Source organism: Streptomyces sp. DSM 116793 (genome assembly GCF_057320905.1).
In genome coordinates this window covers 6,787,212-6,902,554 of sequence record NZ_CM170494.1, presented here as the reverse complement: position 1 = coordinate 6,902,554, position 115,343 = coordinate 6,787,212, and the positions used below count along the sequence as shown (strand labels likewise).

General features: G+C 72.8%; 77 protein-coding genes, 2 pseudogenes and 1 riboswitch (1 of these 80 only partly in view). Of the genes and pseudogenes, 25 read left to right on the top strand and 54 right to left on the bottom strand.

Going from position 1 to position 115,343, the window contains the following annotated elements; genetic code table 11:
* Positions 1 to 201 precede the first annotated feature (201 nt).
* Both ACSMXW_RS27140 and ACSMXW_RS27135 read left to right on the top strand, forming a co-directional pair.
* The gene (locus tag ACSMXW_RS27140; RefSeq protein WP_485800071.1) at positions 202 to 1,170 is read left to right on the top strand and encodes a pectate lyase family protein; all 969 of its coding nucleotides are present in this window, start codon (positions 202 to 204) and stop codon (positions 1,168 to 1,170) included.
* A gap of 187 nt (positions 1,171 to 1,357) precedes the next feature.
* The gene (locus tag ACSMXW_RS27135; protein WP_485800070.1) at positions 1,358 to 4,807 is read left to right on the top strand and encodes a substrate-binding domain-containing protein; all 3,450 of its coding nucleotides are present in this window, start codon (positions 1,358 to 1,360) and stop codon (positions 4,805 to 4,807) included.
* Between the two features lie 84 nt (positions 4,808 to 4,891).
* On the opposite strand, the gene ACSMXW_RS27130 is transcribed toward ACSMXW_RS27135, so the two are convergent.
* The 5 genes from ACSMXW_RS27130 to ACSMXW_RS27110 all read right to left on the bottom strand — a co-directional run bounded on the left by ACSMXW_RS27130 (position 4,892) and on the right by ACSMXW_RS27110 (position 11,096).
* Complete coding sequence (locus ACSMXW_RS27130) at positions 4,892 to 5,977, bottom strand: branched-chain amino acid aminotransferase (RefSeq protein ID WP_485808341.1); 1,086 nt, start codon at positions 5,975 to 5,977, stop codon at positions 4,892 to 4,894.
* Positions 5,978 to 6,277: 300 nt separating this feature from the next.
* Positions 6,278 to 7,315 (bottom strand): 3-isopropylmalate dehydrogenase, encoded by a 1,038-nt coding sequence (locus tag ACSMXW_RS27125; RefSeq protein WP_485800069.1) that lies wholly within the window; start codon positions 7,313 to 7,315, stop codon positions 6,278 to 6,280.
* Positions 7,316 to 7,530: 215 nt separating this feature from the next.
* Positions 7,531 to 7,665, bottom strand: a complete 135-nt coding sequence (locus tag ACSMXW_RS27120; RefSeq protein WP_485800068.1) for a hypothetical protein — start codon at positions 7,663 to 7,665, stop codon at positions 7,531 to 7,533.
* Between the two features lie 682 nt (positions 7,666 to 8,347).
* Entirely contained in the window at positions 8,348 to 9,997 is a 1,650-nt protein-coding gene (pruA, locus tag ACSMXW_RS27115) for an L-glutamate gamma-semialdehyde dehydrogenase (protein WP_485800067.1), read from the bottom strand.
* Between the two features lie 172 nt (positions 9,998 to 10,169).
* Entirely contained in the window at positions 10,170 to 11,096 is a 927-nt protein-coding gene (locus ACSMXW_RS27110) for a proline dehydrogenase family protein (RefSeq protein WP_485800066.1), read from the bottom strand.
* Between the two features lie 561 nt (positions 11,097 to 11,657).
* Here ACSMXW_RS27110 and ACSMXW_RS27105 point away from each other — a divergent pair.
* Positions 11,658 to 13,112, top strand: a complete 1,455-nt coding sequence (locus tag ACSMXW_RS27105; protein ID WP_485800065.1) for a PucR family transcriptional regulator — start codon at positions 11,658 to 11,660, stop codon at positions 13,110 to 13,112.
* Positions 13,113 to 13,234: 122 nt separating this feature from the next.
* Here ACSMXW_RS27105 and serA read toward each other — a convergent pair whose 3' ends face one another.
* The 6 genes from serA to ACSMXW_RS27075 all read right to left on the bottom strand — a co-directional run bounded on the left by serA (position 13,235) and on the right by ACSMXW_RS27075 (position 23,488).
* Positions 13,235 to 14,836 carry a phosphoglycerate dehydrogenase gene (gene serA / locus ACSMXW_RS27100; protein ID WP_485800064.1) on the bottom strand — a complete coding sequence of 534 codons (1,602 nt, stop codon included), beginning with the start codon at positions 14,834 to 14,836 and terminating at the stop codon, positions 13,235 to 13,237.
* A gap of 446 nt (positions 14,837 to 15,282) precedes the next feature.
* Entirely contained in the window at positions 15,283 to 16,281 is a 999-nt protein-coding gene (ilvC, locus tag ACSMXW_RS27095; protein ID WP_485800063.1) for a ketol-acid reductoisomerase, read from the bottom strand.
* Between the two features lie 139 nt (positions 16,282 to 16,420).
* Complete coding sequence (gene ilvN / locus ACSMXW_RS27090; RefSeq protein ID WP_212909082.1) at positions 16,421 to 16,945, bottom strand: acetolactate synthase small subunit; 525 nt, start codon at positions 16,943 to 16,945, stop codon at positions 16,421 to 16,423.
* Between the two features lie 37 nt (positions 16,946 to 16,982).
* The gene (locus ACSMXW_RS27085; protein WP_485800062.1) at positions 16,983 to 18,866 is read right to left on the bottom strand and encodes an acetolactate synthase large subunit; all 1,884 of its coding nucleotides are present in this window, start codon (positions 18,864 to 18,866) and stop codon (positions 16,983 to 16,985) included.
* A 254-nt stretch (positions 18,867 to 19,120) separates the two neighbouring features.
* On the bottom strand, positions 19,121 to 22,159 hold the full coding sequence (locus ACSMXW_RS27080; RefSeq protein ID WP_485800061.1) for a putative bifunctional diguanylate cyclase/phosphodiesterase: 3,039 nt from the start codon (positions 22,157 to 22,159) through the stop codon (positions 19,121 to 19,123).
* Positions 22,160 to 22,534: 375 nt separating this feature from the next.
* On the bottom strand, positions 22,535 to 23,488 hold the full coding sequence (locus ACSMXW_RS27075; protein WP_485800060.1) for a 2-hydroxyacid dehydrogenase: 954 nt from the start codon (positions 23,486 to 23,488) through the stop codon (positions 22,535 to 22,537).
* Between the two features lie 360 nt (positions 23,489 to 23,848).
* Between ACSMXW_RS27075 and ACSMXW_RS27070 the strand changes: the two genes are divergently transcribed.
* Both ACSMXW_RS27070 and ACSMXW_RS27065 read left to right on the top strand, forming a co-directional pair.
* On the top strand, positions 23,849 to 24,568 hold the full coding sequence (locus ACSMXW_RS27070) for a leucine-rich repeat domain-containing protein (RefSeq protein WP_485800059.1): 720 nt from the start codon (positions 23,849 to 23,851) through the stop codon (positions 24,566 to 24,568).
* A gap of 141 nt (positions 24,569 to 24,709) precedes the next feature.
* Complete coding sequence (locus ACSMXW_RS27065; protein ID WP_485800058.1) at positions 24,710 to 25,873, top strand: PQQ-dependent sugar dehydrogenase; 1,164 nt, start codon at positions 24,710 to 24,712, stop codon at positions 25,871 to 25,873.
* Positions 25,874 to 26,147: 274 nt separating this feature from the next.
* Here ACSMXW_RS27065 and ACSMXW_RS27060 read toward each other — a convergent pair whose 3' ends face one another.
* The 5 genes from ACSMXW_RS27060 to ACSMXW_RS27040 form a co-directional block, all read right to left on the bottom strand.
* Positions 26,148 to 26,321, bottom strand: a complete 174-nt coding sequence (locus tag ACSMXW_RS27060) for a DUF6191 domain-containing protein (protein ID WP_485800057.1) — start codon at positions 26,319 to 26,321, stop codon at positions 26,148 to 26,150.
* A gap of 290 nt (positions 26,322 to 26,611) precedes the next feature.
* Positions 26,612 to 29,758, bottom strand: coding sequence for a helix-turn-helix transcriptional regulator (locus tag ACSMXW_RS27055; RefSeq protein WP_485800056.1), 3,147 nt, complete (start codon positions 29,756 to 29,758; stop codon positions 26,612 to 26,614).
* Positions 29,759 to 30,090: 332 nt separating this feature from the next.
* Complete coding sequence (locus tag ACSMXW_RS27050) at positions 30,091 to 30,276, bottom strand: hypothetical protein (protein WP_485800055.1); 186 nt, start codon at positions 30,274 to 30,276, stop codon at positions 30,091 to 30,093.
* A 249-nt stretch (positions 30,277 to 30,525) separates the two neighbouring features.
* Positions 30,526 to 31,242: a hypothetical protein gene (locus tag ACSMXW_RS27045; protein WP_485808339.1), complete on the bottom strand. Its 717-nt coding sequence runs from the start codon at positions 31,240 to 31,242 to the stop codon at positions 30,526 to 30,528.
* Positions 31,243 to 31,846: 604 nt separating this feature from the next.
* Positions 31,847 to 32,521, bottom strand: a complete 675-nt coding sequence (locus ACSMXW_RS27040) for a TetR/AcrR family transcriptional regulator (RefSeq protein WP_485800054.1) — start codon at positions 32,519 to 32,521, stop codon at positions 31,847 to 31,849.
* 200 nt (positions 32,522 to 32,721) lie between these two features.
* On the opposite strand from ACSMXW_RS27040, the gene ACSMXW_RS27035 reads away from it, so the two are divergent.
* The gene (locus ACSMXW_RS27035; protein ID WP_485800053.1) at positions 32,722 to 33,606 is read left to right on the top strand and encodes an oxidoreductase; all 885 of its coding nucleotides are present in this window, start codon (positions 32,722 to 32,724) and stop codon (positions 33,604 to 33,606) included.
* Between the two features lie 67 nt (positions 33,607 to 33,673).
* Here ACSMXW_RS27035 and ACSMXW_RS27030 read toward each other — a convergent pair whose 3' ends face one another.
* The 10 genes from ACSMXW_RS27030 to ACSMXW_RS26985 form a co-directional block, all read right to left on the bottom strand.
* A complete protein-coding gene (locus tag ACSMXW_RS27030; RefSeq protein ID WP_485800052.1) occupies positions 33,674 to 35,182 on the bottom strand; it encodes a PP2C family protein-serine/threonine phosphatase in 1,509 nt (502 codons plus the stop codon).
* 541 nt (positions 35,183 to 35,723) lie between these two features.
* Entirely contained in the window at positions 35,724 to 37,238 is a 1,515-nt protein-coding gene (gene gatB / locus ACSMXW_RS27025) for an Asp-tRNA(Asn)/Glu-tRNA(Gln) amidotransferase subunit GatB (RefSeq protein ID WP_485800051.1), read from the bottom strand.
* A gap of 16 nt (positions 37,239 to 37,254) precedes the next feature.
* On the bottom strand, positions 37,255 to 37,488 hold the full coding sequence (locus ACSMXW_RS27020) for a hypothetical protein (protein ID WP_485808337.1): 234 nt from the start codon (positions 37,486 to 37,488) through the stop codon (positions 37,255 to 37,257).
* Between the two features lie 5 nt (positions 37,489 to 37,493).
* Entirely contained in the window at positions 37,494 to 38,987 is a 1,494-nt protein-coding gene (gene gatA / locus ACSMXW_RS27015; RefSeq protein WP_485800050.1) for an Asp-tRNA(Asn)/Glu-tRNA(Gln) amidotransferase subunit GatA, read from the bottom strand.
* 5 nt (positions 38,988 to 38,992) lie between these two features.
* Entirely contained in the window at positions 38,993 to 39,289 is a 297-nt protein-coding gene (gatC, locus tag ACSMXW_RS27010; protein ID WP_485800049.1) for an Asp-tRNA(Asn)/Glu-tRNA(Gln) amidotransferase subunit GatC, read from the bottom strand.
* A 266-nt stretch (positions 39,290 to 39,555) separates the two neighbouring features.
* Positions 39,556 to 41,910, bottom strand: a complete 2,355-nt coding sequence (locus ACSMXW_RS27005; protein WP_485800048.1) for a putative bifunctional diguanylate cyclase/phosphodiesterase — start codon at positions 41,908 to 41,910, stop codon at positions 39,556 to 39,558.
* Positions 41,911 to 43,312: 1,402 nt separating this feature from the next.
* Complete coding sequence (gene ligA, locus ACSMXW_RS27000) at positions 43,313 to 45,505, bottom strand: NAD-dependent DNA ligase LigA (protein ID WP_485800047.1); 2,193 nt, start codon at positions 45,503 to 45,505, stop codon at positions 43,313 to 43,315.
* Positions 45,506 to 45,519: 14 nt separating this feature from the next.
* Positions 45,520 to 46,500 (bottom strand): methionine synthase, encoded by a 981-nt coding sequence (locus ACSMXW_RS26995; protein WP_485808336.1) that lies wholly within the window; start codon positions 46,498 to 46,500, stop codon positions 45,520 to 45,522.
* A gap of 351 nt (positions 46,501 to 46,851) precedes the next feature.
* Positions 46,852 to 47,541, bottom strand: a complete 690-nt coding sequence (locus ACSMXW_RS26990) for an SDR family oxidoreductase (RefSeq protein WP_485800046.1) — start codon at positions 47,539 to 47,541, stop codon at positions 46,852 to 46,854.
* A 35-nt stretch (positions 47,542 to 47,576) separates the two neighbouring features.
* Complete coding sequence (locus ACSMXW_RS26985) at positions 47,577 to 48,116, bottom strand: LOG family protein (RefSeq protein ID WP_485800045.1); 540 nt, start codon at positions 48,114 to 48,116, stop codon at positions 47,577 to 47,579.
* Between the two features lie 51 nt (positions 48,117 to 48,167).
* On the opposite strand from ACSMXW_RS26985, the gene ACSMXW_RS26980 reads away from it, so the two are divergent.
* The gene (locus ACSMXW_RS26980; protein ID WP_485800044.1) at positions 48,168 to 48,503 is read left to right on the top strand and encodes a DUF427 domain-containing protein; all 336 of its coding nucleotides are present in this window, start codon (positions 48,168 to 48,170) and stop codon (positions 48,501 to 48,503) included.
* 76 nt (positions 48,504 to 48,579) lie between these two features.
* Here ACSMXW_RS26980 and mnmA read toward each other — a convergent pair whose 3' ends face one another.
* The 4 genes from mnmA to ACSMXW_RS26960 form a co-directional block, all read right to left on the bottom strand.
* Positions 48,580 to 49,701 carry a tRNA 2-thiouridine(34) synthase MnmA gene (gene mnmA / locus ACSMXW_RS26975; protein WP_485800043.1) on the bottom strand — a complete coding sequence of 374 codons (1,122 nt, stop codon included), beginning with the start codon at positions 49,699 to 49,701 and terminating at the stop codon, positions 48,580 to 48,582.
* 278 nt (positions 49,702 to 49,979) lie between these two features.
* Entirely contained in the window at positions 49,980 to 51,143 is a 1,164-nt protein-coding gene (locus ACSMXW_RS26970) for a cysteine desulfurase family protein (RefSeq protein WP_485800042.1), read from the bottom strand.
* A 246-nt stretch (positions 51,144 to 51,389) separates the two neighbouring features.
* Complete coding sequence (locus ACSMXW_RS26965) at positions 51,390 to 51,692, bottom strand: DUF4190 domain-containing protein (RefSeq protein WP_485800041.1); 303 nt, start codon at positions 51,690 to 51,692, stop codon at positions 51,390 to 51,392.
* A 26-nt stretch (positions 51,693 to 51,718) separates the two neighbouring features.
* Positions 51,719 to 51,877, bottom strand: coding sequence for a hypothetical protein (locus ACSMXW_RS26960; protein WP_485800040.1), 159 nt, complete (start codon positions 51,875 to 51,877; stop codon positions 51,719 to 51,721).
* 221 nt (positions 51,878 to 52,098) lie between these two features.
* Between ACSMXW_RS26960 and ACSMXW_RS26955 the strand changes: the two genes are divergently transcribed.
* Positions 52,099 to 52,716, top strand: a complete 618-nt coding sequence (locus tag ACSMXW_RS26955) for a TetR family transcriptional regulator (protein WP_485800039.1) — start codon at positions 52,099 to 52,101, stop codon at positions 52,714 to 52,716.
* A 262-nt stretch (positions 52,717 to 52,978) separates the two neighbouring features.
* Here the strand turns inward: ACSMXW_RS26955 and ACSMXW_RS26950 are convergent, their stop codons facing one another.
* From ACSMXW_RS26950 to ACSMXW_RS26905, 10 genes and pseudogenes are all read right to left on the bottom strand, one after another.
* Positions 52,979 to 53,947 carry a helix-turn-helix transcriptional regulator gene (locus tag ACSMXW_RS26950; RefSeq protein WP_485800038.1) on the bottom strand — a complete coding sequence of 323 codons (969 nt, stop codon included), beginning with the start codon at positions 53,945 to 53,947 and terminating at the stop codon, positions 52,979 to 52,981.
* Between the two features lie 73 nt (positions 53,948 to 54,020).
* Entirely contained in the window at positions 54,021 to 54,866 is an 846-nt protein-coding gene (locus ACSMXW_RS26945; protein WP_485800037.1) for a thioesterase family protein, read from the bottom strand.
* Between the two features lie 203 nt (positions 54,867 to 55,069).
* A pseudogene (locus tag ACSMXW_RS26940) lies at positions 55,070 to 56,197 on the bottom strand (ABC transporter ATP-binding protein); the annotation flags it as partial.
* Positions 56,194 to 57,291, bottom strand: coding sequence for an ABC transporter ATP-binding protein (locus tag ACSMXW_RS26935; RefSeq protein WP_485800036.1), 1,098 nt, complete (start codon positions 57,289 to 57,291; stop codon positions 56,194 to 56,196). The pseudogene ACSMXW_RS26940 and the gene ACSMXW_RS26935, both read right to left, overlap by 4 nt.
* Positions 57,288 to 58,286 carry an ABC transporter permease gene (locus tag ACSMXW_RS26930; protein ID WP_485800035.1) on the bottom strand — a complete coding sequence of 333 codons (999 nt, stop codon included), beginning with the start codon at positions 58,284 to 58,286 and terminating at the stop codon, positions 57,288 to 57,290. Before ACSMXW_RS26930 ends, ACSMXW_RS26935 begins: the two co-directional genes overlap by 4 nt.
* Positions 58,287 to 58,422: 136 nt before the next feature.
* Complete coding sequence (locus tag ACSMXW_RS26925; RefSeq protein ID WP_485800034.1) at positions 58,423 to 60,207, bottom strand: ABC transporter substrate-binding protein; 1,785 nt, start codon at positions 60,205 to 60,207, stop codon at positions 58,423 to 58,425.
* Between the two features lie 65 nt (positions 60,208 to 60,272).
* Positions 60,273 to 61,283 (bottom strand): ABC transporter permease, encoded by a 1,011-nt coding sequence (locus ACSMXW_RS26920; RefSeq protein WP_485800033.1) that lies wholly within the window; start codon positions 61,281 to 61,283, stop codon positions 60,273 to 60,275.
* Between the two features lie 662 nt (positions 61,284 to 61,945).
* Positions 61,946 to 62,857: an enhanced serine sensitivity protein SseB C-terminal domain-containing protein gene (locus ACSMXW_RS26915; protein ID WP_485800032.1), complete on the bottom strand. Its 912-nt coding sequence runs from the start codon at positions 62,855 to 62,857 to the stop codon at positions 61,946 to 61,948.
* 265 nt (positions 62,858 to 63,122) lie between these two features.
* Positions 63,123 to 64,016 carry an enhanced serine sensitivity protein SseB C-terminal domain-containing protein gene (locus ACSMXW_RS26910; RefSeq protein ID WP_485800031.1) on the bottom strand — a complete coding sequence of 298 codons (894 nt, stop codon included), beginning with the start codon at positions 64,014 to 64,016 and terminating at the stop codon, positions 63,123 to 63,125.
* Between the two features lie 709 nt (positions 64,017 to 64,725).
* A complete protein-coding gene (locus tag ACSMXW_RS26905) occupies positions 64,726 to 65,436 on the bottom strand; it encodes an AAA family ATPase (protein ID WP_485808334.1) in 711 nt (236 codons plus the stop codon).
* Between the two features lie 543 nt (positions 65,437 to 65,979).
* A riboswitch (glycine riboswitch) is annotated at positions 65,980 to 66,073 on the top strand.
* A gap of 165 nt (positions 66,074 to 66,238) precedes the next feature.
* Here ACSMXW_RS26905 and gcvT point away from each other — a divergent pair.
* The 5 genes from gcvT (at position 66,239) to ACSMXW_RS26880 (ending at position 72,868) form a co-directional block, all read left to right on the top strand.
* Positions 66,239 to 67,432, top strand: coding sequence for a glycine cleavage system aminomethyltransferase GcvT (gene gcvT, locus ACSMXW_RS26900; protein WP_485800030.1), 1,194 nt, complete (start codon positions 66,239 to 66,241; stop codon positions 67,430 to 67,432).
* 163 nt (positions 67,433 to 67,595) lie between these two features.
* Positions 67,596 to 67,973: a glycine cleavage system protein GcvH gene (gene gcvH, locus ACSMXW_RS26895; protein WP_485800029.1), complete on the top strand. Its 378-nt coding sequence runs from the start codon at positions 67,596 to 67,598 to the stop codon at positions 67,971 to 67,973.
* A gap of 115 nt (positions 67,974 to 68,088) precedes the next feature.
* On the top strand, positions 68,089 to 69,381 hold the full coding sequence (gene glyA, locus ACSMXW_RS26890; protein WP_485800028.1) for a serine hydroxymethyltransferase: 1,293 nt from the start codon (positions 68,089 to 68,091) through the stop codon (positions 69,379 to 69,381).
* Between the two features lie 481 nt (positions 69,382 to 69,862).
* Positions 69,863 to 71,230, top strand: a complete 1,368-nt coding sequence (locus ACSMXW_RS26885) for an L-serine ammonia-lyase (protein ID WP_485800027.1) — start codon at positions 69,863 to 69,865, stop codon at positions 71,228 to 71,230.
* Between the two features lie 324 nt (positions 71,231 to 71,554).
* Entirely contained in the window at positions 71,555 to 72,868 is a 1,314-nt protein-coding gene (locus ACSMXW_RS26880) for a glycosyltransferase (protein ID WP_485800025.1), read from the top strand.
* Between the two features lie 129 nt (positions 72,869 to 72,997).
* Here the strand turns inward: ACSMXW_RS26880 and ACSMXW_RS26875 are convergent, their stop codons facing one another.
* The gene (locus ACSMXW_RS26875; RefSeq protein ID WP_485800023.1) at positions 72,998 to 75,373 is read right to left on the bottom strand and encodes a glycosyl hydrolase family 95 catalytic domain-containing protein; all 2,376 of its coding nucleotides are present in this window, start codon (positions 75,371 to 75,373) and stop codon (positions 72,998 to 73,000) included.
* A gap of 534 nt (positions 75,374 to 75,907) precedes the next feature.
* On the opposite strand from ACSMXW_RS26875, the gene ACSMXW_RS26870 reads away from it, so the two are divergent.
* Both ACSMXW_RS26870 and ACSMXW_RS26865 read left to right on the top strand, forming a co-directional pair.
* Positions 75,908 to 76,465 (top strand): GH25 family lysozyme, encoded by a 558-nt coding sequence (locus ACSMXW_RS26870; RefSeq protein ID WP_485800021.1) that lies wholly within the window; start codon positions 75,908 to 75,910, stop codon positions 76,463 to 76,465.
* Between the two features lie 140 nt (positions 76,466 to 76,605).
* Positions 76,606 to 77,463 carry an ABC transporter ATP-binding protein gene (locus ACSMXW_RS26865; protein WP_485800019.1) on the top strand — a complete coding sequence of 286 codons (858 nt, stop codon included), beginning with the start codon at positions 76,606 to 76,608 and terminating at the stop codon, positions 77,461 to 77,463.
* 250 nt (positions 77,464 to 77,713) lie between these two features.
* On the opposite strand, the gene ACSMXW_RS26860 is transcribed toward ACSMXW_RS26865, so the two are convergent.
* The 11 genes from ACSMXW_RS26860 to ACSMXW_RS26810 all read right to left on the bottom strand — a co-directional run bounded on the left by ACSMXW_RS26860 (position 77,714) and on the right by ACSMXW_RS26810 (position 89,919).
* Complete coding sequence (locus tag ACSMXW_RS26860; RefSeq protein ID WP_485800017.1) at positions 77,714 to 77,929, bottom strand: EF-hand domain-containing protein; 216 nt, start codon at positions 77,927 to 77,929, stop codon at positions 77,714 to 77,716.
* 47 nt (positions 77,930 to 77,976) lie between these two features.
* Positions 77,977 to 78,894 carry a helix-turn-helix domain-containing protein gene (locus tag ACSMXW_RS26855; RefSeq protein WP_485800016.1) on the bottom strand — a complete coding sequence of 306 codons (918 nt, stop codon included), beginning with the start codon at positions 78,892 to 78,894 and terminating at the stop codon, positions 77,977 to 77,979.
* A 56-nt stretch (positions 78,895 to 78,950) separates the two neighbouring features.
* The gene (locus ACSMXW_RS26850) at positions 78,951 to 80,156 is read right to left on the bottom strand and encodes a YncE family protein (protein ID WP_485808333.1); all 1,206 of its coding nucleotides are present in this window, start codon (positions 80,154 to 80,156) and stop codon (positions 78,951 to 78,953) included.
* 416 nt (positions 80,157 to 80,572) lie between these two features.
* Positions 80,573 to 81,082, bottom strand: a complete 510-nt coding sequence (locus ACSMXW_RS26845) for an ATP-binding protein (RefSeq protein ID WP_485800014.1) — start codon at positions 81,080 to 81,082, stop codon at positions 80,573 to 80,575.
* A gap of 227 nt (positions 81,083 to 81,309) precedes the next feature.
* Complete coding sequence (locus ACSMXW_RS26840; protein WP_485800013.1) at positions 81,310 to 82,077, bottom strand: enoyl-CoA hydratase/isomerase family protein; 768 nt, start codon at positions 82,075 to 82,077, stop codon at positions 81,310 to 81,312.
* A gap of 283 nt (positions 82,078 to 82,360) precedes the next feature.
* Positions 82,361 to 83,611 carry a L,D-transpeptidase gene (locus ACSMXW_RS26835; RefSeq protein WP_485800012.1) on the bottom strand — a complete coding sequence of 417 codons (1,251 nt, stop codon included), beginning with the start codon at positions 83,609 to 83,611 and terminating at the stop codon, positions 82,361 to 82,363.
* Positions 83,612 to 83,993: 382 nt separating this feature from the next.
* Positions 83,994 to 85,157 (bottom strand): L,D-transpeptidase, encoded by a 1,164-nt coding sequence (locus ACSMXW_RS26830; protein WP_485808331.1) that lies wholly within the window; start codon positions 85,155 to 85,157, stop codon positions 83,994 to 83,996.
* A gap of 189 nt (positions 85,158 to 85,346) precedes the next feature.
* The gene (locus tag ACSMXW_RS26825) at positions 85,347 to 85,988 is read right to left on the bottom strand and encodes a response regulator (RefSeq protein ID WP_485808329.1); all 642 of its coding nucleotides are present in this window, start codon (positions 85,986 to 85,988) and stop codon (positions 85,347 to 85,349) included.
* A gap of 511 nt (positions 85,989 to 86,499) precedes the next feature.
* Positions 86,500 to 87,762 carry a sensor histidine kinase gene (locus tag ACSMXW_RS26820; RefSeq protein ID WP_485808328.1) on the bottom strand — a complete coding sequence of 421 codons (1,263 nt, stop codon included), beginning with the start codon at positions 87,760 to 87,762 and terminating at the stop codon, positions 86,500 to 86,502.
* 417 nt (positions 87,763 to 88,179) lie between these two features.
* The gene (locus ACSMXW_RS26815; RefSeq protein ID WP_485800011.1) at positions 88,180 to 88,962 is read right to left on the bottom strand and encodes an ABC transporter permease; all 783 of its coding nucleotides are present in this window, start codon (positions 88,960 to 88,962) and stop codon (positions 88,180 to 88,182) included.
* 3 nt (positions 88,963 to 88,965) lie between these two features.
* On the bottom strand, positions 88,966 to 89,919 hold the full coding sequence (locus tag ACSMXW_RS26810; protein ID WP_485800009.1) for an ABC transporter ATP-binding protein: 954 nt from the start codon (positions 89,917 to 89,919) through the stop codon (positions 88,966 to 88,968).
* A gap of 274 nt (positions 89,920 to 90,193) precedes the next feature.
* Between ACSMXW_RS26810 and ACSMXW_RS26805 the strand changes: the two genes are divergently transcribed.
* From ACSMXW_RS26805 to ACSMXW_RS26785, 5 genes are all read left to right on the top strand, one after another.
* Positions 90,194 to 92,500, top strand: coding sequence for an ABC transporter ATP-binding protein (locus ACSMXW_RS26805; protein WP_485800008.1), 2,307 nt, complete (start codon positions 90,194 to 90,196; stop codon positions 92,498 to 92,500).
* Positions 92,497 to 94,485, top strand: a complete 1,989-nt coding sequence (locus ACSMXW_RS26800; RefSeq protein ID WP_485800006.1) for an ABC transporter ATP-binding protein — start codon at positions 92,497 to 92,499, stop codon at positions 94,483 to 94,485. Before ACSMXW_RS26805 ends, ACSMXW_RS26800 begins: the two co-directional genes overlap by 4 nt.
* A 312-nt stretch (positions 94,486 to 94,797) precedes the next feature.
* On the top strand, positions 94,798 to 95,331 hold the full coding sequence (cpt, locus tag ACSMXW_RS26795) for a chloramphenicol phosphotransferase CPT (protein WP_485800004.1): 534 nt from the start codon (positions 94,798 to 94,800) through the stop codon (positions 95,329 to 95,331).
* Between the two features lie 740 nt (positions 95,332 to 96,071).
* Positions 96,072 to 98,180: a M4 family metallopeptidase gene (locus tag ACSMXW_RS26790; protein ID WP_485800002.1), complete on the top strand. Its 2,109-nt coding sequence runs from the start codon at positions 96,072 to 96,074 to the stop codon at positions 98,178 to 98,180.
* A gap of 300 nt (positions 98,181 to 98,480) precedes the next feature.
* Positions 98,481 to 100,058: a M4 family metallopeptidase gene (locus ACSMXW_RS26785; RefSeq protein ID WP_485800000.1), complete on the top strand. Its 1,578-nt coding sequence runs from the start codon at positions 98,481 to 98,483 to the stop codon at positions 100,056 to 100,058.
* A gap of 133 nt (positions 100,059 to 100,191) precedes the next feature.
* On the opposite strand, the gene glgP is transcribed toward ACSMXW_RS26785, so the two are convergent.
* Positions 100,192 to 102,894 carry an alpha-glucan family phosphorylase gene (glgP, locus tag ACSMXW_RS26780; protein WP_485799998.1) on the bottom strand — a complete coding sequence of 901 codons (2,703 nt, stop codon included), beginning with the start codon at positions 102,892 to 102,894 and terminating at the stop codon, positions 100,192 to 100,194.
* A 588-nt stretch (positions 102,895 to 103,482) separates the two neighbouring features.
* On the opposite strand from glgP, the gene ACSMXW_RS26775 reads away from it, so the two are divergent.
* The 5 genes and pseudogenes from ACSMXW_RS26775 (at position 103,483) to ACSMXW_RS26755 (ending at position 114,264) form a co-directional block, all read left to right on the top strand.
* Positions 103,483 to 105,669: an alpha-1,4-glucan--maltose-1-phosphate maltosyltransferase gene (locus tag ACSMXW_RS26775; RefSeq protein WP_485799996.1), complete on the top strand. Its 2,187-nt coding sequence runs from the start codon at positions 103,483 to 103,485 to the stop codon at positions 105,667 to 105,669.
* Positions 105,666 to 107,357 (top strand): annotated as a pseudogene (gene treS / locus ACSMXW_RS26770) (maltose alpha-D-glucosyltransferase); the annotation flags it as partial. The gene ACSMXW_RS26775 and the pseudogene treS, both read left to right, overlap by 4 nt.
* Positions 107,358 to 107,833: 476 nt before the next feature.
* On the top strand, positions 107,834 to 109,441 hold the full coding sequence (locus ACSMXW_RS26765; RefSeq protein ID WP_485799995.1) for a maltokinase N-terminal cap-like domain-containing protein: 1,608 nt from the start codon (positions 107,834 to 107,836) through the stop codon (positions 109,439 to 109,441).
* A gap of 1,345 nt (positions 109,442 to 110,786) precedes the next feature.
* Entirely contained in the window at positions 110,787 to 113,228 is a 2,442-nt protein-coding gene (glgB, locus tag ACSMXW_RS26760) for a 1,4-alpha-glucan branching enzyme (RefSeq protein WP_485799994.1), read from the top strand.
* Between the two features lie 208 nt (positions 113,229 to 113,436).
* Positions 113,437 to 114,264 (top strand): alpha/beta fold hydrolase, encoded by an 828-nt coding sequence (locus ACSMXW_RS26755; RefSeq protein WP_485799993.1) that lies wholly within the window; start codon positions 113,437 to 113,439, stop codon positions 114,262 to 114,264.
* A 517-nt stretch (positions 114,265 to 114,781) separates the two neighbouring features.
* Here ACSMXW_RS26755 and ACSMXW_RS26750 read toward each other — a convergent pair.
* Positions 114,782 to 115,343 carry the 3' portion of a HelD family protein gene (locus ACSMXW_RS26750; RefSeq protein ID WP_485808326.1) on the bottom strand. 1,670 nt of this gene lie beyond the right edge of the window, so only the last 562 of its 2,232 coding nucleotides appear in the window; the start codon falls outside the window, past its right edge; the stop codon is at positions 114,782 to 114,784.

The window sequence follows — 115,343 nt, the reverse complement described above, 5'->3', positions numbered from 1 at the left end:
AGCTCGCCGCGCCCACGCGGCGGAGCCACACGATGTCACGGCCCCCCGCCCCGCGCGGGCCGGGACGCCCGCACAGGGCGCGCCATAGTCCACATGCGGACCGTCATCGTCCACGACGAACTCCCTAGCATCGACGACACGCCGGGGACCGCGCGGCTCGGCAGGCTTCTTCCAGACCCCTGACATCGGATGGAGATCCCCATGCGCAGGACGAGCGCACGGTCCCGGATCAGCAGGACCCTCGCCGTTGCGACCGCGGTGGCCGCAGTCGCCGGGCTCACCGCGTGGCAGGGCGTGGCCGCCGAGCCGGCGCCGCGCACCCTCGCGGTCGGCAGCCCGGAGGGCTACGGCGCCGGCACCACCGGCGGTGCGGGCGGCCCCACGGTCACCGTGTCGACCGCCGACGCCTTCATCGACGCCGCCGCCAGCAGCGGACCGCTGCAAATCCAGGTGACCGGCACCATCCAGCTCGACGACATGGAGAAGGTGACCTCCGACAAGACCATCATCGGCTCGGGCACCAAGGGCAGGATCACCGGCGGCGGGCTCAACATCAGCAACGCCAGCAACGTGATCGTCCAGAACCTGACGTTCTCCGGGTCGGACGACGACGCGATCAACGTCCAGTACTCGACGCGCGTCTGGATCGACCACAACGACATCTCCGACGCCTACGACGGCGCCTGCGACGTGAAGCGGGCCTCCGACAACGTGACGGTCTCCTGGAACCACTTCCACGACCAGGACAAGAACGCGCTGCTCGGCCACAGCGACGACAACGGCTCGGAGGACCGCGGCAAGCTGCACGTCAGCTACCACCACAACTGGTTCGACGCCACCACCCAGCGCAACCCCCGGGTCCGCTTCGGCAACCCCGTGCACGTGTACAACAACTACTACAACAACAACAGCGGTTACGGTGTGGCGTCCACCGAGGAGGCCGGCGTCCTCGTCGAGGGCAACTACTTCGAGAACGTCGAGGACCCCTACCACCTGGGCGAGGCCGACTCCGGCCCCGGCTCGCTGGTCGCGCGCAACAACCAGCTCGTGAACTCCGGCCCCGGCCAGACCGGCGGCTCGGTCAGCACCCCGTCGTACGCCTACCGGCTCGACCCCGCGGCGAACGTGAAGAGCATCGTGATGGCCGGCTCGGGCGTGGGCCACGTCTGAGCCACGACCCCCGCTCGCTCCCCGGGACAAGGGCCCTCGCGCCCTTGTCCCGACCCGCGTCCCGCGACCGCGCCCTCGTCCCGGCCCGCACGGCTGTCTCGACCGCGCCCTTGTCCCGCTCCTCCCCCGCCGCTATCGTCCTCGCACCGAACGCCAGGCGCTTGTCACGGACGACGAGGATGCTGCGATGGCGGAAGAGGAACCGGGGCTCTCCCCCTGGGGCGTCCGGCCACTGCGGCCGGACGGTGTCCCGCGGGCGCGCCGGCGGCGCCCCACCATCGGTCTCGTCACGGCCAACATCCACCTGGGGGTGGCGGTCAGCCTCTGGACGGGCGTGCTGGAGGGGGCCGAGCGCGGCGACGCGCACGTGATCTGCTTCCCCGGCGACGCCCTCAGCCCCGGCCGCGCCCCCCGCAACGCCGCCTACGACCTGGTGGACGCAGCGGCGCTGGACGGTGCGATCTGCTGGACGTCGACGCTGGGCCTGCCCGCCGCGCCCGCCGCCCGGCACCCCGGCGGCCACGAGACGTCCCGGCGCACCGCGGACCGCCTCGTCGAACGGCTCGGGGACCTGCCGGTGATCAGCCTCAACCGCGCCCTCGGCGACCACGAGACCCTGCTGCTCGACTCCTACGCGGGCATGCGGGGCGCGGTCGGCCACCTGGTCCAGGAGCACGGCCGCAGCCGGCTCGCCTGTATTCGCGGCCCGCTCGCCCACCCGGTCTCCGTCACCCGGTTCCGGGCGTACACCGATGCGCTGACGCGCCACCGCATACCGTACGACCGGTCCCTGGTGGCCGCGTCCGTGGACTTCGCGGGCGGGGCCGGCGCCGCGGCGATGCGGGTGCTGCTCGACGTACGGGGCCTCAAGCCGGGGCGGGACTTCGACGCCGTCGTGGCGTGCAGTGACGTCCTGGCCGCGGACGCGCTGCGCACCCTCGCCGAGCGGGGCGTGCGGGTGCCCGAGGACGTGGCGCTGATCAGCTTCAACGACTCCACCGAGGCCCGGCTCAGCGACCCCCCGCTCACCTCGGTGGCGCTGCCGTTCGGCGAGCTGGGCGCACTGGCCGTGGACACCCTGCTGGCCCGGCTGCGCGGGGCGGCGCCGCCGGAGCGCCGGGTGGTGCCGGGCCAGCTCGTCGTCCGCCGCTCCTGCGGCTGCCGCTCCCCGCTGGTCGCCCAGGGCGCGCCCGACACGCCGGCTGCCCCGCACGGCGGCCCGGACACCGACGCGAGCACCGCACACCCGCCGCTGCCGGCCACCGCCGGCCTTGCCGCCGCGCTGCGTGCCGACGCCCGCGGCGACACCCCCGACGGCCTGGCCTTCCTCACCCTGCTTCAGCGGCGGGTCAGCGGCGGGCTGCGGTCCTTACCGGCCCCCGCGGCCTTTGACCGCGCCCTGCTGGGGCTGCGCGGCGAGACGTTGCCGGCGCTGCCCGACGACGCGGCACGCGCGCGTGCCGAGCGGCTGATCGGCCAGGCCAGGCTGCTGGTCGCGGACAAGGCGCAGCGGCTGCTGGAGTACGAGCGGTGGGGCATGGAGCAGGAGTCCCGGCGGCTGCGCGCGCTCGGCACCGCGCTCACCACGGCCGCGGACACCGCGGAGATCTCCGCCGCGCTCGACCGCCATCTGCCGGGCCTCGGCGTGCCCGGCTGCACCCTGCTGCCCGTGACGGCCACCGCGGCGGCGCTCCGCCCGCCGGCGGACCGGCGGGGCACCCTCGTCCTCGAACCGCTGTCGGCCGGCGGCGAGCGCCTGGGCTTCGCCCTCTTCGACGCCGGTCCGCCCGCGGCGGCGGCCCGGCAGGGTGCGCTTTTCCGGGCGCTCGGCGACCAGATCAGCGCGGCCCTGAAGGGCGTTCGCCTCCTCGACGAGGTGCGGCGGGCCCGGGACGCCGCCGAGCAGGCCAACCAGTTCAAGACCAGCCTGCTGGGCAACGCCGCGGACGAGCTGCGCACCCCGGTGGAGGCGATCTGGCGGCTCACCCGCGGCCGGGACCCGGCCACGGCCGGATACGCCGACCGGCTGCTGCGTCTGGTCGACGACCTGCTGGTGCTCTCCCGGTCCGGTATCGAGACGCTGGACCTCACCCGCCGGCTGCTCGATCCGCGCCCGGTGCTCGCCGACGCCTTCGCCGCGGTGGCGGGCGCCGCGCCCGGCCGGGCCCGCTGGCGGCTGACGCTGCCGCGGCGGCTGCCCGCGCTGGGGGCCGACGCCGTCCGGCTGCGGCAGATCGTCGTCAATCTGCTCACCGTGGCCGCCGGCCCCGACACGGCCCTGACCGCGGAGGCCGGGCCCGCCACCCTGCGGGTGCGGGTCACCGGCGCCGACCGGGAGCTGCTGGCGGCGTCCGGGCTCGCCGAGGACGACGAGCGGCTCTTCCAGCCGTTCGCCGCGCAGGTGCCCGGCAGCCGGCTGGGCCTGGCCATGGCGCGGCGGCTCGCGGCGCTGCACGGCGGCTCGGTGACCCTGCACCGGTCCCTCGGAGGGCCGGAGTTCCGCCTTGAGCTGCCGCTGCCGACCCCGTCCGGGCGTACCGGGCCGCCCGGCCGGGTGCTGCTGGTCGCGGCGCCGTCGGGACCGCCCGCCGAGGTCACGGCGCTGGCCCGGCGGCACGGCCTGCCGGTGCGGCTGCTGCACCCGGACGACGAGGTGGCGGCCCTGGTCGGGCAGCCACCGGCCGCGGTCGCCTGGGACGCCTGCCTGGTCAGGCCCGAGGAGTGGGCCATGGTGCACCGGCTGGCCGGCCATCCGGCGCTCAGGCACGTGCCGTTCCTGCTCTACGGGCCGGTCACCGGTGAGGGCCTGGACGAGGCGCTGCGGGCGCTGCGGCCGGCCGGCCCCGCGGAGCCCGCGCTGATCGCGGACGGCGCCGAGCCGTCCCGGGAGTGGCTGCGGCGGCTGGTCGGCGGGGTGCTGCCGGGGCGCACGGTGCGGGCGGCCGCGGACGGCACCTCCGCCTGTGCGCTGTTCGCGGAGGAGGCGCCGGCGCTGCTCGTGGTCGACAAGTCGCTGCCCGACATGGACGGCTTCGAGCTGGTGGAGCGGCTTCGGGAGGCCACCGGGCAGGCGGCGGGGCAGCCGGGGGTGCCGGTGCTGATGCTCAGCTCGACCGGGTTCAGCCGCGCCGAGGCCCGGCGTGCGGTGCGGCATCCGGAGGTGGTGCTGCTGGGCCGGGGGGTGCTGACCGACGACGAGACGGCGCGGCTGATCGCGCAGCTCCTGGAGCGCACGGACGCGGCCACCCAGCGCACCTTCGCACCCGTCCGGTATGCGGTGGCGTACCTGGAGCAGCACTACCGGCACCGGTTCGCGCGCCGTCAGGTCGCCGAGGCGGCCGGCCTCAGCGAGGATCATCTCGGCCGGCTCTTCCACCGGGAGCTGGGGATCACCCTGTGGGAGTACCTGACCCGACTGCGCATCGAGCGGGCCAAGCGGAGGCTTGCGCTCAGCGACGACAGCGTGAGCACGGTGGCCCGCTCTGTGGGGTTCCGCGACCGGGCCTACTTCAGCCGCGTGTTCCACCGGGTGGCGGGGGTCGCCCCGCACGCGTACCGCGACGCGAGCAGGGCGCCCCTCGACGGGGTGCCGTCCGCGTCGGGCGACCCCGTCCTCCCGGGTCCCGGTACCCCTTGACGGACACCGGTGGCGCAATCACGGACGCCGGTGGCGCGCCGGGCGGGGTGCGCCCTGGCACAGGGCGCAAGGCGCGCCCTTGGCTCAGGCGAGGTCGTGCATCCAGCCGTACGGGTCGGGTGCGACGCCGGTCTGGAGGTCGAGGAGGGCCTTGCGGAGGCGGAGGGTGACCTCGCCGGGCTGACCGTCCCCCTGCGTCCACTCCCCCGCGTTGGACTTGACCGACCCGACGGGCGTGATGACCGCGGCCGTGCCGCAGGCGAAGACCTCGGTCAGCGCACCGCTCTCGGTGTCCCGGCGCCAGTCCTCCGTCGAGATCCTGCCCTCCTCGGCCGTGTAGCCGAGGTCGCGGGCGAGGGTGAGGAGGGAGTCGCGGGTCACGCCGGGCAGCAGCGAACCGCTCAGCTCAGGGGTGACGATGCGGTCCCCGTACACGAAGTACAGGTTCATGCCGCCCATCTCCTCGACCCAGTGGTGCTCGATCGCGTCGAGCCACACCACCTCGTCGCAGCCCTTGGCCGCCGCCTCCTTCCGGGCGATGAGCGACGCGGCGTAGTTGCCGCCGGTCTTGGCGGCGCCGATGCCACCTTTGACCGCGCGGACGTACTCCTCGGAGAGCCAGACGGAGACGGGGTGCACGCCACGCGGGAAGTAGGCGCCCGCGGGCGAGGCGATCACCATGAACAGGTACTCGCCGGCGGGCCGCACACCGAGCCCGACCTCCGTGGCGAACATGAAGGGGCGCAGGTAGAGGGACTCCTCGCCGTGCGGCGGCACCCAGGCCAGGTCCTGGGTGACGAGGACGTCACAGGCCTCGATGAAGGTCTCGACGGGCAGCTCGGGCATGGCGAGCCGGCGTGCGGAGGCCTGGAAGCGCTTGGCGTTGCTCTCCGGCCGGAAGGTGGCGACGCTCCCGTCGGGCCTGCGGTAGGCCTTGAGCCCCTCGAAGATCGTCTGCGCGTAGTGCAGGGTCATGTTCGCCGGGTCGATGGAGAGCGGCGCGTAGGGGACGAGCTCGGCGTCGTGCCAGCCGCGGCCCTCCGTCCACCGGATGGTGACCATGTGGTCGGTGAAGTGCCGGCCGAACCCGGGGTTGGCCAGGATCGCCTCCCGCTCGGCGTCGGGCAGCGGGTGCGCGGAGGGCTTGAGCTGGATGGTGGGCGTCGGCATCGTCGACATGGTTTCTGTCCTTCACTGTGATGATGACGGCCGCGCTCTCGTCCGTACGTCCGGCGGTCCGGCACTCGGCGGTTCGCGGGGCGCCAGGAGGCGCCCGGGAAACACGGGGAGGTACCGCGATAGTAGGACGTCCGAGCTTCGCTGCATACCGGGGCCTCACGTTCCGTGTCTCACGTGGTGCCCCGGTTGCACGGGTTTCGGCTGCGGCCTGGGTCGGTGGAGGGCGCCCGGCGGCCGCATGGTGAAGCCGCCGGGGGCCCTTGGCTCCGGCGGCTTCGGTGGGTCCGCCGGTCAGGCGGATACTCGGGCTGCGAGCGCGTCGCCGATCTCGTCGGTGCTGCGGGCTCCGTCGCGCTCCGCCAGGTCGGCGGAGACGGCGTCCTCGATGCGCGCGGCCTCGGCGGGGTGGCCGAGGTGGCGCAGCAGGAGGGCGGCGGAGAGGACCGTCGCCGTGGGGTCGGCCTTGCCCTGGCCCGCGATGTCGGGCGCCGAGCCGTGCACCGGCTCGAACATGGAGGGATGGGCGCGCTCCGGGTTGATGTTGCCGGACGCGGCCAGGCCGATGCCGCCGGTGATGGCCGCGGCGAGGTCGGTGAGGATGTCACCGAAGAGGTTGTCGGTGACGATGACGTCGAAGCGCTCCGGCTGGGTGACGAAGAAGATCGTCGCGGCGTCGACGTGCAGGTAGTCGGTGGTGACCTCGGGGTACTCCTGGGCGACCTTGTCGAAGATGTTCTTCCACAGGTGGCCGGCGTGCACCAGGACGTTGTTCTTGTGCACCAGGGTCAGCTTGCGGCGCGGGCGGGCCTGGGCCCGCGCGAAGGCGTCCCGGACGACGCGCTCGACACCGAAGGCGGTGTTCACGCTCACCTCGGTGGCGACCTCGGCCGGGGTGCCCGTGCGCAGGCTGCCGCCGTTTCCGGTGTAGGGGCCCTCGGTGCCCTCCCGGACGACGACGAAGTCGATCCCCGGGCGGCCGGCCAGCGGCGTCGAGGTGTTCGGGAAGAGCTTCGCGGGCCGGAGGTTGACATAGTGCTCGAAGGCGAAGCGGAGCTTGAGCAGCAGGCCCCGCTCCAGGATCCCGGAGGGCACGGAGGGGTCGCCGACCGCGCCCAGCAGGATGGCGTCGTGCTGCCGCAGGGCTTCGAGCTCGGCGTCCGGCAGGGTCTCGCCGGTACGGTGCCACCGCTGGGCGCCGAGGTCGTACTCGGTGGTCTCCAGCTTGACGTCCTGGGGGAGGGCGGCGCGCAGGACCTTGAGGCCCTGGGTCACGACCTCCGGGCCGATTCCGTCGCCGGGGATCACCGCGAGATTGATGGTGCGAGACATGGGGGGCACCCTACTCCCCGTCCCATTGATTGACATAGACGTCCACTATGTGGACTGCGCACGCTGCGAGTGGTGCGGTGGGCGCGCACCGCGGGATGCGTGCGCACCGCGGGATGCGTGCGCACCGCGGAGTGCAGGGGACGCCTGACGTCTGTGCGTGCCGGGACGGTGAGGCGGGCATCCGCCCGATGGCTCGTGCTCGGGGGTGGGGCGGCTCAGACGCCGTGGCCCCACGCCCCGCCGTTGTCCCTGCGGTCGAGGGCGCGCTGGAGGGCGGCGGCGGCCTTCTTGCGCTCGGCCTCGCTGGTACGGGTGCTGCGGCGGACTCGGCGAGTGATCGTCTCGGCCATGACTGATCGGCTCCTTGGCATCCGGGAGTGCGGACGGAAGAGAACGAGCGAAGCCGGAAGGGCGGGGAGCGCGCGCCGCAGGGATCACCTGCCTCGGGCACCGCTCACAACCGCATGCGCCGGGTCTGGCGACACGTTCGGCTCTTCCAAGCTAAGGGAGGAGCACGACGCTGTCTGCAAAATTACTCGGACGTCCTACTATCTGAGACGGAGTTCACCTGTCGGGGCTACGCCCCGTCCCGGGCGTGGCCCCCTTGAGCCGGCGACGACCCGACGGCCTCACCGTGCCTGGCCGCGCCCACGCGACGAAAGCCGCATACCGACACAGCCCCGCGCCCATGGAACCCGCCCTGCATGGACCGGGGCCGCCCTGACCGTAAGGCTGCGCCCCGATAAGGGGCGCGGGGAACTGCGCGAGCAACCACCCACCGACCGGTGGTCCGGACACGACCGAGACGACCCCTTCGGGCCGGCCACGACATGGCGGCCACGTCGCGGCCGGCCGCGCCCACGTGACGGAGCCTCCCCCCACTGCCTCAAGGGCGTGGGAGGCACCCCACGACACAGCCCCGCGCCCTCGGCCGCGCCGGGCCGTGGCGGGCGTGCGCTCCGGGCGTGCGCTCCGGGCGTGCAGCGCTCAGCCGGCGCCGGATGCGGGCCGGGGCTGTGTCGAGGGCGGGGGTCAGCCCATGTGGGGGTAGCTGTAGTCCGTCGGCGGAACCAGGTTCTCCTTGATCGCACGGGTCAGCGTCCACCGCAGCAGGTTCTGCGGCGCACCCGCCTTGTCGTCCGTGCCCGACGCCCGCCCGCCCCCGAAGGGCTGCTGGCCGACGACGGCGCCGGTCGACTTGTCGTTGATGTAGAAGTTGCCCGCGGCGTACCGCAGCGCCTCCCGCGCGCGGGCCACGGCGGCGCGGTCGTTCGCGATGACCGACCCGGTGAGGGCGTAGTCGGTGACCGACTCCATCTGGGCCAGCACCGCGTCGAAGGCCGCCTCCGGGTCGCCGGTGGTGTCGTCGTAGACGTACACCGCGAGGATCGGCCCGAAGTACTCGGTGGTGAAGACCTCGTTCTCGGGGTCCGTGCAGGTGATGACGGTGGGCCGGACGAAGTACCCGACCGAGTCGTCGTAGCTGCCGCCGGCGATCACGGTGCAGCTCGGGTCGGCCTTGGCGCGGTCGATGGCCGCCTTGTTCTTGGCGAAGGCGCGCTCGTCGATGAGGGCACCGATGAAGTTCGACAGGTCGGTGACGTCACCCATGGTGATGCCGTCGACCTCGGCGGCGAACTCCTCCTTGAAGCCGGTGTTCCAGATCGACGCCGGAAGGTAGGCGCGGGAGGTCGCCGAGCACTTCTGGCCCTGGTACTCGAACGCGCCCCGCGTAAGCGCCGTCTTCAGCACCGCGCGGTCCGCGCTCGGGTGCGCCACCAGGAAGTCCTTGCCGCCGGTCTCGCCGACCAGCCGCGGGTACGTCCGGTACTTCTCGATGTTCTGCCCGACGGTCTTCCACAGGTGCTGGAACGTCCTGGTCGAGCCGGTGAAGTGGATGCCGGCGAGGTCGCGGTGGGCGAGGGCGACCTCGGAGACGGCGGTGCCGTCGCCGGTCAGCAGGTTGATCACGCCCTTGGGCAGCCCCGCCTCCTCCAGCAGCCGCATCAGCAGCACGGCGGCCAGGGTCTGGGTGGGGGACGGCTTCCAGATGACCACGTTGCCCATCAGGGCGGGGGCGGTGGGAAGGTTGCCGGAGATCGCCGTGAAGTTGAAGGGCGTGATCGCGTAGACGAAGCCCTCCAGCGGACGGTGGTCGAGCTGGTTCCACGAGCCAGGGGAGTTGGCGACGGGCTGCTCGGCGAGCAGGTCGCGGGCGTACTTCACGTTGAAGCGCCAGAAGTCGATCAGCTCGCAGGGGGCGTCGATCTCGGCCTGCTGGACGGTCTTCGACTGGCCCAGCATGGTCGCGGCGGCGATCGTCTCGCGCCAGGGCCCGGCCAGCAGGTCGGCGGCGCGCAGGATGATCGCGGCCCGGTCGTCGAACGACGTCGCACGCCAGCCCGGTGCCGCGGCCAGCGCGGCGTCGATGGCGTCCCTGGCGTCCTGTTGCGTGGCCTGGCGGCCGGTGCCGAGCAGGGCCTTGTGGTTGTGCGGCTGGACGACCCTGAAGGGCTCGCCGCCGCCCAGGCGCTTGGCGCCCCCGATGGTCATCGGCAGGTCGGTGGGGTTGTCCGCCAGCTCCTTGAGGGCGGCCTCGAGGCGGGTGCGCTCGGCAGAGCCGGGCGCGTAGCCGTGCGGCGGCTCGTTGACCGGCGCGGGGACCTGGGTCACAGCGTCCATGGGTGCCGAATCTCCTTACGGTGTGTGGGTGATCTGCCGGTGCGGTCGACGGGGCGGTCCGGCCGCGGCGGGCGGTCCGGGCGGGGCGGGCGGTGTGCTCGTGCCGCGTTCGGTGTCTTGTGTTCGGTGCCTTCGGCGCGGGGTGGTCCGGAGGGTGCGAGTGGCGATGCGGTCAGCCGCGGGTGGCCAGCGAGCGCAGGAAGAACGCCAGGTTCGCCGGGCGCTCCGCCAGGCGCCGCATGAAATATCCGTACCAGTCCGTGCCGAAGGCGAGGTAGACGCGCATCCGGTGGCCCCGGGCGGCCAGCCGGGTGTGCTCCGCGGACCGGATGCCGTACAGCATCTGGAACTCGTAGTCGTCCGGCCCACGGCCCGCGCGCTGGGCGAGGTCCTGTGCGATGGCCACGATCCGCGGGTCGTGCGTGCCGACCATCGGATAGCAGTCACCGGCCATCAGGATCTTCAGGCAGCGGATGTACGCCCTGTCGACCTCGGCCTTGTCCTGGTGTGCGACGGAGGGCGGCTCCTTGTAGGCGCCCTTCACCAGTCTCACTCGTGAGCCTGCCCGCGCGAGCTCACGGCAGTCGTCCTCGCTGCGGAACAGGTACGACTGGATGACCGCGCCCGTACGCGGGAAGCGCGCCAGCAGCTCGGAGTGGACGGCGAGGGTGGAATCCGTGGTGGTGTGGTCCTCCATGTCCAACGTGATGGTGGTGCCTATGCCCGCGGCGGCCTCGGCGACGTCGGTGGCGTGCCGCAGCGCGATGTCGTGGCCGCCGGGGAGTGCCTGGCCGAACGCGGAGAGCTTCACGGACATCTCGGCACGCTCACCGAGCGCCAGCGGCGCCAGCGCCTCCACGAGGCCCAGGTACGCGTCCCTGGCACGCAGGGCGTCGGCCGGGTCGGTGACGTCCTCGCCGAGCACGTCCAGGGTGACGTCGAGGCCGCGATCGGCCATGTCCTTGACCACGGGAAGCGTCGCCCCGACCGTCTCCCCCGCGATGAAACGGCCCACGACGGGCCTGGTCACCGGGGTGGCGGTGAGGACACGCCGGGTGCGGTCGCTGCGCGAGGCGGCGAGGATCATGGGACCGAGCACGAGGGCACCTCCAGGGGAGTCGAACCGGCACCGTGTGTGACGGTGGCACCGGAGGGGTGCCGGGCGATACCCGGATGTATCCGGTGCTTCCCGGGCTGTTCCGGAGTGTCCGGACGCAGTACGGAGAACCACCCTGAACTTAAGGATCTCTCCGATCCTCCGCCATCGACAGGTGTCACGCATCCGTGGCCTGGATCTCAGACATATGTCTGAGGCCGCCTCCTGTTCCCCGGGCACGCCCGGACGGGGCCGCGTCCGCGAGGGGCGCGGGCCATGACACCGCGCGGCTCCGCCGCGTGGACACGAGCGGCCACGGACGAGAGCGTCACACCCCCCACCGGCCCGAAGGAGGCAATCACCGCCGTGACCGGACCACCGCCCGGCGGGTGGCCGCGCGCGCAGTTCCCCGCGCCCCTGGGCAGGCCGGGGCAGCATCGCGCAGTTCCCGCGCCCCTGGGCAGACCGAGCACAGCCGGCGTCGAGGACAGGCCCCAGAACAGGCGCGGGGCAGTGACGGGGCGGTTTCGGCCATTCTCCGGGCCATTGGCCGGAGGGGGTGTAATGGGGGACGTGAAAGGCGACTACCAGGATCTCGTCGACGAGATCTCCGTCCTGCTCGGCACCCCCGCAACCCTGGAGGACCGCAGCTTCGGGCTGATCGCCTACGGCGCACAGGGCAGCGGCACCGACTTCGACGCCTCCTCGCTGGACCCCGTGCGCACCCGGTCGATCCTGACGCGGCGCTCCACGGCCGCGGTCCGCGCCTGGTTCGAGGGCTTCGGCATCGCCCGCGCCACCGGCCCGGTGCGGATCCCGGCCGCCCCGGAGGCGGGCGTCAACCTGGGCCGCATCTGCCTCCCGGTGCGGCACCGCGGAATCGTCCTCGGCTATGTGTGGCTGCTCGACCCGGGCGCCGGCACCGGCCCGGGCGAGCAGCAACTCTCCGCCGCCATGGAGGTGACCGCCCGGATCGGCGCCCTGCTCGCCGACGAGGCGCAGGCCGGCGCCGACCTGACGAGAGAGTTCCGGGCCGTGCTGACCGCGGGGCGCAGCCCGGACGCGAACGGGGCGGCGGCCCCCGCCGACCCCGCCACCGTCGCCGCCGCCCTCACCGCGCTCCGTGCCGAGCTGGGCGCCGACGCGGACGGCCTGCACACCGTCGTCTGCGTGGCCCCGTGGCCCTCCGCCGACCCGGAGGACGCCCCTTCGCCGCACTCCGTGCCGGGCGCGGCCGCGGTGTGCACGATGCCGTGGGGCACGGCGGGCCAGAGCCTGGCGGTGCTGATGCGGCTGCGCGCGACGGACGTCCTCACCCCCGCCCTGTCCGCCGCGGACCGGCTGCGCCGCGGACCGGAGACGCGGGGCGCCCGGAGCGAGTCGGAAGCCCCGGGCGTCCCGGGTATCCCGGGCGCCCCGGGCGGACGGGTCCGGAGGCCGCACACCGGCCGCGGCGCCGGCGCCGGACCGCACGCCGGAGCCGCGGCCGGCGCCGGTGCGGAAGCCGGCTCCGGGGCCGAGGCCGGCACCGGAGCGAAGGCCAGGGCAGGGGCCGACCCGAAAGCCGGTGTCGCGGCCGGGGCGCAGGCCGGCGCCGAAGCAGTGACCCGAATCGCCGCCGGGATCGCCGCACCCCGCCGAGGCCTCGCCCAGCTCGCCGACTCCTGGCAGGAGGCCTCGGCAGCGGCCCGCGCCGCGCTCGCCGAGGACCGGCTCGGACCGGTCGCCCAGTGGTCCGCCATCGGCCCGTACCGCCTGCTCACGGCCCTGCCCCCGCGGGCGTCGAGGGACCCCGCGACCCAGGAACTGCTCGCGCCCCCGCACCGCGAACTGGCCCGTACCGCCGAGGCCTTCCTGGACTGCGCCGGCCAGGCGAGCCGCACCGCGGCCCAGCTGGGCATCCACCGCCAGACCCTTTACTACCGCCTCTCCCGGGTCGAGCAGCTCACCGGCCTCGATCTGGACAACGGCGAGGACCGGCTGCTGCTGCACATGACGCTCAAAGGGGCCAGGCTGTAGCTCCCGCCCGGCGCACCGTCCTGAAGGCGTGGGCGGTACGCCCAGGGGAGTCGGGGACGAGCCCGAGGGGCGACCACCGCGGGCGGGGGGACAGGCCCCCCGGAAAACAAGATCCGCGGCGGTCAGTCCGCCAGGTTGACCGACCGGGCCGAGGTGGTCCCCACCTCGGCGGCCACCTCGGCCAGCACCGGCTGCGGCACGGTCCCGTCCACGGTCAGCACCGCGAGCGCCTCCCCGCCGGCCACCGCACGGGACACCTGCATCCCGGCGATGTTGATCCCCGCCTCGCCGAGCACCCGGCCGACCGCGCCGACGACACCGGGGCGGTCCTCGTAGCGGAGCACGATCATGTGGTCGGCGAGCGCGAGGTCGACCGTGTACTCGCCGATGGCGACGATCTTCTGGTGGTTCTTGGGCCCGGCGAGCGTGCCGGAGACCGAGATCTCCTCGCCGTCGCCGAGGGTGCCGCGGACGGTGACGACATTGCGGTGGTCCGGCGACTCGCTGCTGGTGGTCAGCCGCACCTCGACGCCGCGCTCCTGGGCGAACAGCGGGGCGTTGACGTAGGAGACGGTCTCGTCGATGACGTCCTCGAAGACGCCCTTGAGGGCCGAGAGCTCCAGGACCTTGACGTCGTGCTGGGTGATCTCGCCGTAGACCTCGACGTCGAGCCGGACGGCGACCTCGCCCGCGAGGGCGGTGAAGATCCGGCCGAGCTTCTCGGCGAGCGGCAGGCCCGGCTTGACGTCCTCGGCGATGACGCCGCCCTGGACGTTCACCGCGTCGGGCACCAGCTCGCCGGCGAGGGCCAGGCGGACGGACTTGGCGACGGCGATGCCGGCCTTCTCCTGGGCCTCGTCGGTGGAGGCGCCGAGGTGCGGGGTGGCCACGACCTGGTCGAACTGGAAGAGCGGGGAGTCCGTGCACGGCTCCTTGGCGAAGACGTCCAGGCCGGCGCCGGCGACCCGGCCCTCCTTGAGGGCCGAGTACAGCGCCTCCTCGTCGACGATGCCGCCGCGGGCGGCGTTCACGATCCGTACCGAGGGCTTGACCTTGTGCAGCGCCTCGTCGTCGATCAGACCCAGCGTCTCGGGGGTCTTCGGGAGGTGCACGGTGATGAAGTCGGAGACCTCGAGCAGCTCGTCGAGGGAGAGCACCTTGACGCCCATCTGGGCGGCCCGCGCGGGCTGGACGTACGGGTCGTACGCGACGACCTTCATGCCGAAGGCGGTCATGCGCTGCGCCACCAGCGCGCCGATCCGGCCGAGGCCCACCACGCCGAGGGTCTTCTCAGCGAGCTCGACGCCGGTGTACTTGGAGCGCTTCCACTCGCCGTTCTTGAGGGCGGCGTTCGCCTGCGGGATGTTCCGGGCGGTGGAGATGATCAGGCCGCAGGCCAGCTCGGCGGCGGTGACGATGTTGGACGTGGGGGCGTTGACGACCATGACGCCGGCCTTGGTGGCGGCGGCGACGTCGACGTTGTCGAGGCCGACGCCGGCGCGGGCGACGACCTTGAGCCTGCGTGCGGCTGCCACGGCCTCCGCGTCGACCTTGGTCGCGGAGCGGATCAGGATGGCGTCGACGTCGGCGATGGCGGGGAGCAGCTCGGCCCGGTCCGCTCCGTTGCAGTGCCGGATCTCGAAGTCGGGGCCCAGTGCGTCGACCGTGGCGGGTGACAGCTCTTCAGCGATGAGTACGACTGGTTTCTGCGACGCAGTGCTCACGTGAGTCCTCACAAGTCCCTTGCGGGCGGCCGTCCCGGGGCCGCATGCGGTGGAGGGTGCTAGCCGCGTGGAAGACGCACGACGCTGTGGCCCGACGCGTATGTGCTGAGCAAGTGTAGTGGCGGATGCGAGTGGCGTATTCCAGTCGGCGAAAGGATCACTCGTCCGTGGTGGGACGGGTGGGACGGCGCTGTCCTGGCGGTCCTGGCGGGTGTCCCCCGGCCGGAAGGCGCCCCTCGCGAAGGAGGCGGGCCGGCCCGGGGCGGCGGCACCCGGGCGGGCCCCGGGCGGCGGCTCCGCGCCCGGGCGGCTCGGCACCGATCCGGCACCGGACGGGCCCGGGGAGCGGCGCGGCGCCCGGGTGGCCCGGGCGGCGGCTCCGCGCCCGGGCGGAGATGGACCGCGGGGCCGCCCCCGGTCCGGGAGCGGCCCCGCGTCCGCGAGCTCTAGGCCTCTTCGTCGACCCAGCTCATCAGCTTGCGCAGCTTCTTGCCCGTGGTCTCCAGGAGGTGCTCCTGGTCGGCCTTCTTGTACTCGTTGTACCTGGGCAGACCGGACTCGTACTCCTTCATCCAGTTGTTGGCGAAGGAGCCGTCCTGGATCTCGCCGAGGATCTTCTTCATCTCGGCCTTGGTGCCGTCGTTGATCAGCCGCGGCCCCGAGATGTAGTTGCCCCACTCGGCGGTCTCCGAGATCGACCAGAGCATCTTCTCCAGGCCGCCCTCGTACATGAGGTCCACGATCAGCTTGAGCTCGTGGAAGCACTCGAAGTACGCGATCTCCGGCTGGTAGCCCGCCTCGACCAGCGTCTCGAAACCGGCCTTGACCAGCGAGGTGATGGAACCGCACAGCACGGTCTGCTCACCGAACAGGTCTGTCTCGGTCTCCTCGGTGAAGGTGGTCTTGATGACGCCGGCGCGGGTGCCGCCGATGCCCTTGGAGTAGGAGAGCGCGAGTGCGAAGGCGTTGCCGCTCGCGTCCTGCTCGACGGCCGCGATGCACGGCACGCCGCGGCCCTCCTCGTACTGGCGGCGCACCAGGTGGCCGGGGCCCTTGGGGGCGACCATGCAGACGTCGACATTCGCCGGGGGCTTGATCAGGCCGTAGCGGATGTTGAAGCCGTGGCCGAAGAACAGCGCGTCGCCGTCCTTCAGGTTCGCCGCGATGGACTCCTCGTAGACGCGGCCCTGGATCGGGTCCGGCACCAGGATCATGATCACGTCGGCCTCGGCGGCGGCCTCGGCGGGGGTGACCACCCGCAGGCCCTGCTCCTCGGCCTTCGCCTTGGACTTCGAGCCCTCGTGCAGGCCGACGCGGACATCGACGCCCGAGTCGCGCAGCGAGAGGGCGTGCGCGTGGCCCTGGCTTCCGTAGCCGATGACCGCGACCTTGCGGTTCTGGATGATGGACAGGTCGGCGTCGTCGTCGTAGAACAGCTCGGCCACTGGGTCTCCTTGTTTGTGCCGGTGTAGCTGGTCCCACCGTACGGCGGGAGGGGTAGGGGTCGTTCTGCGGTCTCGGATGTCGGGATCCGGAAACCTGGGGCGGGAGCCGGGGGGCGGCTCCCGGTTCCGGGCCGTGTGCCTAGGCGCTGCGGTCCAGCGCGCGCAGGCTCCGGTCGGTGATGGAGCGCGCGCCGCGTCCGATGGCGATGGTGCCGGACTGGACGAGCTCCTTGATGCCGAACGGCTCCAGCATCTTCAGCATGGCCTCCAGCTTGTCGCTGGATCCGGTGGCCTCGACGGTGACGGCCTCCGGGGAGACGTCGACGGTCTTGGCGCGGAAGAGCTGGACGATCTCCACGATCTGGGAGCGCGTCTCGTTGTCGGCGCGCACCTTCACGAGGACGAGCTCGCGCTGTACGGCGCTGCCCGGCTCCAGTTCGACGATCTTGAGGACGTTGACGAGCTTGTTGAGCTGCTTGGTGACCTGTTCGAGCGGCAGGTCCTCCACGGTGACCACGATGGTGATGCGGGAGATGTCGGGGTGCTCGGTAGTGCCGACGGCGAGCGAGTCGATGTTGAAGCCGCGGCGGGAGAACAGGGCGGCGATCCTGGCGAGGATGCCGGGGGTGTTCTCGACCAGGACGGAGAGCGTGTGCTTGGACATGTCGCTACCTTTTCTTTCGCTCCGACGTCTCGGCCGGTCAGTCTTCCTCGAGGTCGCCGAAGTCGGGGCGGACGCCCCGGGCGGCCATGACCTCGTCGTTGGAGGTGCCTGCGGCGACCATCGGCCACACCATGGCGTCCTCGTGGACGACGAAGTCGATCACCACGGGGCGGTCGGTGACGGCGTTGGCCTCTTCGATCACCTTGTCCAGCTCGTCCGGTGACTCGCACCGCATCGCGACGCAGCCCATGGCCTCCGCGAGCTTGACGAAGTCGGGCACGCGGGTGCCGCCGCTGGACTTGCCGTCCACCGCGATGCCGTCCTTGGGGCCGCTGTGCAGGACGGTGTGGGAGTAGCGCTGGTTGTAGAAGAGCGTCTGCCACTGGCGGACCATCCCCAGGGCGCCGTTGTTGATGATGGCGACCTTGATGGGGATGTTGTTCAGGGCGCAGGTGGTCAGCTCCTGGTTGGTCATCTGGAAGCAGCCGTCGCCGTCGATGGCCCAGACGGTGCGGTCCGGGCGGCCGGCCTGGGCGCCCATCGCGGCCGGCACCGCATAGCCCATCGTGCCGGCGCCGCCGGAGTTGAGCCAGGTCGCGGGCTTGTCGTGGTCGATGAAGTGGGCCGCCCACATCTGGTGCTGGCCGACGCCCGCCGCGAAGATCGTGCCCTCCGGGGCGAGCTGCCCGATGCGCTCGATGACCTGCTGGGGGGCGAGGCTGCCGTCCGCGGGCTGGTCGTAACCGAGCGGGTAGGTCTCGCGCCAGCGGTTGAGGTCGCGCCACCAGGCCGCGTACCTGGTGCGGGCCGCCTCGCCGGGGGTGCCCTCGCTGTGCTCGCGCTGGACCGCCTGCACCAGGTCGGCGATCACCTCGCGGGCGTCCCCGACGATCGGCACGTCGGCGGCGCGGTTCTTGCCGATCTCCGCGGGGTCGACGTCCGCGTGGACGATCTTGGCGTGCGGGGCGAAGCTGTCCAGCCTGCCGGTGACGCGGTCGTCGAACCGGGCGCCCAGGGCGACGATCAGGTCGGCCTTCTGCAGCGCCGCGACGGCGGCGACGGTGCCGTGCATCCCGGGCATGCCGACGTGCTGGGGGTGGCTGTCCGGGAAGGCGCCGAGCGCCATCAGGGTGGTGGTGACGGGCGCGCCGGTCAGCTCGGCGAGAACCTTCAGCTCGGCGGTGGCGCGGGCCTTCAGCACGCCGCCGCCGACGTACAGCACGGGCCGCCTGGCCTGGGCGATCAGCTTGGCGGCCTCGCGGATCTGCTTGGCGTGCGGCTTGGTCACCGGGCGGTAACCGGGCAGGTCCATGGCGGGCGGCCAGCTGAAGGTGGTCCGGGCCTGCATGGCGTCCTTGGCGATGTCCACGAGGACGGGGCCCGGGCGGCCCGTGGAGGCGATGTGGAAGGCCTCGGCGATGGTCCTGGGGATGTCGTCGGCGTTCTTGACGAGGAAGTTGTGCTTGGTGATCGGCATGGAGATGCCGACGATGTCGGCCTCCTGGAAGCCGTCCGTGCCGATCAGGTGGGTGGCGACCTGGCCGGTGATCGCGACCAGCGGCACCGAGTCCAGGTGGGCGTCGGCGAGCGGGGTCACCAGGTTGGTGGCGCCGGGGCCCGAGGTGGCCATGCAGACCCCGACCTTGCCGGTGGCCTGGGCGTACCCGGTGGCCGCGTGGCCGGCGCCCTGCTCGTGCCTGACCAGGACGTGCCGGACCCGGGAGGAGTCCATGAGCGGGTCGTACGCGGGAAGGATCGCACCGCCGGGGATTCCGAATACCGTCTCGGCCCCGACCTCCTCAAGCGAACGGATGAGGGCCTGCGCGCCCGTGACGTGCTCGACGGGGGCGGCGGGCTGCGCGGAGGAACGGGGCCGCGGCTGCGGATGATGGGCCCCGGAGGCCTGCTCGGTCATCGGCATTCTCTTCTCGATGCTGAGGTTCGGTGCGTGGGTCGTACGGTGCGGGAGGGGCGGGGGCGGCGGGCCGCTCGGGCGGGCGGACCGCGCCGGTGCAACAAAAAACCCCTCGTGCCGTGAGGCAAGCGAGGGGAGCGCGCCGGGTGTGGTCGCTGGTGTGATCACTACCGACCACGGCCCAGCTCAGCCGACGCGCTGTCCAAGTACGAGGATTCGGGTGCGCATGGCATGACCTTCCCCCCGCCGCGCTCCGACTGTCAAGGTGGTGGGACGGACGTCTCATTATGTGAGCGGCTGGACGCGTGTCCGGTGAGCGCTCCCGCGGAGCCGCCGGTGAGGAGCGCCTCGACGGGGTCGCCGGGCACCGGGAAGCGGCCGACGGTCAGCGCCCTGCGCAGACGGTACTCGTCGAGCGGCCCCGAGAAGACCAGGCCCTGGCCGTGGGTGCAGCCCATGGCGCGCAGCGCGGCGGCCTGCTCGGGGCGGTCGACGCCGTCGGCCACGGAGTCCAGGCCCAGGTCGGACGCGATCCGCAGCAGCCCGCTGGTGATCTTGTGCAGCCGGGCCGAGTCGGCGACGCCCTCGACGAGCGCCCGGTCGAGTTTCAGCCAGTCCACGGGGAGCTTGCGGAGGCTGGTGAAGGCCGCGTACCCGCTGCCGAAGCCGTCCAGCGCGATCCGCACGCCGTGCCTACGCAGGGCCGTGAGGCGGCGCTCCAGATCGTCCAGGGGGACGTGCGGCTCGCTGCCGGCCAGCTCGACGATGAGGGCGCCGGAGGGCAGCCCGTACCGGGTGAGCAGTGCCTCGATGGAGCCGACGGGCAGGGAGCGGTCCAGCAGGCGGCGGGCGGTGGTCCTGACCACGACGGGCAGGACGTGCCCGGCGCGGGCCCGCTCCGCCGCCTGTTCGACGGCCGCCTCGATGGTCCAGCGGCCCAGCTCGGCGGCGTGCTCGGGGTCGTCGCCGCCGCGCAGCAGCTCGGTGGGGGCGTAGAGGGAGCCTTGCGAGGTGCGCCAGCGGGAGTGCGCGGCGACCGAGGCGATCCGTCCGGTGCCGAGGCAGACCACGGGCTGGTGCAGCAGGGCGAAGTCGCCCTCGTGCGGGGTGGGGCGGCGGCGGGCGGTGAACGGGGTGGTGCGCACCACGTCGGCGCGCATCTGGGCGTCGGCCCGCATGTGAGGCGCGTAGAGCTCGACGCGGCCCTTGCCGCCGGCCTTGGCGCGGTACATCGCCAGGTCGGCGTTGCGCAGCAGCTCGCCGGCGGTCAGGCCGGGCTCCGCGAACGCGACGCCGATGGAGGCGCCGACCCTGACGTCGTGCCCCTCGATGGTGTACGGCCGGGACAGGGCGGACCGCAGCCGGTCCGCGAGCTCGTAGATGTGCTGCTCGCGTGCGGTGTGGCCGACGGTGCCGTCGCCGACGACCAGGGCCGCGAACTCGTCGCCGCCGAGACGGGCCGCGGTGTCCGACTGGCGCACGGCCTCCTGGAGCCTGCGGGCGGCCTGCACCAGCAGGTCGTCGCCGGCCTGGTGGCCGATGGTGTCGTTGACGCCCTTGAAGCCGTCGAGGTCGATGAAGAGCACGGCGGTGCCGCGGTCGGTGGTGCGCCGCCCGCTGAGCGCCAGGCCGACACGGCGGGTGAACAGGACGCGGTTGGGCAGGTCGGTGAGCGGGTCGTGCTCGGCGTTGTGCTGCAACTGCGCCTGGAGGCGCACACGTTCGGTGACGTCCCGGCTGTTGAGGATGAGGCCGCCCTCGTGGCGGTTGATCGTGGACTCGACGTTGAGCCACTGGCCGTCGCCGGACCTGAAGCGGCACTCGATCCTGCTGGTGGACTCCTGGGTGGGGCTGGCGGCGAGGAACCGGCGCACCTCGTGCAGCACGGCTCCCAGGTCCTCGGGGTGGATCAGGGCGGAGAGCTTGGAACCCTCCAGCTCGTCGGGGTCGCGGCCGTAGACGCCCGCGGCGGCGGGGCTGACGTAGCGGAGCACGCCGTCCGGTGCGGCGATCATGATGACGTCGCTGGAGCCCTGGACCAGGGAGCGGAAGTGGTTCTCCTTCTGGGCCAGCTCGCGGGCGAGGGCCATGTTGTCCAGCAGCATGATGCCCTGGCGGACGATCAGGACGAGCACGACGGTGCAGGCGGTGAAGAGCACCACGCGGTCGACCCTGCGGCCGTCGAGGACGTTGAACAGGATGCCCAGGGTGCACACCGCCGCCGCCAGGTAGGGCGTGAGAGCGGCGAGGGGGCCGCCCGTGGGGCGGCTGACGGGGTAGCGCTCCTGCTCGATGACCGCGCGGGCGGGTGCTCCGCGCGCGGTGACCGGCTCCGGGCCCCGCTCGGCCGAGGCTTTCCCGCCGCGGTGCTCGCCGCCCTTGCGGGGCGCGGGGACGACGGCGGCGGCCGCGGGCGGTCCGTCCACCGGGCGGGCCTGCTTGGCGGCACCGGCCCAGGGGGCGTAGGCGAGCAGCAGGGAGCCGGCGAACCAGCCGGCGTCCAGGAGCTGGCCCGAGCGGTAGCTGGCGTGCAGCAGGGGCGAGGTGAAGAGCGCGTCGGACAGCACGGTGAGGGCGAGGGCGCCGATGGCCGTGTTCACCGCGGAGCGGTTGACGGAGGTGCGCCTGAAGTGCAGGACGAGCACCATGCTGATCAGGACGATGTCCAGCAGCGGGTAGGCCAGCGAGAGGGCGACGTGCTCGACGCTCTGCCCGCGCACCCGGGCCGTGCGTGCCAGGGCGAGGCTCCAGGAGAGCGTCAGCAGGGAGCCGCCGATCAGCCAGGCGTCCAGCGCGAGGCAGGCCCAGCCGGCCTTGGTCAGGGGCCGCTTGGCCAGCACCAGCAGGCCGACGATGGCGGGCGGCGCGAAGCACAGGAAGAACAGGTCCGCGCAACTGGGGCTGGGCACCGGGCGGCCGAGCACCACCTCGTACCAGCCCCAGACGCCGTTGCCCACCGCCGCCATCAGGGACGAGACGGCGAACAGCAGCCATGCGGGGCGCAGCCCGCCGCGGCGGCTGCGTGCGTAGAGCAGGCAGGACACCGCGGCCGTCACGGCGGCGAGGCTGAGGCCGAAGTCGCCCATGACGAGGGCGACCCACTTCGTGCCCCAGCCGAGGGCGGCGCCGATGGCGTAGCCGCCGCAGACCAGGATCAGGACGCACTGCGGAAAGAGACCGCACCTGCCGATGAGCGGCCGCCGGGCCGAGAGCACGGGGGAGGTCACCGGTCCGCTCCCGCCCGGTCGGTCGTGCGCTCGGCGGGGTGTCCGGGGCGGCGGGCCGGGAGGCCGGTCCATGGCCGCCCGGCCGGTCGCGCTCCTCTGCCGGCGCCCGGTGCGCGCGTGCCCTGGGTCGCGCCGCTCGGTATGCGCGTCACCGGTCGCCGGGGTTCCAGTCGGCGGCTTCGCCGCTGCGGATTGATTGTCCATTGGCCGTGCATCGCCCGTCGCCCCCCTCGCAGGTCATTGGGGCCTGTCCCCCGCGCCGTTCCCGCGCGGCGCAGCCCCCTGTCCGGGACGATACACCAGGATCGTCACTCAGCGACATAGCCCATCTACCGAGCGTAATCGGTGGAGGCCATATGAACACGCCCCGTATTCATGGGAATACTCAGGTTTTACGGCCATGTCCCAAGTGTGTGGTCTGAGTGCTCTGGGTGGACTGTCGGTGCGTCAGTCTCCGGTGGTCAGGATGAGGTTGTCGAGGGGTTCTCCGGCCGCATAGCGGGACAACTGCGACGCTATCAGGCGCTTGGCGCGGGGGCCGAAGGCCGACGTGGGACCACCCACATGGGGACTGATGAGCACGCCCGGCGCGTGCCACAGGGGGTGGCCCGGGGGCAGCGGCTCGGGGTCGGTCACATCGAGGGCGGCGGTGATCCGGCCGGTCTCCAGTTCGGTGAGGAGCGCCTTGGTGTCGACGACGGGGCCGCGGGCGACGTTCACCAGAAGGGCGCCGTCCTTCATCCGGCCGAGGAATTCGGCATCCACCAGACCCCGGGTGGAGTCACTCAAAGGGGTGGTGAGGACCACCACGTCGGCCTCCGGCAGGAGGGCGGGGAGATCAGCGAGCTGATGCACGGGCCCGCGCTCGGTTGCGCGCGCGGAGCGCGCGATGCGCGTCACCCGCGCGACCTCAAAGGGCGCAAGCCGGTCCTCCACCGCCGAGCCGATGGCCCCGTAGCCCACGATCAGCACGGACTTGTCCGCGAGGGCCGGGTGGAAGCCGCCTCCCCAGTGGCCCGTCTGCTGCGCCCTGACGAAGCCGGGGATGCCCCGCAGCGAGGCGAGGATGAGCGCCAGGGCCAGCTCGGCGGTGCTGGCCTCGTGCACCCCGCGCGCGTTGCACAGCCGCACGCCGGGGCGCACGGCGTCCAGGTTCGCCAGGATGTCGTCCACCCCGGCCGTGAGCGTCTGGATCACCTCAAGGCCCGTCATGCGCTCCAGGGGCCGGGTACGGGTGCGGACGGGCTTCATGTACGGCACCACGTACACCGCGCACTCCGCCGGGTCGCCGGGGAACTCCTGCTCGCCGTCGTCACCGCCGTCCCAGAACCGGTAGGTGGGGCCCTCGGGGAGCCCGTCGATCTCCTGCGGGGGAATGGGAAGCCACACGTCTGAAGTCATGCTCTGGAGGCTAGAGCCTCCACCCCACCGGGCAGCGGAGCGGCCCCTGCCCGGGCCCGCCACCCCTGGGGGCGGAATGGCACATGCCAGGCATCCGAGGTTCACCACACGGGTGACGGAACCGTTCCGGCCAAGGGCGTGCCCGCTTCCGTCCGCACGGCGCGCGGGCGGCTCCCGCGGTGCCCGGGGCGGCTTCCCCGGTGCCCGGCCCCCCGGCGAGAATCGAGGCCCCATCCCGGTCATCCCGGCCACCCCGGCCACCCCGGCCACCCCGGCCACCCCGGCCACCCCGGCCACCTCGGCCACCTCGGCCACCTCGGCCACCTCGGCCACCTCGGCCACCTGCGAAAGGGACCAGCCGTGCGGCACGTACTGAACCTGTGGCGTCACCGGCTCGGAGAGGTGCCCGAGTCGGTCTGGCGGCGCACCGAGCTCCAGGTGCTGGTCCTCGCCGGCAACGGCCTCAGATCCCTCCCGCCGGAGATCGGGCGGATGCGCCGGCTGACCACCTTGGACCTCGGCCACAACGAGCTCGCGTCCGTGCCCGACGAACTGGGCGACCTCACCGGCCTCGACGACTGCCTCTACCTGCACGGCAACGCCCTCTCCCGGCTCCCGGACTCGCTGGGCAACCTGACGCGCCTGCGTTACCTCAACGTCGGCGAGAACGCCCTCACCGCGCTGCCCGAGGCCGTCGGCCGCATGACCGCCCTGGTCGAACTGCGGGCCCAGCACAACCGGCTGACCACGCTGCCCGACGGCATCGGCCGCCTGCGCGGCCTGCGCGAGCTGTGGCTCCGCGGCAACCTGATCGGGAACCTGCCGCCGTCCACAGCCGGCCTGCGCGAGCTGCGGCATCTGGACCTGCGGGAGAACGCACTGACGGAGCTCCCCAGGACGCTGGCCGGCCTGCCCCGCCTGCGCCACCTCGACCTGCGGGCCAACCGCATCGCGCGGCTGCCGGACTGGGTGGCCGCGATGCCCTCGCTGGAGAAACTGGACCTGCGCTGGAACCCGTGCGAGCCCGCGCGGGCGCTGCTGGGCGAGCTGGAGCGGCGGGGGTGCTTCGTGCTGACGTGAGCCGGGCGGCGGAGAGCTTCGTGCTCACGTGAGCCGGAGCGGCGGGGTGCTCGCGCTCACGTGAGTTCCCGCCCCGTCCCTGCGCCCTGAGTCCCCGGGCAGTGTAGGAACAGGAGTACCGCTGCGTCGAAGGGACCCATCGTGCATCGCTCAGCCGCGTCGGCCGCCTTGGTCGCCGTCGTCCTCCTCGCCGTCGCCGCCTGCTCCTCAGGCGGCGACTCCCACCCGCGGCAGACGAGAAGCGGCGAGGCGAGCCCCGCGCACCCGGGCTCCTCCGCCTCGGCCCGGGTCCCGGCAGCACCCCCGGACAAGGGCTCCGCAAAGGTGGTGCGCACCCTCACCGCGGATCTGAAGTCCCCCTGGGGCCTCGCGGAGCTGCCGGGCGGCGACCTGCTCGTCTCGTCACGGGACGAGGCCACCATCACCCGGGTCGACGCCAAGAGCGGCAGGAAGACGGAGGTCGGCTCGGTGCCCGGGGTGTCACCGGCCGGCGAGGGTGGCCTGCTCGGCATCACGCTCTCGCCGTCCTTCGCCTCGGACCACATGGTGTACGCCTACTTCACCACCGCGTCCGACAACCGCATCGTCCGCATGCCGTACGACGAGAAGCGGGCGCCCGGCGACCAGCTCGGCGCGCCCAGCACCCTGCTGCGCGGCATCCCGAAGGGCTTCATCCACAACGGGGGCCGGATCGCCTTCGGCCCGGACAAGTTGCTGTACGCGGGCACCGGCGAGTCGGGCGAGCGCGGCCGGGCCCAGGTGAAGACGGACCTCGGCGGCAAGATCCTCCGGATGACCCCGGACGGCCGCCCGGCCCCGGGCAACCCCTTCAGGAACGCGCCCTACGTCTACTCCTACGGGCACCGCAACGTGCAGGGCCTGGCCTGGGACACCCACCGCCGGCTGTGGGCCTCGGAGTTCGGACAGGACACCTGGGACGAGCTGAACCTGATCGAGCCGGGCGACAACTACGGATGGCCGGAAGTGGAGGGCAAGGGAGGCAGGAAGGGCTTCCACGACCCGGTGGCCCAGTGGCGGACATCGGAGGCCTCACCGAGCGGTATCGCCTATGCCGAGGGGAGCATCTGGATGGCGGCGCTGCGCGGCGAGCGGCTGTGGCGCATCCCTCTGGACGGCACGCACGTCTCGGCCGCCCCGCAGTCGTTCTTCAAGGGCACCCACGGCCGCCTGCGCACGGTCGCCCCGGCGGGCGGCGACAAGCTCTGGCTCACCACCAGCGAGACGGACACCCGGGGCACTCCGCAGCAGGGCGACGACCGGATCCTTGAGGTCCAGGTGAAGTAGGTCGGTGCGAAAGCGCCGGGCGGGGAACGGGTGCCGGCGGTCCGGTGCGCCTGCCGCGACGGGCACCGGCACGGGTGACGTGGCCGCGCGGGCGGGACGGCACCGGTGACGCGACCTGGGTGAGGGGACCGGCGTGTGCGCCGTGGCGTCTCCGCGTGGGCGGGCGTGTCGGCGTGGGCGCGGTGGCATCTCCCGGCCCGGCGGGCGAACCGGTGTGTGCGGCATGGCATCTCCGCGCCGACGGGGCCCCGGGTGGGCCGCCCAATCTCCGGGTCTAGGCCTCTTCTTGGGTGGGCTTGCGGACGACGACCTTGCCCGAGTCCAGGTCTATGGGGCCCCGTCCGGGGTCGCCCTCGTAGAGGTCGACCCGGGTGAGCTCCAGACGCTTGCGCTCTTCGTCGGTGTGCTTGCGGCCGGGTGCGAAGAGTTCCTCGATCAGGTTGAACACGCCGCCTCCCAGGGCCGAGTCCTCGCTTCAGCGTAAGCGAGCCCGGCCGGAAGCGGCGTGTCTCGCCGGTCACAGTCGGGGCGGGGCGCCGGTTCCGGGTCCGGGCGGGGCGCGCGGGGACGCGCGGGGACGGACGGACCAGGCGGCTGACCCCGGCTGTGGCGGTGCTGACCGGGCGAGCCCGGGCCCGCCCCGTACCACGCCCGGTCTGGGCCCGCCCCGTCGCGCCCAACCCGCACCGCGCCGCGCCCGCACCGCGCCCGACCCGCACCGTGGGTGAGGCGCCCGCCTCACGCCCGGCGGGCGACAGGGGTGGAGCTCCGTCCGGTGGTGAAGAGCTGTCGGCTGTGGGCCAGCGCGGCGGCCTCCCCGCGGCCGGAGACGCCCAGCTTGGCGAGGATGTTGGAGACGTGCACGCTGGCGGTCTTCGGGGAGATGAAGAGCTCCTCGGCGATCTGGCGGTTGGTGCGGCCGGCGGCGACCAGCCGCAGTACGTCACGCTCCCGGCTGGTGAGCCCCAGCGCCTCGGCCGGGTCGGCGGGGTCGCGGGCCGCCCCGCGGGTGAGGGCCAGCCGGCCCCGGTGGGCGAGCGCGGCGACGGCCTCGGCGAGCGGCCGGGCCCCCAGGTGCTCGGCCACCGCGCCGGCCTGCCGGAGCAGTTCGGCGGCGCGGTCCCGGTCGTCATCGCCGGCGCCGGCCGTGAGCAGGGCCTCCGCCAGCCGGTACCGGACGCGGGCGACGTCGTAGGGCCGCTCCAGGGGGCCGAAGGCGCAGAGCACCTCCAGCCAGCCGTCGGGGGCGGCCCGGCCCTCGGCGCGCAGCAGCTCCGCTCGCACCCACTGCGCATAGGCGTCCCAGACCGGGACGCCGGTGGCGAGTGACTTGGCGGCGCCCCTGATGCGCTCCAGGGCCTCGGCCCTGCCCGGCTCGGCGACGGGCAGGGTGCGGGCGTCGGCCTCCGTGGTCGCCGCGGCCAGCAGCAGGGGCCATGCGTACCGCTGGGTGCCGGGCGGAAAGCCGGCGGCGACGGCCTCCGCCAGCTCGGTGCGGGCGTCGAGGATGCGCCCCTCGCCCGCGGCGACGCCGATCGCGATGCGGGCGAGCGGTATGGACTGCTGGGGCATGCGGTCATGGGTGCCGTAGTGCCCGCGGGCGGCGGCGAGCCGGCGGGCCGCCTCGGCCATGTCGCCGCGGGCCAGGGCGAGATGGGCGAGGCGGGCCGCGCCGGCACCGCGGGGCTTGGCGCTGTGCCCGATGCGCTCGGCCCGCGCGGCGGCCTCCGCGGCCCTGTCCCAACGCCCCAGCGCATACAGCGACTCGGAGAGATTGCCCCACATCCAGGCCTCGGTGTCGCGCAGCCCGTACTTCCTGGTGAGCTGGAGGCCCTCCTCCAGGATGCCGACGGCCTCGCGGGAGCGGCCGACGCCCTCCAGCACGGAGGGGAGGTTCACATGGCTGCGGCTCACACAGCCGGCGATGCCCAGCTCGGTGACGCGGGCGGCGACGTCGTACATCTCGGCGAGGCCCTCCTCCACCTGGCCGGCGTCGACCATCAGGCCGCCCAGGGTGATGCGGGCGTGCATCTCGATGTCGCGGGCTCCGACCATATGGGCGTACTCCACGGCGCGCTCGGCGGCGGCGAGGCTCTCGTGGCCCGGCTCATGGAGCATCGACCAGTTGGCCACGTGGGCCAGCACCTCGGCGTGCACAGGGGACGGCGGCAGGCCGCGCACCAGGTCCTGCGCGGTGCCCAGCTCCCGCCAGCCGTCGCCGTGCGCGAGGCTCTGCACCAGGCGGGAGCGCTGGAGCCAGAACCAGGCGGCGCGCAGCGGGTCCTGACCGTCGGAGTCGTCCTCCTCCAGGAGCCGCAGCGCCCGCTTGGTGATCTTCAGGGCGCGCAGCCGCTCGCCGCAGAGCCGGCCGGCCACCGCGGCCTCGGCGAGCAGGTCGAGGAAGCGCAGCGGGGCGGTCCCGGGGTCGCAGCCGCAGGGGAGGTACGACTCGGCGTAGTCCACCGGGCGCAGCTCGGCGCGGACGGACTCCGGGGCGGCGTCCCACAGCTCCATGGCGCGCTCCAGCAGCCGCAGCTGCTCCGAGTACGCATGCCGACGGCGGGCCGCGACGGAGGCGCGGAGCACGGCGGGCAGTGCCTTGGCGGCGTCGTGCGCGTGGTACCAGTAGCTGGCGAGGCGGGTGGCGCGCTCGTCGCTGGGGACGACCGCGGGGTCGGCCTCCAGGGCCTCGGCGTAGCGGCGGTTGAGGCGGGAGCGCTCGCCGGGGAGCAGGTCGTCACTGACGGCCTCACGCACCAGGGAGTGGCGGAAGCGGTAGCCGTCGCCGTCGGGCGTGGCGGTGAGGATGCTGGCGCCGACGGCGGCTCTGAGTGCCTCGATCAGATCGTCCTCGGCGAGGCCCGCGACGGCCGCGAGGAGCGGGTACTCGACGGTGGAGCCGCCCTCGGCGGCGATCCGCACGGCACGCTGGGCGTGCGGCGGCAGCTGCTCGACGCGCACCAGGAGGAGGTCGCGGAGGGAGTCGGTGAGGCCGGCGCAGCCGCCGCCCTCGTGCGCGGCGACGGCCAGCTCCTCGACGAAGAACGCATTGCCGTCCGACCGCTCGAAGATCTCGTCGACGAGGTCCGGGGCCGGCTCGGCGGCGAGGATGCCGGCCAGTTGGCGGGTGACCTCGGCGCGGCTGAAGCGGCGCAGCTCGATACGGCGGACGGTGCGCAGCCGGTCCAGCTCGGCGAGCAGGGGGCGCAGCGGGTGGCGGCGGTGGATGTCGTCGGCGCGGAAGGTGGCGAGGATCAGGATGCGGTGGGTGCGCAGGGTGCGCAGCAGGAAGGCGAGCAGGTGCCGGGTGGAGGCGTCCGCCCAGTGCAGGTCCTCCAGGGCGAGGACCAGGGTGCGGCCGGTGGCCAGGCGCTCCAGGACGCGGGCGGTCAGCTCGAAGAGGCGGGCCATGTCCTCCTCGTCGTGCAGGCCGCGGGGGGCCTCGCCGAGCTCGGGGAGCAGCCGGGCGAGCTCGGCCTCCTGGCCCGCGGCGGCGGCCGCCATCTCCTCGGGCAGCTGTCTGCGCAGGGCGCGCAGGGCCGCGGAGAACGGCGCGAAGGGCAGTCCGTCCGCCCCGATCTCGATGCAGCCGCCGCAGGCGACGACCGCGCCCTCGCGCCGGGCGAACGCCGCGAACTCCTCCACGAGGCGGGTCTTGCCGACACCCGCCTCGCCGCCGAGCAGCAGCGCATACGGCTCCCCCGCGGGGCCCGGCTCGTCCGGAGCGCCCGCGACCGGCACGCCGGCGGGCCCGGTCTCCTGGGCGGGCGGCCGGTGGCCCGCGGCGCCGGTGGCACGGGCGAGAGCGGCGCGCAGCACCTCCAACTCGTCGGCGCGGCCGACGAACACCGGGCTGACGGATCTGGTCTCCACAGCGCCGAGCATGACACAGGGGTGTGACAGTGCGGCATCGCTTATCGCCGGTGCGGCATTCCCCACCGACGGGACGGCCGTGCTCGCCGGCGCTGCGGCCGTGCTCGCCGGCGCTGCGGGCGTCCTCGTCGGCGGTGCGGACTCATTCACCGACGGGGCGGCCTCACCCATCGCCCCTGGGCCCCCGCCCACGCGCGCGAACGCGACGGCTCCGCGCGCCGCGGCACGCGCCGCGGCCCCCCGTGCCGCGGCGCCCGCCGTGGGTCGCCCGTGTCCGCGCGCCGCCGGCGGCCGGCTGACGGCACCGTCCCCCCGCACGGTGCCGGCCGGGGCGCCGGCGGGGCTCATGCCGTACGGGGTGCGCAGGCGCGGGCCGGACTGGCGGCCTTGCCGCCGCCCTCGCGGGCCGGCGTGCCGCGCGCCCCGGATCCCGCCCGGCTTGCCTCGCGGGCCTCCCGCAGCAGCCGGCGCCGCTCGGCGGCGCGGATCAGGTCGGCCTCACGCGTCTGGAACACACTGAACTGAAACATGCGAACCCCCTGGGACGAGTCGGTCGTTCCGGCATCGCCGGCCATGGCCGGCGCGATGCCTCAAGACTCGTCTCCCAGGGGGTTCCGCCGCATCGGGAGAGTTCCGCATTGTGCGGACGGGGGATGCCTTAGCCGTGCCGTACGGCGTGCTCAGGGAGGTCCCGCACGACGTGCCCGGCCGTCGTGACCGGGGCCTGACATGGGCCGAGCGTCTAAGGCAGCGTCCAAGGCCCTCGGCTCCCCGCCCCGTCAGGAGGAGACCGAAGGCAGTCCCAGAATGGCGTCGGTGTACTTCAGGACGGCGAGCAGCAGTCCGATCACGCCCAGGCAGACGCCCGCCCAGGACACCGACTTGATCCACGTCGCCTGCTGCTCGCCCGGCGCCCCGAAGGCGGGCCTGGCCAGCACCACCACACCGACGATCAGCGCGGCCAGCGCGAAGATGCCGCTGACCAGCGCGGTGACATGCCACTGGTCGCCGTACACCTCGTGGATCTGCTTGGCGACGCTGGCACCTTGGGAGGTCTGGAGCTGCCCGATCAGCGATTCACGGGCGCCCGCGACGGTCCCGAGCCAGCTTCCGGTGAGCGAGACGAAACCGAGTCCCGCGGCCACCACCGCGCCGGCGCCCTGGGCGACCGCCGACGACGTCGGGGCGCCGCCGTCCTCTGCAGGGAAGGCGTAGTCGCCCGCGCCGGCATCGGCGCCTGCTCCGGCGCCCGGGGTCTCGCCCGCGCCGGAGCCCGCCCCCGCGCCCTCCTCGGAGCCGGCGCCGGAGCCCGCGTCCGTGCTGCCGCCCGGGGTGGCCGCGGTTCCGCGGTCCGCCGCGGGCTCACCGCCCTGCGGGGCCGGCGCGGCGTCCCCGGGTTCCTTCGGTGACCCGGCCGCCTGCTCGGCGCCGTCGGCCTCCGGGGGCTTCTTCGTGGGCTCCTCGCCCTTGCCTGCGGGCCCTTCCGGCCTGTCCATGCCCTGTCCCTTTTCGTTGTGCTGTCCGTCGTCCCGGATGCCCTCGGCCCCTTCCTTCGCGGCCTCGTCCGTGCTGGGCGTGCGGCCCGCGGAACGGGTCTCCGCCGCGGCTGCGTCAGTTGTCCTGAATGCCATGCAGCGCACCGTACGTACGGATTCTGAGAGCTTTCTTAATGATCGCCAGGCCCCCTCGGGGACCGGTTTCAACGCGCAGAGAGCCTAGGAGCGCCCGTATGTCGACTTGGTGAAAGGCAGCCGCACACCAGGCGAAATGTCCCACGGCACCCGTGGCGTCAGAGGCGCTCGCCGCGCCAGCATACGCACCCGCCCCCACGGCAACCCGCCGCGGGGGGCGACAACCACGGAACGCGCACCGCGGAAAGGGGTGCGGGAAGCGGCGCGCCGCTCTGCGCCGTACCCCGCGGCCCTTGCCGGGGTGGCTTCTGCCGGCTCCCGGGTTCCGGCCGGTGGCCGGCCGGGGGGCGCGACGCCCCGCGCCCCCTTGTCGGGCCACTTCCCGTCGGCTCCCGGGTTCCGGCCGGTGGCCGGTTGCGCTCCGACGACCAGGGAGAAACCCAGACCACCTGCACAACCTGGCCCCGCGTCACTCCCCCGCGACCGACGTCCCCGGCACCCCCGACGCCCCCGCCCCGGGCGCCGCCCCCGCCCCGGGCGCCGCCCCCGCCCCGGGCGCCGCCCCCGCCCCGGGCGGCCTGACGAGGCGGGCGACGGCCAGGACGATCGCATGGCGCCGCAGGGCGATCGCCTCGGCCGAGTCGGCGCCCTCCCCGAAGCCCTCGGGACTCCCCGGGCTCCAGGTGCTCGCCAGGGACAGGACCAGCGAGAGCAGCGTCTGCGGCGGAAGACCCGCGTCCACATGTCCTTCCGCCTGCGCCCGGGACAGCGCCCGCACCTTGGCGGAGTTCGCGGACGCCACCACCGGCAGCAGTTCCGTCGCACCCGGCCGCTCCAGGCTGTGCCAGCGGGCGAGCCGCATCAGCCGCGGGTGGGTCAGATAGAAGTCGTGGAGCGCTCCGGCGTAGCCCGGGAGGTCGTCGGGGGTGATCGGGACGGCGTTCTGCAACTCCTCGGCGGCCCGCGCGAAGACCGCGTCGAAGAGCCCCTCCTTGCTGCCGAAGTGCACGTAGATCAGGTTCTTGTTGCAGCCCGCCGCCGCGGCGATCCGGTCCACGCGCGCGCCCGCGATCCCGTGCGCGGCGAACTCCTCGCTCGCCGCTTGCAGGAGCCGGGCCTTGGTCGCTTGGGAGTCCCTGGGCATCCCCCCATGCTAATCGCAATGAGCCTCGGTGACTAACCAGATGGTCATCAACCTCGATAAGCCGCTTCCCACCCGTTGGCCCTGCCGTCTGAGCGCTTGCCACAACCGGTCAGCCAGGCGTACGGTCGAAGTAACTGGATAGTCAGTTACTTACCCCGACACCGGTTGCTTCACGATCACACTCTTTTCAGGAGCCCCTCATGGCACCCAGCAGTACCCCCGCCCCCGACTCCCGGGCCTGGTTCATCACCGGCAGCTCCCGGGGGCTCGGCCGTGCCATCACCGAGGCCGCGCTGGCGGCGGGACACCGCGTGACGGCCACGGCGCGCACCCCCGCACAGCTCGACGACCTGGTCGGGCGGTACGGTCCGGACCGCATCCGGGCAGTCGCCCTGGACGTCACCGACGGCGCGGCGGCGCGGACGGCGGTGGCCGAGGCCGCGGAGGCGTTCGGCCGGCTCGACGTCGTCGTCAACAACGCCGGCTATGGCGACGTCGCCGCCATCGAGGACGTCACGGACGAGTCGTTCCGGGCCCAGATGGACACCAACTTCTACGGCGTCTACCACGTCACCAAGGCGGCCCTGCCGATCCTGCGCGAACAGGGTGCGGGGCACATCATCCAGGTCTCCTCGAGCGGCGGCCGGATCACCACCCCCGGGCTCGCCGCGTACCAGAGCGCCAAGTGGGCCGTGGGCGGCTTCTCCGAGGTGCTGTCCAAGGAGGTACGGCCGCTGGGGATCAACGTCACGATCATCGAGCCCGGCGGCCTGCGCACCGACTGGGCGGGCTCCTCGATGCAGATCCCGCCGATCAGCGAGCCGTACCAGCAGTCCGTGGGGGTCAACGCCGAGTTGTTCCGGGGCATGGACGGCCGGCAGAACGGCGACCCGCACAAGGCCGCCGAGGTGATCCTCGGCCTGCCCGAGCTGCCGGAACCGCCGCTTCACCTGCTGCTGGGCTCCGACGCGTACCGGCTGGTCACCGAGGCGGACCGGCGGAAGGCCGCGGCGGACGAGGCGTGGCGCTCGCTGTCGGAGTCCATCGACTACGACAGCGACGCGCCGATCCCGCGGTTGCCGTGACCTCCGGCGGGACGCCCGGGGCGCCCGGGCGCGCCCCGGCGTACATACCCTCGGCCCTCACGCCGTCCTACGCGTGGGGGCCGCCCCCTGTGGGTGAGACCCCTGTGCGTGGAACCGCGCCCTCCGCGTAGGGGGTCGACCACCCGATCATCCTCCGCCGCTGCCCACGTCTGGCCCCCGGCCGGTCGACACCCTCCGCACGGCCCGACCGACCAGCACCGGCCTCACGGTCCGACCACCCAGCGCCGGCCTCACGGTCCGGCCGACCTGCACCCGCCCCGCCGTTCGGCCGACCTGCGCCCGCCCCGCGCCCCGGCCATTCGGTCTCCGCCGCCCTGCCGTTCCGTGCCAGGCCTGTCATGTCCCCCACCAGGCGGTGGGCTGACCAGGCGTCGTCGGTGGCGCCCGGTGGGCGGTGGGCGGCCTCGGCCTCCCGTTCGGCGCGCTCGGACGGGCGGGTGCGCTCGACGGCGATCATGGCCATGTCGTCGTTCAGCGCGCTGCCCGCGTACTCCAGGAGGTCGCTGGTGAGGAACTCCACCAGCATCTCGGGGCCGCCGGCCGCCCAGGCCACGATGCGGCTCGCCGTGGCGGCCCGGTCGGTCAGCGGGTAGAAGACGCCCTCGCGGTCCCGAGCCTCCGAGACACCGTCCGTGTAGAGCAGCACATGGCCCCCCTCCGGGAAGGGGAACGTCTGCGGGGCGTACGAACTCGCGGCGAGGCCGCCGAGGCCGAGCGGCGGCGCGGGGTGGCCCACGATCAGCGAGGTGGCCGTGCCGTCCCGCAGCAGCAGGGGCGGCGGGTGGCCGCAGCTCACCAGCCGGATGACGGGCTCCTCGTCGGGGATGTCCGCCACCACCGCCGTCACGAAGCGCTCCCCGACGTCGGTCTCCACCCCGGCCAGCTCGGACAGCCCCCAGTGGACGCTGCCCTCCAGATAGGCGACCAGTTCCGGCAGCGGCGACTGGCGGTGTGCCGCCGCCCGGAAGGCGCCGAGCATGATCGAGGTGTCGGTGATCGAGTCGAGGCCCTTGCCGCGCACGTCACCGATGAGCAGTCGGGTCGAGTGGGCGGTTCTGGCGAAGGCGAACAGGTCTCCGCCGATGCGGGTGTCGCGCTCGGCGGTGCGGTACTCCGTGGCGATGCCCAGCGGGCCCGCTCGTTCGGGCAACGGACGCAGCACGGCGCGCTGGGCGGTCTCGGAGATCAGTCTCGCCCGCCTCAGCTGGGTCCGGTGCGTCTCGCGGACATAGGTGAAGATCACCAGCAGGGGCGTGAGCAGGACCAGCGCCACGACCTCGGTGAGGACCTGTTCCGTCACCAGCGTGTCCCGCTCGACACCGGCCACTGCCTGCGCGGCCACCGCGAGAAGGCTCATCCCCGCGGTGGCCCAGGGGCCGGCGATCGCGGCCGTGAAGACGGGCGCCACCGTCAGCAGTGGCGCGATGTGCACATTCGGGTCCAGGAAGTAGTCGGCGACCGGAATGGCGACGATCAGCGCCAGCGGGGCGAGGATCAGGGGCCAGCCGCTCTTGGTGGGCTCGCCGAAGACCACGTCCGGAAACCGGAAGCTCATGCTTCCTGGATACACCCTCGGCACCCGAAGCGACTTTCCGGATATGTCGCCCGTACGGACCTGCGGTGCGCAGGGCCGGGAGGCGCGTGAGCCCCACCGGACGCGGCCCGCACGCGAGGGGTACCGCCGTTTCCGGCCGGTGGCGAGGGAACGCTGTGCTCCCGGTTGCCCCCGCGGTCACCGCGCCCCCTTTCCGGGGCGCGCCTCACCGCATGGTCTCCGTCTCCGGTAAGGAGTGCGGGAACCGCGCGTCGCTACGGCTGCCCGGGGGACGCCCCGGGGCACGGCCCCGACAGGGGCGCGGGGACCCCGGAGCGCGGCCCGGGGCGGGGAAGCGGCCGGGGCGCCGAGTCCTCCGCAGGAGCACGGCGCTGCACGGCTTCCGCGGGGACAGGGGACAGGGGCCCTCCACGGCCCCGCCGCGGCACGGCCTCCCGGGAGACGCTCCGTGCGGCTTGACGGCGCACGGCGGCCCTGCGGATCACACGCCCCTGGGGGCGCACCGCGGGGCCGCCGTGCTCGGGAACGTGGGCCGCCGGGCTCAGGCGTCGGTGACGCCCAGCTTCTCCAGGATCAGCTCCTTGACGCGGGCCGCGTCCGCCTGGCCCCTGGTCGCCTTCATGACCGCGCCGACCAGCGCGCCCGCGGCCGCCACCTTGCCGCCGCGGATCTTGTCGGCGACCGCCGCGTTGCCCGCGATCGCCTCCTCGACGGCGGCCGTGAGCGCACCCTCGTCCGAGACGACCTTCAGGCCGCGCTTCTCCACGACCTCGTCGGGGCCGCCCTCACCGGCGAGGACGCCCTCGATGACCTGGCGGGCCAGCTTGTCGTTGAGCGAGCCCTCCTTGACGAGGGCGGCGACCCGGGCCACGTGCTCGGGGGTGATCGGCAGGGCGCCGGGCTCGATACCCGTTTCGTTGGCGTGCCGGGCCAGCTCGCCCATCCACCACTTGCGGGCGGCGGCGGAGTCGGCGCCGGCCTCGATGGTCGCGACGATCGGCTCGATCGCGCCGGCGTTCAGGATCGACTGCATGTCGTGGGCCGAGACGCCCCACTCCTCGCGCAGGCGGTTGCGGCGCTGCAGCGGCAGCTCCGGCAGCCCCCGGCGCAGCTCGTCCACCCACTCGCGGGCCGGCGCGACCGGTACCAGGTCGGGCTCGGGGAAGTACCGGTAGTCCTCGGCCTCCTCCTTGACCCGGCCGGAGGTGGTGGTGCCCTGGTCCTCGTGGAAGTGCCGGGTCTCCTGGACGACGGTGGCGCCGGAGCGGAGCACCGCGGCGTGCCGCTGGATCTCGAACCGGGCGGCGCGCTCGACGCTGCGCAGGGAGTTGACGTTCTTCGTCTCGCTGCGGGTGCCGAACTTGTCGCTGCCCTTGGGCATCAGCGAGAGGTTCACGTCGCAGCGCATCTGGCCCATCTCCATACGGGCCTCGGAGACGCCCAGCGCCCTGATCAGCTCGCGCAGCTCGGCGACGTAGGCGCGGGCCACCTCGGGGGCGCGCTCCCCCGCCCCGACGATGGGCTTGGTGACGATCTCGATGAGCGGGATGCCCGCGCGGTTGTAGTCGAGCAGGGAGTGCGAGGCGCCGTGGATGCGGCCCGTGGCACCGCCCACATGGGTGGACTTCCCGGTGTCCTCCTCCATGTGGGCGCGCTCGATCTCCACCCGGAAGGTGGTGCCGTCCTCCAGCTGGACGTCCAGGTAGCCGTTGTAGGCGATCGGCTCGTCGTACTGCGAGGTCTGGAAGTTCTTCGGCATGTCCGGATAGAAGTAGTTCTTCCGGGCGAAGCGGCACCACTCGGCGATCTCGCAGTTCAGCGCGAGGCCGATCCGGATGGCGGACTCGACGCCGGTCGCGTTCATCACGGGCAGCGCGCCGGGCAGGCCGAGGCAGGTGGGACAGGTCTGCGAGTTGGGCGGCGCGCCCAGCTCGGTCGAGCACCCGCAGAACATCTTGGTCCTGGTGCCCAGCTCGACATGGACCTCCAGGCCCATGACGGGGTCGTACGACGCGAGGGCTTCCTCGTACGGCACCAGGTCGGTCGTGACAGTCACGGTGAAAACTTCCCTCTCAGCCCAGCAGGACGTCGTCGTCGCCCAGGCGCTTCAGCTCGCGGTAGAGGATGGCCAGGCCGGTGACGATGGCCGCGGCGGAGACTGCGGCGTCGACCAGCCGCAGCGTGTCGTTGTCCTGCCGGGCCAGCTTGGCCTGCTTGACCACGCTGACGGCGCCGAAGGCCGTGCTGGCGATCGACACGTACACGCCGGTCTTGGACTTCTTGAAGTTCTTGGCCTTCTTGGTCATTGCGCTCACAGCGACGGTGCCTCCTCGAGAAGCGGGTGTCCCCAGCGTTCCACGAAAGCGGCCTCGACGGCGGCTCCGACCTTGTACAGCCGCTCGTCGCGCATGGCGGGCGCGATGATCTGGAGGCCCACCGGAAGGCCGTCCTCCGGGGCCAGACCGCACGGCAGGGACATCGCGGCGTTGCCCGCGAGGTTCGCCGGAATGGTGCACAGGTCCGCGAGGTACATCGCCATCGGGTCGTCGGCGCGCTCGCCGATCGGGAAGGCGGTGGTCGGGGTGGTCGGGGAGACGAGCACGTCGACCTGCCCGAAGGCCCGCTCGAAGTCGCGGGCGATCAGCGTGCGCACCTTCTGGGCGCTGCCGTAGTACGCGTCGTAGTAGCCGGAGCTGAGCGCGTAGGTGCCGAGCATGACCCGTCGCTTGACCTCGGGCCCGAACCCTGCCTCCCGGGTGAGGGCGGTCACCTCTTCGGCGCTCCTGCTGCCGTCGTCACCGACCCGCAGGCCGTAGCGCATGGCGTCGAAGCGGGCGAGGTTGGAGGAGCACTCGGAGGGCGCGATCAGGTAGTACGCCGACAGGGCGAGGTCGAAGGACGGGCAGTCCACCTCGACGACCTCGGCGCCCAGCTCCCGCAGCAGCTCGACCGACTCGTCGAAGCGCTGCACGACACCCGCCTGGTAGCCCTCGCCGCGGAACTGCTTGACGACGCCGATCCGCATCCCCTCGACGCTGCCGTTGCGCGCGGCCTCCACCACCGGCGGCACCTGGGCGTCGATGGAGGTGGAGTCGAGCGGGTCGTGGCCGCCGATGACCTCGTGCAGCAGGGCGGCGTCCAGGACCGTACGGGCGCAGGGGCCGCCCTGGTCCAGCGAGCTGGAGAAGGCGACCATGCCGTACCGGGAGACGCCGCCGTAGGTGGGCTTGACGCCGACGGTGCCGGTGACGGCGGCGGGCTGCCGGATGGAGCCGCCGGTGTCCGTGCCCATCGCCAGCGCGGCCTGGTACGAGGCGATGGCGGCGCTGGAGCCGCCGCCGGAGCCGCCGGGGACCCGGGTGAGGTCCCAGGGGTTGCCGGTCGGCCCGTAGGCGCTGTTCTCCGTGGATGAGCCCATGGCGAACTCGTCCATGTTGGTCTTGCCGAGCAGCACCAGGCCGGCGTCCTTGAGCCGCCTGGTGACCGTGGCGTCGTACGGCGGGATCCAGCCCTCAAGGATCTTCGATCCGACCGTGGTGGGAATCCCCTCGGTGGTGAAGAGGTCCTTCAGCGCGATCGGCACACCGGCGAGCGGGCCCAGCGGCTCGCCGCGCTCCCGCTTGGCGTCCACGGCGCGGGCCTGGGCCAGGGCGCCCTCGCGGTCGACGTGCAGGAACGCGTGCACCTTCTCGTCCACGGCCTCGATGCGGGCCAGGTGGGCCTCGGCCACCTGGACGGCGGTCAGCTCGCCGGACGCGATCCGCGCGGCGGTCTCGGCCGCGGTGAGCCTGATGATGTCCGTCATGTCGGTCACTCCTCCCCCAGGATCTGCGGCACCTTGAATCGCTGCTGCTCCTGGGCGGGGGCTCCGGAGAGCGCCTGCTCGGGGCTGAGCGACGGGCGGACCTCGTCCGGGCGCATCACGTTCGTGAGCGGCAGCGGGTGGGAGGTCGGGGGGACGTCTTGGTCGGCGACGTCGGAGACGCGGGCGACCGCGTTGATGATGTCGCCGAGCTGGCCTGCGAAGTGGTCGAGCTCTTCGGGCTGCAGTTCCAGACGCGCCAGCCGGGCGAGGTGGGCGACCTCCTCGCGCGTGATGCCAGGCATGCGGGATCCTCAGGGTCAGTGACTGTATGCGGATCCCAATCCTATGGGCCCCGCCCCCTTCCCCGTGAATTCAATTGTCCGGGGCTGCCCCTCCCCCAGTGCCTTCGAGGCCTGGGAGGTGCCCCCGCCCCACCGGAACAGCCGACCCGCAACCCCGGCGAGACCCGGGGCGCGACCGTCCCAGCGCACCCGGAACGCCCCGGCAAGGCACGGGCGGGGCAGAAGCGCCCCAGCGCCGCAGCCGCACGGCCCGGGAACCCGAGCCCCTACCCCTGCGCCCCCCGCCCCCACCCCACGGAAGACTCCCGCTCGCGTGCCCTCAGCCACGCGGTGGCCTTCTCCGCAGGCATGGCCGCCGCCACCAACCACCCCTGCACCGCATCACACCCGAGATCCCGCAACCGCTCCCACGTCTCGTCGTCCTCCACGCCCTCCGCCACCACGACCAGCCCCAGCGAATGCGCGAGATCCACCGTGCACCGCACGATCTCCGCGTCCTCCGCGTCCACCGCCAACCGAGCCACGAACGACCGGTCGATCTTCAGCTCGCTCACCGGCAACCGCCGCAGGTGCACCAGCGACGAGTACCCCGTTCCGAAGTCGTCCAGCGACATCTTCACGCCGTGCGCCGTGAGCCCCGCCAGCGTGTCCGCGGCCCGCTGCGGATCCTCCAGCAGCACATGCTCCGTGATCTCCAGCTGGAGCGCCCCGGGCGGCACCCCGTGCCGGGCGAGCCGCGCCGCCACCGACCCGGCGAAGCCGGGCGTGTGCACATCACGCGGTGAGACGTTCACCGCGACCGGCACCCGCAGCCCCTGCGCACGCCACCGCGCGACCTGGGCGAGCGCGGTCTCCAGCACGTACTCGGTCAGATGCGGCATCAGCCCCGACGACTCGGCGATCGCGATGAACTCGTCGGGCGGCACCTTCCCCCGCTCGGGATGCACCCACCGCACCAGCGCCTCCAGCCCGGCCACCTCCCCGTCGAAGCGGACCTTCGGCTGGTAGTGCAGCTCCACCTCGTGCGCGTCCAGCGCACGCCGCAGGTCGCCGAGCAGGCCGAGCCGGTCGGGGGTGTTGGAGTCCCGCTTGGACTCGTACACCTCCACGCCTGTCCGGTCCCGCTTCGCCTGGTACATGGCGACGTCGGCGCGGCGCAGCAGGCCCTCCGCGTCGAGGGCGTGGTCGGGGAAGACGGCGAGCCCGGCGCTGGCCTCCAGGACGAGCGTCAGGCCGTCGAGGTCGAGCGGGGAGCCGAGTTCGGCGACGAGCCCGCGGGCCACCCGGCTCGCGGAGGTGGTGGAGTCGGCGACGGGCAGCAGCACGGCGAACTCGTCGCCGCCGAGCCGGGCCGCCTCCGCGCCCCGGGGCAGCGCGAGGCGTAGCCGGTCGGCGATCTGCAGCAGCAGCCGGTCCCCGGCGAGGTGCCCGAGCGTGTCGTTCACGGACCGGAACCGGTCGAGGTCGATCAGCACCAGGGCGGACCGCGCGCCGTTCCGCTCGGCCTCGTCCAGCGCGGCCCAGGTGCGCTCCAGCAGCCACTGCCGGTTGGGGAGCCCGGTGAGCGGGTCGCGCAGTTGCTCCTCGGCGCGGGCGCGGGCGATCCACAGACTGGAGTCGAGGGCGATGAGCGGCACCGCGAAGAGCGGCAGCAGCACGGGGCGCGCCACCGCGACGACGCAGATCAGCGGCGCGATGCCGAGCAGGGCCGCGCCGACCAGGCCCTGCCGCACGAGGGCGGTGCGCACGACGGTGGGCAGGCCGGTGCGGGGGGTGTGCGCGTACCAGGTCAGCAGGCGGGTGACGGCCACGTAGGTGCCCGCGACGAGCACCGCCTCGGGCGCCGTCAGCAGGTCCCATGTCTCGGGCTTCCAGGGGGACTCGACGGACGGCACCCGGCCGCAGCCCCACAGCACCAGCGCGCCCGCCCCGATGCCGAGGATGTCGGCGGCGCCGTGCAGCACGCCCTGTCGCCAGCCGTGCCTGCGGGCCACGCCGACCAGGACGATCACGATGAGGCTGACCATGCCGGCCGGCACCCATCCGTACAGCAGCAGCACGGCGAGGATGAGGGCCGAGCCGGAGCCGGTGCCGCCCCACCAGCGGCCGCGGCCGAGCGCGACGAGGTGGCCCACTATGAGGCCGGTGAGGATCGCCAGGGACCAGCCGGTGACACCGGACGGGAAGAGGGCGTGGTGGCCGCTGACGGCACGCTGCACACCGGCGGCCAGCACCAGCGCGGCGAACAGGACGACGGCGGTCGGCAGCGCGGTGCGCAGGGCCTGCCGGGACGCGGCGTCGTCCGCCGCGGCGAGGGCGGAGGGGTCGCGCCCGAACACCCGCACACCACGCCCGAACGCCCGCCCGCCGAGCCCGGCGATCCGGCGCGGGCCGCGCCGCGCGGTGCCCTGCCCGGGCACCCCACCGCCCGACGGGCCGCCGGAACGCTCCACGGCGCCCCCCGACCACGGGGTCGCAGGGACGGCCCGGCCGCGGCCCGGCGCTCCCGGTCCGGCCAGGGCGGGCCCCGGCGCCCCGGGACCGGCCACAGCGGCCCCCGCTGCCCCGCGCGTGCTCGCGCCGGGTCCTGTCACGTTCTGTCCCGCGGCTCCCGGCGCCATTGCCGCACGTCCCTCCGCACTCCGACCACGTCCCCCCGGATCCTGCCCCACAGCACCCTGCCCCGCGGGGCCCCGCTCTGCCAATCCCCGCCCCGCAGAACTGTGCCCCTCGGGGCCCCGTCCCGCCAAACTCGCCCCCGCAGAACCGTTTTCGGCGCCGGGCCCCGGCTCTCCGGTGTCCGGCCCCGCTACCGCGTCGTCCGCCGGCGCCGGGACCTCGGCATCAGCGCCCCCGGAACGTTTTGCCACAACCGCGCCATCCACCGGCCCCGGCCCCACAGGCTGCCGGTCCCGCCCCGGCTCTCCGGCCTCCGGCCCGGGCCCCCGCCCCGGTCCCGGCGGCTCCTCGCCCCGGTACAGCGGCTGCCGGCCCCGCTCCTGCTCCGTGGAAGTCCCCGCGTCGCCCCCCGCGGCCGGCGAGCACCCCGACTCCGCACCCACCGGCCCGCGCCCCGCCGCGCCACGCTCCACCGCGTCACGTCCGGCAGGGTCGCGCTCCGCCGCGTCACGTCCCGCAGGGTCGCGCTCCGCCGGGTCGCATCCCGCAGCATCCTTGCCCGCCGGGTCCTTGCCCGCCGGGTCACTTTCCGCCGGAACCCGCCCCGCGGCGTTCTCGTCCCCCTGAGCCGGCCCCGGCCCCGTGTCAGCCAACTCCTCTGGCCCCGGCCCCGTCCGAGCCGGATGCATCGAGCCGGGCACCACCGAACCCGGCACCACCGAACCGTGCTGCCGCGCGGCGCGCTCCCCCGTGGCGCGCTCCGTCGGCCGGCGCTCCCCCGACGTCCGCTCCCCCGACGTCCGCTCCCCTGGCTCCTGTTCGGGTGGTCCCTGCCCCGTGGGGGCCGAGGGGGGCGTGGGGGCGGTGGGTGGGGCCGATGCGGTGCGGGGGGCGGCGGCCCGGTCTGACGGGGGGTCGGTGACCGGCGCGGGGGCCGAGTCGCCGGTGAGTGCGGGGGGCGGGCCGGAGCCCTGCCGGTCTCTGAGCCGCCGTACCACCCCGCCGCGCTGCTGCGGCGCGTCAGGGGGCGGGGCGGCGCCGCCCGGGTACCGCTCCGAGTCCGTGCGCTGCCGGGCGGCCGGGGCCGCGCGGCGACCGTTCAGCCAGTGGCCCCGGCCCCGGCGCAGTCGGGCGTCGGGGGCGGCGCTCTCGGTCGGTTCCATTCCCGTCCCTCTCACAGCCGGCGGTGCCCACGCCATGCGGCGCGGTACACGGTGACGGGGCGTCGGCATCGTCACCGGTCTCCGCGTCCGAAAACCCGCCACGCTGCTTGGGCACGGCAGGCGCGCCCTTCAACAGTAGGCCGCGGAAGGCTTCCAGGGGCAGCGCTCGACAGTGGTTGCCCGAATGCGCCCCGGCCACCCATCTGCATCTGATATGCGCCGAACGAGTGGCGTTCAACCGCTACTCATCGGTCGGCCGTGCGATTTCCGCCGCTGCTTCGGGTCCCCGTTCGAGGAGGACGGTGAAGCCGTCCTCGTCCAGGACCGGAACCTTCAACTGCACCGCCTTGTCGTGCTTTGAACCCGGATTTTCCCCCACCACCACGAATGAGGTCTTCTTGGAGACCGAGCCGGAGACCTTGGCGCCGCGGTTCTGCAGGGCTTCCTTGGCGGCGTCCCGGGTGTAGTTCTGCAGGGTGCCGGTGACGACGACGGTGATGCCCTCCAGGGGGCGCGGTCCCTCTTCCTCGCCGCTGCTCTCGGCCTCCATACGGACCCCGGCGGCACGCCATTTCCGCAAGATCTCGCGGTGCCAGTCCTCCTCGAACCACTGCTTGAGGGAGGCCGCGATGGTCGGGCCCACGCCGTCCACGGCGGCCAGCTCCTCCTCGCCGGCCTGCTCGATCCTGTCGATGGAGCGGAATTCCCGGGCCAGCGCCCGGGCGGCGACGGGGCCCACATGCCGGATGGACAGGCCGGTGATGATGCGCTCCAGGGGGCGCTCTTTGGCGGCGGCGATATTGTCCAGCATCGCCAGGGTGTTCTTCTTGGGCTCGCCCTGCTGGTTGGCGAAGACCGTGGCGATTTTCTCCTCGCCCGTTTCGGGGTCCCGCTTGGGCAGGCCGGTGTCCTGGTCGAGAACGTACGCCTTGATGGGCAGCAGCTTTTCCAGGGTGAGGTCGAAGAGGTCGCCCTCGTCCCGCAGCGGAGGCTCGGCGGGTTCCAGCGGCCTGGTCAGCGCGGTCGCCACGACATAGCCGAAGCTCTCGATGTCGAGAGATTTGCGGCCGGCCAGATAGAACAGCCGCTCGCGGAGCTGGGCGGGGCAGGCGCGGGCATTGGGGCAGCGCAGATCCACGTCGCCCTCTTTCATGGGCCGCAGCGGGGTGCCGCACTCGGGGCATTCGGTGGGCATCACGAATTCGCGCTCGGTGCCGTCCCGCAGATCGGCGACGGGGCCGAGGATCTCCGGGATGACGTCGCCGGCCTTGCGCAGCACCACGGTGTCGCCGATGAGGACGCCCTTGGCCTTGACGACGTCCTGATTGTGCAGGGTGGCGAACTCCACCTCGGAGCCCGCGACGGTGACCGGCTCGACCTGGGCGTAGGGCGTGACCCGGCCGGTGCGGCCGACGCCGACGCGGATGTTCACCAGCTTGGTGTTGACCTCCTCGGGGGCGTACTTCCAGGCGATCGCCCAGCGCGGGGCGCGGGAGGTGGAGCCGAGGCGGCCCTGCAGCGGGATCTCGTCGAGCTTGACCACGACGCCGTCGATCTCGTGCTCCACGGAGTGGCGGTGCTCGCCGTAGTACGCGATGAACTCCCGCACACCGTCGATGGAGTCGACCACCTTGCCGTACGGCGTGGTGGGCAGGCCCCATTCGCGCAGCAGCTCGTAGGCGTGCGAGAGGCGGTCGATGTCGAAGCCCTCGCGGGCGCCGATGCCGTGCACCACCATGCGCAGCGGGAGGGTGGCGGTGACCTTCGGGTCCTTCTGGCGGAGCGAGCCGGAGGCGGAGTTGCGCGGATTGGCGTACGGCTTCTCGCCGGCCGCCACCCGGCGGGCGTTCAGCTCCTGGAAGGCCTCCATCGGGAAGAAGACCTCACCGCGGATCTCGACGAGCGCCGGGATGCGGTCGCCCCTGAGGCGGTCGGGGATCTCCTCGATGGTGCGGACGTTGGGCGTGATGTCCTCGCCGGTGCGGCCGTCGCCGCGGGTGGCGGCGCGGGTGAGGCGGCCGTGCTCGTAGGTGAGGTTGACGGCGAGGCCGTCGATCTTCAACTCGCACAGGTAGTGGTAGTCGGGGGTGCCGACCTCCTTGGCGACGCGGTCCGCCCAGGCGCCCAGCTCGGCGTCGTCGAAGGCGTTGTCGAGCGAGAGCATGCGCTCGCGGTGCTCGACCTCGGCGAGGTCGGTCTCGTAGGCGCCCGAGACCTTCTGGGTGGGTGAGTCGGGCGTGCGCAGCTCCGGGTGCTCGTCCTCCAGGGTCTGCAGCGCGCGGAGCAGCTTGTCGAACTCCGCGTCGGTGATGATCGGCTGGTCCTTCACGTAGTACCGGAAGCGGTGCTCCTCGACCTGCTCGGCGAGCTGCTTGTGCTTCTCCCGTGCCTCGGCGGGCACCGCTGCGGGCTGTGCTTGCTGTTCGCCGGCCACCGTCTGTCCTCCCGTCACTCAGGGTTGTCCGCGAGGGACCTCGCCGCCCGGACGCAATGGGCGAGCGCGCGGCGCGCATACTCCGGGGACGCGCCCGCGAGACCGCACGCGGGAGTGATCACCACGGCCTGGGTGAGCAGTCCCGGCCGCAGCCCCAACCTGCGCCACAGCGTCCTGACACCCTCGACGCTACCGGCAGGGTCTGACAATGGGCCTTCCGTGCCGGGCACGACACCGGCGAACAGCTTCGTGCCGCCCTCCACCGCCTCCCCGATCACCTCGTCATCACGCTCGGTGAGCAGGTGGGCGTCGAACGAGACGGCGTCCGCGCCCGCCCTGCGCAGCAGCGCGAACGGTACGTCCGCGGCGCAGGAGTGCACGACCACGCCGCCGCCCGCGGCGTGCTGGACCGCCATGACGTCCCGGAGGGCGCCCTCCACGACCTGCCGGTCCACGGCGCCGTGCGTGTGGTAGCCGCTCGCCGTGCGGACCTGGCCGCGCAGCACGGCGGTCAGGGACGGCTCGTCGAGTTGGAGCACGATGCCGGCGCCGGGCACGCGGCGCCGGACGTCGGCGAGGTGTGCGGTGAGTCCCTCGGCGAGGGAGACCGCCAGGTCCCGGGTGGCGCCCGGGTCGGAGAGGACCGCCTCGCCATTGCGCAGTTCCAGGGCGGCCGCGAGGGTCCACGGCCCGACCGCCTGCACTTTCAGCAGCCCCTCGTAGCCCTGGGTGAACTCCTCCAGCGCGTCCAGGTCCTGGCCGAGCCAGGACCTCGCGCGGCGGGTGTCGCGGCCAGGGCGGTCGCCGAGGCGCCAGCCGCTGGGCTCCACGCGCGCGTACAGCTCGACGAGCATGCCCGCCGTTCTGCCGATCATGTCGGCGCCGGGGCCGCGGGCGGGCAGCTCGGGGAGGTAGGGCAGGCCCTCGCCGGACTGGCCGGATTCAAAGGTGCCGGTCACGGTCTTCACGGCCTCGCGGGCGTCGTCGCCGGGCATCGATCCGATGCCGGAGGCCCCTTGGGGGGTGAAGTTGATTTCGTTCACCCGCGAAGCGTACGGAATCCGCGGGGGCGCGGATTCCGGCGGTGCGAACGTGGGGGCCGTGCACGCCGTGCACGGGCCGCCCCGGGCGGCGGCGCCCCCCGTTCGCGCAGTTCCCCGCGCCCCTTGTCAGCCCCTCGCAGGGGGTGCCTCTCCCGTCTCCGGGCCCATCGCCCATCGCCGGTTGCTCGCGCAGTTCCCCGCGCCCCTATCGGGGCGCCCGGGTGGCCCCTGCGGCCGACGGCACCCACTCAGGGGCGCGGGGAACTGCGCAGGCGCGTGGGGTGGTGTCGCGGCGCCGTGGCTTCAGGGGCCGGGGCGGACGGAGATGTCGGGGATCTCCGCGTCGCGAGGGAGGTCCAGAGCCGTGAGGATCACGGTGGCGACGGAGTCGGGGTCGATCCACCGGGCGGGGTCGTACTCCTTGCCCTCCTGCCGATGGACATCGGCCTGCATGGGCGTCCTGGTGCGCCCGGGATAGACCGTGGTGACCCGCACCCCTCCACCGCGCTCCTCACCCCGCAGCGCGTCCGCCAGAGCCTTCAGACCGTGTTTGGAGGCGGCGTAGGCCCCCCACGCGGGGCTCGCCGAGAGGCCCGCCCCGGAGTTGACGAACACGACGTGACCCCGGCCGGCCCGGAGCGCGGGCAGCAGGAGGCGGGTCAGCTCGGCCGGGGCGATCAGGTTGACGTCGAGCTGGTGACGCCAGTTGCCGGCGGTCAGGTCGCCGACGGCCCCGAGGCCGACCACTCCGGCGCTGTGCACCAGGGAGTCGGCCCGCTCGGGCAGGCTCTGGTGGGCGAACGCCTCCGCCAGCCGCTCCGGGTCGGAGAGGTCTCCGACGAGGGTCCGGGCACCGGGGTACTCGCCGGCCAGCTCGTCCGCCCGGCCGGCGTCCCGCGCCAGCAGTACCAGCTCGTCCCCGCGCGCGTGCAGACGGCGGGCCACGGCCGCCCCTATGCCGGACCCGGCTCCGGTGATCACATGAGTTGCCATGGGGCCATGCTCGCACCCGCCCCCCACGGTCCGGCTCACGTGGTGCCGAACGACTCCTCCAGGTAGGCCAGCGCCCCCACCGGCTCCTCGGCGAAGAACACCAGGTCGGTCAGCGGCAGCGGCAGGAACCCCTCGTCCTCCATGCGCCGGAACTGCTCCTTGAGGCCGTCGTAGAAACCGGCGGCGTTGAGGAGCACGACGGGTTTGGTGTGGTGCCCGTGCTTCTTCAGTTCCAGGATCTCGGTGGCCTCGTCCAGCGTGCCGGTGCCGCCGACCATGATGACGATCGCGTCGGCCTTCTCCAGGAGCAGCGCCTTGCGCTCGGCGAGGCTGCGCGCGACCAGCATCTCGTCGGCCCGGTGGCGCACCCGGTCGGAGAGGAAGTCCACGGAGACGCCGAGCAGCCGCCCGCCCGCCTTCTCCACGCCGTCCGCCACGACCTTCATCAGCCCCACGTCGGAGCCGCCCCAGACCAGCGTGTGCCCGCCCTTGCCGAGCAGTTCGGCGAACTCGCGGGCGGGCCGTGTGTAGCGCTCGTCGAGGTCGGCGGCGGAGAGGAAGACGCAAATATTCATGCGGACCACCGTACGGGGAAGACCTGCGGCTCCAGGAGCGCTGTACCGGACATGGCTTCAGGACACACGATCACGATCGAGCAGGGCGACGAGCATGTGCGGGTAGTGCACGAGGGGCAGGTGCTCGCCGAGAGCACCCGGCCGCTGGTGCTGCGCGAGACGGGCTGTCCGCCGCGCTACTACCTCCCCCCGGAGGATGTGCGCACGGACCTTCTGACGCCGTCGGACTCGCACACCGTCTGCCCCTTCAAGGGCACGGCCTCCTACTGGTCGCTGCCCGGCGCCGCCGACCTGGTGTGGGCGTACCCCGATCCGAAGCCGGAGGTGGCGGGCATCAAGGACCACCTGTGCTTCTACGCGACGGAGGTGGTCGGCGAGGCGGCCTGAGCCGAGCCGGCGAGCCGGCCTGAGCCGAGCGGAACGGAGCAGAACGGAGCACGTGCCGAGCGGTGTGCGTGCGGTCTCAGACGGCCGCACGCGCGCGCGTGGTGGTCGCGATCGTCGCCGAGCCGACCACACGGGTGCCGTCGTAGAGCACGATCGCCTGACCGGGGGCGACGCCCCGCACCGGCTCGGTGAAGGTGACCAGCAGGTCCGCGCCGTCCAGCCGGGCGGTGACCTCGGTCTCGCCGCCGTGCGCGCGGAGCTGGGCGGTGTAGGTGCCGGGTCCCGCGGGCGGGGTGCCGCACCAGCGGGGGCGGATCGCGGTGAGCGCGGAGACGTCCAGGGCGGCGGCGGGGCCGACCGTCACGCGGTTGTCCACGGGCGAGATGTCGAGCACGTAGCGGGGCTTGCCGTCCGGCGCCGGGGTGCCGATGCGCAGGCCCTTGCGCTGGCCGATGGTGAAGCCGTACGCGCCGTCGTGGGTGCCGAGCGTGGCGCCGGACTCGTCGACGATGTCGCCGGGGGCGGTGCCGAGGCGGCGGGCGAGGAAGCCCTGCGTGTCGCCGTCGGCGATGAAGCAGATGTCGTGGCTGTCCGGCTTGCGCGCGACGGCGAGGCCGCGGCGCTCGGCCTCCGCGCGGATCTCGTCCTTGGTGGTGACGGTGTCGCCCAGCGGGAACAGGGCGTGCGCGAGCTGCCGCTCGTCGAGCACCCCGAGGACGTACGACTGGTCCTTGGCCATGTCGGAGGCGCGGTGCAGCTCGCGGGTGCCGTCCGCGCGGGTGATCACCTTGGCGTAGTGGCCGGTGCAGACGGCGTCGAAGCCGAGGGCGAGCGCGCGGTCCAGCAGGGCGGCGAACTTGATCTTCTCGTTGCAGCGCAGGCAGGGGTTGGGGGTGCGGCCCGCCTCGTACTCCGCGACGAAGTCCTCGACGACGTCCTCGTGGAAGCGTTCCGCGAGGTCCCAGACGTAGAACGGGATGCCGATGACGTCGGCGGCGCGGCGGGCGTCGCGGGAGTCCTCGACGGTGCAGCAGCCGCGGGCGCCGGTGCGGAAGGACTGCGGGTTCGCGGAGAGGGCGAGGTGGACGCCGGTCACGTCGTGACCGGCTTCTGCGGCGCGGGCGGCGGCTACGGCGGAGTCCACGCCGCCGGACATGGCGGCGAGGACGCGGAGGGGGCGCTGCGGCTTGTCTGTCATAACGCCCTCCAGCCTACGGCCCCCGGTCCCCTTCCTTCGCGCGGTTCCCCGCGCCCCTTCCGGGCGCGGGGAACCACAAGGGGCGCGGGGAACCGCGCCACCAGCCACGACGAAACCCGCACACTCCGGAGCACCGGTCCCGCCCCCAGGGGCGCGGGGAACTGCGCGACCAGCCACGACGAGAGCCGCGGACTCTCGGACAGAGGACCACCCCGAAGGGGCGCGGGGAACCGCGCGGAGGGGTGAGCGGGGAGGCCCCGGTGAGAGGGGGACGGGAGTCAGGTGAGGCCGGCCGTGCGAGCTCGGGCGACCGCAGGGCCGATCGCCGCGGCCACCGCCTCGACGTCCGCAGCCGTGGACGTGTGCCCGAACGAGAACCGGAGCGTCCCCCGGGCCAGTTCGGGCGACGCACCGGTCGCGAGGAGCACATGGCTGGGCTGCGCCACTCCGGCCGTACAGGCCGACCCCGTGGAGCACTCGATCCCCTGGGCGTCGAGCAGCATCAGCAGCGAGTCGCCCTCACAACCGGGGAACGTGAAGTGCGCGTTGGCGGGGAGCCGGTCCACGGGATCGCCCCCGAGCACGGCCTCCGGCACCGCGGCGCGCACCGCGTCGATCAGCGCGTCCCGCAGTTCCCCGGCGCGCCGTGCGAACTCCTCACGCCGCTCCACGGCGATCCGCGCCGCCACCGCGAAGGCGCTGACCGCGGGCACGTCCAGCGTCCCGGAGCGCACATGACGTTCCTGGCCGCCGCCGTGCAGCACCGGCACCGGCTCGTGGTCCCGGCCGAGCAGCAGCGCCCCGGTGCCGTACGGCCCACCGATCTTGTGGCCGGAGACGGTCATCGCGGCGAGCCCCGAGGCGGCGAAGTCGACCTGCACCTGCCCGACCGCCTGTACCGCGTCGGCGTGCAGCGGCACGTCGAACTCCGCGGCCACGTCGGCGAGTGCGCGGACCGGCATCAGGGTGCCGATCTCGTTGTTGGCCCACATCACCGTGGCCAGCGCCACATCGCCGGGGTTGCGGGCGATGGCCGCCCGGAACACGTCGGGGTGCACCCGGCCGTAGGAGTCCACCGGAAGGTACTCGACGGTGGCGCCCTCGTGCTCGGCGAGCCAGTGCACCGCGTCCAGGACGGCGTGGTGCTCGACGGGGCTGGCGAGGACGCGGGTGCGGGCCGGATCCGCGGCCCTGCGGGACCAGAACAGGCCCTTCACGGCGAGGTTGTCCGCCTCGGTGCCACCGGCGGTCAGCACCACCTCGCTGGGGCGCGCGCCCAGCGCCGTCGCGAGCGTCTCGCGCGCCTCTTCGACGGTGCGCCGGGCACGGCGGCCCGCGGCGTGCAGCGAGGAGGCGTTTCCGGTCCGCGCGAACTGGGCGGTCATCGCCTCGACCGCCTCCGGAAGCATCGGGGTGGTCGCGGCGTGGTCGAGGTATGCCATGGTGGCGTCGATTCTACGAGGCCCGCGCCCCGGACCGGCTCGGCGGCGGCCGGTACCGGCCGCCGGCCGCCGGCTGCGGACGGGTGGGCCGGGCGGTCGGGGCGGGGGGCATCGGGCCGAGACGGTCTAGCCCGGGGATTCGGGGCCGGGGATTCGGGGCCGGGGATTCCGTCCCGAGGATACGGCCCCGGGGTTCCGCCCCGGCGATTCGGGGCCGGGGATTCGGGGCCGGTCAGCCCGGGCCGGTCAGCCCGCGATGTTCCAGGACCAGGTGTGGTCGACGGTGATCAGCACCGCGAGGACGATGAGGTCGGCCACTCCGAGGGCCAGGCCGAGCCGGGCGCGGCCGCGCCGGGCGGTGCCGCGGGCGAGGGCCAGCGACGCCAGCACGATCGCGGTCGGGCCGAGGAACAGGTTGGCGACCAGTAGACCCAGCAGCCCGAGCACGAAGGAGGCGACGGCCATGCCGTCCGCGTCCCGGCGTGCGCCACGCGCCGGCGCGGGCGCCTCGGGCGTCCTGTCGGTGCGCTTGGTGAGGGTGGGGTTCATGGGTGCCTCCTGACGGGTCGGACGGGTCAGTGGTGATGACGGCGGGCGTGCCGCTCGCGGAGGGCGAAGACGGCCAGCCAGACGCCGATGACGGCGGCGGCGACGACGCTCACCGGCAGCGGGGCGTGCGCCACCGTGCCGAGGGCGATGCCGAACAGCATGAGGGCCGCGACAAGGAAGAGCATGGAGATACCTCTCTGGCGTCTCGTGTCCCGTGTTTCTCGTGCTTCTCGTGTTTCTCGTGTTTCGTGTCCACGGCCTGTGGAGTTCACAGGCGTCCGTGGGTCCCGCGGGCCCCGCGGGACGGAAGCTTCGGTGAACGGATGTAGTTACAACTGTTCACTGATCTCTAGAGTACCCCTTCCCCGGCTTTCCAAAGACAGAGAACAGTTGTTGACTGAATGGCATGAGTCACATCCTCGGCAAGCGGCAGGCCCAGAAGGAGCAGACCAGACAGGCGCTGCTGGACGCCGCGCTGACACTCCTCGCCGACCAGAGCCTGAGCAGTCTGGGCCTGCGGGAGGTCACCCGGGCGGCGGGCATAGCACCGACCGCCTTCTACCGGCACTTCCCCAGTACGGCGGATCTAGGCATCGCCCTGGTCGACCAGGCGCTGGACAGCCTGCACGAGATGATCGGCACCGCCCTCACCGCGCCGGGCGGCATGGACGAACGCATCGCCCGGAGCGTCGATCTGATCGCGGGTCACGTGCGGCGCTACCCGGCGCACGTACGGTTCGTGGCACGGGAGCGGCACGGGGGCGTGCGGCCCGTGCGGGAGGCCATCGCGCGCCAGCTGGAGCAGTTCGCCGGTGAGGTGCGCGGGGAGCTGGCGCGGCAGCCCGAGTCGCGCGGCTGGAGCGACGAGGACCTGCTGATGGTGGCCCGGCTCTACGTCGACCACATGGTGATGACGGCCGCGGCGATCCTGGAGGCCTCGCCCGAGCACGTGGCGGCCGTGACGGAGCTGGCCCGCCGCCAGATGCGGCTGATGAGCCTCGGTCGCCGACACTGGCTCGACTGACGCCGGTGGTGGCGTGGCCGGCGGGACCGACTCGCGTTCCCCGCGCTCCCCTTCCCACGCCTGCGGCGCGCCACCAGGCCCAGCCCCCTACCGTCTCGTTCCCGACCACCCGCCCGCGGGGGCTCGTCGCGCAGTTCCCCGCGCCCCTTCCCACGCCTGCGGCGCGCCACCAGGCCCAGCCCCCTGCGGTCCCGTTCCCGACCACCGGCCGGTGGGGGCTCGTCGCGCAGTTCCCCGCGCCCCTCCAGGGTGGCCGACGGGGTCAGCGGGGGTCGTGGCCGTAGAGGGCTGTGATGGAGGCTGCCGTTCGGGACAGGTGGGTGCGGGCCTCCGGGGGTGAGAGCACCTCCACGTGGTCGCCGAAGGCGAGCAGGGGGCGGGTCTCGCCGAGTTCGCCGCAGCCGATCCGCACCGTGATCCACTCGCTCGTGCCGTCGTCCTCGGGCGGCGCCGTGAGCGAGGCCCCGTGCAGTCGCAGGAAGAGGTCGTACCGTTCGCGCCGCACCTGCGCCGTCACCTCAAGGCCGCCGGGCCGCTCCTCGACGGCACGGCGCAGCACCTCCCAGACGTCGGCGAGTTCGATGCCGGGCCTGCGGCGCACCGGCGCGTCGGTGACCGTCGCCGCGCGCACCCGGTCGGCCCGGAACAGCCGGGGCCTGCCGCGCCGGTCGGCGACCAGGTACCAGATGCCCGCCTTGGCCACCAGACCGTACGGGTCCACGGTGTAGGTGCGGGGCTCGGTCGCGCCGCTGTGCCGGTAGCGCAGCCGGAGCCTCCGGTCGCTGAAGACGGCCTCCTGGAGCACGCCCAGGTCGACGGGCGCCTGCGGGCCGCCGCGCCACCGTGCGGCGTCCACGAGGATGCGGCGGCTGGTCAGCTCCGCCGCCGGGCGGTGCGGTGCGGGCAGAGCCGCCATCACCTTGCGCAGCGCGGAGCCGAGCGCGGCGCCGAGACCGAGGGCGTCGTGGGCGCCCCGCGCGGCGAGGATGAACAGCGCCCGCGACTCGTCCTCGGTGAGGCCGGTGACGTCCGTGCGGAACCCGGGCAGCAGCGCGATGCCGCCGTGCCGGCCGCGCTCGGCGTAGACCGGCACCCCGGAGGCGGACAGCGCCTCCACGTCGCGGTAGACGGTGCGGACGGACACCTCCAGGCGATCGGCGAGCTCCTGGGCACGGACCCGGCCACGGGTCTGGAGCAGCAGCAGGATCGACAGCAGCCGGTCGGACTTCACCCACCCAGGATCCCGCAGCCCGGCCCCGGCCGCGTATCCCGCACCGCCGCCCCCCGTCCGCGGACCCCGCGGCTCAGCTCAGGCCCACCCGCGCCAGCTGCCGGGACTGGGCGACGAGGCGGTCCGCGGTGTCCCAGACCTCGGCGTCCTCCTCCAGGAAGCCGCCGGCGAGGTTGCGGGTGGTGACGGAGACCCGGAGCGGCCCCGGAGCGGGCAGCGCGCGGACGTGCGCGGTGAGCTCGACCGTGGGCACCCACCCGGTGAAGCCCAGCTCGAACGTGGTGGGCGGCAGGGCGTCCACCGCGACGAGCAGCGCGAGAGGGTCGGGGTCGCGGCCGTCGGCGAGGTCGAACCAGCCGCGCATCTCGCCCCTGCCGGAGGGCCGGCCGACCGCCCACCCGACGTTCGCCGGGTCCAGCTTCAGGCGGATCCGCCCGTGCAGCGGCATGGCCGGAACGGGCCGGTTGTCGGGGGCGTCCTCGGGGCCGAGGCACTGCTCGATGGGTGCGATCTCGGGCGGCTTCGCGGCGGTGCGTACGTCGTCGGGGAGCGCGTCGAGGTCGCCGTAGGACGCGAGGACCCGGACGCGCTCGATCTCGTTTCCGTCGGCGTCGCGCTGGAGCAGGGCCGCGGTGCCGGTGGACAGCGAGCGGCCGGTGCGCACGGTCTCGGTGCGGAGTACCGCGGGGCCCGGCCGGGAGACGGTCAGGTAGTGGGCGGTGATGGTGAACGGGTGCGGGTGCGGAAGCTGCTCGCCGAGGGCCCGGGCGGCGAGCGCGAGCAGGTAGCCGCCGTGCATCGCGCCGTTGGCGGCGGACCAGCCGGCGGCGAGGGTGGCGTCGTGGACGCCGGGGTGCCGGAGGCGCACCGCTGTGTCGCGGTCCAGCTCACCGGGGCGTATGGGTGCGCTTTCAGCCATGCTCGCCAGCGTACGACATGGGCGTACTAAGCGGTAGCTTTCCACTTCCCGACGCGTGTGCCCGCGGCGCACCGGCCCGGAGGGCGTCCGCCGCCCCCGGAATTCTTGCGCCCTCGTGGTTTCCCGCGCGGTCCTCCGCGCCCCTGGCGGGGCCACGGAAGTGTCGCTCCCCGCGCCCCTGGTGGGGCGCGGGGAGGGGTTCAGGACTCGGGTGCCGGGTCCTCGGCCGTCGACACCAGTTGGTTCGCCTCGACGGCCTCGGAGAGGAGCTTGGTGTCCTGGGGCGCCTGGTCCTCCGCGTTCTCCGGGTGGTGGCACGCGACCCGCTGCCCGGGCCGCAGCTCGATGAGCGGCGGCTCCTGCGTGGTGCAGATCTGCGTGGCCTTCCAGCACCGGGTGTGGAAGCGGCAGCCGCTCGGCGGCGCGATCGGCGACGGCACGTCGCCCTTCAGCAGGATCCGGCCGCTCTTGGCCGAACGCCGCTTGGGGTCCGGGATCGGCACCGCGGACAGCAGCGCCTTGGTGTACGGGTGCATCGGCGCCTGGTACAGCGACGTGCGGTCCGCCAGTTCCACGATCTTGCCCAGGTACATCACCGCGATCCGGTCCGAGACGTGGCGGACCACGGAGAGGTCGTGGGCGATGATCACATACGTCAGGCCCAGCTCGGACTGGAGGTCGTCCAGGAGGTTGACCACCTGTGCCTGGATGGAGACGTCCAGCGCCGACACCGGCTCGTCCGCGACCACCAGCTTCGGGCTGAGCGCCAGCGCGCGGGCGATGCCGATGCGCTGCCGCTGGCCGCCGGAGAACTCGTGCGGGTAGCGGTTGTAGTGCTCGGGGTTGAGGCCGACGACCTCCAGCAGCCGCTGGACCTCCTTCTTGATGCCGCCGTCGGGCGTGACGCCCTGCAGCCGGAAGGGGGCCCCGACGATGGTGCCGATGGTGTGCCGGGGGTTCAGCGACGAGTACGGGTCCTGGAAGATCATCTGGACGTCGCGGCGCATCGGGCGCATCCCGCCGACGCCGAGGTGGGTGATGTCCCGGCCCTCGAACTCGACCGTTCCCGCGGTCGGCTCCAGCAGCCGCGTGATCAGCCGGCCCATCGTCGACTTGCCGCAGCCCGACTCGCCCACCACGCCCAGCGTCTCGCCCGCGCGCACCTCGAAGTCCAGGCCGTCCACGGCCTTCACCGCGCCGACCTGCCGCTGCAGCAGCCCCTTCCTGATGGGGAAGTGCTTCTGCAGTCCGCTGACCCTGAGGAGGACGTCGCGCTGCGCGGTGTCCTGCGTGCCCGCGGTGCCCTGCGTGCCCGTTGACTTTTGGTTCACAGCTTCGGCGCAATCTCTTCGGTCCAGATACGCTCCCGCTGCTCCTGCGTCATGTGGCAGGCCGCCCAGTGCCGGCCGCCGACCTCCTGGAGCTCCGGCCGGACGGTGCGGGTGACGTTGTCCTTGGGGACGTCCGCGTACGGGCAGCGCGGGTTGAAGGCGCAGCCGGACGGGATGTTGATGAGCGAGGGCGGGGAGCCCTTGACCGGTATGAGCCGGTCGGTCTGCTCACGGTCCAGGCGGGGCATCGAGCCGAGCAGGCCCCAGGTGTAGGGGTGCCGGGGCTCGTAGAACACCTTCTCGGCCGGACCGCGCTCCACGCACCGGCCGCCGTACATCACCAGGATGTCGTCGGCGAGCTCGGCGACCACGCCCAGGTCGTGAGTGATGATGATGACCGCGGAGCCGAACTCCTTCTGCAGATCGCGGATGAGGTCCAGGATCTGCGCCTGCACGGTGACGTCCAGCGCGGTGGTCGGCTCGTCGGCGATCAGCAGCTCGGGGTTGTTGACCAGCGACATCGCTATCATCGCGCGCTGGCGCATGCCGCCGGAGAACTCGTGCGGGTAGCTGTCCACCCGCTTGTCCGGCTGGGGGATGCCCACCCGGTCGAGCATCTCGACGGCCCGGCGCCTGGCGGTCTTCTTGTCCACGTCGTGGTGGACCCGGTAGGCCTCCACGATCTGATGGCCGATCGTGTAGTACGGGTGCAGCGCGGAGAGCGGATCCTGGAAGATCATCGCCATCTCGCGGCCGCGCAGCTTGCGCACCTGGTCCTGGTCGGCGGAGAGCAGCTCGGTGCCGTTCAGCCAGATCTCGCCGGAGATCTGCGCCTTGCGCTTGCCGTACTGGCCGGCGGTGTGCAGGCCCATGATGCCGAGCGACGTCACCGACTTGCCGGAGCCCGACTCGCCGACGATGCCGAGGGTTCTGCCCCGCTCCAGCTGGAAGCTGAGCCCGTCGACGGACTTCACCAGTCCGTCGTCGGTCGGGAAGTGCACCCTGAGGTCGCGCACCTCCAGGAACGCGGTGGGCGCGGGCGAGGCGTCGACCGGTTCGCCGACGGCCGCTCCGCTCTTGTGGAGTTCGGTCATGCGAGCCTCACTCGGGGGTCGATCACGGCGTACAGGATGTCCACGAGCAGGTTGGCGAAGATCACCGCGAGCGAGGTGATCAGCGTGACGCCGAGGATGATGGGCAGGTCCTGGGTGCGGATCGCGTTGAGCACGGCCTGGCCGAGGCCCGGCAGGCTGAACGTGGTCTCGGTGAGGATCGCGCCGCCGATCAGGGCGCCGAGGTCCATGCCGAGCATGGTCAGGATCGGCGTCATCGTGGAACGCATGGCGTGCTTGCCGATGACGACGGGCTCGCGCAGGCCCTTGGCGCGGGCGGTGCGGATGTAGTCCTCACCCAGGATCTCCAGCATGGTGGCGCGGGTGATCCGGGCGTACATCGCCGCGTAGAGGAACGCGAGGGTGATCCAGGGCAGGATCATGCCGCCGAGCCAGCCGGTGAAGCTCTTCCCGATGGGCACGTACTGGGCGTCGATCCAGCCGAGCCCGTAGCTGAAGACCGCAAGGCTCAGCAGACCGGTGAAGTAGATGGGCAGCGAGACGCCGGCCAGGGCGACCACCATCGCGCCCCGGTCCCAGAGGCTGCCGCGCTTGAGCGCGGAGAGCACGCCGGCCGCGACACCGAACAGCAGCCACAGGATGGCCGCACCGAGCGCCAGGGTCAGCGTGACCGGGAACCGGTCGGTGAGCACCGGCCAGATCGCCTGCTCACTGCGGAAGGAGTAGCCGAAGCACGGCGCCGCGCAGTGGGTCACGTCACCGCCGGCCGCGTACGTGCGGCCCACGAAGATGCCTTTGAAGAACTCCCAGACCTGGACGAAGATCGGGTCGCTGAGACCGAGCTTCTCCCGCACCGCCTCCACGGCGGCCGGGTCGGCCTGCTTACCGATGAAGGCTGTGGCCGGATCGACCCCCGCCCACTTCGGGATGAGGAAGAAGATGCAGAAGACCACCACGATGATGACCACCAGCATCACTACGGCGGCGATCAGCCGCCTGATGAGGTAAGCGAGCACAGCGATCGGCCCGCTGCGGACCGCGGGCCACCGGTGGCCCTCCCCGGCTGCTCGCCGGGGAGGGCCCCACGTGGCCCGCGATCACGCCGCGCCGGCCTTCACCTGCCTTTCGTGCCGTAGGCGGGGTGCGCCGGGACTACTTCTTCAGGCCCAGGTTGACGAAATCGTACGTACCGCTGTAGGCGTCGGTCGTGTACACGTTCGCCAGCCGGTTCGAGCGCCAGTTGATGAACTTCTCGAAGGTGAACGGCAGGTAGTAGCCGCCCTCCATCACCTTGTGGTTTATCTCCGTGGCGATCTTCGCCTTCTTGGCCGGGTCCATCTCCTTGACGTAGGAGTCGAACAGGCCGTCGATCGTCTTGTCCTTGATCATGGCGAAGTTGTTGTTGCCACTCTGCGTGATGTACTTGCTGTCCCACAGCGGCAGGCCGTAGCCCTGCACCGACGGGAAGTCGGGGCCCCAGCCCATGATGATGATGCCGTAGTTCTTCTTGACGACGTTGGACGGGCTGCCGATGATGCCGGAGCTCTGGGAGCCGTCGTACTGGTCGATGTCGGCGGTGATGCCGACCTTCTTCAGCGCCGCCTGCAGCGACTCGGCGGTGGCCACCTCGACCGGCTTGTTGTTGCGGACCGCGATGGTGGTCTTGAAGCCGTTCGGCTTGCCGCACGCCTTCAGCTCGGCCTTGGCCTTGGTGATGTTCGCCGCGCCGTCGTTCTTGAGGAAGCCGAACGGGTCGTACTTCTGGCCCTCGGCGCCCGGCACGGACGGCGGCAGCATGTTGGTGCCGATCTCGCCACCGGCCACCGGGCCGCCGCGGGCGGTCTGGAGCGACTTGTGGTCGGCACCGTAGATCACCGCGTTACGGCAGTGGATGTTGTTCATCGGCTTCACGGTCTGCGGGAAGGTCGCGTACCGGATGTAGCCGGAGACCGGGTTGTCCAGGTTGCCCTTGTGCTGCTTCAGGGCCTCGGTGCGGCCCTGCGGCGACATGCCCGTCTGACTCAGGTCCAGGTCGTAGTCGCCCTGGATCAGGCGCTGGTCCAGGTCGTTGGCGTTGGAGAAGAGGGTGACGGTGATCTTGTCCGGGTACGCCTTGCGGACCGGGTCCGAGGACTGCTTCCAGTTCGGGTTGCGGACCAGCACGAGCGACTTGCCCGGGGCGTACGACTGGAACTTGTACGGGCCGGAGGAGAACGGGTGCAGGCCGTACTTGGACTTGGTGTCCTTGTCCTGCCGGACCGGCGAGGCCGACGACAGCGCCAGCATCTCCTCGAAGTCGGAGTTCGGCTTCGGGAGGTGGAAGACGATGGTCTTGTCGTCCGGCGTGGAGATCGCCTTCAGACCCAGGTGGTCGGCGGACTTGTCCTTGTAGGGACCCGGGTAGGTCTTCTTCGGATCCAGCACCTGCTGGAGGTAGATCGGCCCGCCGGACAGCACGTCCTGCGCCCACACGCGCTCGATGCCGTACTTGATGTCCTTGGAGGTGATCGGCTTGCCGTCCTCCCAGGTGATCCCGTCCCGCAGCGTGTACGTGTAGGTCTTGCCGCCGTCCGTGATCTTCGCCTTGCTGGTGGCGAGGTCCGGAACGACCTCCGCGCCCGCCTTGCCCGGCGCGGGCTTGTTGGTGACGAGCTGGCGGCTGTAGTACCGCATGAAGTTCCAGGAGTTGCCGTAGTACGCCCGCGTGGTGTCCAGCGAGTCGAAGTCCTGGGTACCGGCGAACTTCAGCGTGCCGCCCTTCTTGACGAGCGACGCCTGGGCGACCTTGTTGTTACCGGCGTCGAAGCCGGCCGCCCCGTCCTTCGACGAGCCGCTGCCGCCACCGCCGCCACACGCCGCCGTGGCGAGCAGCGCGGCTACCGCGGTCGCAGCGGCGAAGACGTGCTTACGCCGCCCTGAGATGCGTTGGGTAGTCACGATCTCGGATCCTCCGAATTGATAAGCGGCCCGTGGATCGGCCACGGGTCCCTGGGGGTAGCAGTTCATCGAGAACCCTTCGGGTCCAGCGCGTCTCGCACGCCGTCGCCGAAGAGGTTGAAGGCAAGCACGGTGATGAAGATCGCCACGCCGGGGATCACCATGTACATGGGGTCCGAGTCGTAGTAGTCGATCGCATTCGAGAGCATCTGCCCCCAGGAGGCGGTGGGCGGTTTGACGCCCACGCCCAGGAAGCTCAGTGCCGCCTCGGTGAGGATGTTGGTCGGGATCATCATCGTCGTGTACACGATGATGGGCGCGACCAGGTTGGGCAGCAGCTCCTTGAACAGGATGTAGAGCCGCCCGGCGCCGAGACTCCGCGCCGCCTCGACGTACTCGCGCGTGCGCAGTGAGAGCGTCTGTCCGCGCACCACACGCCCGACGTAGGGCCAGCCGAAGAAGCCGATCACCAGGATCATCACGAAGACGCGCACGTTGGTGCCGCTGAGACCCAGCATCTGGCTCGGCATGACGGAGACCAGCGCGATGATGAACAGCAGCTGCGGGAACGCCAGCAGACCGTCCATGACACGGCTGATGATCGAGTCCACCCAGCCGCCGAAGAAGCCGGCCAGGATGCCGAGCACGGTGCCGATGATGACCGCCACCACCGCGGACAGGAAGCCCACGAGGAGCGAGATCCGGGCGCCGTAGACGATCCGCGCGAACACGTCCCGGCCGCTCACCGGCTCCACACCGAAGGGGTGGTCGCCGCTGATGCCGCCCAGCGAGCCCTTGGGCGTCGAGAAGAGCGGGTCGATCAGGTTCTCGTGGTGCGTCTCGGGGTCCTGGCCGACCAGATGCGCGATCACGGGCGCGAGGATCGCGATCAGGATCAGTACCAGGACAACGATGCCACCGGTCAGTGCGAGCTTGTCGCGCTTGAGGCGCTCCCAGGCGATCCGGCCGAGCGACCGGCCCTGGACCGCCTGCTGCGACCCGCCTTTGGCGACCGACGCCTCTTCGGCCGCACTGGGGGCCGCTTCCGCGGTCGGCTCGTGCAATGGTGCCGTCATCGTGCCAGGGACCCCTCTCAACCGGCGGTTACCGGCCCACACATGCCGCTGTGGCGGCCTGATCCGTCCGTTTCGTACGCAGGAGCGACCGCCCCTTGGAGGGGGAGTCTTCATTGCGGTCCTGATCTGTTGCCAGACTTGGCAGGGAATGGATGCCTAACCGTGATGCCGTCTGGGACGTTCCGTTATCCGGACGGGGGAATTCGGGGGTCGGACACCCTACGAACCCGGACAAGCGGCGCAAGTGAGGCGATAAGCCACCCGGTTGTTCACCAAAAGTGAGCAACAGTTACCCGGGATGACATATTTCCCCCCAGTAACATTCACATGACTCACTGTGGCGACCGCTGAGGTCAAGTCATTTTCCCGGCCCGACCGGGTCCCGCGGACCCCTGGGAAGGGCCACCGCAGACGCACGATAGGGGCGCGGGAACTCCGCGACCAGGCCCCCACCGCCGCAAGGTCCGACAACCACCACGGGAGGTCCGGCAACCACCACGGATCGGGGTCTTGTGCCGGCCTCCCCCGGGGGCGCCACAGGCGCCCTGAAGGGGGCGCGGGGCACCGCGCGAGGAACCACCCACCCGCCTCGCCGTACGAATCGGAGACACCTGGCACCGCGCGCCCTCCGAGTGGCACCGCCCCTCCGAGGCGGCGGCGGCTCAGTAGCCGGCCGGCGGCGGATAGCCGTACCCCGCGGTCGGGGCCGGTGGCGAGCCGGGAAGCCCCAGCACACCGGGACCGGGGGCACCGGGACCGGGGACACCGGGGGCTCCCGGAAGCCCCGGGGCGCCCGGCGCACCCGGGCCGCCCGGGGCACCGGGAAGGCCCGCCGCACCGTGCGCCTCCCGGTCGTAGAACGGCCGCGCACACTCCCGCAACCACATCGCCACCGGATCGTGCTCGTCGAAGAGCGCCACCGTCGACACCGACAACCCCTCCGGCACCGCCCCGATGGACTGCTGCATCATCGCCCGCACCGCCTCCACGGCAGGCGGACTGGTGTCGTACACGTCGAGCCCGATGGCCAGGTAGGGGGAGCCCAGCGCCGGCTGCACCCAGGCACGACGCAACGAGCGCACCGCGGGGGTGCGGTGCGCGTGCTGGGTGAGGAGGGCGTAGAACTGCGGGATCTCGATGGTCGGATCGCTCATCCGCAGCGGTCCGGCGGGCTGCCGGTCCAGACCGGTGGCCATCCGCCGCAGGTCGAGCCAGGGGATCCCGACGCCGCCGCCCGGTGCATGCGGATTCAGCCAGAGCCCGTAGTGATCGGGGTAGAGCGCGCGGGCCACCTCCAGGCCGCCCACCACCTCGTACGCCCTGTTCCAGCCGCTTGCGGCCAGCTCCTGGGCGGAGGTGACGCAGGGGGCGTAGCCGAGGCCGTCGACCTGCATGTTCCCGTACTGGGCGTCCGGGGAGCCGGCCTGCCCGTGCCACAGCAGCATGTACACCTGCCCGGTGGCGGGGTCGGCGAGCGCCTGGAGCAGCGCCTCGTAGGCGTCATAGCGCCCGGGCGTCACCTGGCGCAGCATGTGCTCGACCTGCCCGGCCGCTGCCGTGCCCGACGCACTCACCCTTGACCGCTCCTTCGAAGCATCCACTGTGACGCACTGACGTTTCCGGCCGTCCGGACCGCCGCGACCGGGCCGAACCGCACCCGGGGAACCGCGGCGCCCCGCTCCGGCCCGTCCGGGTCATGAAACCAGCTTAAGCGGCACGGTCGGCGACCGACTTGACGCACCCGCGGCCGATACCGCCCCGCTCGCCCGTCCAGAGGCGGGCGGACCGGCCCCCGCGGCGGTGCCCGGCCGCCTCACGGGGCCCACGTGTAGAGCCGGCTCACGGGGCCCACGTGTAGAAGGGGGTGACCTTCTCACGCATCCACTCGGCCACCGGGTCCTGAGTGACGTCCAGCAGGACCAGGTTGACGGGCCAGCGGACCGGGACGCGGCCGAGTGCGCGTCCCAGGGCGGCCAACGGCGCCTCGCGGGCGTCGAACTCCGGTCCCCACTGCTCCGTGCCCCACTGCTCCGTGCCCCACTGCTCCAGGGGGGCGCCGGGCGCCCCGGGGGCCAGTTCGACCCCGATGAACAGGACGGGGTCGTCGCCCTCGATGCTGGCGAGGCAGCGCCGGGCGCTGCGCACGGCGCCCGGGGCCTGCCCGGCGCCCGGCAGGCCGGGGTGGAGGGCGGCGCCGGCGGGTGCCGCGCCGGCGAACTCCTCGGCGGCGGCGGCCAGGAAGTCCACCGGGTCCTCCTGCCAGTCGGGCTCGAAGAGGCGCACCCGGCCACCGCTCGCGGGCCCGTCGAGCGGGGTCCGCCCGGCGCGGCAGAGTTCGGCGACGGCGGGCGGCGGCAGCGGTATGCCGACCGTGCCGTCCGGGTTGACGGCCATGCCCAGCTGCGGCTGGAGCCCGCGGGCGAACTCCACTGCGGGCGCGATGGTGTACGCCATGTGGTCACCGACGATCTGCCGGAACTGCTGCTCAGAACTGAAGACGGGGACGTAGGCCTGGCCGTTCAGTTCCATGGTGGGCAGGTCGAGCGCCGGGGTGTGGGGGCCGCCGCCGTTGGGCAGCGGCACCCACAGGGCGCTGCGGGACAGGACCTCCAGGATGCGGGCGCCCGCCGATGCCGCCCCCGGGGCGCCCAGGGAGGCGGCCAGCACCTCTTCGAGCTCGTTGGCCGGCCAGCCGCTGTGGGGGTGGGTCATGGCCTGTGGCGGTATGTCCATGCTTCTCAATCCTTGCGTCCTGCTTGTGCGCCGGCACCTTTGCCGTGTGCGCAGCCGCTCCCTGCTGCGGCTGGCACCCTAACCCGACGTCAGCCCTCCGGACCGCCTGCGGCGCCCCGCCCTCGTGGCGGGTGGCTCCGTGGTGTGCGGACCTTGCGGCGATCGTGGGTTGCTCGCGTCCACGCGGCAGAGCGCGTATGGACGCGGCCGCGCGCCCTTTCGAAGCGCCTTCGGCCCCCCTCGGTGGGGTGGTACCGGTTGTCTGGGGACCACCAGTCGGTGGTGGGTCGCTCGCGCAGTTCCCCGCGCCCCTTCCCATGCGCCTCCGGCGCCCCCTCAGCGGGGTGGCATCGGTTGTCTGAGGACCACCAGTTAGTCGTGGGTCGCTCGCGCAGTTCCCCGCGCCCCTTTCCGGCGCCTTCGGCGCCCCCAGGGCCCAGTGCCCGGGGCGTGGGAGGTGTCCCCAGGACCAGCCGTGCGACCTGTCGGGGCGCAGCCCCGTCTTGAAGGGGCGCGGGGAACTGCGCGGGCAACCACCCACTGGGCTGGTGGTCCTCAGACAACCGGCACCACCCCATCGAGGGGCGCCGAATGGGCGCAGGGCGCGTCCATGCGGGCTCCGCCGGGTGGGGCGCGAGCGACCGGCGGCCGCGCCGAGGTCCGGAGAACAACCGGCGCACCCCACCGGGGGTGACCCCGGAGGGTCGGCTCACCACCGTGCGGGCACCGCACCGAAGCCGATCGCGCACAGGTCGTCGGCCGCAGCCCGATCCAGGAGAACCGCCGACGCACAGCCCCGCGGCACCCGCCCGGCCGTCAGCCCCCGCACCAGCCTCCCCACCGCCCTGCGATGCCGCAGGAAGGCGTACCGGGAGACCCTGCGGCCCCGCGCCCCCTGCCCGGCCAGGGCCGCACCCGGCGCCACATCGAGCAGCACCAGGTGCAGAGCCGCGGCACGCCGCACCGCCGCACGCGCGAGCCACCACCGCACCCACGCCTGCGTCCCGCAGTCGTGCACGACGACCCCCGCGCCACTGCGCAGCGCGCGGCGCAGCCGCGCATAGTGCGAGACCCGGACCAGAGGCCGGTAGACCGCATACGGCACCCACCGCGGCAGGCGCCGCGCCCACCACTCGCGGGCGTCCTGGGAGTCGATCCGGGGCCCCGGCACCGCCCGCCGCATCAGCGTGGACTTGCCGCTCCCCGGCAGCCCGGAGACCACGACGAGGTCGCCCGCGGCGAACGACAACCGCCGGGGACCGTGGCCGGCACACCCCCGCAGATCCCGCACGACGCCCGGGAAGGGCGCGCCACCCGGAGCGCCACCCGAGGCGGGTGCGGCGCCTGGGGCCGGTGCGGTATCCGGGGCGGACGCGGTGCCCGGCCCGGGGACGGCGCCCGGGGCACCCTGGGCGGGCAGCGCACGGGGCACCTGGAGCAGCGCGCGCCGGGCGCCCCCTCCATCCCCGGCGTGCGCGCCGCGTGCCGTGATCGGACCGTCCACCGTGATCGGCCTCCCCCAAGCTGTCCCGGCCCTCTGTGTCTGTCCGGGCCGGCTGGTACGTGGTCTGCCCGTCGTCAAGTGCAAAGAAACGGTAATGCGACACATGGCGGCACCCCGTCCACAAGCGCGCTCCGCGCGTGTCGCACGGCCCCCACCGATCACACGCGGGCCCTCGCACCCCGAAGGAGGGCCGACCGGCCGCCGTCGCACCGGCCCGAGCCGCACCGCGGCTGCTCACCGAAGCGCCGACGTCGCACCGCGGCCCGTGAACCCGGTTCACCCCACTCGGAGCACGCACTCCCCAGCGCGCCGCGCGATTCGCCTCGCGCCCCCTGACGGGGCACCGGCCACGCCTGCCGGGCGCACCGGCCAAGCCTGCCGGGCTTACCGGCCACGCCTGGGGGCGTGGAGGAGCGCGCGCCGTGCGATGATGTGCGCGCCAACTGCATACCGGCCGCTTGAATCCGCGCGGGAGAGCCTCCGGCCATCGGCCGGGGCGCCGAAGGAGCAAGTCCTCCCTTGAATCTCTCAGGCCCCGTACCGCGCGGGTGAGGCAATTCTGGAAAGCGGGCCGCCCGACCGGCGGCCCCACCCAAGGTGCAAGCCAGGACGCCCGGACGTCTCCTGCGGGACGGGGCTCTCGGCGAACCTCTCAGGTTCCGATGACAGAGGGGGAGGACCGATCTCGTCCGCCCTGTTCTGCCCCCGGGAGCCAGCCATGCCCCATGACGCCCCCCAGTCCCGCCGCACCGCTCTCGACGCGGTGCACCGCTCGCTCGGCGCCACCATGACCGACTTCGCCGGGTGGGACATGCCGCTGCGGTACGGCAGCGAGCGCGACGAGCACCAGGCCGTGCGGACCACCGCCGGTCTCTTCGACCTCTCCCACATGGGCGAGATCACCGTCACCGGGCCGGGCGCCGCCGCCCTGCTCGACCACGCCCTGGTCGGCAACATCGGCGCCCTGAAGCCGGGCCGCGCGCGGTACACGATGATCTGCCGTGCGGACGGCGGCATCCTGGACGACCTGATCGTCTACCACCTCGCCGCCGGCCGGCCGGGCACGGCGCCGCAGCCCGCCACGGGACAGGCGGCCCCCGAGCCCCGGGAGTCCCCCGCGTACCTGGTCGTGGCGAACGCCGCCAACGCCGGAACCGTCCTCGCCGCGCTCACCGAGCGGGCCGCCGGCTTCGACGCGGTGGTGCGCGACGACCGCGACGCCTACGCCCTGCTCGCCGTCCAGGGCCCCGCCTCCCCGGGCATCCTCGCCCCGCTCACCGACGTCCCGCTCGCGGACCTGAAGTACTACACGGGCGCCCCCGGCACCGTCGCCGGCGTCCCCGCGCTGATCGCCCGTACGGGGTACACCGGCGAGGACGGCTTCGAGCTGTTCGTGGCGCCCGGGGACGCCGAGCGCCTCTGGGCGGCGCTCACCGAGGCGGGCACGGGCGCGGGCCTGGTGCCGTGCGGCCTGTCGTGCCGGGACACGCTGCGCCTGGAGGCGGGCATGCCGCTGTACGGGCACGAGCTGAGCACCGCGCTGACGCCCTTCGACGCGGGCCTCGGCCGGGTGGTGAAGTTCGACAAGCCGGGTGACTTCGTGGGGCGCGCCGCGCTCCAGGAGGCGGCCCGGCGCGCCGAGAGCGCCCCGCCCCGCAAGCTCGTCGGGCTGGTCGCCGAGGGCCGCCGGGTGCCGCGCGCGGGCTACGCCGTGGTGGCCGCCGCGGACGGTACGGTGATCGGCGAGGTCACCTCGGGCGCCCCGTCGCCGACGCTGGGCAGGCCGATCGCGATGGCCTACGTCGACGCGGAGCACGCGGCGTCGGGCACGCCGGGCGTGGCGGTCGACATCCGCGGCAGCCATGAGCCGTACGAGGTGGTGGCCCTGCCGTTCTACCAGCGGAAGAAGTGATCCGCGGGCAGCCGGCGGCGCGCTCCCGACCCCGTGCGCTCCCTCGGCCCGCCCCGCGCCCTGTCTCCGCCCGGCGCGACCGTGACCGGGCCCACGCGCCCCGTCTTGCATCGCGAGACGGTCCGTTCATCAGCACTCCCCCGCGTACAGGAGAATTCACCCCATGAGCAACCCCGAGCAGCTTCGCTACAGCAAGGAGCACGAGTGGGTGTCGCCCGCCGAGGACGGCGTGGCGACGATCGGCATCACCGAGTTCGCGGCCAACGCCCTCGGCGACGTCGTCTACGCCCAGCTCCCCGAGGCCGGCTCCACGGTCACCGCGGGCGAGGCCTGCGGCGAGCTGGAGTCGACCAAGTCGGTCAGCGATCTGTACGCGCCGGTCAGCGGCGAGGTCACCGAGATCAACGAAGACGTGGTCGACGACCCCTCGCTGGTGAACTCCGCGCCGTTCGAGGGCGGCTGGCTCTTCAAGGTGCGCGTCACCGAGGAGCCGGACGACCTGCTCTCGGCCGACGAGTACACCGAGTTCTCGGCCGGCTGAGCCCGCCGTCCACCGCCTGCCTCCGCCCGGGTGCCCCGCACCGGCGCCGGGCCGCCCCGCGGGCCGCTCCGGCCTTGGACCGGAGAGAGCCCGGAACACTGCGTTAGGGACCCTGATGACGCCTCACTCGCCCCACTCGCTTCTCGACATACCCCTCCACGAGCTGGACCCGGACGTCGCCGCCGCCGTCGACGCCGAGCTCCGGCGGCAGCAGTCCACCCTGGAGATGATCGCCTCCGAGAACTTCGCCCCGGCGGCCGTCATGGCCGCGCAGGGTTCGGTGCTCACCAACAAGTACGCCGAGGGCTACCCGGGTCGCCGTTACTACGGCGGCTGCGAGCACGTCGACGTGGTCGAGCAGATCGCCATCGACCGTGTGAAGGCGCTGTTCGGCGCCGAGCACGCCAACGTCCAGCCGCACTCGGGTGCCCAGGCCAACGCGGCGGCGATGTTCGCACTGCTGAACCCGGGCGACACGATCATGGGCCTGAACCTGGCGCACGGCGGCCATCTGACCCACGGTATGAAGATCAACTTCTCCGGGAAGCTGTACGACGTGGTCGCCTACCACGTCGACGACGCCACCGGGCAGGTCGACATGGCCGAGGTGGAGCGGCAGGCCAAGGAGGCCAGGCCCAAGCTGATCGTGGCGGGCTGGTCGGCGTATCCGCGGCAGCTCGACTTCGCCGGGTTCCGCCGGATCGCGGACGAGGTCGGCGCCTATCTGATGGTCGACATGGCGCACTTCGCCGGCCTGGTGGCGGCTGGGCTGCACCCGAACCCGGTGCCGCACGCCCACGTGGTGACCACCACCACGCACAAGACGCTCGGTGGCCCGCGCGGCGGTGTGATCCTGTCCACCGCCGAGTTGGCCAAGAAGATCAACAGCGCGGTCTTCCCCGGTCAGCAGGGCGGCCCGCTGGAGCATGTGATCGCCGCGAAGGCGGTCGCCTTCAAGATCGCGGCGAGCGAGGAGTTCAAGGAGCGCCAGCAGCGCACGCTGGAGGGCGCGAAGATCCTGGCCGAGCGCCTGGCCAGGGCGGACGTCACCGAGGCCGGCGTGTCCGTCCTGTCCGGCGGGACGGACGTCCACCTGGTCCTGGTGGACCTGCGCAACAGCGAACTGGACGGCCGGCAGGCCGAGGACCGGCTCCACGAGGTGGGCATCACGGTCAACCGCAACGCGATCCCGAACGACCCGCGGCCTCCGATGGTCACCTCGGGCCTGCGCATCGGCACGCCCGCGCTGGCCACGCGGGGGTTCGCCGCGGAGGACTTCCGTGAGGTCGCGGATGTCATCGCGGAGACGCTGAAGCCGTCGTTCTCCCCGGAGACCCGGGACGCGCTGGCGGCCCGCGTCTCCGCGCTGGCGGCCCGGCACCCGCTGTACCCCGGCCTCGGCGCGTAGCGCCCCGAGGGGGCGCGGTGACCGTCGGCGGCAGCCCCGGTACCGGTTGGGGGCACGAGGCCGTGTCGATGTGCGGCTCCACCGCGTGGGCGTGATCGGCCACCCACCCGCCGGGGGCCCGGTTGCGACCGGGACAGCCACCTTCGGACGGTGACGACCCGACGGACTCGTCGCGGCTTGTCGCGCAGTTCCCCGCGCCCCTATCCGGGGCGCGGCCCCGACTCCCGGGGGCACGGGGCTGTGTCGATATGCGGCTCCCGCCGCGTGAGCGCGCACAACCACCCCACCCGCCGGTGGCCCGGCTGCGACCGGGACAGCCACCTTCGGACGGTGACGACCCAACCGTCTCGTCGTGGAGCGCGCTTCCTCCCGGTTCGTCACCGGTTCCGGTGAAACGTACGCTGTGGTGGGGCGGCGCACCGCCGCCCCACCGTTCGTGTTCCCGGCGGACGACGACGTCCGCCAACCGCAAGGAGTATCCGTGGCCGTCTCGGTCTTCGACCTGTTCTCGATAGGCATCGGGCCGTCCAGCTCGCACACGGTCGGCCCGATGCGGGCCGCCCGGATGTTCGCCCGGCGCCTCGCGGGCGAGGGCCTGCTGCCCGGCACGGCCGGGGTGCGCGCCGAGCTGTACGGCTCGCTGGGCGCCACGGGGCACGGACACGGCACCCCCAAGGCGGTGCTGCTGGGCCTGGAGGGCTGCTCGCCGCGCACCGTGGACGTGGAGAGCGCGGACACCCGCGTGGAGCGGATCCGCGCCGAGCGGCGCATACGGCTGCTGGGCGACCACGAGATCCGTTTCGACGCCGAGAAGGACCTGGTCCTGCACCGCCGCAAGGCGCTGCCGGGCCACGCCAACGGCATGACCCTGTGGGCGTACGACGAAGCGGGCACCGCGCTGCTGGAGAAGACGTACTACTCGGTCGGCGGCGGGTTCGTGGTGGACGAGTCCGCCCTGGGCGCGGACCGCATCAAGCTCGACGACACCGTTCTGAAGTACCCGTTCCGCACCGGTGAGGAGTTGCTGCGGCTCACCCGGGAGACGGGCCTGTCCATCTCCTCGCTGATGCTGGAGAACGAGCGCGCCTGGCGCACCGAGGACGAGGTGCGCGCCGGGCTGCTGGAGATCTGGGCGACCATGCGCGACTGCGTGGCGCGCGGCGTCTCCCGCGAGGGCATCCTGCCGGGCGGCCTCAAGGTGCGCCGCAGGGCGGCGACCCTGGCGCGGCAGCTGCGCGCCGAGGGCGACCCCGCGACACGCGCCATGGAGTGGGTCACGCTGTACGCCATGGCGGTGAACGAGGAGAACGCCGCGGGCGGACGGGTGGTCACCGCGCCCACCAACGGCGCGGCGGGCATCATCCCGGCCGTGCTGCACTACTACCTGGACTTCGTGCCGGGCGCGGACGACGAGGGAGTGGTCCGGTTCCTGCTGGCGGCGGGCGCGATCGGCATGCTCTTCAAGGAGAACGCGTCGATCTCGGGGGCCGAGGTGGGCTGCCAGGGCGAGGTGGGCTCGGCCTGCTCGATGGCGGCCGGGGCGCTGGCCGAGGTGCTGGGCGGCAGTCCGCGGCAGGTGGAGAACGCCGCCGAGATCGGCATGGAGCACAACCTGGGCCTGACCTGCGACCCGGTGGGGGGCCTGGTGCAGATCCCGTGCATCGAGCGGAACGGCATGGCGGCGGTGAAGGCCATCACCGCGGCACGGATGGCGATGCGCGGCGACGGCAGCCACATGGTGTCCCTGGACAAGGTGATCAAGACCATGCGGGACACAGGCGCCGACATGAGCGTCAAGTACAAGGAGACCGCCCGGGGCGGGCTCGCGGTGAACATCATCGAGTGCTGAGCCGGCCCGGCACCCGGTGGGCGGGCACACGGTGTGCCGGAACGGGCCGCCGGGCACGGCCCGGGCACCGAACGCACACCGGACAAGGGTGCACGGAAACACACGGCGCGCACCCGGCGCAGGGGCCACGGCGCACACACAGCGCATGCGCCGCTCAGCGGAGAGCGAAAGTGGAATTGGTCAATACATTTTGCGCTGCTATTTTCAGCCATTTTCTTGGCTCAAAACCGACTCACCTCCTCTTCCGCCGCAGAATCCGACTTATCTTCCGTACGGCGAAAGCTCGCCATTTACGGACGAAGCACGAACAGAGAGGTCCGGTCCTTGAAGGTTCTGTGCACCACACTCGGCAGCCCCTCGCACGGGCGCGCCCAACTCCCCACGCTCCGTTCTCTCAAGGCCGCCGGACACGACGTCCTGGTGGCCACGGCCCCTGATCTCACCGACGTCTTCGAGCCCGACGGCTTCCAGGTGCTGCCCTGCATGCCGACCATCTCGGGTGAGACCAGCCAGAAGGCGTTCAAGGAGACCCTCACCACCTCGGGCCTGCCCACCGAACACCGGCCCCAGCAGGCCGAGTCAGGGCGGAGCCTGCCGCCGCAGGACAAGATCGCGCTCATGCACCAGAAGATCATGCAGGTGATGACGCTGACGCTGGCAGGACCGCTCGCCCTGAGCCTGCGGGAGATCGCCCTGCCCGTCGTCCGCGACTTCGGCCCGGATCTGATCCTGCGCGACGGCCTCGACATGAGCTCCGTCCTGATCTCCGAGGAGACCGGGATCCCGCATGTGGCCACGCCCTCGGGCGCGGGCAACGTGATAGACCCCACGGTGATCCACGCGAGCCTGAACACCGTGCGCGAGAAGCTGGGCCTGCCGCAGCAGGACGACCCGCTGTCGATCGTGCCATACGGCCGTATCGACTACGTGCCGCCCGCCTTCTCCTTCGCACGCCACCTGCCCGCGTCCCTCTCGTACCGGCAGACGCTCCAGGTGGACCAGCGCGCGGTGCTGCCGTCCTGGATCGCCGACCTGCCCACCGACCGTCCGCTGGTGCTCGTCGCCCTCGGCACCGCCCTGCCCATGCGGCACGCCGCGGCGAACTCCGGCACCCCCTCGCCGATGGCCCTCGTGCCCGGTTCCGACCCGGTCGAGACCCTGCGCGAGATCCTCGACGGCGTCGCGCGGCTCGACGACTGCAACGTCATCGTGGCCACCAGCGGGCTGCCGGTCGACCGGACGGACCTGCCCGGCCATGTCCACCTCACCAACCGGGTGCCGCAGCCGCTGCTGCTGGAGTCCGTCGACGTGTTCATCACCCACGGCGGCTTCAACAGCATCCGCGAGTCCCTGCGCACCGCCACGCCCATGGCGGTCTTCCCGCACTTCGGCGACCAGATCCACAACGCCAAACGGGTCGAGGAGCTGGGCCTCGGCCGGGAGATCACCGACCGCACGGCGGACGGCGTCGAAGCCACCTGCCGTGCGATCCTCGGCGATGCCGGTGTCGCCGCCACGACCCGTGCGGCTCGGCTGAGGATGCTGGCCCTGCCGGAGGTCGAGTCCGTCGCCACGGACCTCGAAAACCTCGTCGGGCACGGGGCGCCGGTGGGTGCCACGCCCGGCTCCCAGGTGTAGCCGGGCGCCGGACCGACCCGCTGGAACGGCCGGCCCGCCGCACAGGGCAGGAACCCGCCCCGGCAGCGTGACGCCGCCGGGGCGGGCCCGCTTCCGCGCCGGCGTCGCGGGGCGGGGCGCCGGAGGAACTCAGGAGGCGTTCAGTCCGAGGGTGGAGCCCGTCCCGGCCAGGGACTTGGCGGACTGGTTGGCGGTGCCGGTGAGGGTGGTGTGGCCGTACTGGCTCAGCGGCTTGCCGACCCGCTCGACGACATAGACCGTGTTCGGGTCGGCGTCCAGGGTGAACTCCTTGGCGGTGGTGCGCAGCAGCACCGAGTCGTCGGAGGCCCTGCGGACCTGGATCTCCTCGCCGCCCCACGGGTTGACCACCTGGGTGGTGTTCCCGTAGAGGCTCTTGATGCCGACGTATGCGGTCTCGCCGGCCTCGCGCTCGGAGCTCACCCGGAAGCCGCCGTTCGCCAGCAGGGTGAACTTCCCGGTGAAGCCCGACAGGGACGGCGTCGCGGGGAAGACCCGGATCTTGCCGTTGTACGACTGGAGCAGCGACTCGTTGATCACGTTGAGCTGGACGCCCAGGTACTCGAAGACGCCGTTGGTGTTGCTGGTCATCCCGTTCGGGTAGTTCTGGTACTTGTTCAGCATGGTCTTCATGCCGTCGAAGGCGTCGTCGCCGAGGCCGAGGCGGGCGGCCTGGATGGCGTCGTTGGACCAGACGTTGCCGTACGGGAAGGGCCGGGCCCGCCAGGTGTCGATGGCCTTCTGCTGGTCGGGGTAGCCGATACCGGTCCGGTCGTAGGGCCAGACGAGCTCCGCGGCGACGTTCTCGTTGTTGCGGGTCTGCGCGATCGGTGGGGTGTGCGGCAGGTAGGTGCTGCCGTCGGACGGGTACGCGATCAGGTGGTCCAGGATGTCCTGCCACCGCGGCCTGAGGTCCGCGTCCTGTCCCAGCTGTCGGGAGACGCTGATGGCGATCGGGAAGACGTTGCGCACCGCCGCCAGGTCCGTGATCGCGTCGGGCACGTTCCAGTACGTCTCGTGGGAGTTGGAGTTGGCCACGTAGTACTGGCCCGTCGCGTCGTCGTGGGACAGCATCTGCTGGTAGAACCTCACGACCTCGCGCATGAACGGATAGACGGTGTCCCGCAGATAGCCGGTGTCATTGGTGTACCGGTACTGGAGGTACATGTTGTACGCGGCTTCCGCGCCCGAGGACCAGATGTTCTTGGTGTAGTCGCTGTTCACCGTGCCGCGGGCGTTGCCGTCCCAGCCCATGGTCTCCGGGACCCAGATTCCGTCGACACCGTACCGCTGCTTGGTGAACGCCTTCAGCGCGTCGAAGTTCCGGCTGTAGAGACGGTTGAAGCCGTTCATCAGGTCGGCGTGGTCGGACGCCAGGAAGGAGTTGTAGACGTCGCGCTGGTTCCAGTACCAGTAGGCGTTGCTCCACTTGGTGTCGTCCCCGGTGGAGCGGAAGACGCCGTTGATGAAGTGGAACGGATAGTCGCCGTACCCGCCGGCGGCGATCATATAGGTGCTCAGGTAGTAGACGTTCTCCATGTAGTCCGCCGCGCCGGACTGGTCGGAGTACTGCACGAACGACTTCTGCCAGAACGCGTGCCACCAGTTCCGGTACGCGTCCAGGGTGCGCGCGTAGCCGGCGCTCCTTATCTGACTCAACGCCCTTCTGGCCTGGGCGACTGAGTCGTGGTCAGCAACGTCCTTACGGCTGCTGGTGGTGAACCAGACGGTGTAGCTGTGCGCGGGCGTGATACTCAGCCGTACCGTGCGGCCGTCCACGACCTGTGTGGTGTACGCGGCGCCCTCCACGGTGGCGGCGAGGGTGTAGCCGAAGCCCTGGGGATCGTCCTGGCCGCGGCTGAAGCCCGCGCTGTCCGCGTCGGCGTAGGTCCTGACCGTCTTCCAGGTCTCCAGGTTCGGCACGTCACCGCTGTTGCCCAGCCGGCTGACGTCCCAGAGACCGAGGTCCAGGGTGACCCCGGAGACGTCGCTCCTGCCGTCCTCCACATGGATGCCCATCACCTCGGAGCCGGGCGCGCCCAGCACGGTGACGGTGCGGTCGTCGTCGTAGCGGGTGGTCAGCGTGCCGTCGTAGAGGGAGAGCCGCTGCTCGTAGCGGGAGTAGCCGTCCTCCATGGCGGGCGTGGTCCGCAGGTCGACCAGGCCGCCGCCGAAGGCGCTCTGCTGGGAGTTGTCGACGCCCGACACCTGCATGGTCAGGCCGTTCTGCTGCCAGGCCATGGCGCCCATCCGGCCGTTGCCGACGGTGAGGCCGTACCTGGGGTCGGTGTTGGGCCGGTTGTAGACGATGTCGTGCTTCGAGAGGTAACGGCCGTAGTCCACGTCGAGCGCTCCGGACGCGGTACTGAAGGCGGCGTCGGTGGCCGAGGCGGGGCGGGGTGGGGCGGCCGAGGCGGGGACGCCGGCGCCGGTCGCCGCCACGCAGACCGCGGCGACCAGCGAGGCGACGAGTCTGGGGATTCTCATCGGGGTTACTCCCAGGGGTTGTGAGGGGGGCGGAAACAACCTGGGCGCTCGTTCTGCCCGCGCGGGGCGGCTCTGCGGGGCAGTGAGACGCATCGGAGCAACAGGCAGTTAACATCGGAGGTTTATGGGGGGTCAAGCCTCAGAACACCTATCCAGGAAGTCGGATTCCCATTTCCAAGTGCCGGCGGCCGTGGTGGCGTTCGACCTTCGAGGGGCACTCCCTAATCATCGGATGTCCAGCGGTTTCCAGAAGTGCGGGCCCATCGACACGACATGGAAAGAATGGAGAGTGACAGCCTTCTGTGCCTACGCTCGTCGGACGGCGCGGCAGGGGCGATGAGGGCGGCGTGCGGCGGCACACGGCAGCGCGCGGCGGCCGGGGGGCGTATTCACGGTGGCACGCCCGGGCGCAGAGACGGGGTGCAGGACACCGTGCGGCTTCATCGCCCGGCGGAAAAGGGTCGGCGCGCCGTGTGCAGGGAACGTCCAGAGGCAGAGATATTCGCTCACGCGGTATTCGGAAGGCGGTTGCGCATGCTGCACGGCATCGACGTCAGTTCTTACCAGTCCTCATTCGACACGGACGGCCTCGATTTCGTTTTCGTGAAGGCCACGGAAGGCCGGTCGTACATCAACCCGAAACAGGCGGACCAGGCGAAGAAGGCGCGGGACGCGGGGTGCGTGGTCGGCTTCTACCATTTCCTGTGGCCCGGCAACATCAAGGCACAGGCGGCGTACTTCGTCGAGAAGTGCGCATCGGTCGAGGAGGATCTGCTCGCCGCGGACTGGGAGTACACCGGTGAGGGCACGGCGGCGAGCAATGCCGAGAAGGACGCGTTCATCAGGGAGGTGAAGCGGCTGCGCCCGACACACAGAGTCATGCTGTACTGCAACCGCGACTTCTGGCTGAACCACGACACGACCTCCTACGCGGGAGACGGCCTGTGGATCGCCGACCACGTCACCGCGGGAAAGCCCCGCATCAAGGCCAACTGGACCATTCACCAGTACAGCAGCACCCCGCTCGACAAGAACGTGGCGGATTTCAAGAGCGCGGCGGCCCTGCGGGACTGGGCGACGTCGCTCCAGTAGGGCGAGGCCGGGCGGGCCCGGCAGGGGATGCGACTCGCCCGGCAGGGGGATGGGCTGCCCCGGCAGGAGGAAGGGGGCTCGCCCCGGCAGGAGGGATGCGGCTCGCGGGCGGTGGACCACCCGACGTTAGGCTGCCGACCATGACGTTCACCGGTCTGCTTCCCGAGCCGGCCTCCGCGGCCGGCGCCCTCGCGGCCCCGCCCGCGCCGGTCCTCGACGCCCGAGACGTACAGGTGGTGCGCGACGGCCGGCCCATCCTCCAGGACGTCTCGCTCACCGTGCGGCCGGGCGAGCACTGGGCGCTGCTCGGGCCCAACGGCGCGGGCAAGACCACCCTGCTCAGCCTGCTGGGCGCCCTGGTGCACCCCACTCAGGGCAGTGTGCGGGTGCTGGGCAGGACACTGGGCCGGGTCGACCTGCGCGAGCTGCGCTCGTATGTCGGCCATGTCAATCCGCGCCATCCGCTGCGCTCGCCGCTCCCGGTCCGCGAGGTGGTGCTGACCGGTCTGACGAACACGGTGGAGCGGCTGCCGCGCTGGCGCCCGACGCCGGAGCAGGAGCAGCGGGCCGACCGCCTCATCGCCACGCTGGGCCTCGGCGCCCGCGCGGCGGCCCGCTGGCCGACGCTCTCCCAGGGCGAGCGCGGCCGGGCACTGATCGCCCGCGCCCTGATGCCCAGCCCCCGTCTGCTGCTCCTCGACGAGCCGGCCACCGGCCTGGACGTGGCGGGCCGCGAGCAGCTCATCGACAGCCTCGACTCCCTCGCCGCGGCCCATCCCGCCCTGGCATCGGTCCTGGTCACGCACCACCTGGAGGAACTCCCGGCCGGCACCACCCACGCCATGCTGCTCCGCGACGGCCGCACCCTCTCGTCCGGGCCGGTCACCGAGGTACTCACCAGCGACCAGGTCAGCGCCTGCTTCGCCCACCCCGTCCGCCTCACCCGCCACGACGGCCGCTGGACGGTACGGGCCAGGCGCGTGGAGAGCGGGGCATGAGGACGGGTACGGAGAACCCATCCGGTACCGCGGGCGATGCAAGGCCGTCCGGCGGGGCGATGAACGCGTGTCCGGCGGCCGATGAATGCCGGTCCGGGAAGCGATGAAGCCGGTCCGGCGCCTGAGGACGAGCCCGAAGGCCGACGAAAGCCCGTCCGGCGCCTGAGGACGAGCCCGAAGGCCGACGAAAGCCCGTCCGGCGCCTGAGGACGACACCCGGACGGGCTCACCGCCGAACCAGGACGGTCCCTTACGACTTGTTCAGGTTCGCCCAGAACTCGTCGAACGACAACAACTTGTCCCCGTTGGCGTCCTGCGCCGAAATCACGGCCTCGGCCACGGACTCGGTGACATGGAAGTCCCCCATCTGCGCCATCGCACTCTTGTACTCGGCCGCCGTGACGAACCCGTCCCCATCCGCGTCGAACCGCTCGAACGCCTTGCGTGCCGCCTCGATGTCCGCCACCGGGATCTCCGCCCCTTCTCACTGCCTGGACTGCTGTCCGAGCCAGGTTAGCGGCCGAGTTGGTGGCGGAGTGCGGCGGCCACCCAGGCGAACTCCTCGCGGTGGTCGGGGACGGGAGGCCGGCCGGCCACCCTGGCGAGCAGTTCCCGGTAGCGGGCGGCATCCGCGTCCGTGCCGGCCTCCAGGCGCTCCAGGACGGCGGCCCGGTCGCCGTCCGCGCCGAGGAGCTCGTCCAGGACGGCGGCGGCCTCCGGGCTCTCCGGTGCGATACCGCGCTGCCGTGCCCCACCGGCGAGCTGGATCAGGCGCTTGGCGAACCAGACGGAGGCGCCGGGCGGGGTGTCCTCGGTGCGGCCCTGCGCGTTGAACGCGATCATGCGCCGCATCATGGCCCTGAACTGCGGGTCCTGCATGAGTTCCGCCAGCTCGACCCAGGCGTCCACCTGCTCGGGCGTGGGGTCGTCGGGAAGGTCCACGGAGGTCCGGCGCATCCGTTCGCGGATGTCGGGGTCGACGGTGTCCAGGTCCCGGAAGGTTTCGCTGACGAAGTCGTCGATGATCCGCTGCCGCTCGGCGGCGGAGAGCCGGGCGAGTCTGTTCATCAGTGTCATCTCCTCCGCGGTCGAACCGCGTTGTGCGACGGTGGACAGCACGGCCCGGGTGATCCGCAGGCTCCGGATCTGCGCGTCGAGCGCCGCCACATGGGCGTCCGCGACCTGCGCGACCGTCACCTCGCCGGCCAGCACCCTGCGCACGTCGGCGAGCGGCAGATCCAGCTGGCGGAGGGTGCGGACGAGTTCGAGGCGGGCGACGGACGCGGCGTCGTACAGCCGGTAGCCGCCCTCCGACCTGGCGACGGGCGGCAGGGCGCCCTCGTCGGACCAGTAGCGGATGGTGCGCACCGGCAGTCCGGTGCGCCGGGCGAGCTGCCCGATGGTGAGCAGCTGCGTGCCGTCATCGATCATGCTGAGGAGTCTGGGCCCTCCAGCCGGTGGAGACTCAAGCCCCACGGTGCCCCGCGTCAGCGGAAGACGCCGGTGTGGCCGAGCGAGTAGCGCCCCGGCTGCGGGTAGACGGCGAGGCCGTGCGGTCCGCTGCCGACGGGGATCCTGGCGAGCTGGGCGCCGGTGCCGGTGTCGATGGCGTACACCTCGGAGTCGTAGCGCCCGGACAGCCAGAGCACCTTGCCGTCCGCGGAGACGCCGCCCATGTCGGGGCTGCCGCCGTCCGGGAGCCGCCACTTCCCGGTGAGCCTGTGCTGCCGGAAGTCGAACAGGGAGATGGTGCCCTCGCCGCGGTTGGTGATGTACATCCGCCTGGAGTCGCGGCTGACGTAGAGACCGTGGGCGCCCTGGCCGGTGGGCAGCAGGGTGGGCTTGCCGAAGGTTCTGCCGTCCAGGATCCAGACGCCGTCCGCCTCCATGTCGGCGACGTAGAAGGCGCCGCCGTCCGGTGCGATCTTGACGTCCTGGGGCATCGCCCCCTCCAGCGGCAGCCGCTGCTGGCCGACGACGGCCATCCGCGCGGTGTCGACCTTGAGCAGCTCGCCCGAGAACTCGCAGGAGACGATGAAGTACCTGCCGTCCGGGGAGAAGTCGGCGTGGTTCACGCCGGCGCAGGTCACCGGCACGGTCTTCCTGACCGCCATGGTGTGCGCGTCCCGGAAGACCAGCTCGCGGTCGCGCGAGGCCATCACGACGGCGTACTTGCCGTCAGGCGTGAAGTAGAGGTTGTAGGGGTCGTGCACGTCGACGGGCTGCCCCGCCTTGCCGGTCTTCGGGTCGATGGGAGTGAGGGAGTTGCCCAGGTCGTTGTTGACCCAGAGTGTCCTGAGGTCCCAGGAGGGCACGACGTGCTGGGGCTGCTCGCCGACCTTGATGGTCTCGGTGACGCGGAACGTCGCGGGGTCGATGACCGAGACGGTGTTGGAGTTGGTGTTGGGCACGTAGACCCGGGTCGGGAAGTCCCGCACCACGGGCGAGAGCCTGTTCGGACGATCGGCGGCGTACACGTCCTTCGGGTCGAGCAGCGGAGGCATGCCGGGCAGCCCGTCCACGGGCGCGGGGGCCGCGGACGTGCGGGCGGCCGCCGGGGTCGGCGTGGCGGAACCGCGCTCCTTGGTGCCCTTCTCGCCGGAGGACGTGCCGCAGCCCGCGAGGGCGGCGAGCAGGGTGCAGCCCAGCAGGGCGCCGACGCGTCTGATGAAGGATCGGTACACATACAGCAGATTCACCCCGAACGCTCCGCTCGGCGAGATGTGTTCCGGCATCGGTGTCATGCCCGACGTCGCCCGACGGCAATCCGGCGGCGCCCGACACGCCGGGGCGGCGGATGGCGATCGATCCGAAACCGGGCCATCGACCGGGCTTTCGCAGGCAAGTGGCGTATCTCACCTGGGATTGCACGCACGTCTTGGGGCTTGCGCCCCGCATTGCGTGAATGGTTCTTTTGGCGCAACGGGCATGGCCTGCCATAGTCGAAGACAGCGCCGCCACCCACGCGGTGGCGCTCCGCAGACGGCCGCGGCTCACCATCCCCCGAGAGCCGCGGCACCCCGACAGCAGCCCCCGCGCGCCCCAAGAAGGCGAGCGGGGGCTGCTGCGTTCGCCGGCACACCGGCACACCGGCACGCGCCGGCAACCGTCAGCGTTCCGGGAGGCGCATCTCGAACCAGGTGGCCTTGCCGTGCGGTTCCAGGTCGACGCCCCAGCGGTCGGAGAGCTGGTCCACCAGGAACAGCCCCCGGCCCGAGACGTCCAGCTCGTGCACGGGCATCAGGCAGGGCAGGCCGCGCGAGGGGTCGCGCAGCTCCACCCGCAGACAGCCCCGGCCACGCAGCAGCCGCATGCGCAGCCCGAAGCACCGTGCGCCGGTGTGCCGGACGGCGTTGCCCACCAGCTCGGAGACGAGCAGCACCGTCTCCTCGGTGACCTTCGGGCCGAGGCCCCACTGGCGCAGCACGACCACCTGGGCGAGCCGGCGGGCCGTGGCCGCGGACTCCGGACGCGACGGCAGCCGCACCTCCGTCTCGGCGGGGTTGCCGAACAGCTCCAGCGCCTCAAGCGCCCGTTCGTCCTCGACCGCCGGTGACCAGCGTGCCGCGGTCGCACTCGCGTGCCGCCGCGGCTGTTCGACACCCTCCAGCCCCGCCATGCCCCCATCATGGCCGCCCGGAGCACCCTCCGGGGCCGTTCGCGGGAATCACCCCGGAGCAGTCCACCGCGAACGGGTAGTCATACAGCATGTGCCAGCGACATACGGAGTCCCGAATCGCGGCCACTGACCTGCTGTTACCGTATGCGTTCGGAATGTGACCGAGCGCGCTCGTGGCGCTTCGGGCATGTCTCCCGTAACCGGATCGGATAACCCGAAAGAGGCATTCAGCTGAACTGTGCCTTGCCCGGGCCCTCCTCGACGAAGCTGCGCATACCGCGCGCGCGGTCCTCGGTGGCGAACAGGCCCGCGAACCAGTTGCGCTCGATGGCGAGACCGGTGTCGATGTCCGTCTCCAGGCCGCGGTCCACGGCCTCCTTGGCGGCGCGCAGCGCGAGCGCCGGGCCCTTGGCGAGCCCGGCCGCCCAGGCGTGCGCCTGTTCGAGCACCTCGCCAGCGGGCGCCACCCGGTCCACCAGGCCGATCGCGAGCGCCTCGGCGGCGCGCACATGACGGCCCGTGAAGATCAGGTCCTTGGCGCGCGAGGGGCCGATCAGCCGGGCGAGGCGCTGGGTGCCGCCGGCGCCCGGGATCAGGCCGAGCAGGATCTCGGGCTGCCCCAGCCGCGCGTCCTCGGCGGCGATGCGGTAGTCGGCACAGAGCGCCAGCTCGCAGCCGCCGCCGAGGGCGTAGCCGGTGACCGCGGCGACCACCGGCTTGGGGATCCGGGCGACCGCGGTGAAGGAGTCCTGCAGGGCACGGGAGCGGACGACCATCGCCGCGTGGTCCATCCCCTGCATCTCCTTGATGTCCGCGCCGGCCGCGAAGACCTTCTCGCCGCCGTGGATCACCACGGCGCGGATGTCCGCGCGGTCGGTGATCTCCTCGGCCAGTTCCTTCAGCCGGTCCTGCATGGCGGTGTCCAGCGCGTTCATGGGCGGCCGGTCGAGGCGCAGCACGCCGACCGCGTCGGCGACTTCGAGATGCACAGTCATGCAGAGCAGGTTAGCGGCGGTTAACGGCGGCGGGGGCCGGGGCCCCGGCGAGTGCGCGGGCCCGGGCGAGGGCCGGGCCGGGGGTGAGGTCGCGCCGGGGGCCGGGGCGAGCGGGCGCCGGGCCGCGGTTGGGGACCGTGCCCCGTGCCTCGGACCCCGTGCCCCGTGCCTCGGACCCCGTGCCCCGTGCCTCGGACCCCGTGCCCCGTGCCTCGGGTGGGGCATGCCGTACCCGCGGGCGCGGCGCGGCATGCCCACGCCATGGGCCGCTTCGCTCCGTGGGCTACTTCGTCCAGTCCGCCCAGGACATGTTCCAGCCGTTGAGACCGTTGTCCGGCTGGATCTGCTTGTCCTTGGAGTTCTTGACGATGACGACGTCGCCGATGAGGGAGTGGTCGTAGAACCAGGCGGCCGGCTGCTTCTTGTCCCAGGCGCCCTTGACGTCCTTCAGGCCCACGCAGCCGTGGCTGGCGTTGTAGTTCCCGAAGGCGCCGCCCGCCCAGTAGTTGCCGTGGATGAAGGTGCCGGAGGTGGACAGGCGCATGGCGTGCGGCACGTCCTTGATGTCGTACTCGCCGCCGAAGCCGACCGTCTCGCCGTTCATCCTGGTCACCCGGTACTTCTCGCTGATCACCAGCTGGCCGTTGTAGGTGGTGTGGCCGGGGCCGCCCGCGGTGATCGGGATCTTCCTGAGGACCTTGCCGTCCCGCTCGACGGTCATCATGTGCTTCTTGGCGTCGACCGTGGAGACCTGGGCGCGGCCTATGGTGAACGTCACCGACTTGGCCTGGGTCCCGTACACGCCCGGCCGGCCCTCCACGCCGTCGAGGTCGAGCGTGGCGGTGACCTTGGTGCCGGGCTTCCAGTAGTGCTCGGGGCGGAAGTCGAGGCGGTCGTTGCCGAACCAGTGGCCCTTGACGGGCACGGCCGGCTCGGTGCTGATCCGGATGTTCTTCCGGACGTCCTCCGGGTGCGTGATGCCGCGGGTGAAGTGCAGCGAGAAGGGCATGCCGACGCCTACCTCGGAGCCGTCCTCCGGGGTGAAGATCCCGACGAAGGTGTTCTCGGGCTTCAGGGTGGTGAAGGTGGACTTCCGCGAGGTCGCGCGGCCCTCCGGGTTCTTGGCGCTGGCCTGGACGGTGTAGGTGGTGTCCGAGGCCAGGTGGCCCTCGGGGCGCCAGCTCCTGCCGTCGCCCGCCAGGGCGCCGTCGACGGGGTGGCCCTCGGCGTCCCGCACCTTGACGTCGGTGAGCCGGCCGCCGGTCGCGGTGACCTCGAGGGCGCCGGTGGTGTCCACGGCGGCCGCGCCGTCCTTCGGGCTGATCGTCACGACGGCGTTCGGCACGGGCGGCTTGCCGGCGTCCTTGGCGTTCTTGTCGCCGTCCCCGGAGTCCCCGCCCCCGCAGGCGGTGACCAGCAGCAGCGCGGTGCCGAGCAGCAGGGCCCAGGGGCCGGTGCGGCTCCGGCGCCCGAGTCGTCGGCGGGCGCCCCGCCGCGCGCCCGCCGATGCCCCCGTTGTCGGTCGCCCCTCCACGATGAATCTCCCCTCGCCCGCCTGACCAGACTCACTCCCCGCGCATGCCGCGCACTTGGCCGTCAATTAATCACATCGGCCTGCTTCGAGGCTCCCCGCGATGGTCACCGTTCAGTCTCAACAGGGGAGTTGAGAGGTTCGCCGTGCGCCGACGGGTTGTGCGGCTCGCGCCCCCTTCCGGGGCGCCGAGGTGGCCCCGCACGGCCGGCGGCACTCACCGGGGGCGCGGGGAGTGCGCGAGCGACCCACCGGCGGCGGAGTACCCGCACGGAAGGGATGCCCCCTCTGCGCCGGGGTCCGTGGGAAACGGGCGCGGGCGCGCGCCGGGGCGCCGCGGGGTTCACGCGAGCCGGGGGGCGGATGCCCGGGTGGCCTCTGCCTGTCAGGCCGAGCCCGCGCGCCACTGGCGCCAGCTCATGTTCCAGCCGCTGAGCCCGTTGCCGGGGTCGACGAGGCGGTCGGCGGAGTTCACCACCTCGATCACGTCCCCGACGAGGCTGCGCTCGAAGAACCATCCCGCCGGCGTGCTGGAGCTTCCCCCCTTCACATCGCGCAGCCCCACACAGCCGTGGCTGACGTTGTCGGTGCCGAAGACACCCTGGGCCCAGTAGTTGCCGTGCAGGAACGTGCCGGAGGATGTGAGCCGCATGGCGTGCGGCACATCGGGGATGTCGTACTCGCCGCCGAAGCCGACCGTGCGGCCGTTCATGCGGGTGACCGCCAGCATCTCGCTGACCACCATCTTGCCGTTGTACGTGGTGGTCTTCGGGGCGCCGGCGGTGATGGGCAGCGTGCCGATGAGCCGTCCGTCGCGGCGGACCTGCATGGTGTGCGCGGCGGCGTCGACCCGGCTCACCTGGCTGCGGCCCACCGTGAAGGTGATCGTCTTGTGCTGGAGCCCGTAGACGCCCGGCGACGCCGCCACGTCCCGCAACCGCAGCTCCACCCTGACCCGCGTACCGGGTTTCCAGTAGTGCTCGGGCCGGAAGTCGAGGCGGTCGTCGCCGAACCAGTGCGGGGCCACCGGCACCGCGGGACGGGCCACCACTCGGACCGCGCGCTGCACGGCCGCCCTGTCGCGGATCGGGCGGTTGAACTCCAGCGAGACGATCATTCCCGTGCCGACCGTGGCGCCGTTCTGCGGGGTGACGTAGCCGATGAAGCGGTGGTCCGGGACGAGGGTGCGGAAGGAGACGTGCCGGGCCGCCCGGCGACCGTGGCCGTCCAACGCCACGGCGTCGACGGTGTACCGCGCGGCCGCCGCCAGCCTGCCGCTCCCCGTGGGCCGCCAGGACAGGCCGTCCGCGGCGACCCGGCCGGGCACCGGGAACCGCTGGGCGTCCTGGTACCGCACGACCCGTACCGACTCCAGCCGCCCGCTCCGCACCCGTACGCCGATCCGCCGGCCCAGCGCGACCTTCCTGCTGCCGTCGGCCGGCGTGACCGCGATGGCCTGGGCGGCCGAACGCGGCTTGCCGAACAGTTCGCCCGCGCCGCATCCGGCGGCGAAGACCAGCAGTCCGGCCCCGCCGAGCACGGCCGCCAGTACGACTCCTGCGCGCGGCGCGCGCCTCACTACGCGAATGACTACGCGAATCACGCCTGACCCAACGACGGGCGCCCCCGGGGGAAACGTGGGTGCCCCCCATGTGCCCGGCCGGACCACCGAAGAGGGCGACACCCGCTCGGCCCAGCCCGGCCCCGAGCCCCGGGCCGCACCGCCCCGGGGGTGGGCTCATCCGCCCGCCGCGCCCAGGATGCCCCGGTCGTAGGCCACCGCCACCGCCGCGGCACGGTCGCTGACGTCGAGTTTCGCGTAGATATGCGTGAGGTGGGTCTTGACGGTGGCCTCGCTGATGAACAGGACACGGGCGATCTCGCGGTTGGAGGTGCCCTTGGCCACCAGGGCGAGCACTTCGCGCTCCCGGGCGGAGAGCGTCCCGTTCCCCGGGGCCGGCGACGGCGCGCGGACCGCGGACACCAGCCGGGAGGCGATCGCGGGCGAGAGCACCGTCCGGCCCTCCGCGGCCGCCCTGACGGCGGTGAACAACTCCTCGCGCGGGGCGTCCTTCAGCAGGTAGCCGGTGGCACCCGCCTCGATCGCGGGGATGGTGTCGGAGTCGGTGTCGTAGGTGGTGAGCACCAGCACCCTGGCGCGCGCACCCCTGCGGGCGAGTTCCTTTATGGCGTCGACACCACCGCCGCCCGGCATCCGCAGATCCATCAGGACGACATCCGGGTCGAGACTCTCGACGAGGTCGACCGCCACCGTGCCGTTCTCCGCCTCGCCCAGCACGGTGAAGTCCGACACCGACTCGAACATGCCGCGCAGGCCGTTCCGTACGACCGGGTGGTCGTCCACGATGAGCAGACTGATCGCCGCGACGGGCTCCGGGGTGCGGGGGCCCGGCGGCACCCCGACGCCCGTGCTCTTCCGTCCCGGTGGCGGCGCCGTGCCGGGGCCGGCGGCCGATGGCACGGGTGCCCGGGCGTCCACCGCGGGTGGGGCGGTCGCCCCTGCGGGGCCCGCCGCGCGGTGGCCGGTCCCCCGGGCCGGGCCCGCGGCGGGTGCGGCGGCTGTCTGCGCGGGGATCAGGGCCCCCCGCCCCCGGCCGGGGGTCGCGGCCGGTGGCCCGGGCTGCTGTGGCAGGGTCCGTCGGGGCGGTACGGCGTCGGGTCCCGTGGCGGCCGCTGGACGGGGGCCCGCCGGGTCGTGCGCCACCGGACGTGCGCCCGTCGGGCCGTCCGCGACCGGACGTGCGCCCGTCGGGTCGTCCGCCGCCGGACGCGCACCTGCCGGGCCGTCCACCGCATCGCCGCTCCCCCGGCCGCCGGTGCCGCGCGGGGCGCCGGCGGCCGGGCCGCCCCCCGGGCCCTGCTCGCGAATCTCATCGGTCATGGCGTACCAACGGTACGCGAGCGGACACCGCCGTGCCCTGGCCCGGCTCGGACTCCACACAGAGGGTGCCCGCTATCCGCTCGGCCCGGGCGCGCATCCCGGCGAGCCCGAAGCCGCCGGTGCCGGAGCGGGGCGGCAGGGCCCGGGGGTCGAAGCCGCGGCCGTCGTCGCGGACGTCCAGGGTCACCTCGTCGTCCATATAGGAGAGGGTGACGCCGACCCGGGTGGCGGCGGAGTGCCTGGCCGCGTTCGTCAGGGACTCCTGGGCGATCCTCAGCAGGGTGGCCTCGACCTCGTCGTGCAGGGGCTGGGCGGTGCCGGTGACGGTGAACGCGGCGGGCACCTCCTCACGGGCGGCCCACTCGGCGACGGTCTTCTCGAGCGCCTGAGGCAGGGTGTCGTGCTCCAGGGCCGCCGGGGCGAGGTTCTGCACCGAGCGACGGGCCTCACCGAGGCTGTGCCGGGCGAGCTTCGCGGCCTGCTCCAGGTGTTCCCGGGCCAGGTCCGGGTCCTTGGTGCCCATGACGACCTGCAACTGGGCGATGATGCCGGTCAGGCCCTGGGCGATGGTGTCGTGGATCTCCGCCGCCAGCCGCCGCCGCTCGTCGGCGACGCCGGCCTCCCGCGCCTGGACGAGCAACTGGGCGTGCAGGGCGGCGTTCTCGTCGAGCGCCTGGTGGAGGCGGGTGTTGGCACTCTCCAGCTCCTGGATGGTGCTGGCCTGGAGGCGGTTCCGCTCCTCCTCCTTGACGCCCAGCTGGTTGAAGATCATGACCAGGACGGCGTTGAAGCCGAGCATCGTGCCGAACAGCAACCACTCGACCGGCGCCTCGGGAGGCAGCCCGCCGGCCTCCGCGCCCGCCATGGTGACCGCCGTCGCGATCAGGCCGAGCCTGAGGTGCCGGGAATGCAGCAGCCGTTCGGCCCCGTAGTAGCCCGAGACGGCGTAGAGCGACATGAAGGGGTTCATCCAGGAGAGGGCGAAGCCCAACGCCCACCGGACGGCGTAGTAGCGGGCCGAGGTGCGGGACGGGACGGAGTGGAGGGCGCCCGTCCTGTGCCACCAGAGCTGGAGTGCGAGCGCGGCACAGGCCAGCGGCACGGCGGCCACCCGCTTGCCGGGGGTCATGGCGACGTGGTTGGTGGCCACCGACACGAGCACGCCCGCGATCAGCAGCACCAGCGAGCCCGAGCGGTTGACCTGTGCCCAGCGGCGCTCGACCGCCGCGCTGGCACGGCCGACGCCGGCCACCGCGCTGATGCGCTGCGCTCCGGCCACCGCGCTGATGCGCTGCGCTCCGGCCGCCGAGCCGATGGCCGGCGCCGCGCTCACGGCCACCGGGACCCCGCCGACGGCCGGCTCGCCCCGGGAGGCGGTGGTCCGCGGCACGGAGAACCTGCCGGGTCCCGCACGCCCGGCCTCCGCCGGCCCCGCCTCCGCCGGTCCGGTCCCCCCACCGCCCGCCTCCGCGAGACCGGGGTGTCCACCGCCGGTGCACCCGCCACCGGAGTGCCCACCGTCGGTACGTCCACGGCCGGTGTCCGCACCGCGCCCCGGGTCCGCGGTCCTCGTGCAGCTCGCCATGAGGTCAGTCTGGGGCACGGACCCGATCGGACCCAGGGGGCCCGCGGGTGCCGTCCCCCATGCCAGGTCGGCAGTCATGGGACCTCACTCCCACCGGAACCAGCGGGACGCGGCCGCCGGGAGCACGACGGCCCACAGCGCGAGGACACCGAGGTGTGCCGACGACGGCCAGCCGCCGGCGGCGGCCTGGTCGAGCGCCTGCGCCGCCGCCCCGAACGGGGTGAGCTCGACGATCCGGGCCAGGGTGTCGGGCATGGCGCGCACCGGCAGCCAGACGCCGGCGCAGAACATCATCGGGAAGAACACCGCCGACCCGATCCCGCTCGCGATCTTCGAGGTGCGGGAGAGGGCCGAGACCAGGGCTCCCAGGGCCAGGGCGGCGAGCACCGCGAACAGCAGGGCGAGGGCGTACCCGAACGCCTGCCGGGGCAGCGGAACATGGAAGGCGAGACGGCCCACCGCGAGGGAGAGCAGCAGGGAGACCACGGCCGCCGCGCCGTGCAGACCCATCTGCGTACCGAGCAGGGTGCCGGGGCGCACGGGGGTGGTGGACATACGGCGCAGGATGCCGCGCTCCCGGTAGCCCGTGATGACCGGCGGCATCGCCTGCAGAGCGGCCACGATCATGGAGAGCAGCACCGACACCGGCACATAGGCATCCACCAGGCGGATGCCGCCGAGGCCCGGATCGTGCTCCCGGAACGACGGGATGCAGCCGAGGACGACCAGCAGGAGGGTGGGGAAGCCGAGGATCCCGAAGACGCCCGACGGCTCGCGCCCGAAGAGCCTGGACTCGGCCCTCAGCACGGCGCGCCAGGGACGCGCGGCGCCCGGCCGGGCGGGGGCGTGGGCGGTGGTGGTGCTCATGCTTCAGGCTCCTGTCAGGTCGAGGTAGGCGTCATCGAGGGTGGCGTCGGCGACGCGGAGCTGGTAGGCGGTGATGTGCCGGCGGGCCAGCAGGGTGACGACCGCGTTGACCGTCTCGTCGGTGCCGCTCAGGGTGATCCGGCCGTCCTTGCTCTGGACGGACGCGACCTTGGGCAGCGCGGCCAGCACGGCTTCCTCCAGAGGGGAGGAGGGCGTGAAGGAGATCACGGTCGAGCTCGAGGCGCGGCCTATCAGGCCTGACGGGGTGTCCAGGGCGGCGATCCGGCCGCGGTCGATCACGGCGATCCGGTCGCAGAGCCGCTGGGCCTCCTCCATGAAGTGCGTCACGAGCAGGACGGTGACGCCGCTGTCCCGCACCTCTTCTATGAGCTTCCAGGTGTCGCGCCGGGCGCGTGGGTCCAGGCCGGTCGTCAGCTCGTCCAGGACGACGACGCGGGGATTGCCGATCAGGGCGAGCGCGATGAACAGCCGCTGCTTCTGGCCACCGGAGAGCTTTCCGAAACGGGTGCCCAGCTTGCCGGTGAGGCCGAGCCGCTCGGCGAGCGGGCGCCAGTCGGCCGGCGAGGGGTAGCAGGCCGCGTACAGCTCCAGGGCCTCGCGGACGGTGAGCTTGGCCTGCAACTCGCTCTCCTGGAGCTGGGCACCGAGGATCCGGGTGACCGCGTCGTGCTCGGCGGCCGGGTCGAGGCCGGCGACCCGGACACGGCCGGAATCGGGGACGCGCAGGCCCTCGACGCACTCGACCGTGGTCGTCTTCCCCGCGCCGTTCGGCCCCAGGATTCCGAAGATCTCGCCCTCCTCGACGGCGAACGAGACTCCGTCGACGACTCTCCGGCCGCCGTACGACTTCGTGAGGGCCTGCACGTCGATGATCGGGCGCGGGCCTGAGCCGCCGGGCGCTTCCGGCGTGTGGTGCGGGGCAGGCGTGTTCGGCATGCTTCGAGGATCCCGGCGGGCGGCCCACGCCCACATCGCCCATCACGCCAGAGCCACCCATCGTCCGATCGGCTGATACGCCGATACGACCTCACGGCAGGCCGGTACGACTTCGCCGCGAGACCGGCGCCGACTGCACCGGGAGCCCGGTGGTCCGGACCCGTGGCCCCGCCCTCGGCCCGGCTGGACTAGGACCAGCGGACGAGGCCGGTCCGCCCACCATGGGCCGAAATCCGGTGGGCGGTGTCAGTGGCAAACCGTAGGCTCGCCACTGATGTCCGAGAGCCCTGCACCCACGCTGCCCGACCCCGCCGCCGAGCCGTCCCCCGAGCCGATCTCCTCCGGGCCCGCCGCGCCCGGGGCATCGGCCGCGGCGGGCACGCCGGCCACACCGGGCACGCTGGCCACACCGGGCACGCCGGACGCAGCGGCCGCACCCGCCAGGGATCACTCCACGGCGCGCTCCCTCCTGCGGCTGTGGCCCTATGTGCGCCGGGTGCGAGGCCGGCTGTTCGGCGCGGCGGCCATCGCGATAGTCGCGTCGAGTGTGGGGCTGGTGATCCCGCTCGTCCTGAAGTGGATCGTCGACGACCCGGTGGCGCACCGGGACCCGGGCGGCGTCTGGCTGGGCGCGCTCTACCTGCTCCTGCTCGGCATCGCGGAGGCGGGCCTGTTCGGGCTGCGCCGCTGGCTGGTGGCGCGCCCGCTCGCGGGCGTGGAGGCGGAGATGCGCGGCGACCTGTACCGCCACCTCCAGCGGCTGCCGGTCGCCTTCCACGACCGCTGGGCGTCGGGCCAGCTGCTGTCCCGGGCCACCACGGACCTGATGCTGCTGCGCATGTTCCTGGCCTTCCCGTTGACGTTCCTGCTGGTGAACGGGGCGACGATCCTGATCGGCGTGGTCATCCTGCTGGCCCAGCAGTGGACCCTGGGACTGGTGCTGCTGGCGCCCGCGGTGCCGCTCATGGTGGTGTGCGCGTACTTCGAGACGCGGTACTCCACCGTGGCCCGCCGCGCCCAGGACCAGGTGGGCGATCTGACGACGGTCGTCGAGGAGGGCGTCCTCGGCATCCGCATCATCAAGGGCTTCGGCCGGCACCGCAGCCAGGCGCACGCCTTCCGCACGCTGGCGCGCACCCTGCGGGGCACGGAACTGGCCAAGGCCAGGCTGCTCGCGTCGATCTGGGCCGTCATCATGACGCTGCCGGAGCTGGCCATCGGCGCCGCGCTGGTGCTCGGCACCCTCCAGGTGGCGGACGGCACGGTCTCGGCGGGCACGCTGGTGGCGTTCCTCTCCACGGCCCTGGCGCTGCGCTGGCCCATCGAGTCCATCGGCTTCCTGCTGGCCATGACCCAGGAGTCGGCGACGGCCACGGAGCGGTACTTCGAGGTGATGGACGAGGAACGGGAGACGGCGGATCCCGAGTCGGACGGCACCCCGGCGGACGGCACCCCGGCGGGCGGCACACCTCCGGAGTTGACCCCGCCTGACGGCACCGCTGTGGACGGCACCGCCGCGGTCGGCACCGTGACGGCCGGGCCGGCCGAGGCCCCCTGCGGGACGAACGGCGCCCGTCCCGCAGGCACCGGCACCCAGCCCACCCCCGGCCCCCGTCCCACCGGCACCGCCACGGGCACCGGCACCGGCACCGGCACCGGCACCCAGCCCACCCCCGGCGCACGAGCCGCCACCCGCACCCGGACCGCCGCCGGCCTCCGCTTCGAGGCCGTGGAGTTCCGCTACCCGGACGCACCTGAGTCCGCTCCACCCGTGCTGCGCCGCATCGACCTGCACATCGCGCCCGGCGAGACCATGGCGCTGGTGGGCGCCACCGGCAGCGGCAAGACGACCCTCACCGCCCTCGTCCCCCGGCTGCACGAGCCGACTGCCGGCCGCATCACCCTGGACGGTGAGGACATCACGGCGATCCCCCGCGCACGGCTGCGCACGCTGGTCGCCGTGGCGTTCGAGGAGCCCACACTGTTCTCGGCGACCGTCGCGGAGAACGTCCTGATGGGCGCGGCGCACGCCGCGGGCGAAGCGGAGCTGCGCCGCGCCCTGGCCGTGGCGCAGGCGGAGTTCGTGGACCAGTTGCCGCAGGGGCCCGCCACCCAGGTCGGGGAGCAGGGGCTGAGCCTGTCCGGCGGGCAGCGGCAGCGGCTGGCGCTGGCCAGGGCGGTGGTGGGCCGCCCCCGCTTCCTGGTCCTGGACGACCCGCTGTCCGCGCTCGACGTGCACACGGAGGCGCTGGTGGAGGCCGCTCTGCGCCGCGTGCTCGCGGACACCACCGCGCTCGTCGTGGCGCACCGCCCCTCCACGGTGCTGCTCGCCGACCATGTCGCGCTCCTCGACGAGGGCCGGATCACCGCCGTCGGCACCCACCAGGAGCTGCTGCGTGGCAACGCCACCTACGCCTGGCTGATGTCGGCCACGGACCCCGAGGACGCGGCGGCCCCGCCCGGATCCGCCCCCGCCCCCGCGCCCGCGCTCGCCCCGGCCGAGGCCCGGCCCGCCCCGGCACCCGCCCCGGCACCCGCACCCGCACCCGCACCCGCACCCGCAGGGAGGAAGGACCGATGACGACGGCGTCCACCAGCACCGCACCGGATGCCGACGGCGACGACGAAACCGGCACCGGCGGCACCACCGCCAACGGCACCGCGGGCTCCGACGGCACCGGAAACGCCACCGGCACCGCGGCCACCACCGGCAAGGGAGGCACCGACGGCACCGGCACCACGCCCGCACCCGCACCCGCACCCGCACCCGCCGGCGATCCCTTCGACCGCGACGCCCTGCCCGCCCCCAAGGGCGCAACAGGCGCCCTGTTGCGCTCCCTGCTCGCCCCGATGCGCGCCCGAGTCGCCGTCACCACGCTGCTGCTGCTTCTCCAGCAGGCCGCCGTCCAGGCGGGCCCACTGCTGGTCGCCTACGCCATCGACCGCGGCGCCCCCGCCGCGCGGCACGACGACTACGGGCCGCTGGTCGCGGTCGGCGCCGGCTATGTGCTCTGTGCGCTGGCCTCCGGCGGCCTCCAGTACGCGTTCATCATCGCCTCGGCCCGTGTGAACCAGGACGTCCTGCTCGACCTGCGCGGCCGGATCTTCCGGCACGCGCAGGCCCTCAGCATCGACTTCCACGAGCGTTACACCTCCGGACGGCTGATCGCCCGGTCCACCACGGACGTCGAGTCGCTGCGGGAGCTGCTGAGCGAGGGGCTTCAGGAGCTGATCACCGTCATCCTGTCGTTCGTCTACATCTCGGCGATGCTGCTCTGGCTGGATCTCAGCCTGGGATCGGTGGCCGTGCTGTCCTTCGGGCCGCTGTACCTGCTGGTGCGGATGTACCGCCGGCGGGCGGGACGGATCTTCGCGCTGCGGTCGACGGCGATCGCCGCCGTCATCGTGAAGTTCACGGAGACGATGAACGGCATCCGGCCGGTACGCGCGTTCCGTCGGGAGAAGGCGAACGACGCCGCGTTCGACGTGCTCAACCGCCGCCATGAGCGGCTGAACGGGGACTCGCTGCTGGAGATGGCCCGCTATGTGATCGGTTCGCGGCTGGTCGCCAACACCGCGGTGGCCGCGATCGTGCTCTGGGGGGCCTACCGGGTCGCGAGCGGTTCGCTGGCGCTGGGTGTGCTGGCTGCGGCGGTGCTGTACCTGCGGCGACTGTACGACCCGATCGACCGGCTGGGGATGTTCCTGAACTCGTACCAGTCCGCCGCGGCCTCCCTGGAGAAGATCGCGGGCCTGCTGGCGCAGACCCCGACCGTTCCGGAGCCGACCGCTCCGAAGCCCCTGCCGGAGCGCGAGCCCGGCCGACCGGGGCGCGCGGTGACGTTCGAGGGCGTGCGCTTCGCGTACCGCACGGGCGGCGAGGTGCTGCCCCGCTTCGACCTGAGCATCCCGGCCGGCCAGACGGTGGCCGTGGTGGGCTCGACCGGCGCGGGCAAGTCGACGCTGGCGAAGCTGCTGGCGCGGTTCTACGACCCCACGGAGGGCAGGGTCCTGCTCGACGGCACGGACCTGCGCGACCTCTCCATGCCCGACCTGCGGCGCGGCGTGGTGATGGTGACCCAGGAGGCCTTCCTGTTCTCCGGCACGGTCGCCGAGAACATCGCCATCGGCCGCCCGGACGCCACCCGGGAGGAGATCGAGCAGGCCGCGAAGGCGATCGGGGCGCACGACTTCATCGCTTCGCTGCCGGACGGCTACGACACCGACGTACGCAAGCGGGGTGGCCGGATCTCGGCGGGCCAGCGGCAACTGGTGGCGTTCGCGCGGGCGCTGCTCGCGGACCCCGCGGTGCTGATCCTGGACGAGGCGACGAGCTCGCTGGACATCCCGGGAGAGCGGGCCGTGCAGCGTGCCATGCACACCGTGCTGCGGGGCCGGACGGCCATGGTGATCGCCCACCGGCTCTCCACGGTGGAGATCGCCGACCGGGTGCTCGTCATGGCGGACGGCCGCGTCATCGAGGACGGTCCCCCCTCGGAACTCATCGCGGACACGGGCGCCTTCGCCGACCTGCACCGGGCGTGGCGAGAAAGCGTCGCCGGCTGACCCCGGCTCAGGCGGTTCGGCCGACTTCGGCTCAGGCGTCGGGCTGGCCCCGGCTCAGGCGTTCGGCTGACCCCGGCTCAGGCGTTCGGCTGACCCCGGCTCCGGGTTCCGTCCCCTTCGTCACCGGGGCCCCGGACCCGCGGCCGGTCGTCGTTGGCATGACCACCGGTCGTCTTCGGCGAGCGCGCCGAGAGAGGGTCGTGGGGGCCTGGGGCGACCCGGCGGTCAGTACCATGCGGTCTCCGGCTACCGGCCGCACGACGGGAAGGACAAGAAGATGGGGCGAATCGCCTTGGAAGGCGTACCGGTCCGGTGACGACTCAGATCATCGTTCTCAACGGCGGGTCCAGCTCCGGCAAGACCGGCATTTCCCGCTGTCTGAAAGCGATTCTTCCCGAGCCGTGGCTCAGCCTCGGCGTGGACGATCTCGTCGAGGCACTGCCGCCGTCGCTGCTGCAGTCCGGGGCGGGCATCGAGTTGGGGCAGGGCGGTGAGGTCGCGGTCGGCGACGGTTTCCGCGAGGCCGAGGCCGCCTGGACGGCGGGCATCGCCACGATGGCACGGGCCGGGGCCCGGATCATCCTCGACGACGTCTTCCTCGGCGGCGGTGCGTCGCAGGACCGCCTCCGCGGGCACCTCGCCGGCCTGGAGGTCCTGTGGGTCGGCGTCCGGTGCGACCCGGAGATCGCGGCAGGCCGGGAGCTGGCCCGGGGCGACCGGGTACACGGGATGGCGGCCTCGCAGGCCGAGATGGTGCACAAGGGCGTCGTCTACGACGTCGAGGTCGACACCGGCAACGCCGAGTCCGTCGAGTGCGCGCGCACCATCGCGGCCCACGTGGTCTGACCGGACGTCCGGGGTGCGGGCGGGCCCCTGACCGGGCCACAGCCCGATAATGGCACGTCGTCACCTACGCCCGCGCTCGCCGGGCCACTTCACCTCCACGCGCCCCTGCACGTCGCCGCGCCCCCTTACGTCGCCGCGCCCCTTCACGTCCCCCGCCCTTTACGTCCCCGCGCCCCTGCACGTCCCCGCACCCACCCCTACGTCCCCACGACCATTTCGGCCACCCCCACGCCCACCCCTCCCCCACCCCACGGCGCTCCGGGACCGTTCGCCACCACCCCCCATCACCACCCCTAACCACCATCGACACGCCCGCGCCTCCGCGCACCCGCCCAGCCACCAAGACCAGACGGTCCGCTTATCGGACACCGTCGTCCGGGCAACGGGACCTTTCCGGCCAACCTATTGATGCGCTCCTGACAAATCCCTCGCGCGACTGTCACGCTTCCCCTCAGCCACCGCACAGCTCGGTCACATCTTCTCCACCGGTCGGTCGCCGCGTCCGGAACCGTCCGCTCAGCCGGCCGGCCCTCGCGACCGGGCTGCGCACCCGCTCGGACGTCCCGCACGCCCGGGCCCACACCCGGGTGCCTCGCGCGTCCGGGCCCGTACCCGGACGTCGCGCACGTCCGGGACCCGCACCCGCACGTCCCGCACATGGTTCCGCCCTGTACTGCCCGGACGGCCACCCGCCGTCCGGTCGACCCTGGCCGCCTCATCCGGCCACGCAGAAGGAGACCGTGTTGAGACACACCCCCCGCAGAGGCACCACCCGTGGGAGCGCCGCACGCAGGAGCAGCGCCGCCCACAGCCGCACCCCCCACAGACCGGCCACCGCGGCCGGCGCGTTCGTCGCCATCGCCGCGCTGCTGTCCATCGGCGCCCAGGCCGGCGTGGCCGCCGCCGACGCACACCCCGCGCAGCAGGCCACCGTCGGCCACCCCGCGGCGGCGCTCGGCAAGGTCCACGAGGGCGCGCTGCCCGTCGACCTCTCCCCCGCCCAGCGCACCGCGCTGATCAAGCAGGCCTCCGCCGCCACCGCGGACACCGCCCAGGAGCTCGGCCTCGGCGCGAAGGAGAAGCTGCTGGTCCGCGATGTCGTCAAGGACGCCGACGGCACCCTGCACACCCGCTACGAGCGCACCTACGCGGGCCTGCCGGTGCTCGGCGGCGACCTCGTCGTCGACTCCACGGGCGGCGCGGCCAAGGGCATCACCCCCGCGGTCCGCACCCACCTGGGGACCGTGGACACCACCGCCACCGTCGCGCCCACCACCGCCGAGAAGCAGGCGCTGGGCGCCGCCACGGCGAAGGGCGCCGAGAAGGCGGACACCGACAAGGCCCCGCGCAAGGTGGTCTGGCTGGCCCAGGGCACGCCGGTGCTCGCCTACGAGACCGTGGTCGGCGGGCTCCAGGACGACGGCACCCCCAACCAGCTGCACGTGATCACCGACGCCTCCACCGGCAAGCAGCTCTACAGCTGGCAGGGCATCGAGAACGGCACCGGCAACACCGAGTACAGCGGCACGGTGACCCTCGGCACCCAGCAGTCCGGCTCGACGTACACCCTCACGGACACCGGCCGCGGCAACCACAAGACGTACAACCTGGCGGGCCGCACCTCCGGCACCGGGACGCTCTACTCGGGCGCCGACGACGTCTGGGGCAACGGGCAGCCCACCAACTCCGAGACGGCCGCCGCGGACGCGCACTACGGGGCGGCGCTGACCTGGGACTACTACAAGAACGTGCACGGCCGCACCGGCATCCGCGGGGACGGCGTCGGCGCGTACTCGCGGGTGCACTACGGGAACCAGTACGTCAACGCGTTCTGGGACGACTCCTGCTTCTGCATGACCTACGGCGACGGCGTCGGCAACACCTCGCCGCTGACCTCGATCGACGTGGCCGCGCACGAGATGACCCACGGCGTCACGTCGGCCACCGCGGGCCTCAACTACAGCGGTGAGTCCGGCGGCCTGAACGAGGCCACCAGCGACATCTTCGCCTCCGCCGTCGAGTTCTACGCCAACAACCCGTCCGACCCGGGCGACTACCTCATCGGCGAGAAGATCGACATCAACGGCGACGGCACCCCGCTGCGCTACCAGGACAAGCCCAGCCGCGACGGCGTCTCGCCGGACGCCTGGTCCTCCAGCCTCGGCCGCCTGGACGTGCACTACTCGTCAGGGCCCGCGAACCACTTCTTCTACCTGCTCTCCGAGGGCAGCGGCAAGAAGACGATCAACGGCGTGAGCTACGACTCGCCGACCGCGGACGGGCTGCCGGTGACCGGGATCGGCCGGGACAAGGCCGCGCTGATCTGGTACAAGGCGCTGACCACCAAGTTCACCTCGACGACCAACTACGCGGCCGCGCGCACCGGGACGCTGGCCGTCGCGGGCGACCTGTACGGCACGGACTCGGCCGAGTACAAGTCGGTGGCGGACGCCTGGGCGGCCATCAAGGTCGGCTCGCGGCCCGGCGGCAGCGACCCGGGCACCGGCACCACCTTCGAGAGCAGCACCCAGGTGGCCATCCCGGACCGGGGCACCGGTACCTCGTCCCTCACGGTCAGCGGGATCAGCGGCAACGCCCCCAGCGACCTCGCGGTCTCGGTCGACATCACGCACACCTACCGCGGTGACCTGGTCATCGACCTGGTGGCCCCGGACGGCTCGACCGCCAGGCTGAAGGACGCCGACCCATTTGATTCCGGCCAGGACGTCCAGGAGACCTACACGGTGGACGCCTCCTCGGTGGCCGCCAACGGCACCTGGAAGCTCCGGGTCCAGGACACCGCGGCGCAGGACAGCGGTTACATCAACGGCTGGAAGCTCACCTTCTAGCCGGGCCCGCACCGCCGCCGCACCGCACGCGCGGCACGCACGAGAAGGCGCCGCACCTGGGACGACTCCCGGGTGCGGCGCCCTCGTTCGGGGTACGGCGGGGATCCGGAACATTTCATCGGTATTGCGTGCAGAAGCACCCAATTCGTCGATGGTTTCCGGCCAACCTTGGTATGTACTCATGACATGTACAAGAGGTAAATGACAGGCTGCCCGGGCAGGTGTGCTTCGCACCTCACTGTGTCGCCCGGAGTCCCCCACGTCTCCGGGTCCCCCACCACAACATCACAAGGAGCCTGCGTGACCCCCCACATATCTCGCAGAGGCAAGATCCTGGCCATCGCCACCACCGTGGCCGCCGGCGCGCTGATCGCCTCCGGTGTCTCTGGACCGGCCTCCGCCCAGCCGCAGCCGTCCACCCTGGCCGCCGCCCCCATGAACCTCTCCGCGGCCGCGCACACCGACCTGATCAAGGCCGCCCAGGCGAAGACGGCCGAGACGGCGAAGGCACTCGGCCTGAGCGACAAGGAGAAGCTTGTCGTCAAGGACGTCGTCAAGGACCGCAACGGCACCACCCACACCCGCTACGAGCGCACCTACGCCGGCCTGCCCGTGCTCGGCGGCGACCTGATCGTCCACGAGACCAAGACCGGTACGACCAAGGGCGTCACCCGCGCCGCCCAGGGCAGCATCGCCGTCCCCACCGGCACCGGCACCCTGGCCGCGAAGGCCGCCCCCGAGGGCGCGCGCAAGGTCGTCTGGGCCGCCTCCGGCAAGCCGACCCTGGCGTACGAGAAGGTCGTGAAGGGCACGGCCGAGGACGGCACGCCCCAGAAGCTGCACGTCATCACGGACGCGGCCACCGGCAAGAAGCTCTTCCAGTACGACGCCGTGCACACCGGCACCGGTGAGAGCGAGTTCAGCGGCACGGTGGAGCTCGGCACCACCAAGAACGGCGACACCTACGAGCTGACCGACGGCGACCGCGGCGGGCACAGCACGTACAACCTCGACAACGATGTCAACGGCAAGGGCACGCTCTTCACGGACGACGACGACAAGTGGGGCGACGGCACGGTCGACGACCCGGCCACCGCCGCCGTCGACGCCGCCTACGGCGCCGCCGAGACGTGGGACTACTACAAGGACGTGCACGGCCGCTCGGGCATCAAGGGCGACGGCGTGGGCGCCTACTCCCGGGTCCACTACGGCGACAACTACGTCAACGCGTTCTGGGACGACTCCTGCTTCTGCATGACGTACGGCGACGGCGCGGGCAACAAGGCGCCGCTGACCGCCCTCGACGTGGCCGCACACGAGATGAGCCACGGCGTCACCGCCGCCACCGCCGGTCTCATCTACAGCGGTGAGTCCGGTGGCCTGAACGAGGCCACCAGCGACATCTTCGGCACCTCGGTGGAGTTCTACGCCGACAACTCCGAGGACCCGGGCGACTACCTCATCGGCGAAGAGATCGACATCAACGGCGACGGCACCCCGCTGCGCTACATGGACAAGCCGAGCAAGGACGGCGCGTCCCTGGACTCCTGGAGCGCGGACGCCGGCAAGACGGACGTCCACTACTCCTCCGGCATCGCCAACCACTTCTTCTACCTGCTCTCCGAGGGCAGCGGCAAGAAGACGATCAACGGCGTGGACTACGACTCGCCGACCTCCGACGGGTCCACGGTCACCGGGATCGGCCGGGACAAGGCCGAGCAGATCTGGTACAAGGCCCTGACCGAGTACTTCACGTCGGACACCGACTACGCCGGGGCCCGCGAGGGCACCCTCAGCGCGGCGGCCGACCTGTACGGCCAGGACTCCGCCGAGTACAAGGCCGTCGACGCGGCCTGGGCGGGTGTCAACGTGTCCTGACACACGGTGGCAGCGGGCTTCGTTGCCCGCGACGGCAAGAGGCGGGCGGCACCCGGGCCCTCGGCCCGGGTGCCGCCCGCCGGCATGTCCCGACCCCCTGCCGGGGGCCGACGCCCCCGTTCTGCCCCCGGCATTACCGCAGCACCACCCCCGCCTCCTCGCCCTCCCCCACCGCGGCGGTGCCGTCGTCGGGGAGTGCGACCAGGCCCAGTTCGGCGCCCGAGGCGAGCAGCGGGTGACAGGGCAGGACGCGGACGGTGTAGCCGAAGGGCCCCGTACGGTCCAGGGTCAGCGGGCCCTCGTAGCTCCAGCGGCCCTCCAGGTCGGGGCCGGAGGCCGGCTTCAGCGGGAAGGACGTCGCCCCGGTGATCCGGTCCTCGGTGTCGACGCGGCCGGTGACCGCCTGGACCTCGACGTCGTCCGGGCCCAGGTCGCCGAGCCGGACCCGGACCCGCAGCGCGTGGGTGGCGCCCAGCTCCGCGGTGCTCGCCGCACCGGACGCCTCCACATGGTCGACGGCCACCCGGGGCCAGGCCGCGCGCACCCGGGACTTCCATGCCGCCAGCGCGCGGGCCGCGTCGGCGCCGAGGGCGCGGTGCGCGTGGGCCGCCGGGGTGTAGAGGCGTGCCACGTACTCCTTGACCATGCGGTCGGCCAGCACCTTGGGGCCGAGCCGGCTCAGGGTGCGGCGGACCATCTCGATCCACCGGTCCGGCAGGCCGTTTGGGCCGCGCTCGTAGAAGCGGGGCGCGATGCGCTGCTCCAGCAGGTCGTAGAGCGCCGCGGCCTCCAGGTCGTCCCGGCGGTCCTCGTCGAGCACGGCCCGGCCGGAGCCGGCGTCGCCGGTGCGGCCGGCGGCGTCCCGGCCGTCCGCGGTGGGGATGGCCCAGCCGAAGTCGGGGTCGTACCACTCGTCCCACCAGCCGTCCAGGACGGAGAGGTTGAGGCAGCCGTTCAGGGCGGCCTTCATCCCGGAGGTGCCGCAGGCCTCCAGGGGTCGCAGGGGGTTGTTCAGCCAGACGTCGCAGCCCGGGTAGAGCCGCTGCGCCATCCCCATGCCGTAGTCGGGCAGGAAGACGATGCGGTGCCGCACCCGCTCGTCGTCGGTGAACCGCACCAGCTCCTGCACCAGGCGCTTGCCGCCGTCGTCCGCGGGGTGCGCCTTGCCGGCCACCACGATCTGCACCGGACGCTCGGGGTGCAGCAGCAGGCCGGTGAGCCGGTCGCGGTCGCGCAGCATGAGGGTGAGCCGTTTGTAGGAGGGGACGCGGCGGGCGAAGCCGATGGTGAGGACGGCCGGGTCGAGCACCTGGTCGATCCAGCCCAGCTCGGCGGGTGCGGCGCCGCGCTGCCGCCAGGACGCGTACAGCCGGGACCTGACCTCGGCCACTAGCCGGCCGCGCAGCTCGCTTCTCAGCTGCCAGAGGTCCTGGTCGGAAAGGCCGGCGAGGGCCTCCCAGCGGTCGTCGTCGCCGGTCTCCGCGGGACCGGTGCCCTGCGCGGCGCCCGCGCCCGTCCCGCCGGAGGCCGCGCCGGCCGCGCGGGCCGCGAGCCGCTGCACCTCGGGCGCCGTCCAGGTCGGCGCGTGCACGCCGTTGGTGACGGAGGTGATGGGCACCTCGTCGGCGTCGAAGCCGGGCCACAGCCCCGCGAACATCTCGCGGCTGACCCGGCCGTGCAGCAGTGAGACGCCGTTGGCGCGCTGGCCGAGCCTGAGCCCCATGACGGCCATGTTGAACAGCGCGGGGTCGCCACCCGGATAGGTCTCCCTGCCGAGTCTGAGCACCCGCTCGACGTCGCTGTCCGGCAGCTCGGCGTCCGGGCCGAAGTGGCGGGCGACGAGGTCGGCGTCGAAGCGGTCGATGCCGGCCGGCACGGGGGTGTGGGTGGTGAAGACGGTGCCGGCGCGCACCGCCTCCAGGGCCGCGTCGAAGTCGAGGCCCTGCCCGGCCAGCTCCCGGATGCGCTCCACCCCGAGGAAGCCCGCGTGGCCCTCGTTGGTGTGGAAGACCTCCGGCTCGGGATGGCCGGTGACCCGGCAGTAGGCGCGGACGGCGCGGACGCCCCCCATGCCGAGCAGCATCTCCTGGAGGAGCCGGTGCTCGCTGCCGCCGCCGTAGAGGCGGTCGGTGACGTCGCGCTCGCGCGGGTCGTTCTCCTCCACGTCGGAGTCGAGCAGCAGCAGCGGCACCCGGCCGACCTGGGCCCGCCAGACGCGAGCCCGCAGGTCCCGGCCGCCGGGCAGCGCGAGGCGGACGCGGGTGGGGGTGCCGTCGGCCTCGTGGAGCGGGCTGAGCGGCAGCTCGTGGGGGTCGAGCACCGGGTAGTGCTCCTGCTGCCAGCCGTCGTGGGCGAGGCTCTGGCGGAAGTAGCCGTGCCGGTAGAGCAGCCCTACGCCGATCAGCGGAACGCCGAGGTCGCTCGCGGCCTTGAGGTGGTCGCCGGCGAGGATGCCGAGGCCGCCGGAGTACTGCGGCAGTGCGGCCGTGATGCCGAACTCCGGGGAGAAGTAGGCGATGGCCGCGGGGAGGTCGCCGGGCTGCTGCTGGTACCAGCGCTCCCCCGTCAGGTAGTCGTCGAGGTCGGCGGCGGCCTCCGCGAGCCGCCGCAGGAAGTCCTCGTCGGCGGCGAGCCGGGCGAGGCGGGCCGGTGGCACGCTGCCGAGCAGCCGCACGGGATCGCCGCCCGCGGCGGCCCAGCGTTCGGGGTCGAGGCAGGCGAAGAGGTCGCGGGTCGGCGGGTGCCAGGACCAGCGGAGATTACGGGCGAGTCGGCTGAGCGGACGGAGTGGCTCAGGAAGAACGGGACGTACGGTGATCCGACGGATTGCCTTCACATATCCACCTTTGCAATCCATTCCGGGCAACGCAATGGGACGCACCCGGGCGACCGCGGACCGCGCCGGGACACACCCGGGCGGCCGGGGACGGTAGCGGCGCGCGGCCGGTCGCAACCACGGCGCGCCGATGGACGCCCCGTCAGAAGGCGTGCCCCCCGTGCTGCCTCGCGGGGGCGCGCACGAACCGAACAACCGAATGCGCCCCCGCGGCGCCGGGGAAGGTTCCCCCGGTGCGCCGAGCGCCAGGCGCACACCCCCAGTTGAGTGAACTGAGTGAACGCGGACAGGAGCGGCCATGCCCGCAGCCCGCCAGTCGTCCATCACACCGATAAAAAGGTCAAAACAACCTTTACCTTCGCTTCCCGCCGAGCCCGCCCCGCTCCCGCCGCGTCTCGTCCCGCGCCGCCCGCGCCTGTCGCATGGCCCGTACCGCCCACACCGCCCGCCCTGCCCGCTCCCTCGCAAGGTCCGCACCGCCCGTACCGCCCGCTCCCCTCGCAAGGTCCACACCGCCCGCACCGCCCGCTCCCTCGCAAGGTCCACACCGCCCACACCGCCCGCTCCGCTGAACCATCAGGTGATCTCATGATCGGCCGTATCCCCGTGCTGGACGTCCGCCCCTCCGTCGACTGTGGCCGCCGGCCCGCCAAGTCCGTGGTGGGCGAGGCGTTCGACATCACCGCGACCGTCTTCCGCGAGGGCCACGAGGCGGTCGCCGCCAACGTGGTGCTGCGCGGACCGAACGGCCGCAGCGCCCCCTGGACGCCGATGCGCGAGACGGCGCCGGGCACCGACCGCTGGACGGCCACGGTCGCGCCCGCGGCGGAGGGCCGCTGGAGCTACCTGGTGGAGGGGTGGGGCGACCCGGTCACCACCTGGCGGCGCACCGCGCGCATCAAGGTACCGGCCGGCATCGACACCGAACTGGTGCTCGCCGAGGGCGCCGCGCTGTACGACCGGGCGGCGGCCGGGGTGCCCAAGAGCAGGGGCCGCCGCGAAGTGGTGCTCGCCGCCGCGGACGCGCTGCGCGACACCTCCCGGCGGGCCGCCGACCGGCTGGCCGCCGCGCTCGCGCCCGAGGTGGACGAGGTGCTGGCCCGCCACCCGCTGCGCGAGATGGTGACGGCCTCCAGGCGCCTGCCGTTGCTGGTGGAGCGCAAGCGCGCGCTGTTCGGGTCGTGGTACGAGTTCTTCCCGCGCTCCGAGGGCGCACGGCTGCCGGCCCGCCCGGCGGACGGCGACCGAGCCGGCGGCACGGGCCCGGCGGCACCCGCGCACCCGGCCCCACCCACAGGCCCGGCCACACCCACAGGCCCGGCCACCCCCGTGGGCCCCGCGGCACCCACCGCCTCGTCGGCACCCGCGGACGGCGACCGGACCGGCGGAACGCCCCGGGAGGCACCGGCGGGCCACCCGGTCAGCGGCACCTTCCGCACCGCCGCCGAACGGCTCCCCGCCATCGCCGCGATGGGCTTCGACGTGGTGTACCTGCCGCCCATCCACCCCATCGGGGAGACCTTCCGCAAGGGCCGGGACAACTCCCTCGCCGCGGGCCCCGGTGACGTAGGCGTGCCCTGGGCGATCGGCTCGGCGGACGGCGGCCACGACGCCGTCCACCCGGACCTGGGCACCCTGGACGACTTCGACGCGTTCGTGCGGCGGGCCGCGGCACTGCGCCTGGAGGTGGCGCTCGACCTGGCGCTCCAGTGCTCCCCCGACCACCCCTGGGTCAAGGAGCACCCCGAGTGGTTCCGGCACCGCCCGGACGGCAGCATCGCGTACGCGGAGAATCCCCCGAAGAAATACCAGGACATCTATCCGCTGTATTTCGACGAGGACATGCCCGGCCTGGTCGCGGAGACGCTGCGTATCATCCGTTTCTGGATGGCGCACGGGGTGCGGATCTTCCGCGTCGACAATCCACACACCAAACCCGTGGTGTTCTGGGAACAGGTCATCGCGGACATCAACCGCACCGATCCCGACGTCATCTTCCTGGCCGAGGCGTTCACCCGGCCCGCCATGCTGCGCACGCTGGCCGCGATCGGCTTCCAGCAGTCGTACACATATTTCACCTGGCGCAATTCCAAGCGGGAGATCACCGAATACCTCACCGAACTCTCCGGCGAGACAGCCGCCTACCTGAGGCCCAACCTCTTCGTCAACACGCCGGACATCCTCCACTCCTACCTGCAGAAAGGCGGGCGCCCCGCGTTCGAGGTGCGGGCCGTGCTGGCCGCGACGCTGTCGCCGTCCTGGGGTGTGTACAGCGGCTTCGAGTTGTGTGAGAACATTCCGCTGCGGGAGGGCAGCGAAGAGTACCTCCACAGCGAGAAGTACGAATTGCGCCCCCGTGACTGGGAGGCGGCGGAACGCGAGGGACGGACCATTGCACCACTGATTGCCGCACTCAACCGCATCCGGCGCCGCAACCCCGCCCTGCAGCAGTTGCGGAACCTCCACTTCCACAACACCGAGGACAACTCGGTGATTGCTTACTCAAAAGCTGCCGCAGGCACCCGTGGCTCGAATACGGTTCTGGTGGTCGCAAACCTCGACCCCCACCACACCCACGAGACCACGGTGTCGTTGGACATGCCGCGGCTGGGGTTCGACTGGCACGAGCCCCTGCTGGTGCGCGACGAGCTCACCGGCGAGACCTATCACTGGGGCAGGGCCAACTACGTGTGTCTGGAGCCGAGCCGCGCTCCCGCGCACGTGTTCACCGTCCTGCGACCGTCCCCGCCGATCGGAGGGTCACCCACATCATGATCGTCAATGAACCCGTCCCGGACACCTTCGAGGACACTCCCGCAAAGGACCGGGACCCGGAGTGGTTCAAACGCGCCGTCTTCTACGAAGTCCTCGTCCGCTCCTTCCAGGACAGCAACGGCGACGGCATCGGCGACCTCAAGGGCATCACCGCCAAGCTCGACTACCTGCAGTGGCTGGGCGTGGACTGCCTCTGGCTGCCGCCGTTCTTCAAGTCACCGCTGCGCGACGGCGGTTACGACGTGTCGGACTACACGTCCGTGCTGCCCGAGTTCGGCGACCTGGCCGACTTCGTGGAGTTCGTGGACGCGGCGCACCACCGCGGCATGCGGGTGATCATCGACTTCGTGATGAACCACACCAGCGACCAGCACCCGTGGTTCCAGGAGTCCCGCAGCAACCCGGACGGGCCCTACGGCGACTACTACGTCTGGGCCGACGACGACAAGCAGTACCAGGACGCCCGGATCATCTTCGTCGACACCGAGGCCTCCAACTGGACCTTCGACCCGGTCCGCAAGCAGTACTACTGGCACCGGTTCTTCTCCCACCAGCCGGACCTCAACTACGAGAACCCGGCGGTGCAGGAGGAGATCCTCGCCGCCCTCCGCTTCTGGCTGGACCTCGGCATCGACGGGTTCCGTCTGGACGCGGTGCCGTACCTGTACGCGGAGGAGGGCACCAACTGCGAGAACCTGCCCGCCACGCACGCCATGCTGAAGCGGGTGCGCGCGGAGATCGACGCCCACTATCCGGACACCGTGCTGCTGGCCGAGGCCAATCAGTGGCCCGAGGACGTCGTCGACTATTTCGGCGACTTCAGCAAGGGGGGCGACGAATGCCATATGGCCTTCCACTTCCCGGTGATGCCGCGGATCTTCATGGCGGTCAGGCGCGAGTCGCGCTACCCGGTCTCGGAAATCCTCGCCAAGACCCCGGAGATTCCGTCCGGTTGCCAGTGGGGGATCTTCCTGCGCAACCACGACGAACTCACCCTCGAAATGGTCACGGACGAAGAACGTGACTACATGTACGCTGAGTACGCGAAAGATCCGCGGATGCGCGCGAACATCGGCATCCGCCGCCGGCTCGCCCCGCTGCTCGACAACGACCGCAACCAGATCGAGCTGTTCACCGCCCTGCTGCTCTCGCTGCCCGGATCGCCGATCCTCTACTACGGCGACGAGATCGGCATGGGCGACAACATCTGGCTGGGCGACCGGGACGCGGTGCGTACCCCGATGCAGTGGACGCCGGACCGCAACGCCGGCTTCTCGTCCTGCGACCCGGGCCGGCTCTACCTGCCGACCATCATGGACCCGGTCTACGGCTACCAGGTCACCAATGTCGAGGCCTCGATGTCCTCGCCGTCCTCGCTGCTGCACTGGACGCGCCGGATGATCGAGATCCGCAAGCAGAACCCCGCGTTCGGCCTGGGCAGCTACACGGAGCTGCCGTCCACCAACCCCGCCGTGCTGGCGTTCCTGCGCGAGTACGGCGACGACCTGGTGCTGTGCGTGCACAACTTCTCCCGCTTCGCCCAGCCGACGGAGCTGGACCTGCGGGTCTTCGAGGGCCGCCACCCGGTGGAGCTGATCGGCGGGGTGCGGTTCCCCGCGATCGGCGAGTGGCCGTACCTGCTCACCCTGGCGGGCCACGGCTTCTACTGGTTCCGGCTCCGCAAGGACACGGCCACACCCACGGGGACGGTGGCGACGGCGGCGACGGCGGGGGTGAGTTCGGGGTCGGGCGGCTCGGGGAGCACGGCGTCCGGCGCCTCCGCCCCGGTGACCGGGGGCACGGTGCCGGCACCGTCTCCGGCGACGTCCGGGCCAGCGACGTCCGGGCCGGCGACGAGCAGGCCGACGGTGAGCAGGCCGACGGTGAGCAGGCCGACGGTGAGCAGGCCGACGGTGAACGGACCGGAGACCGGGGCAGTCGGCCCCGCGCCCTCCCGTCCCCCGGCCGCCGGCCCCGGCAGGTAGCGTCCGGCGCCCGGGCGACCGGCCCTGCCCTACCGGCCGAGCCGACCGCCCGGGCGCCCCGTGCGAGTCCGTACGGACCATCCTGACCCGACACGTCCCGTACAGCCACGCGGCAACCGCCGCATTCCGGGACACTGACGCGGAATTCGAGTGGTGCCTGGGGAAAGGACTGCGACGCCATGTCGGAAGCCGCCACACATCCCGGCGCGGCGTCCCTCGCCTGCCCCGAGCTGCTCGTCTCCCTCGACCCGCTGCTGCGCGCCTGGCTGCCGCGCCAGCGCTGGTTCGCCGGGAAGGGCCGGCCGGTCACCGGCTTCTCACTGGTCTCGGCCACCCAGCTGCTCCCCCCGGCGCCGCCCGCCGCGCGGGACGCGGCCGCCGCGGAGACCGCCGGTCTGCTCCACCTGCTGGTGCGCGCCGAGCAGCCCCCTACCGCGGCCTGCGGTCCGCCCGCCAGGACCGGCGACTGCTACCAGCTCCTGCTCGGCGTGCGGAACACCCTCCCTCCGCAGCTGGCGCCCGCACTGATCGGCCGCGTCACGGACGGCCCGCTGGCCGGCCGTACCGTCTACGAGGCGCTGTACGACCCGCGCCTCGCCGAGGTGCTGCTGGAGGCGCTGCGCAGGAGGGCACGGATCGGCGGACTGCGCTTCGAACGCGACACGGACACCGAGATCGGCCGGGGTCTCGTGCCGCGGATGCTGGGCGCGGAGCAGTCCAACTCCTCCCTCGTCTACGGAGATACGTTCATCCTCAAGCTGTTCCGGCGCATCGTGCCGGGCACCAACCCCGATCTGGAGCTGCCGCACGCGCTGGCCCGTACCGCGTGCCCGCGGGTCCCGCCGCCGGCCGCCTGGTTCGTGGCGGACGCGCGCAGCGCGGCGGCGGCGCGGGGCACGGCCCCGCACGCACCGGCCGCACAGGCGCCGGCCTCCGAGGCTCCGGCCCCGCAGACGCCGGCCGCTCACCGGCCTGCCTCGCACCGGCCCGCGCCGTACCCGCCCGCCGCACACGGGCGGCGCGGGGCCGGGCCGGCCGAGGACGTCCTCGTGCTCGGTGTGCTCCAGCCCTTCCTGAAGGGAGCCGCGGACGGCTGGGAGCTGGCCCTCAGCGAGCTGGCCAGGGGCGAGGACTTCCGCGTCGAGGCACGGGCGCTGGGCCGCGCGACGGCCGAGGTGCACACCGCCCTGGCCCGCGCGCTGCCCACGGTGACGCTGGACCGGCGGCAGATGGAACGGCTCGCCGAAGGCATGACCCAGCGCCTGGACGCGGCCGTGCAGGCGGTTCCGGCGCTGCGGCCGTACGCCCGCGGGCTGCGGTCCGCCTACGACGCGCTGGCCTCGCTCGGCACCCGGGGTGACATCTGGTCCGCGCAGCGGGTGCACGGCGACCTGCACCTGGGGCAGTGCCTGCGGGCGCCGTCGGGCGAGTGGTCGCTGATCGACTTCGAGGGCGAGCCGGCCCGCCCGCTCGCCGAGCGCCGCATGCCGCAGCCGCCGGTGCGGGACATCGCCGGGATACTGCGCTCGTTCGACTACGCGGCCCGCTCGCACCGCCCGTGGGCGCCCGACTGGGCACACGGCTGCCGCGGCGCCTACTGCGCGGGGTACGCGGAGGTGGCCGGCCACGACCCGCGCGCAGAACCCGTGCTGCTGCGCGCCTACGAGACGGACAAGGCGATCTACGAGGTGATGTACGAGGCGCGGCACCGGCCCGACTGGCTGCCCGTGCCGCTCGCCGCGATACACCGTCTGGCCACCGCCCACGCCACCGCGGACGACCTGTGACCACCCCCGATCTCCCCCGGCGCCCGACGCGCCCGGGCGGTACCCCCAGGAGGCCCCACCCGTGACCCGCCCCCGCGCCACCGACCCCGCGCCCCAGCCCCCCACCCGCCGGCCGGCCACCACGACGTCTCCCCCGCCCACCGCCCCCGTACCGTCCGCGGCACGCTCCCCGGAGGGCGCCGCGGTAGGTCGTGCGGCCGGACGGGAGAGGGGCACCGGGACGGCCGAGCGGGGGGTGGGCGCGTCCGAGCGGGGGACGGAGGCGTCACAGCGGGGAGCGGGTACGTCCGAACAGGGGACGGAGGCGTCGCGGCGGACGGCGGTCCCACCCGGGCCGGGGGCAGAGACGCCCGAGCGGGGAACGGCAGCGGTGGGGAGGGGGGAGGGCGCGGGCACACGGGACGCGGGGTCCGCCGAACGGACGACGGACGCGGGCACACGAGGTGTGGGAGCCACCGGACGAACGACGGACGCGGGCACACGGCGTGTGGGAGCCACCGGACGAACGACGGACGCGGGCACACGGCGTGTGGGAGCCACCGGACGAACGACGGACGCGGGCACACGGCGTGTGGGAGCCACCGGACGAACGACGGACGCGGGCACACGGCGTGTGGGAGCCACCGGACGAACGACGGACGCGGGCACAGGGGCCCGGGGAGCCACCGCGGCAGCCGCGGCCACGCGCACACGGACGGCCGGTACAGCCGAACGAACGACAGGCACGGGCACACGGGGTGTCGGAGCCACCGGACGAACGACGGGCACGGCCACACGGACCGCCGAAGCCACCGAGCACACGGCGGACACAAGCACACGAACCGCGGGAGGCGCGGGAGCCGCGGAAGCCGCAGGAGGCTCGGGAGCCGCCGGAACCGCAGGAGGCGCGGGAGCTGCCGGAGCCGCAGGAGGCGCGGGAGGCGCAGGAGGCGCAGGAGGCGCGGGGAAACCGGCGACCGGGAAGAAGTCGACGGGCACCGCGAAGAAGCGGACGGCCGGGAAGAGGACGGCGGCCAAGCGGGCGCCCGCGGGGCGTGCGACGGGCGCCGGCGGCCGCACGGCGGCGCGGCCGCCCGCGGACGGAGGCGGGTCCACGGCTGGGCGCAGGCCCGCGGACCGGCGCACGGCCGCAGGCGGACACACAGGCGCGGGCGAGCCCGCGACCTCGGACAGGCGCACGGGCGCGGGCGAGCGCGCGGACGAACACACGGGCGCGGACAGGCACACGGGCACGGGCGAGCGCGCGGGCACGGAGGAGCACTCGGCTGCCGACGGGCACTCGGCTGCCGACGGGCGCCGGGCCGCGAGTCCCGCACGCGGGGCGGAACCCGCGGCTGCCGTCGCGATGGCACGCGTAGGCGCGCCCGGAGGCGGCCGGGTGCCGGACGCCACCGTGCCGGACGCCCCCGCCGGGACCGCGGTCCCGGCCGGCGACCGCGAACGGCTGCTGACCGGCACGCACCACGACCCGCACGCCGTGCTGGGCGCACACCTCGCCGGCGACGGCGTGGTGTTCCGCGCACTGCGCCCCTGCGCGCGCACGGTCACCGTGGTCACCGCGGACGCACGTCTCCCGCTGCACGACGACGGCGACGGCTTCTTCTCCGGCACCCTGCCGCTGCGCGCGGTCCCGGAGTACCGGCTGATCGTCACGTACCCGTCCCCCGAACCCACCGCCGAGACCACCACCACCGCACTCCCCGGCACACGCTCGGCTCCCGGGAGACCCCCGGCCGCCCACGAGCCCACGCCCCCCGGGGAGCCCACCGCTCACGACAGCAGGACCACCCCCACCAAGGCCCGCGCCGAAACAGCCACGGACCGCCCCGCCGAGGCCCGCACCCCGGCCCCCGACGTCGTGCACGAGACGGAGGACGCGTACCGCTTCCTCCCCTCCCTCGGTGAGTTGGACCTCCACCTGATCAGGGAGGGGCGGCACGAGCAGCTCTGGCTGGCGCTGGGGGCGCGGGTCATGACCCACCAGGGCGTGGCGGGCACCCGCTTCACGGTCTGGGCGCCGAACGCGCGCGGCGTCCGGGTGGTCGGAGGCTTCAACTACTGGGACGGCACCGGACACCCCATGCGCTCGCTGGGCTCGTGCGGCGTCTGGGAGCTGTTCGTGCCGGCCGTCGGCGAGGGCGAGCTGTACAAGTTCGAGATCACCCGCCCGGACGGCACCCGGACGCTGCGCGCGGACCCGATGGCCCGCCGCACCGAGGCTCCGCCCGCCACCGCGTCGATCGTCTTCGCGTCGCACCACGAGTGGCAGGACGGCGCGTGGCTGGCGCGCCGCGCGGCGCGGTCCGTGCACGAGGCGCCGTTCTCCGTCTACGAGGTGCACCTGCCGTCCTGGCGCCCCGGCCTGACCTACCGCCAGCTCGCCGAGCAGCTGCCCGCCTACGTCTCCGACCTGGGCTTCACACATGTGGAGTTCATGCCGGTGGCCGAGCACCCGTTCGGCGGTTCGTGGGGCTACCAGGTGACGGGCTTCTACGCGCCGACGGCCCGGATGGGCACCCCGGACGACTTCAAGCACCTGGTGGACGCGCTGCACCGGGCGGGCATCGGGGTGCTGATGGACTGGGTGCCCGCGCACTTCCCACGGGACGACTGGGCGCTGGCCGAGTTCGACGGCCGGCCGCTGTACGAGCACCCAGATCCGGTGCGGGCCGCGCACCCCGACTGGGGGACGCTGGAGTTCGACTACGGGCGCCCGGAGGTGCGGAACTTCCTGGTGGCGAACGCGGTGTACTGGTGCGAGGAGTTCCACATGGACGGGCTGCGGGTGGACGCGGTGGCGTCCATGCTCTACCTGGACTACTCGCGGCGGCCCGGCGAGTGGACCCCGAACGCGCACGGCGGCCGGGAGAACCCGGACGCGGTGGCGTTCCTTCAGGAGATGAACGCGACCGTGTACCGGCGGGTGCCGGGTGTGGTGACCGTCGCCGAGGAGTCCACGGCGTGGGACGGCGTCACCCGCCCCACCCACCACACCGGCGCCGGCGGCCTCGGCGGCCTGGGCTTCGGTCTGAAGTGGAACATGGGCTGGATGCACGACTCGCTCGGCTACCTCGCGCACGAGCCGGTGCACCGCAAGTACCACCACCACGAGATGACGTTCTCGATGGTGTACGCCTACAGCGAGAACTACGTGCTGCCGATCTCGCACGACGAGGTGGTGCACGGCAAGCGGGCGCTGGTGTCGAAGATGCCCGGCGACTGGTGGCAGCAGCGCGCCAACCACCGGGCGTACCTGGGCTTCATGTGGTCCCATCCGGGCAAACAGCTGCTCTTCATGGGGCAGGAGTTCGCGCAGGGTGCCGAGTGGTCGGAGGGACACGGCCCGGACTGGTGGCTGCTCGACCCGTCGTACCCGGCGGAGCCGGACCACCGCGGCGTACGGGACCTGGTGCGCGACCTGAACACGGTGTACTGGGGCGAGCCGGCGCTGTGGCAGCGGGACAGCGACCCGCGGGGCTTCGCCTGGGTGGTGGGCGACGCGGCGGAGGACAACGTCTTCGCGTTCCTGCGGTACGCCGCGGACGGCGCCCCGCTGCTGTCGGTCTCCAATTTCTCGCCCGTGGTGCGGCACGGCTTCCGCATCGGGGTGCCGGAGACCGCGGCGGCCTGGCACGAGATCCTCAACACCGACGATCCCCGGTACGGCGGGAGCGGGGTGCGCAACGCGGGGGTGCGGACGGCGGAGCGGGTGACGGCCGGCGGCCACCCGACGAGCCTGGCGCTGACGCTGCCGCCGCTGGCGACGGTGTGGCTACGCTCCGTGTAGGCGCCCGGTGGGCGTGGCCCGCCCGGCTCGCGCGGGCGGGCTTCGGCGCCGGCCCCGCGGCCCCGGCCTGCGGGATGGGCGTGTCTGCGTTTACATGGAACTGCTCGGACGATCCGCTCGGGGAACATGCTCGGAGAATCCGCTCGGAAGATGCCCGGATGCTGGCCGGGGGCACCCCTGGTGGCGCACGCGAGCGAGAGGACCACCCATGCCCACTGTGACCACCCGTGACGGTGTCGAGATCTACTACAAGGACTGGGGCGGCGGGCGTCCGGTCGTCTTCAGCCATGGCTGGCCGCTCCACGCGGACGCGTGGGACGACCAGATGAAGCACGTCGCGGACAACGGCTTCCGCGGCATCGCCCATGACCGCCGTGGCCACGGCCGATCCGAGCAACCCTGGGGCGGCTACGACTTCGACACCTTCGCCGACGACCTGAACGACCTGATCACCGCGCTCGACCTGCGGGACGTCACGCTGGTCGCGCACTCCATGGGCGGCGGCGAGGTGGCCCGCTACATCGGCCGCCACGGCACGCAGCGGATCAGCCAGGCGGTGCTGCTGTCGGCGATCACGCCGCTGATGCTGAAGACGGACGCCAACCCGGAGGGGGTGCCCGCGAAGGTCTTCGAGGACATCAAGAGCGGCATCGTCTCCGAGCGGTCGCAGTTCTGGAAGGACCTCTCGGAGTCGTTCTTCGGTGCGAACCGGCGCGGGAACCGGGTGACGCAGGGGAACAGGGACGCGTTCTGGCTCATGGCAATGCACGAGAGCATCGAGGCCGGCATCAAGTGTGTGGACGCCTTCGCCCGCACCGATTTCACGGAGGATCTGAAGAAATTCGGGGTGCCGACGCTTGTCGTGCACGGGGACGACGATCAGATCGTGCCGTTCGAGGCGACCGGGAAGAAGTCGGTGCGGTTGATTCCCAATGCGGTGCTCAAGGTGTACGAGGGGGCGTCGCACGGGTTGGCGATGGTCCCCGGCGACAAGGAGAAATTCAACCGGGACCTCCTGGAATTCCTCGCCTCCTGAGCCGAGACGCCACCTTCCGGCCCGCCGGGCCCGGGGGAGGCATCGCCCTCCGGGCTCGTCCTCAGTCGCCGGACGGGCTCGATCAGTCGCTCTTCGAGCTCGTCCTCAAACGCCGGACCGGCTCGATCAGTCGCCCTCCGGGCTCGTCCTCAAACGCCGGACGGGCTTGATCTGTGGGCTGGGGCCAGTCTTCGTCCGATGGTGTTTCGCCGCGTCACGTCCGGCATACCGCAAACCACACTCCCACCGGCCCCGCACCGATCCGGCCGATCCGGCACCGATCCCGCACCGATCCGGCCGATCCCGCACCGAAGGACGAACGCCCGCCACACTCAGCCCGTCCGGCGATTGAGGACGAGCCCGAAGGGCGATGATCGAGCCCGTCCGGCGACTGAGGACGAGCCCGGAGGGCGATACCTCCCCCGGGCCCGGCGGGCCGGAAGGTGGGAGGACGAGCCCGGAGGGCGAGAGGCCCCGGCGGGCGGGACCCCTCGCGGGAGCGGTCAGGCGGGAGCGGTCAGGCGGAAGGGGCGAGGCCCGGAGGCAGCGTGCCGGTGTGGAGGATGCCCAGGGACTGGGTGGGGCGGGTCAGCGCCACATAGAGATCGCTCGTGCCGAACACGGCCGGCTCCACGACCACGACGGAGTCGAACTCCAGCCCCTTGGCCTGCCGGGGATCCAGCAGCACGACACGCCGCGTCAGATCCGGCTCCGCCCCGGCGACCACGCCGGGCACGCACCGGGCGAGCTCACCGTGCAGCGACCGCGGCGCGATCACCGCCAGCCGCCCGTCCTCGGGCATCAGCTCGGACACCGCACGGCCCACGGCGGAGGCCAGCCCCTCGCGACGGGCCTCGCGCACCCACGGCCGAACCCCGGTGCTCCGCACCGACCGCGGCGGCTCGAACCCGGGCCGCCGCGCCCGCACCACCCCCGCCGCCAGCTCCATGACCTCCGCGGGCGTCCGGTAGTTCACGCCGAGCCGCGTGTGCTCCCAGCGGTCCGCCACATACGGCGCGAGGATCGCGTCCCAGGAGCCGACGCCGGCCTCGTCCGCGGTCTGCGCCGGATCCCCGACG

Excerpts from the sequence above, each read along its gene's own strand:
- ACSMXW_RS27130 (WP_485808341.1), bottom strand. The coding sequence starts at position 5,977 with ATGCCGACGCCCACCATCCAGCTCAAGCCCTCCGCGCACCCGCTGCCC.
- ACSMXW_RS27105 (WP_485800065.1), top strand. The coding sequence starts at position 11,658 with ATGGGGGACGTGAAAGGCGACTACCAGGATCTCGTCGACGAGATCTCC.
- ACSMXW_RS26955 (WP_485800039.1), top strand. The coding sequence starts at position 52,099 with ATGAGTCACATCCTCGGCAAGCGGCAGGCCCAGAAGGAGCAGACCAGA.
- ACSMXW_RS26960 (WP_485800040.1), bottom strand. The coding sequence starts at position 51,877 with ATGCTCTTCCTTGTCGCGGCCCTCATGCTGTTCGGCATCGCCCTCGGC.
- mnmA (WP_485800043.1), bottom strand. The coding sequence starts at position 49,701 with ATGACAGACAAGCCGCAGCGCCCCCTCCGCGTCCTCGCCGCCATGTCC.
- glyA (WP_485800028.1), top strand. The coding sequence starts at position 68,089 with ATGACGCCTCACTCGCCCCACTCGCTTCTCGACATACCCCTCCACGAG.
- ACSMXW_RS27040 (WP_485800054.1), bottom strand. The coding sequence starts at position 32,521 with ATGCCCAGGGACTCCCAAGCGACCAAGGCCCGGCTCCTGCAAGCGGCG.
- gcvH (WP_485800029.1), top strand. The coding sequence starts at position 67,596 with ATGAGCAACCCCGAGCAGCTTCGCTACAGCAAGGAGCACGAGTGGGTG.
- ACSMXW_RS26945 (WP_485800037.1), bottom strand. The coding sequence starts at position 54,866 with ATGGCTGAAAGCGCACCCATACGCCCCGGTGAGCTGGACCGCGACACA.
- gatC (WP_485800049.1), bottom strand. The coding sequence starts at position 39,289 with ATGCCTGGCATCACGCGCGAGGAGGTCGCCCACCTCGCCCGGCTGGCG.
- ACSMXW_RS26980 (WP_485800044.1), top strand. The coding sequence starts at position 48,168 with ATGGCTTCAGGACACACGATCACGATCGAGCAGGGCGACGAGCATGTG.
- ACSMXW_RS26935 (WP_485800036.1), bottom strand. The coding sequence starts at position 57,291 with ATGACCGAACTCCACAAGAGCGGAGCGGCCGTCGGCGAACCGGTCGAC.
- ACSMXW_RS26875 (WP_485800023.1), bottom strand. The coding sequence starts at position 75,373 with ATGAGAATCCCCAGACTCGTCGCCTCGCTGGTCGCCGCGGTCTGCGTG.
- ACSMXW_RS26990 (WP_485800046.1), bottom strand. The coding sequence starts at position 47,541 with ATGGCAACTCATGTGATCACCGGAGCCGGGTCCGGCATAGGGGCGGCC.
- ACSMXW_RS26840 (WP_485800013.1), bottom strand. The coding sequence starts at position 82,077 with ATGACTGTGCATCTCGAAGTCGCCGACGCGGTCGGCGTGCTGCGCCTC.
- ACSMXW_RS27020 (WP_485808337.1), bottom strand. The coding sequence starts at position 37,488 with ATGACCAAGAAGGCCAAGAACTTCAAGAAGTCCAAGACCGGCGTGTAC.
- gatA (WP_485800050.1), bottom strand. The coding sequence starts at position 38,987 with ATGACGGACATCATCAGGCTCACCGCGGCCGAGACCGCCGCGCGGATC.
- ACSMXW_RS26765 (WP_485799995.1), top strand. The coding sequence starts at position 107,834 with ATGTCGGAAGCCGCCACACATCCCGGCGCGGCGTCCCTCGCCTGCCCC.
- ACSMXW_RS27055 (WP_485800056.1), bottom strand. The coding sequence starts at position 29,758 with ATGCTCGGCGCTGTGGAGACCAGATCCGTCAGCCCGGTGTTCGTCGGC.
- ACSMXW_RS26805 (WP_485800008.1), top strand. The coding sequence starts at position 90,194 with ATGTCCGAGAGCCCTGCACCCACGCTGCCCGACCCCGCCGCCGAGCCG.
- ACSMXW_RS26910 (WP_485800031.1), bottom strand. The coding sequence starts at position 64,016 with ATGGACATACCGCCACAGGCCATGACCCACCCCCACAGCGGCTGGCCG.
- ACSMXW_RS27005 (WP_485800048.1), bottom strand. The coding sequence starts at position 41,910 with ATGGCGCCGGGAGCCGCGGGACAGAACGTGACAGGACCCGGCGCGAGC.
- ACSMXW_RS26855 (WP_485800016.1), bottom strand. The coding sequence starts at position 78,894 with ATGATCGATGACGGCACGCAGCTGCTCACCATCGGGCAGCTCGCCCGG.
- ACSMXW_RS26775 (WP_485799996.1), top strand. The coding sequence starts at position 103,483 with ATGATCGGCCGTATCCCCGTGCTGGACGTCCGCCCCTCCGTCGACTGT.
- ACSMXW_RS26985 (WP_485800045.1), bottom strand. The coding sequence starts at position 48,116 with ATGAATATTTGCGTCTTCCTCTCCGCCGCCGACCTCGACGAGCGCTAC.
- ACSMXW_RS26865 (WP_485800019.1), top strand. The coding sequence starts at position 76,606 with ATGACGTTCACCGGTCTGCTTCCCGAGCCGGCCTCCGCGGCCGGCGCC.
- ACSMXW_RS26800 (WP_485800006.1), top strand. The coding sequence starts at position 92,497 with ATGACGACGGCGTCCACCAGCACCGCACCGGATGCCGACGGCGACGAC.
- ACSMXW_RS27075 (WP_485800060.1), bottom strand. The coding sequence starts at position 23,488 with ATGACTTCAGACGTGTGGCTTCCCATTCCCCCGCAGGAGATCGACGGG.
- pruA (WP_485800067.1), bottom strand. The coding sequence starts at position 9,997 with ATGGACGCTGTGACCCAGGTCCCCGCGCCGGTCAACGAGCCGCCGCAC.
- ACSMXW_RS27035 (WP_485800053.1), top strand. The coding sequence starts at position 32,722 with ATGGCACCCAGCAGTACCCCCGCCCCCGACTCCCGGGCCTGGTTCATC.
- ACSMXW_RS27030 (WP_485800052.1), bottom strand. The coding sequence starts at position 35,182 with ATGAGCTTCCGGTTTCCGGACGTGGTCTTCGGCGAGCCCACCAAGAGC.
- ACSMXW_RS27050 (WP_485800055.1), bottom strand. The coding sequence starts at position 30,276 with ATGTTTCAGTTCAGTGTGTTCCAGACGCGTGAGGCCGACCTGATCCGC.
- ACSMXW_RS27080 (WP_485800061.1), bottom strand. The coding sequence starts at position 22,159 with ATGGACCGGCCTCCCGGCCCGCCGCCCCGGACACCCCGCCGAGCGCAC.
- ACSMXW_RS26920 (WP_485800033.1), bottom strand. The coding sequence starts at position 61,283 with ATGACGGCACCATTGCACGAGCCGACCGCGGAAGCGGCCCCCAGTGCG.
- ACSMXW_RS26870 (WP_485800021.1), top strand. The coding sequence starts at position 75,908 with ATGCTGCACGGCATCGACGTCAGTTCTTACCAGTCCTCATTCGACACG.
- glgB (WP_485799994.1), top strand. The coding sequence starts at position 110,787 with ATGGCACGCGTAGGCGCGCCCGGAGGCGGCCGGGTGCCGGACGCCACC.
- gcvT (WP_485800030.1), top strand. The coding sequence starts at position 66,239 with ATGCCCCATGACGCCCCCCAGTCCCGCCGCACCGCTCTCGACGCGGTG.
- ACSMXW_RS27125 (WP_485800069.1), bottom strand. The coding sequence starts at position 7,315 with ATGTCTCGCACCATCAATCTCGCGGTGATCCCCGGCGACGGAATCGGC.
- ACSMXW_RS27085 (WP_485800062.1), bottom strand. The coding sequence starts at position 18,866 with ATGCCGATGACCGAGCAGGCCTCCGGGGCCCATCATCCGCAGCCGCGG.
- ACSMXW_RS26755 (WP_485799993.1), top strand. The coding sequence starts at position 113,437 with ATGCCCACTGTGACCACCCGTGACGGTGTCGAGATCTACTACAAGGAC.
- ACSMXW_RS26845 (WP_485800014.1), bottom strand. The coding sequence starts at position 81,082 with ATGGCGGGGCTGGAGGGTGTCGAACAGCCGCGGCGGCACGCGAGTGCG.
- ACSMXW_RS27120 (WP_485800068.1), bottom strand. The coding sequence starts at position 7,665 with ATGGCCGAGACGATCACTCGCCGAGTCCGCCGCAGCACCCGTACCAGC.
- ACSMXW_RS27140 (WP_485800071.1), top strand. The coding sequence starts at position 202 with ATGCGCAGGACGAGCGCACGGTCCCGGATCAGCAGGACCCTCGCCGTT.
- ACSMXW_RS26815 (WP_485800011.1), bottom strand. The coding sequence starts at position 88,962 with ATGAGCACCACCACCGCCCACGCCCCCGCCCGGCCGGGCGCCGCGCGT.
- ACSMXW_RS26965 (WP_485800041.1), bottom strand. The coding sequence starts at position 51,692 with ATGAACCCCACCCTCACCAAGCGCACCGACAGGACGCCCGAGGCGCCC.
- ACSMXW_RS27135 (WP_485800070.1), top strand. The coding sequence starts at position 1,358 with ATGGCGGAAGAGGAACCGGGGCTCTCCCCCTGGGGCGTCCGGCCACTG.
- ACSMXW_RS26970 (WP_485800042.1), bottom strand. The coding sequence starts at position 51,143 with ATGGCATACCTCGACCACGCCGCGACCACCCCGATGCTTCCGGAGGCG.
- ilvN (WP_212909082.1), bottom strand. The coding sequence starts at position 16,945 with ATGTCCAAGCACACGCTCTCCGTCCTGGTCGAGAACACCCCCGGCATC.
- ACSMXW_RS27045 (WP_485808339.1), bottom strand. The coding sequence starts at position 31,242 with ATGGACAGGCCGGAAGGGCCCGCAGGCAAGGGCGAGGAGCCCACGAAG.
- ACSMXW_RS26810 (WP_485800009.1), bottom strand. The coding sequence starts at position 89,919 with ATGCCGAACACGCCTGCCCCGCACCACACGCCGGAAGCGCCCGGCGGC.
- ACSMXW_RS26995 (WP_485808336.1), bottom strand. The coding sequence starts at position 46,500 with ATGCCCGGCGACGACGCCCGCGAGGCCGTGAAGACCGTGACCGGCACC.